Here is a 113,722-nt window from a genome sequence, read left to right on the forward strand (position 1 = left end):
CACCCCGAGGAGGCCGCGCAGATCCTGATCGATGCCACGGCCGGCATGCTGTCCAACCCCGAGCTGATCCGCGCCTCGATGGAGGAACTGGTGGCGGGCCACTACCTGCGGGCCGAGGATGGCACCATCGGCGTCATGGATCCGGAGAAGATGCGCGCCCTTGGCGGTTTCCTCTTCGATCACGGGATGCTGCGCGATGATGCCGGGCAGCCGCTGACGCAGGCGCCCGACTACGACGCCTTCTATACCAACGCCTACCTCGGGGCCGAGTGAGGCGCAGGGCCGTCCGCCTGACCGGCGGGCGGCCCCTCTTGGCCGGGCCTCAGGACGAGGCCGGCCCCCACGGCTTCTCGACCCCGGTCTGGGTCGCGATCAGCCCGTAGTGTTCGATCCGACGGTGCCGGGCGAAGTCGAACATGGTCTGCTTGCCGAAGGCGGTGGCGTCGAGGTCGCAGTCATGGACGACCAGCTCGTCCGCCTCGGTCCGGGCCTCGGCCACGATCTCTCCGTCCGGGTTCACGATCAGCGTGCCGCCGATCATGTGGTGCCCGTCCTCGCGGCCCGCCTTGGCGACGGCGACCACCCACGTGGAATTCTGATAGGCCCCGGCCTGCACGGAGAGGCGATTGTGGAACTGCCGCTTCTCCGGGCCCTCGGCGGGACGCAGCCCGTTGTGCGAGGGCGTGTTGTAACCCATCAGGATCATCTCGACCCCCTTCAGCCCCATGACGCGATAGGTCTCGGGCCAGCGGCGGTCCGTGCAGATCGCCATGCCGAGACGCCCGCCCAGCATCTGCCAGACCCCGAAGCCAAGGTCGCCCGGGGTGAAATACCGTTTCTCCAGGTGCTGGAAATCGCGGGTCTCGTCATAATCCGCATGGCCGGGCAGATGCACCTTGCGATACTTGCCCGCCACCGTCCCGTCGGGGGTCACGAGGACGCTGCTGTTGTAACGCGCGCCCTCCGGCGTCAGCTCTGCATAGCCGAGGTAGAGCCCCATGCCCGCCTCCCGCGCGGCGGTGAAGAGCCGGGCCGTATCGGGGCCGGGCATCTGCGTCTCGTAGAACCGATCGAAGTCGGCCACGTCCTCGCGGTACCAGCGGGGGAAGAAGGTGGTCAGCGCCAGTTCGGGAAAGACGATCAGCCCCGCGCCCGCGGCCCGGGCCTGCGCCACGAGGTCCAGCATCCTCTCGATGACACGGACGCGGCCTTCCTCCAGCTGGATGGGGCCCAGCTGTGCCGCGGCAACGCGGATGTTTCTCATGTCCGACCTCTTGGTCTGGTGCGCTTGGGCTGGGGCCCCCGCCGACGCGATGCCGGCAGGGGCAGTCTGGCCTTGGTCGCGGCAGGAGCCGTCCCGCCTGAATGCCGACAGGAACCGTCCGGCCTCAGTGCCGGCAGGAGCCGTCCGGCCTCAGTGCCGGCAGGAGCCGTCGTGGGCGTGCCCGGCGAAGCGGTGTTCGTGGTAGGGGCAGCAGGCGATGCCGACGCAGAACTGCGAAACGTATTTCTCCAGCCCGATGGAGAAGTCACGCAGGTCCGCGTTGCGGGCGATGAGGCGTTCGTTCGCGGCCTCGGCCTTGCGGCGCAGGTCGGCGAAGTTCACGCGGGTGAGCTTGCGATCCTTCAGGACCATCTCGCCGCCGATCATGACGTGGTGCACGGCAGTGCTGTCCTCGGCATGGACCAGCTGGTTGGCGGCGTTGTTCAGCGGCACGAGGCCCACGGCGTTGAGGTCGAGGAAGACGATATCCGCCTGCTTGCCCTCGGCGATCGTGCCGATCTCGTCGCCGAAGCCGAGCGCCTTGGCCGAGCCCGCCGTGGCGGCATGGAGCACCTCCGGCGTCGACAGCCAGTCGTTCGTGTCGGGGCTCATGATCCGCGAGGCATAGGAGGCCATGCGCATCGAGATGAACATGTTCTGGTCGTCGGCGGAGCTGGACCCATCGGTGCCGATCCCAAGATTGAGGCCTGCTTTCAGTATCTTGCGAGCCGGAGCGATGCCATTGCCCAAACGCAGGTTGGAGCCCGCGTTATGCGCGACAGAGGCGCCGTGATCCGCCAGCCGCGCGATATCCTCGTCGTCCAGCCAGACGCCATGGGCGGCGGTGAACCGGTCCGACAGCAGGCCGAGCTTGTCGAGATGTGCGGTCAGTGTCATGCCGTACCGCTCCAGCCCCGTCACCACCTGCGTGCGGCTTTCGGAGAGGTGCATGTGCAGGCCCACGCCGAATTCCTCGGAGAGGTCGCGACAGCCGGTGAGGAAGTCATCGGTGCAATGCAGCGGGATCGTGGGCGCCAGGGCGATGCGGGTCTTCTCGCGGTCAAACCGCCAGTTGGTCAGCGCCGCGCGGGACATGGCCAGCAGCTGCTCCGCCGGGGCAAGGCGGATCGCCTCGAACCGGGGGCGGTGCTCCTCGGGCATGGCGGCCAGCAGGCTGGGGATCGCCTGGTAAAGCGACATGTCGGCCATCATCGGCGCGATGACAGAGCGCAGGCCGACGGATTCGTAGCCCTCGGCCACGGCGTTCAGCCCCTCGGTGGTGGAGGCCGGGAACTCGAAGTAGAGGTCATAGGCGGCGGTGCAGCCCTTCATCAGCATCTCGGCCGCGTTCAGTTGGGCCGAGAGGGTCATGTCCTCGAAATCGCGGCCCGTGTTCAGCCACGGCCCGGCGTGAAGCAGGTGCTCCAGCGTCCAGCGGTCGCCCATCCCCTTGCCGAGCGAGCCATGCCCGTGGCTGTGGGCGTTGATCATGCCGGGCATCAGCAGGTGATCGCTGGCATCCACCAACTCGGCGGCCTCGGGGGCCTCCATGCCGGGGGCGCCGATCTCGGCGATGCGGGTGCCTTTCAGCAGGATGTCGCGGGGCGCGTGGGTGCCGGTGGCGGGGTCCAGCAGCAGCCCGCCGCGAAGGATTTTGTAGGTCTCGGCCATGGTGGCCTCCTTGATTGAACGGTCAGTCGGCCTGTTGCTGCGACGACCAGGGGAAGAGCAGTTTCTCGGCCACGGCGACGATCTGGAACAGCACGATCCCCATCAGTGACAGCACCAGCATCGCCCCGAAGGCCAACGGCATGCGGAAGAAGGCGGTGGAGGTCTGGATCAGGTAGCCGAGCCCCCGGTCCGAGGTGACGAATTCGCCTACCACGGCCCCCACCACGGCCAGAGCCACGGCGGTCTTGAGCCCCGAGAAGATGAAGGGGATCGCATAGGGCATGCGGATCTGCACCATCTGTTGCAACCGCGTGGCACGGTAGGAGCGGCCCAGTTCGATCAGGTCGCCGGGGACCGACAGCAGGCCGGTGGTGATCGCCACGACCAGCGGGAAGAAGGCCACGAGGAAGGTGATGATGATCCGTGGCAGCTCGTTCGCGCCAAGGGCGATGACGAGGATCGGCGCAAGCGCGACCTTGGGGATCGACTGGGTCAGGATCAGCAGCGGATAGACCGCGTTGGCCACGATCCGGGACGAGGTCAGCGCGAAGGCCAGCGGCAGGCTGATCAGGATCGACAGGCCATAGCCCAGGACGACCGTGCGCAGCGTGGCAAGCGTGTGGCCCCAGACAAGGCCCGCCTGCTCGGTGGTGGCGACCCAGATCGCCGAGGGCGCGGGCAGCAGGAATTCGGGGATCGCGAAGACCTTCACGCAGATTTCCCAGAGCAGCAGCACGAGGAGGAAGGTGATCACGGGCAGCAGCGTGCCCTGGCTGCGCATCCAGAAGCGGCGCAGCGGCGAGGGGGTGCGGGGGGCGATGTGGCTCATGTCCTGTCCCTCATTTACCGGTGATGAGATGGCGGATTTCATCCACCTTCTCCTGGAACCGCGCGTCCTTCTGCACGGCAAAGCTGCGCGGGCGCGGCAGCGGGATGTCGAGGATCTGCTTCACCTCGCCGGGGCGCGGCGACATGACCACGACCCGGTCCGAGAGCAGCACCGCCTCGGCGATCGAATGGGTGACGAAGACGATGGTCTTGGGCTGTTCGCGCCAGATGCGCAGCAGTTCGATCGACATGTCCTCGCGGGTCAGCGCGTCGAGCGCACCGAAGGGTTCGTCCATCAGCAGGATGTCGGGATCATGCATCAGGGCGCGGCAGATGCCCGCCCGCTGCTGCATCCCGCCCGAGAGCTCGGCGGGGTACTTGTTCTCGAACCCGTCGAGCCCGGCGAGGGCCAGCAGCTCGCGCGCCTTGTCCTTCGACTTGGCATCCAGCGTGCCCATGATCTTGAGCGGGAAGAGGACGTTCTCGAGGATCGTCTTCCACTCGAGCAGCGTGGCCTTCTGGAACACGAAGCCGGTCTTGACCTGCGGGCCCTTCACCTCGGTCCCGTCGATCAGGATGCGCCCGGCGTTCAGGGGCAGCAGCCCGCCGATCAGGCGCAGGAGGGTGGACTTGCCGCAGCCGGAGGGGCCGACGAGCGAGATGAATTCGTTCTCGCCGATGTCGAGGGAGACATCGGAGAGCGCAACGACCTCCTCTCCGTCGCGGGAGGAGAAGACCTTGGTGGCCTTGTCGATGGTGATGGCGGTCATGCGCGGTCTTTCCTTAAAGGCCCCCGGCGCGCGCTGCGCCGGGGGAAGTGCCGTCCAACGGGGAGAGAAGGAGGACGGATCAGGGGAGATAGCTTTCGTCGATGGCGGCCATCGGGTCGGCTTCGGGATCGAGGTCCTGCGCCTTGGCGACCTGCTCGTAGGTGAAGGCGAGGCGTTCGGGATCGAAGTGGCCGAGGCCGAATTCCGCCTGGCTGTCGTTGAAGACGAAGCCCATCATCGCGGTGATCGAGCCGATGCAATCGTCGAGCGCCACTTCCGGCACCTGTTCGACGTGCAGTTCACAGGCCTCTTCCTGATGCTCGTTCGCCCATTCGAAGGACTTCTGAAGCCCGGCGAGGAAGGATTTGGCCAGCTCGGGCTTGGTCTCCAGCGTCTCCTCCGAGGCGATCACCGTGGTGGCGTAGATGGCAAAGCCGGTCTCGACGAAGGGCAGCACGTTGATCTTCTCGCCCTGCTGCGCGGCGGCCTTGTTCTGGTAGTACTCGTGGATCGAGTAGAAGGGCGCGGCATCGACGCGCTTGGCGATCAGCAGCGCGGCCATGGCCGAGGCATCGGCGGTCACCCAGTTGATCGTGCTGTCGTTGATCCCGGCGGCCTCGGCCACGGCGGGGAAGTAGAGGCGGTGGCTGTTGCCGGCCGAGACGGCGATCGACTTGCCTTCAAGGTCATCGAAGCTGTCGATCCCGCTGCTTTCCAGCACGAAGAGCGAGTGCGGCGAGTGGGTGTAGACCGAGGAGATGCCCTTGATCGGCGCATCAGTGTTGGCGCGCGCGGTGAAGAGCGCCGAGATGTCCGCGAGGCCGAAGTCACCCACGCCGGCCGCGATCTTGGCGGCGGTGTCGGCCGAGCCGTAGCCGCGGGTGATCGAGACGTCGAGGCCTTCTTCCTCGAAGAAGCCCTTGGCCTTGCCGGCGTAGTAGGCGGCCATTTCGCCGGAGGGGATCCAGTCGAGCAGGAAGGAGACCTTGGTCAGGTCCTGCGCCTGTGCGGGCAGTGCGGCGGTGACGAGCGTCGCGGCGGCAAGGGCCGTCGAGCGGAGTTTGCGGGCGATGAGGGTCATAAGACCTCCTGTTGAAAGCGTTTTTCGTTTTGGAGGCCCGGAAGGGCGCGGGCCGTGTCGTCAGAAGCCGACAGCCCCGGCGTGTTTGCGAATTATTAGGACGCGAAGCGGAATAACTCCGGCTTATATCGCCCCTCGTCCGTCCGGGCCGACGGTCGCGGCCGCAGAGGGTAACCGACTGAAAAGGCGATAGATTTAATTGTACGTCGTACAAGGTTCGGGCCGGGGCGCATCGCCGGGCCGCAAGGTGCCGATCTTGCGTGAATAATCCCGCTGATCGTTTCTTGAGCGTCCCGCGCGATTCCAATGCCCTCAGCGAAGGTCGAGGGCGTCGATCCGGGGCATCAGGTATTTGTCGAGGAAGGTCTGGCAGCTGCGCGACAGCGGGCGTTGCCGGGGGTGCGACAGCACGATGGAGGTGCTCACGTCGCGGGCGAAGGGTACGGCCACCACGTTGGGGAAGCTCCCACCGCGCAGGGTGAGCGTGTCGCTGAAGCTGATACCGGTGCCCGCCTCGACCATGGCGCAACCGGTGGCGCAGAAGCGGATCGCCATGCTGATCTTCTGGTAGACGCCTTCCTCGCGGAAGGCCTGATCCACGATCAGCCCGATGGGCAGCGACCGCGGGTAGGAGATCAGGTATTCCCCGGCGAGGTCCGCGGGCGCGATATGATCGCGGGAGGCCAGCCGGTGCCCGCGCGGCAGGATGCAGTGGACGGGCAGGCGGCGCAACTCGCGCTGCGTCAGGCCGGGATGATCGAGGAAGGTGTTCGTCAGCCCGAAGTCCGACCGCTGCGCCAGCAGGTAATCGGTAATCTGCTCATTCGCCAGCGTGTCGAAGGCCACGGTGATGCCCGGCAGGTCCGATGCAAAGCCCGCAAGCGCCTGCGCCACGATGGTCTGGCCGAGGCTGGGGCTGGCGAGGAAGTCGATCTGGCCCGCGCTCTGGTCGCGCAGGTTGTCGGCCAGGGCCTGGATCGCCTCGAACTGGTGAAAGAGCGCGGCGGTTTCCTGGTAGAGGATATTCGCCTCGCGCGTGGGGCGCAGCCGCCCGCCGGTCCGCAGGAAAAGCGCCATGCCCAGCTGGTCCTCCAGCTGGCGGACCATGTTCGAGACGGCAGGCTGCGAGACCAGCAGCATCTCCGCCGCGTTCTTGGTGGAGCCGCCCTGGATCACGGCGCGAAAGACTTCGAGTTGGCGGAGGTTCATCTGGGCACGGCTGTCCGGGTTGCTGACCTCCGTGCTAGGGCGCGCGGGCGCTTCGGTATACCGAAACCATGCGCACCGGCGGTGGCTCCCTGACCTGCGCCCGGAAATTACGCAATCTCAATCCCTTCTGCCGCAATAGCGATGTGCGGCGGAAACCCGGCACCGCGCTGGACATGCAAAAGGCGGACCCGCGGGCCCGCCTTTCTTGATCAGCTTTGCTTGACGTCCGGCACGCTTTGGCCGGACGTCTGCCCGGTTTCAGCCGTGCAGCGCCTTGTTCAGGTTCTCGTCGACCTTCTCGAGGAAGCCCATGGTGGTCAGCCACTTCTGATCCGGCCCCACCAGCAGGGCGAGGTCCTTGGTCATGAAGCCGTCCTCGACGGTTTGGACCACGGTCTTTTCCAGCGTGGTGGCAAAGGCCATCAGGGCGGTGTTCTCGTCCAGCTTGGCGCGGTGCTTGAGGCCGCCGGTCCAGGCGTAGATCGAGGCGATCGAGTTGGTCGAGGTCTGCTTGCCCGCCTGATGCTGGCGGTAGTGGCGCGTCACGGTGCCGTGTGCGGCCTCGGCCTCGACGATCTTGCCATCGGGGGTCATCAGCTGCGAGGTCATCAGGCCGAGCGAGCCGAAGCCCTGCGCCACGGTGTCCGACTGCACGTCGCCGTCGTAGTTCTTCAGCGCCCAGACGAACTTGCCGTTCCATTTCAGCGCACAGGCGACCATGTCGTCGATCAGCCGGTGTTCGTACCAGATCTTCGCGGCCTTGAACTTCTCTTCGAACTCTTCCTCGTAGACCTGCTGGAACAGGTCCTTGAAGCGGCCGTCATAGGCCTTGAGGATCGTGTTCTTGGTCGAGAGGTAGACCGGCCAGCCGAGGTTGAGGCCGTAGTTGAACGAGGCCCGCGCGAAGTCGATGATCGACTGGTCGAGGTTGTACATGCCCATGTAGACCCCGGCAGAGGGTGCGTCATAGACGACCTTCTCGATCTCGGTGCCGTCCTCGCCGACGAATTTCATGGTCAGCTGCCCCTTGCCGGGGAAGGTGAAATCGGTGGCCTTGTACTGGTCGCCGAAGGCATGGCGGCCCACCACGATGGGCGAGGTCCAGCCGGGCACGAGGCGCGGCACGTTGCGGCAGATGATCGGCTGACGGAAGACCACGCCGCCGAGGATGTTGCGGATCGTCCCGTTGGGCGAACGCCACATCTTCTTGAGGCCGAATTCCTCGACCCGGGCCTCGTCGGGGGTGATCGTGGCGCATTTCACGCCGACGCCGACCTCCTTGATCTTGTTGGCCGCGTCGATGGTGATCTGGTCCTCGGTGCGGTCGCGCTCCTCGATGCCCAGATCGTAGTACAGCAGGTCCACGTCCAGATAGGGAAGGATCAGCTTTTTCTTGATGAAATCCCAGATGATGCGGGTCATTTCGTCGCCGTCCAGCTCGACGACGGGGTTCTCTACCTTGATCTTGCTCATGGAGCAGCGCCTCTCGGTTTGGGTGAGTCCGTCTGCGTGCTGCATAGCGGAAAGCCCCCGGTGGCGAAAGATGGTATGCAACGGTATACGATAAAAAGTGAGGTCAACTTTTCGCGTCGTTTGCCTGTGGCGGAGGCCGGACAGGAAACCGCCGCCCGGAGGCGGCGGTTCGTGATCATGTACATTGCGCGTGGTCCCGGCGGTTGCCGTGACGCTTACCCCTGTGCCCGGGCGGCGTCGGCATCCTTGACCCGTTCAAGGGTCCGCACCTTGCGCATCACCAGCACCGCGAGAATGCAGAGCACCCAGCAGGCCGCCACGAGCGCCAGCGGCGTGCCGTCGTAGAACTGGGCCACCACCGTCGCGATGATCCCGCCGAGGATGGTGGAAATCGCGCTCATCACGCTGGCTGCCAGCCCGGCGATGTGGCCAAGGGGCTCCATCGCGAGGGCGTTCAGGTTGCCGAAGACAAGGCCCATCTGGAAGTAGATCAGCGTCTGCCACGCGAGGTAGAACCAGAAATGCGCCGTGCCTGCGCCGCCCGCCAGTTCGATCGCCAGCATCACGGTGGTGGCCGTGAGCGCGATGTACTGGGTGACCGAGATGATCTTGCGCATCCCCAGCTTCATCACCAGCGCCGCGTTCACCATCGAGGAGGTGGAGCAGAAGATGCCGATGCCGAAGAAGAACCAGGGGAAGCTCTCGGCCCGGTCGAAGGTCTGGTCGAAGATGGGCTGGATCATGCTGATCGAGGAGAACATCATCGCGAAGGTCAGCACCTGGGCCGTCACGCTGAGCCGGACCATCGGGATGCCGGTCATTTCCACTGCGGCGGCCTTGAGCGCCGTGAAGGAGAAGCGGCGGCGACGCGCTTCGGGCAGGGTCTCGGGCAGGCGCAGCATGAGCCAGGCCGAGGAGACCAGTGCGAAGAGCACGAAGGCGAGGAAGATGCCGCGCCAGCCGGTCAGGGCGATGATGCCCGAGCCAACGAGGGGCGAGAGCGCGGGCACCACCGTGAAAACCATCATCACGAAGGACAGCAGCCGCGCCATGTCGCGGCCCGAGTAGAGATCGCGCAGCACGGCCAGAGAGACGACGCGCGGGCCGGATGCGCCGAGCCCCTGCAGGAAACGGCCGAGGATCAGCATCTCCAGCGTCGGTGCCTGCCAGGCCACGAAGGCCCCGGCGATATAGATGGCGGTACAGCCGACGATCACCGGCTTGCGTCCGAACATGTCCGAGATCGGGCCGGTGAAGAGCGTGCCGGCCCCCATGCCGATGATGAAGGCCGAGAGGATCAGCTGGGCGTTGGCGATATTGTCTGGCGAGAGCTCCTGCGCGATCTCGGGCATCGCGGGGAGCATGGAGTCGATCGAGAAGGCGACCGTCGCGACGAGCATCGCGAGCAGCGCGACCAGTTCGACGCGGGAAAGTTTCATATCGGGCATGGGGGCGCGGCCTTGAGGGGCAGGTCGGAGCGTGTCCGACGGAAAGACGATCCGCGCCGGGAGACCGGCGCGGGCGGCGTGTGGGGCGGCCGTGGGGGCGGCCGGGCGGGGCTGAAGGATCAGCCCTCGGGTTGGGCGGCCTCGGCCAGCAGTTCGTCGATGACCTTGACCCAGAGCTCGGCCGGCTGGGCACCGGGCACGGCGTGACGCTGACCGACGATGAAGGTCGGCACAGAGGAGACGCCCATCTCGCGCGAATGGGCATCGCGGGAGGAGATCATCTCGACGTCGGCGTCGCTTTCCAGCAGCTTCAGCACGACGGAGGCGTCCATGCCCGCATGATCGGCGATATCCGCCAGCACCTCGGTCGCCCCGATGTCGCGGCCTTCCGCGAAATAGGCCCGGTACAGCGCGAGGACGACGGGCGTCTGGACGCCTTCCAGCCCGGCCCAGTGGATCAGCCGGTGGGCGTTCAGCGTGTTCGGCACCTTGGTCATCGCCACGGTGTCGAGCGGGATGTTGTTCTCGGCCGCATAGGCGTTCAGCCGGGCATCGGCGGACACCAGCGCCTCCTCACCGCCGAACTTGGCGGAGAGGTAGGGGGCGCGCGGCGCACCCTCGGCGGGCATGGCCGCGTTCAGCTGGAACGGATGCCATTCGATCGTGAACGGGTGGTCCGGGCGGTCCGAGAGTGCACGGAAAAGCTGCGTGGCGCCAAAGTAGCACCAGGGGCAGATCGGATCGGAGAGGATGTCGAGTTTAACCATTCGGTCCCTTGTTTGCCTTGTCCCAGAGCGGTGCCAGCGCCCGGCGCTGGAGCTTGCCGTTGGGGTTGCGGGGCAGGGTGTCGATCCGCAGGAAGGCGCGGGGCTGCTTGTAGCGCGCCAGCCTTGCGGCAGCGGCGGCCAGCAGCGCGGCCTCGTCCAGCGGCGCGGCGGAGGTGTAGAAGGCCACGATCAGTCGGGCATCCTGTTTCACCTCCACATCGGTCACCCCGATTTCGGTGATGCCGGGCAGATCGGCCAGCGCGTGTTCCACCTCGAGCGGGGAGACGCGGTAGCCACCGGCGTTCATCATGTCGTCGTTCCGGCCCAGATAGGTCACCTGACCGCTCTCGTCCATGGTGCCCATGTCGCCGGTCAGGAACCAGTCGCCCCGGAACCGCGCGGCGGTCTCCTCCTCCGCGCCGCGATAGCCGAGCATGAGGCCGGGATCGCGCCGGTCGATGGCGATGACTCCGGGCTGGCCGGTCTCCACAGGCGTGCCGTCCTCGTCCACGATGGCGACGCGGCGGCCCGGCTGCGGCGCACCCAATGCGCCTTCGGCTGCGGGGCGCGCGGGGCTGCCGGAGAGGAAGGTGGAACATTCGGACATGCCGAAGGCCTCGTAGACCTCCGTGCCCGTCGCCTTGCGCCAGTCCTCGTGGATGGCCGCGCCCATCTTCTCGCCGGCCGAGAGGCCGTGGCGCAGCTTCGGCAGCACGAGGGGGGCGCCCTTGCCGAGGATCTTGCGGTAAACCCCCGGGGCCGCAGCGAAAATGCTGGCCTCGTGGCGTTTCATCAGAAGCGGAAGCGCCTCGGGTCCGATGCCCTCGGCCGGGATCAGCGCGGTGGCGCCGACGGACCACGGATCCATCAGCCCGGTGCCGAGCGTATAGGTCCAGTTGAAGGCGCCCGCATGCATCAGCCGGTCCTCCGACGTCAGCCCGTACCAGCCCTCGTGCATCATGCGCCGGGCCCAGATGGCGCGGTGCGCATGGCAGACGGCGCGGGGATTGCCCGAGGTGCCGGAGGTATAGACGATATAGGCCAGCCGTTCGGGATCGCCCATGGCGTAAGCGGCGGGGGGCAGGTCCCGCATCGCCTCCAGCAGCGGCTGGTCGATCACCGTGACGCCGGGCAGGTCGGGGCAGGCAATGCCCGTGCCCTGCAGCACTGCGGCGGGTTGCAGGCCCTCGGCCATCTTCCCCACTTCGCTCGCGGTCAGCTGCGAGGAGGTGGGCACCGGCACGAGGTCCACGGCGATGCAGGCCAGGTAGGCGATGGGAAACTCGACCGTGTTGCCAAGCCGCATGAGCACCCGGTCCCCGGCGGAGAGCCCCTGTTGCAGCAGGCCGGTGGCGGTGCCGCGCACGGCTGCCTCCAGCTTGCCATAGCTCCAGCGCTCCGCGCGCGACAGGCCCAGCACCGCGAGCGCGACCTTGTCGGGCTGCGCGGGGGCATGGGCCAGCACGTGGGCGGCCATGTTGAAGGGGCTCGGGCAGGGCGGCGGTGGCCCCTGATCGAAAAGCGACGACATGTCAGTTTGCTAGTCGGCGCGGGGCCTCTTGGCAAGTTCCATGCTGTGCGCAGGTATCCGAGACGGGGCTGCGTTTGTGCAGGGGTTGGCCGGGGTGACCCGAGACGGCGGCCCTTCCGAACGGTCCCGATGCCGGAGCCGCGCGTCGATCCCGGCCCCGGCGCGGCGGCGTGCAGTGGCTGCCCGTCTCACCCGTGGTTCACGCCGCACGCGCCTTCACGCCTGGGCCACATTCATGACGCGGTCCCGAAGGCCTCGTCCTCGTCATAGACATCCTCGCCCGGCGCCACGAAGCGGCCCGAGACGCTGATGTTCGCGTTGTCCAGCTGCTCGTCCATCCGGATGTCCGCGGGCATCGTGCCGCTTTGCCATTCGGCGATTTCCTCCAGCAGCAGGTCCGGCGACTTGCCGGTCACGTCTGAGAGGTAGCGGGCCAGACCGGCGCGGGTGCCATCCAGCGCCAGCAGGTCGCTCTCCCGGGCTTCGGGCCATTCCTGAAGGGCGGCCTCGACGAAAATCTCCCAGTGCTCCTGAATGTCCTTGTTCCAGCGCATGTCGTTCTTCCTTTCGTTGCGGGCCTTCCATCTCAGGCCTGTCGATGGGGGAGAAACGCGCGGGCAAGGCAGCTGTTCCTTCACGACTGCGGGACGACGGCCGGAGGGGCCGCCGTGGCGATGCGCAAGCCTGTCCCGGTCCGTGGCCGCGGATCAAGGAATGACGGATCAAGGAATGACGGGGCGACCGCTCGGCTCAGCCCTGCTTGGCGATCCGGTTGAGCGTCGCCTTGAGTTCGCCCGCGTCCATGATCTCGATCCCGTGCTTCAGCAGCGCCGAGGCGCGCCTGTCAAGCGTTGCATAGGCCGCGGCATAAGCGGCGTCGTCGCCGGTGGCGGGGTCGGGGAGGCCCCAGTGCGCGCGCACCGGCGCCCCGGGCCAGACCGGGCAGGTCTCTCCGGCGGTCTCTGCGCAGAGGGTGATGACAAGGTCCATCTCCGGCGCATCGTCGCCCGCGAATTCATCCCAGCTCTTGGAGCGCAGGTCGCGGGTGTCGATGTCGTTCTCGGCCAGCAGGGCAAGCGCCTGTGGCTCGATCTCGCCGGTCGGATGGGAGCCGGCGGAATAGGCGGTGACGCGCCCCGAGGCGCGGTCGTTCAGGATGGCTTCCAGCAGGATGGACCGTGCGGAATTGCCGCTGCAGAGGACAAGGATGTTCATGGCGTGGGCCGTAAAGCGAAAGTGTCACAGGTACGTGACGCTATACTCCCGCCCTACGATCCCGCACAGATCATTTCTGATCCGACCACCAGACTTCCGGCATGAAGTAGAAACTGTCGCCGTAGATCGGCAGGCTGTCCGGGTGATGCAGGTGTGCGCTGTGCGCGATGCGACCCACGTCGAAGGCAAAGATCGGGATCGCGTAGCGCCCCGTGGTCAGCAGCCGGTCCAGCGCCCGGGTGGCAGCGACGAAATCCTCGTGGCTGCGGGCGTTCAGCATCTCCTCGATCATCGCGTCCACGGCGGGAGAGGCGATGCCGATCAGGTTGCGCGAGCCGGTCTGTCCGGCCGCCTCCGACCCCCAGTAGAGCCGCTGCTCGTTCCCGGGCGAGAGCGAGAGCTGGCGGCGCATGTAGGTCATGTCGTAGTCGAAATCGTTGATCCGTAGGTTGTACTGCGCACTGTCCACCGTGGTGACCTGTGGCTGGATGCCGAGGCGCTGGAGCGCGGGGACGTAGATGTCGATGATCGACTGGTTCTCGGTGGCGCCCTGGGTCAGCAGGATCTCGAAGCGGAAGGGCTGGCCGGCCTCGTTCTTCAGCACGCCGTCCTGCACCGACCACCCGGCCTCCTGCAGCAGGGCCATGGCCGCGCCGAGGTTCTTGCGGTTGCGGGCCGTGCCGTCGCCCTGCGGCAGCGCGTAGCCGGTGATCGCCTCGCGCGGGATCTCGTTTTCGAACCGCGACAGCAGTTCCAGCACGCGGCCCTGCGCCGGGCCCTCCTGCATCCCCAGTTCGGAGCGCGAGAAATAGGAGGTGATCCGGGGTTGGCGCCCGCCGGTCAGCGTGTCGTTGATGAATTCGAAGTTGAAGGCATGGAGCAGCGCATCGCGCACCCGGATGTCATCGAAGGGCGCCCGGCGGATGTTCATGACGAAACCGGTCATGCCGGTGGGCTTCTCGTCGGGGATCTCGGTCTTCACGATATCGCCGGACTGCACGGCGGGGAAATCGTAGTCCCGCGCCCATTTCTCGGCGTTGAATTCGCGGATGAAGGAGATCTCGCCGGCCTTGAAGGCCTCGAAGAGCACCGACTGGTCACCGAAATGCTCGATCCGGATCTCGTCGAAGTTCGCGGTGCCCTGTCGGACGGGCAGGTCGTTGCCCCAGTAGTCGGGGTTCCGCTTGAGCGAGACGTAGCGCCCCGCCTCGAAGCTGTCGATCACGTAGGGGGCCGAGCCGATGGGGATCTCGGTCAGGCCGGACTGGGTGAAGTCCTTGTCCTTCCACTGGTCCTTCTTGAGGATCGGCCGCAACCCGGCCAGCAGCGCCAGCTCCCGGTCGGGGCGGTTGAAGGTGATGCGCACGCGCCGCTCACCGGTCTGCTCGATCCGCGCGATGGCCTGCCAGAGCCCGAGGTAGCGGGCGTTTCCTTCGGTCCCCAGCGTCTCGTAGGACCAGATCACGTCGTCCACGGTGACCGGACTGCCGTCCGAGAACTCGGCCTCCGGGCGCAGGGTGAATTCGACCCATTGCCGGTCCGGCGAGGTCTCCACCGATTCGGCCAGAAGGCCGTAGAGCGTGAAGGGTTCGTCCTGCGAGCGGTACATCAACGATTCGTGGGTCAGGAATCGCAGCTGCCAGGGGGGAGTGCCTTTCACGATGAACGGATTGAGGCTGTCGAAACCGCCGGTATTGCCCGTCACCAGGCGCCCGCCCTTGGGGGCGTCGGGATTCACGTAGGGTAAGGACACAAAATCCGGGGGCAGGGCCGGCTCCCCATACATAGCTATGGCGTGCGAGGGCTCCGCGGCGGCCGATTCCCCTTGTCCTGTTGGACCAAGAGCGACTGCCAGTACCCCGGAAACAATGAAGAAAAATGACCGGAATCCTGCAACAATCATGCCTGCCCCTTGTTTTGTTGGCGGCCAAACTAGAGGCGGAATGCAGCCAACACAAACTTTACTCTTGGATGCAGGCGATTGATTGCTTATAACAAACTCACTGCTCGATAGGTTTCTTGCCTGTATGAAACCTGCCTCAATAACTTAACGCCGGCCTCGTGCCGGCGTTTTTTTCTTGGGGCTTCCGCTTGTCGAGCGACATCCTCCAACCCCTCCCGGTGGCTCGCGAATCCCTCTCGCAGACGTGTCCGTATCGCCTCGCTTTTCGCAGGTGCAGCACTATGATCTGCCGGGACACATGCAGGAGGACGTAAGATGTCTCTTAAAGGTAAGACCGCCATCATCACCGGGTCCAACTCGGGTATCGGGCTTGGCGTTGCGCGCGAGCTGGCCAAGGCCGGGGCGGACGTGGTGCTGAACTCCTTCACCGATTCCGACGAGGATCACAAGCTGGCCGCGGACCTTGCGGCTGAATTCGGCGTGACCGCCCGTTATATCAAGGCCGACATGTCCAAGGCCGAGGAGTGCCGCGCGCTTGTGGAGCAGGCGGGGGCCTGTGACATCCTCGTGAACAACGCCGGCATCCAGCATGTCTCGGCGATCGAGGATTTCCCGGTCGAGAAGTGGGACGCGATCATCGCGATCAACCTGTCCTCCGCCTTCCACACCACCGCGGCCGCGCTGCCAATGATGCGCAAGGCGGGCTGGGGCCGGGTGGTGAACATCGCTTCCGCCCACGGTCTGACCGCCTCGCCCTACAAGTCCGCCTACGTGGCGGCCAAGCATGGCATCGTCGGCTTCACCAAGGTGACCGCGCTGGAGACGGCCGAGGACCCGATCACCGCCAACGCAATCTGCCCAGGTTACGTGCACACCCCGCTGGTGGAGGCGCAGATCCCCGACACCATGAAGAAATACGACATGGACCGCGAGACGGTGATCCGCGAGGTGATCCTCGACCGGCAGCCCTCCAAGGAATTCGCGACCGTCGAACAGCTCGGCGGGACGGCGGTCTTCCTCTGCTCCTCGGCGGCGGACCAGATCACCGGCACCACGATCAGCGTGGACGGCGGCTGGACCGCGCTCTGAGCCGACGCGACCCTTCGGTCGTCGCAGGCGGGCCGGTGTCGCGGCCCGCCGCAGTCTCTCCATCCGCGACGGGAGTACGGCCATGATCCGCATCAATCTCGCCCTGCAGGGCGGTGGCGCCCACGGGGCCTATACCTGGGGCGTGCTCGACCGTCTGCTTGAGGAGGAGGAGATCGAGATCGCCGGGATCTCGGGCGCCTCGGCCGGCGCGCTGAACGGCGCCGCCCTGAAGGCGGGTTATGCCGAGGGCGGGCGCGAGGGCGCACGGGAGGCGCTCGACCGGCTCTGGTCCCGGATGGGCGCGCTCACCGACCTGCGGCTGCCCGCATGGATGGCGGGCGTCATGCCCATGGCAAGCCCGGGGCATATCGCCGAGGCGGTGGAATACTCACTGGCCTGGTCGATTGCCGACGCGGTCAGCCACGCGACCTCGCCCTATATCTACGGGCCGTTCTACCGGAACCCGCTGCAGGCCGTGGTGGCGGCGCTGGACTACGAGAAGGTCTGCGGCCTCTCCGGGCCCGAGCTGCACATCTGCGCCACCAATGTCCGCACCGGCAAGATCCGGGTCTTCACCGGGGCCGAAATCGGGACGGATCAGATCCTCGCCTCCGCCTGCCTGCCGAACCTGTTCCAGGCGGTGGAGTTCGAGGATCCGAAGACCGGCAAGGTCGAGGCCTTCTGGGATGGCGGCTATACCGGCAACCCGGCGCTGTTTCCCCTGTTTGGCCGGCATCTGCCCGATGACATCGTGATCGTCTCGCTGAACCCGATGGTGCGGGACCACGTGCCCGTCTCGCCGCAGCAGATCCAGAACCGGGTGAACGAGATCAGCTTCAATTCCTCGCTGCTGCGCGAGTTGCGGGCGATTTCCTTCGTGCAGCGGCTGCTGGCGAGTGAGACGCTGGAGCGCGGGATGATGAAGGATGTGAACGTGCACCTGATCTCGGATGACGCGCTGATGTCCGAGCTCTCGGTGGCGACGAAGCTGGTGCCGAACCCCTTCATCCTCGGACGGCTGAAGGAGGCCGGACGCGCCTCGGCGGAGGGCTTCCTGGACGCGCATCGTGCGAAGCTGGGGCGGGAGAGCAGCGTCGACCTGGTGGAAATGTTCGGCTGAGGGTGGGCCGGTTGCGGCGGTTCAGGGTGCCTGAGCCGGGTTTGATGACGGGTTGATGGGGGCTGCTCGGGCGCAGTGCAGTCCCGACAAGTTGGTGCCTTGCCGACAAGTGAGTGCCGTCCCCATAAGGCAGACGCGCGGTTAGGCGCTCCCGGTATGAATGCCTCTCTTTGATACCATCGCCGCATGCCACCTGCGCGGAACAAGGCCGCAGGCCGCCGCGCATCGCAGGCAGGCCCCCACGCGGCGGCGATTTGGTGAGGCTGGGTGGTCTCTTGAGGGGAAGGGACGTGCTTGGCTGCGATAAAGTGGGGGCCAGACGGGTTCGGATCGCCCCCGCGCGCGCCGTCGATACGCGGCTTCGCGTTTCAGGGGAACGATTTGAATCGAAACATTTTTACGGGGTCGCGCAGCACGCAAACAGGCAGCTGAGAGTACAGCTTACTGACGCCCTCGCCGGCCGCACCCCAGATCACGCCCGCTTGGCGATCCGGGCTTCCTTCTCGGCCTTCGTTTCCGGGTAGACCAGACCCGCCGAAATCACCAGTTTCGCCGCATCCTCGACGGTCATGTCCAGCTCGATCACGTCTTCCTCGGGGAAGTAGAGCAGGAAACCCGAGGTCGGGTTCGGCGTCGTGGGCACGAAGACGCTGAGGAGTCTGCTGCCGGTTTCGGCACGCAACAGGACCTCGCCCTTGGCCTCGGTCGAGATGAAGCCGAGCGCCCAGATCCCCTTGCGGGGATATTGCACCATGCAGGCCTTGTCGAAGCTGCGGTCCGCCTGGGCAAAGACCGTCTCGGCGATCTGCTTCACACCGGAGTAGATCGAGCGCACGATCGGCATGCGTTCCACGAGGCTCTCGGCGAAGCGGATCAGCGAGCGCCCGATAAGGCCCTTGGCGATCCAGCCTACGAGGATCGTGAACACGAGGAAGATGATCACGCCCGCGCCGCGCAGGTTGATCCCGATGTACTGCTCCGGATTGAACCGGTCGGGGATCAGCGGCAGGACGAAGCCGTCGACCCAGCCGGCCAGCGTCCAGATCAGCCAGATCGTCATGCCGACGGGCGCAATCACCACGATCCCGGTCAGGAAATTCGAGCGGAGACGCGCAAGCAGCCCGGGCCGGCGGTGTTCCAAATGCAAGGGGTCGGTCATCTGCCGGGGAAACTCCTGATCACGCGGCACAATCTATGTGCTTCGCAGGTCCCCGGCAATGCCACATCGTGGTGAATTCGCAGCTGCAGAAATTACCGCGGCAGGGCGGCGAGTTCCGTCGCGATGGCCGCGCCCAGGCGGGCGTTGTTCAGCACCAGCGCGATATTCGCATCCAGCGACCGGCCTGCCGTCAGCTCGAAGATCCGCTGCAGCAGGAAGGGGGTGACGTCCTTGCCCTTGATGCCCGCGGCCTCGGCATCGGCCAGGGCGGTGGTGATGATCGGCGTGATCTCGGAGGCGGGGATCTCGTCGCCCTCGGGGATCGGGTTGGCCACCAGCTGGCCGCCGGGCAGGCCGAGGGCCGCGCGCATCCGCAGGGCGCGGGCGATCTCTGCGGCGGTGTCCATGCGCAGGGGCGCCTTCAGGCCCGAGCCGCGCGACCAGAAGGCGGGCAGTTCGTCCTGTCCCACGGCGATCACCGGCACACCGTAGGTTTCCAGCACTTCCAGCGTCTTGGGAAGGTCGAGGATCGCCTTGGCACCGGCTGCGATTACGGTGACCGGGGTCTCGGACAGCTCACGCAGGTCGGCGGAGATGTCGAAGGTCTCCTCCGCGCCGCGGTGCACGCCACCGATGCCGCCGGTGGCAAAGACCTCGATCCCGGCAAGGTTGGCGGCGATCATCGTGGCGGCCACGGTGGTGGCCCCGGTGCCGCCCGCGGCGATGCAGGCGGCCATGTCGGCGCGCGACAGCTTGGCCACGTCCTTGGCCTGCGCAAGCGCGGTCAGCTGCTCGTCGGTCAGGCCGGCATGCAGCGTGCCCTCGATCACGGCGATGGTGGCGGGGACGGCACCGGCGGCCCGGATCGTCTCTTCCACCAGCTTGGCGGTTTCGAGGTTCTGGGGATAGGGCATCCCGTGGGTGATGATCGTGCTCTCCAGCGCCACGATGGGCTGGCCTGCGGCCTTGGCGGCGGTGACTTCGGGCGAGAGGACGAGGGGCAGGGGGATCATACGGGGCTTTCTCCGGAGACATAGCGCGCGGCGGCCCTGAGGGCGGCCTCCAGCGCGGTGGCGCGGTCGGCGCCATCGAGTTCTGCGGCCACGTGGGCGGCCATGAAGGTGTCGCCTGCGCCGGTGATGCGGGCGACGGTGACGGGGGGCGGGGCGGCGCTGAGGATGCCTTCGCGACGGGCGCAGCCATCGGCGGCGGCCTCGGACCCGTCGGTGACCAGCACCCGACGCGCCCCACCCGCGATCAGCGCGGCGGCGGCCTCGGGGGCGGAGGTGAAGAGACGCCCGCAGAGCAGGCCTGCCTCCTCGAGGTTCACGTAGAGCACCGCGCGGTGGTGATGCAGGAAGGGCCGCAGACGCTCGGCCTTGCCGGGCGAGGCCGGGGCCACGCGCAGGTCGGCCTCGGCAAAGGCCGGATGGGCCGCGATTTCCTCCAGCAGTGCCAGGGTCAGGTTGCCGTCGAGGGCCACGGGACCGGTATAGGGCGCCTCGGGCGATCCCAGCGTCCCGTCCACCAGCGGCGTCAGGATGCGCGCGCCGGCAGCCTCCAGCGAATGGGCATCGGCGATGGCGGCAATCAGCCCGTTCTCGCCCTCGATCGCCATGTATCGATCGGTCGGGTGGCTCTCGGAGCGGTGGACATGGCTCACGTCCATGCCGAGCGCCTCGCAGGCGGTGACGAGCTCATCTCCCTCCGGGTCCCGGCCCACGGCGGTCAGAAGCACGGGGCGCAGGCCGAAGGGCTGCGCCGCCATGGCAATGTTCATGGCCACGCCGCCGGGCAGGCGGCTGATCCGGCCGGGCACGTCGGAGCCCACGCGCATCCGGCTGCCGGTGCGGCCGATGATGTCCCAAAGGACAGCGCCGATACAAAGAAGGTCTCGTGTCATACTGCTTCTTGCCCCGCACTGCGCCACACGGCAAGAAGCGACGCACCGGCATCGGCGGCGCTGACCGGACTTTTTGAAAAGTCCGGACCGTTTTCTTCGAAGAAAACGGGCAAGGTTGCGAAACGGGCGCCGGTGGAGGGGATCTGACCGGCTTCGGACCGCGACCAAGATTTTTCGAAGAATCTTGGAAATATTCTTCGAAGAAGTTTCCGCGCTGGGATCGGACGGGGGGGATAGGCCCTCGGACGGCGTGAAACACCCGGAAAAGCCGGTTCGGGCCCATAAAAGCCGGTTGGGGGTTGTGGCCCTGCGGGGGATCGGCTAAAGGGCGCGCACTCAATCCCGCAGGTGGGGTCGGGCCCATGGGGGAGACATCCCCATGCGTCCACCGGTTGACCATAAGGTTCACACCCCCGCCAAGGCGTAAACCGGAAAGGATATAGGACATGGCTCTTCCCGAGTTCACCATGCGCCAGCTGCTTGAAGCAGGCGTGCACTTCGGCCACCAGACGCAGCGTTGGAACCCCCGCATGGGCGAGTTCATCTATGGCGCGCGCAACGGCATCCACATCATGGACCTGACGCAGACCGTTCCCATGCTGGACGCGGCCCTGAACGTCGTTCGTGAAACCGTCGCCAAGGGCGGCCGCGTTCTCTTCGTCGGCACCAAGCGTCAGGCCGCAGCGCCGATCGCCGAAGCCGCAGAGAAATGCGCTCAGTACTACATGAACCACCGTTGGCTGGGCGGCACGCTCACCAACTGGAAAACCGTTTCGCAGTCGATCAACCGCCTGAAGGAAATCGACGAACGTCTCGAGGGCGGCGCCGAAGGCCTGACCAAGAAAGAGCGTCTCGGCATGGAACGCGAGCAGGCCAAACTGCAGGCCTCGCTGGGCGGTATCCGCGAAATGGGCGGCGTGCCCGACCTGCTCTTCGTCATCGACGTGAAGAAAGAGGCGCTCGCCATCCTCGAAGCCAAGAAGCTGGGCATCCCGGTTGTCGCCATCGTCGACACCAACTGCTCGCCCGAAGGCGTCGACTACATCATCCCCGGCAACGATGACGCGGCCCGCGCCATCTCGCTCTACTGCGACCTCGCTTCGCGCGCGGCTCTCGACGGCATGACCGCCCAGCTGGGCGCCGCCGGCGTCGACGTGGGTGAGCTGGAAGCGCCCGAAGAGGAAGTCCTCGCCGAGGAACAAGCAGAGGCCTGATCGGCCCCTGTCACGAAAGTTTCAACGGCTGCGGGCATCACCGCAGCCGGATGTATTCAGACTTTGAGGAGAGCCACCATGGCGATCACTGCTGCACAGGTGAAAGAACTGCGCGAAATGACCGGCGCAGGCATGATGGATGCCAAGAAGGCGCTGACCGAGACCGATGGCGACATGGACGCCGCGGTTGACTGGCTGCGCACCAAGGGCCTGGCGAAAGCCGCAAAGAAATCCGGCCGCACCGCGGCTGAGGGCCTCGTCGCCGTCGCCGTCGATGGCGGCAAGGGCGTCGCGATCGAAGTGAACTCGGAAACCGACTTCGTCGGCAAGAACGCCGAGTTCCAGGCCATGGTGAAGGGCTTCGCGGATGCCGCCCTGAACGTGGCCGACGTCGAGACCCTGAAAACCACCGAGATCGGCGGCAAGACCGTCGAAGCGATCCTGACCGACAAGATCGCGACCATCGGTGAGAACATGACCCTGCGCCGGATGGAATCCATCGAAGGCGAGACCGTCGTGTCCTACATCCACAACGCGGCTACCGACGGCATGGGCAAGATCGGCGTTCTCGTCGCCATGACCGGCGGCGACGAAGCCTTCGGCCGTCAGGTCGCCATGCACGTCGCAGCTGCCAACCCGGCCGCCCTGAACTCCGACAGCCTCGACCCGGCCGTCATCGAGAAAGAGCGTCAGGTCCAGATCGACATCGCACGTGAATCGGGCAAGCCCGAAGCCGTGATCGAGAAAATGATCGAAGGCCGCATGAAGAAGTTCCTCGCCGAGATCACTCTCGTCGGCCAGGCCTTCGTCGTGAACCCCGACCTGACCGTCGAAGCCGCTGCGAAAGAAGCCGGCGCCACCATCACCGGCTTCATCCGGATGGAAGTCGGCGAAGGCATCGAGAAAGTCGAAGAAGACTTCGCAGCCGAAGTGGCGAAAGTCGTCCAGGGCTGAGCCTTCCGGCAGCCCTGCGCTGCCATGGACAGAGACAGGAAACGGCGCCGGTACCCCCGGCGCCGTTTTCGATTCCGGCCATTGGTTCGGGGCCATTGGTTCGGGGCCATTGGATCGGGGCCGCCGCTTTGGGGCCGATCACGCTTGCCGGGAGGCCACTGGCCCCCACTGTTCGCCCTTTGACAGTCGGCTCGATGATCTTCGGTCAGCCATGTGGACGCGCACGGCGCGCTTGCGGCCCGGCGGCGGGCGAAAGGCTGCGTGCTCGACCGGCGGGGGGATCTGGATGGCCCCGAGCGATTCTCCCTGCCGTGTCGTTTCGCCTGTGTCGATGGTGCAAAGCCGCCTTGCAGGGGCGGCTCTGCACTTGGCATCCGGGGCGTGACGGGATATTGGGCAGACCACGGGGAAAGCAGGACCGCCGAAGCGGCCGCATCTCCCGGCTCTTCCCATGAAAACAAGGTCTTGGGGGCATATGCCGGAACGCCCCAAAAGCTACACCATATATTGACACTTTGCTGAAATCGGCACAATATGCAGGGGTCTTGGTGCTCTGGGGGTGTGACGCCCCGAGGCAAGAGGGAAGCCGGTGGAACTCCGGTACTACCCCCGTAGCTGTGAGCGGTGAGCCGAAGTCCCGTATCCACTGGCGTCATGCCGGGAAGGGGGGGCCGGTGCGATTGGAGCCGCGAGTCAGAAGACCTGCCAGGACAGCAGATTAACCACACCGGACGGAGGGTCCGGGGATGTGGACCGCGGCGCCCCCGGGCGGCGCGCGTCGGCCTCTCCGTCCCTCACGCCGCCAGAGGATGTCAGAGCAAGGGACTGCCCGATGACCATCACCGTCTATTCCAAACCCGCCTGCGTGCAATGCACCGCCACCACTCGCGCGCTGGACGCCAAGGGACTGGAGTTCGAACTGGTCGACCTGACCCAGGACGCCGACGCAATGGCCCGCGTGACCGAGCTCGGCTACCGCCAGGCCCCCGTGGTCATGGCCGGTGACGACCACTGGGCCGGCTTCCGTCCCGACAAGATCGCCGCTCTGGCGTAAGCCCGGTGTGATCGCGTGATGGGCGGGCTCGTCTACTTTTCCTCCCGGTCGGAGAACACGGCACGTTTCGTGACCCGGTTGGGCCTGCCTGCCCAGAGAATCCCGACCGACCCGGAGGCGGCGCTGCCTGCGCCTGACGCACCCTTCGTCCTGATCTGCCCGACCTACGCGGACGGGCAGGGCCGGGGCGCTGTGCACAAGCAGGTGATCCGCTTCCTCAACGACGCCCGCAACCGCGGGCTGCTGCGCGGGGTCATCGCCGCGGGCAACCGTAATTTCGGCACCACCTTTGCCATGGCCGGCGACGTCATCGCCGCCAAGTGCAAGGTGCCCGTGCTCTACCGTTTCGAACTGGCGGGAACCGACGGAGATGTCACCCGCGTCTCAGAAGGATTGGACAAGTTTTGGAAGACGCAATTCTCGACCGCGAGCTGACTGACAGCGCCCCCGCAAAAGGCGTCCCGGCCGAGTGGCAGGGGCTGGATTACCACGCGCTCAACGCGATGCTGAATCTCTATGACGAGAACGGCAAGATCCGCTTCGACGCGGATCGCATGGCGGCGCGCCAGTACTTCCTGCAGCACGTCAACCAGAACACCGTCTTCTTCCATTCGCTGGACGAGAAGCTGAACTACCTCGTGGAGGAAGGCTTCTACGAGGACAGCGTGCTGAAGCAGTACGACCGCGCCTTCCTGCGCAAGATCTGGGACGCGGCCTTTGCCAAGAAGTTCCGCTTCCCGACCTTCCTCGGCGCGTTCAAGTACTACACCAGCTACACGCTGAAGACCTTCGACGGCAAACGCTACCTCGAACGCTTCGAGGACCGCGTGGTCATGGTCTCGCTCGCGCTTGCGCGCGGCAACGAGGCCGACGCCATGAAGCTGATGGAAGAGATCATCGGCGGCCGTTTCCAGCCCGCCACGCCCACCTTCCTGAACGCTGGCAAGGCGCAGCGCGGTGAGCTGATCTCCTGCTTCCTGCTGCGTCTCGAAGACAACATGGAAAGCATCGGCCGCGGCATCAACTCGGCGCTGCAGCTGTCCAAGCGCGGCGGCGGCGTGGCCCTGATGCTGACCAACATCCGCGAGCATGGCGCGCCCATCAAGGGGATCGAGAACCAGTCCTCCGGCGTGATCCCGGTGATGAAACTGCTGGAAGACAGCTTCTCCTACGCGAACCAGCTGGGTGCGCGTCAGGGGGCAGGGGCGGTCTACCTGAACGCCCACCACCCGGACATCCTGCGTTTCCTCGACACCAAGCGCGAGAACGCGGACGAGAAGATCCGCATCAAGACGCTGTCCCTTGGCGTCGTGGTGCCGGACATCACCTTCGAGCTGGCGAAGAAGAACGAGGACATGTACCTCTTCTCGCCGCATGACGTGCAAAAGGTCTATGGCCGCCCGTTCTCGGAAATCTCGGTGACCGAGAAGTACCACGAGATGGTCGACAACCCGCGGATCAAGAAGAAGAAGATCAACGCGCGCCAGTTCTTCCAGACGATCGCCGAGATCCAGTTCGAGAGCGGCTATCCCTACATCATGTTCGAGGACACGGTGAACAAGGCGAACCCGATCGCGGGCCGCATCACCATGTCGAACCTGTGCTCGGAAATCCTGCAGGTGAACGAGGCGTCGGAGTTCAACGAGGACCTCGGCTACAAGCACCTCGGCACCGATATCTCCTGCAACCTCGGCTCGATGAACATCGCCAAGGCGATGGACGGCGGCGATCTGGCGGGCACGGTCGAAAGCTCGATCCGCGCGCTGAACGCCGTGTCGGAAATGTCCGCCATCGACTCCGTCCCCTCGGTGCGTCGCGGCAACGACGAAAGCCACGCCATCGGCCTGGGCCAGATGAACCTGCACGGCTTCCTGGCGCGCGAACGCATCCACTACGGCAGCACCGAAGGCGTTGATTTCACCAACATCTACTTCTGCACCGTTCTGTTCCACGCGCTGCGCGCCTCGAACAACCTGGCGAAGGAGCGGGGCGCCGTCTTCAAGGGCTTCGAACAGTCGAAATACGCCGACGGCACCTTCTTCGACAAGTACGTCGACCGCGACTGGCTGCCGGAAACCGACACCGTGAAGGCGCTCTTCGAGAAGTTCGGCGTGGCCGTGCCCACGCGCGAGGACTGGGCGGCGCTGCGCGACGCAGTGGTGAAGGACGGTCTCTTCAACCGGAACCTTCAGGCCGTGCCGCCGACCGGTTCGATCAGCTACATCAACAATTCGACCTCCTCGATCCACCCGATCACCGCCAAGGTCGAGATCCGGAAAGAGGGCAAGATCGGCCGCGTCTATTACCCGGCGGCCTTCATGTCGAACGACAACCTCGAATACTACAAGGACGCCTACGAGATCGGCGCCGAGGCCATCATCGACACCTATGCCGCGGCCACCCAGCACGTGGACCAAGGCCTGTCGCTGACGCTGTTCTTCAAGGACACGGCCACGACGCGCGACATCAACAAGGCGCAGATTTACGCGTGGAAGAAGGGGATCAAGACGATCTACTACATCCGCCTGCGCCAGATGGCCCTTGAAGGCACCGAGGTGCAGGGCTGCGTGTCCTGTTCGCTTTGACGTTCTCCTCCCGGGTCGTGTAGACGGCCCGGGACCCTTCCTTTCCGGGTACGGACGCTGCCAACCAGTCCCGCCCGGCTGCCTGTTTCAGGATGCTGCCCATGAAAGACCTCGCCCAAGCCCGCCCGGTGCCCCGCGCCATCAACTGGAACCGCCTGCAGGACGACAAGGACCTGGAGATCTGGAACCGCCTGACGGTGAACTTCTGGCTGCCCGAGAAGGTGCCGCTGTCGAACGACATCCAGAGCTGGTCGCAGCTGACCGAGGAAGAGCAGCGGCTGACGATCCGCGTCTTCACCGGGCTGACCCTGCTGGACACGATCCAGAACTCCGTCGGCGCGCCCAAGCTGATGGAAGACGCGATCACCCCGCACGAGGAATCCGTGCTGACCAACATCGCCTTCATGGAGGCGGTGCACGCGCGCTCCTATTCCTCGATCTTCTCGACGCTGTGTTCCACCGCCGAGGTGGACGAGGCCTTCCGCTGGTCGGAGGAGAACGCGCAGCTACAACAGAAGTCGCGTCTGATCCTCGATGAATACGACGCCACCTCGAACCCGCTGCGCAAGAAGATCGCCAGCGTCTTCCTCGAGAGCTTCCTGTTCTACTCGGGCTTCTACCTGCCGATGCACTGGTCGTCGCGCGCGCGCCTGACCAACACCGCCGACCTGATCCGCCTGATCATCCGGGACGAGGCGGTGCACGGCTACTACATCGGCTACAAGTTCCAGCGCGGCATGGAGCGCCTGACCGAGGCCGAGCGGGACGAGCTGAAGGACTTCGCCTTCTCGCTGATGTTCGAGCTCTACGAGATCGAAACCCGCTATACCGAGACGCTCTACGATCCGCTGGGGCTGACCGAGGACGTTAAGAACTTCCTGCACTACAATGCCAACAAGGCGCTGCAAAACCTTGGTTTCGAAGCGCTTTTCCCGGAGGAGCTGTGCAAGGTGAACCCCGCGATCATGGCGGCGCTCAGCCCCAACGCGGATGAGAACCACGACTTCTTCTCGGGCTCCGGCTCGTCCTACGTGATCGGCAAGGCGGTCGCGACCGAGGATGACGACTGGGATTTCTGATCCCGGATTGGATGTGGAAGGGGCGGTCTTCGGGCCGCCCTTCTTCGTTGGTGGGCGACGAGGACTTCGGACCCGCTGCCCTCTGGCAGGACAGATGATGCGGCCGGTTGCGCGTCAACGCTCCCGAGGCGCATCGACCGACCCCACCGCGCGCGCCCGCTCCCGATGACGGGCGCTCCACCCATGTTCATCTTTCCAAAAATACTCAAAATCCCGGGGTGCCCCGCGCGCCCCGCAATCGGCCCCCGCGACCCCCCACACACAAAAAGGGCGGCGCCCCCACCGGCGCCGCCCAGTTCCGAAGCCGTGTCCCTCAGACCTCGACTTCGACCTTGCCGATCGGGTGCGAGCAGCAGGCCAGCACGTAGCCGTCGGCGATATCGTCGTCGGTGATCCCGCCGTTGTGCACCATGTGCACCTGGCCCGAGACCTTCTTGATCTTGCAGGTTCCGCAGACGCCGAAGGTACAGCCCGAGGGGATGTTGAGCCCGGCGTTCCGGGCAGTCGCGAGAATCGTGTCGGTCTCGGTGCACTTCTGGGACACGCCGGAGACGGTGAATTCCACCTCGGCGGAAGCGTCCTCGTCCGGCACCACGTCGCCTTCGGTCGCATCGGCGTCCTCGGCGGCCAGCGAGGGCTGGAAGCTCTCCTGGTGGTAGTGGTCCATGTCGAAGCCGAGGCCCGCAAGCGCGTCCCGGACCGCCTGCATGAAGGGCTCGGGCCCGCAGCAGAAGACCTCGCGCTCGAGGTAGTCGGGCGCCATGAGGCCCAGCATCAGCTGGTTGAACATGCCCTGGTAGCCGGTCCAGGGCTGGTAGCGGTCACCGTGCTCCACGACCCACCGCAGCTCGATCCCCTCGAAGCGGCTCGACATATGCTCCAGCCGCTCGCGGAAGATGATGTCCGACGGGCGCTTGGCACAGTTCACGAAGACCACGTCGGGGATGCGCCCCTGGTCGTACATGTAGGTCACCATCGACATCATCGGCGTGATGCCGGAGCCCGCCGAGATGAAGAGGTATTTCTCCGCCGGATGGTGGTGCGAGGTGAAATGCCCCGCCGGGCCCATGGCCTTGATCCGCATGCCCGGCACGAGGTTGTCCAGCATCCAGCGGGTGCCGAGCGAGCCGGGCTGCGCCTTGACCGTCACGCTGATCGAGAGCGGCCGCGAGGGCGAGGAGGAGATCGTGTAGGTGCGGTAGAGGGGCCCGCCCGGCACCGGCAGTTCCAGTGTCAGGAACTGGCCGGGCAGGTAGGAAAAGAGCGCCCCCGAGGGCGCGGCAAAGCAGAAGGTCCGGACGTCCGGCGCCTCGGGGATGACCGAGACGCATTCCAGCGTCTCGTCATCCTGCCAGTAGCGGACCGCGGGGCTGATCTTGTCGACGCTCATTCCGCAGCCATCCGCTGCGGGGTGAGACGGTCTGCCATCGTGGCGCAATACCAGTCCACGAACTGGATCACGCCGCTTTCCTGGATCGTGGAGTAGGGCCCGGGGGTATAGGCGGGCGAGTTGATGCCCTGCTGGTTGTCCTCGACGACGCGGCGGTCCTCGTCATTGGTGGCGATCCAGACCTCGGTCAGTTCCTTCAGGTCATAATCCTTGCCCTCGACCGCGTCCTTGTGGACCAGCCAGGTGGTCTGGACCTCGGTCTGCTGCGGCCCGATGGGGGTGACGCGGAAGGTGATCGAGTGATCCGGCAGGAAGTGGTTCCAGGTCGTCGGGTAGTGGAACTTCAGCAGGGTGCCCGCATCATCGGGCTGCACGTGGCCCAGACGTTTCTGCACCGCCATGCCGCCATTCATCGTGTAGCTGAGCGCGCCCAGCTTCAGCGGCATCCGCGCCATGCGGTACTGACCGTTGTCGGAGATGTGGAACTGCGCCGGTGCGCCAGCGGCTTCGCACTTGTCGAAATGCGCCTGCAGGTGCGCGGGCACGTCGCCGCCTTCACCGATGAAGGTGACGGAGGGATCGTCCGGGTAGGTCCGGCAGAGCGCCGGGTGGTTGCCGCCGCAGTGATAGCACTCGCGGTTGTTTTCCCAGACCAACTTCCAGTTACCTTCCTCGACGATCGTGGACTGGAAGGCGATCTTGGCATCGCTCAGGTCATGCACGGCGAGGTAGGGCTCGGCCTTGGCCGCGAAGGTGTCGAAATCGGGCGCCTCATCCGCGAGGCAGATGTAGACCAGGCCGGCCAGCACGCGGCAGTGCACCGGCTTCAGCCCGTGCTGCGAGGGGTCGAAGTCCGCGCCCATGTCGCGGGCCCAGATCAGCTTGCCGTCGAGGTCGTAGGTCCACTGGTGGTAGGGGCAGACCAGCTTGGCCACGCTGCCCGACGTGCCCTTGCAGATGATCGAGCCGCGGTGACGGCAGGTGTTGTGGAAGGCACGGATGACGCCGTCTGCGCCGCGCACGATGGTGATGCTGGCACGGCCGACCTTGTGGGTCACGAAGCTGCCGGTCTTGGGCAGCGAGGCGATCGGCGTGACGAAGAGCCAGTCGGTGTGCCAGATCAGCTCGAGGTCGGTCTGGTAAACGTCCTCATCGCCATAGAACGCCTGTTCGAGCGCGTAGCCCGGCTTGCGCCGGAGAAGAAGGTCCTGAGTCTTGGCCCGTGCATCCATGGCCTGTCTCCTTCGCGGGGCGCGGGGCCCCCGGGGTAAAGAAGTAGGGCGACAGGCAGGGTGCGCGCCGCGTCCGTGCCGCGGAGAAACGCCCCGACCGCCGCCCGCGGTTCGACGTCTTGCCAGTGCGGCCCGGACCTGTCCCGCGTGCCGCCCCGGGGCCCGCTTCGGGCAGGGCCCGTGGCAGCGACCGGGAGGCAGGCGGGGCAAGGGCGGGCGGAACGGGGGCCGGAGCTGTGCCGGAGCGCCGTTTCGCGGCGCCCTTCGGGCCGCGTCTGACATCCGGTTTCAGATTACAGGCAGGCGTCATGTCGCAATGCAGCATTTGCGACATGGTGTCGTTCATTCAAGACGTTGAGGGCTGGCGGCGGGTCTGCGCGGGAGGGCGGCTGCCGGTGATGCACTCAGTGCGGGACGTCGGTTTCCGGTGCGCTGTGCTCGGTCAGGCATTCGGAGTGATCGCGCAGCACCTCGATGACGCGACAGGCCCCGGCGGCACCGCCTGTGCAATCCTCGACCATGCGGGCCAGTTCCCTGCGCAGCTTCTCCAGACGGGCGATGCGCTGCTCCACCTCGCGCAGCTGGCGCGCCGCGATCCGGTCGGCGCCCGCACAGGGTTGTTCGGGATGGTCGGAGAGGTCGAGCAGGTCGCGGATGGCATCCAGACCGAATCCCAGTTGCCGGGCATGGCGGATGAAGGCCAGCCGGTCGAGCTCTGCCGCACCATAGCGCCGCTGCCCGCCGGCGCTGCGCGCAGCCTCGGGCAGGAGGCCGATCTGCTCGTAGTAGCGGATGGTCTGCACCTTGGTGCCGGTGCGCTTCGCAAGGGCGCCGATTGCATACATGGCAGAGTCCTTTGCTGAAAACGTATTTCAATTTTTACTATGCAGATCTTCTCGTAACGTATGGTCATCTTTGAAGAAAAGAAACTGGATACCTTCCTTTCGGGGGAAGAATTCGAATTTTTCACCCATATGGGGTATGCGCGGATCCCTGCCGATCCGCCAGAAAGAGTACATCTTCTTCCACTACGGAAGGGGCTTGGATCAGGCGCCCATCGTGCAAACGGGGTCTGTCGGACGGCGACGGGAGAACGGCAGCTACGGCTGACGGGTCGGCTTCGACAGGCTGGGGGTCAGGCCAGTCACACCGGGGAGGAGCACCGCAGGACAGGTCCCACGGTCAATGGGGATTGGACGGGGGGGATCTCTCCTGCGGTACATGCGACATGTATAGCGGGGGCTTGCATGTTCGCCCGGGTGAGGTCGGATCTGTTGCGGGATTCGGCCTCACTCGACCACGATCTCCGTCATTCCTGACCTGCGCCGGCGACCCGACAGGACGTCCGGCCCGCCGCGTTTTCACCGCTTGTCGCCTCCGCGCCTCAGCCCCGGCGGCGCCGCCTGCGCCCGCCGCCAGCCCCGTCACCGCCGGTGTTGAACGACACCTCGGGCAGGGTCACGACGCTTGAGAGATGCGGGAAGGGATCGCTGGCATGGGGCAGGGCGTTCGCCGCCACGAAATGCTCCTGAAACTTCGGCGCGATGGCGGTTTCGACCTTGGTGATCGCCTGTACATCGCCTTCGATCTGCGCCCGCGCCGCCCGGTTGCACAGCGCGATCCGCGCGCCGGTCCCCGCCGCGTTGCCGGCACTCGTCACCTTGTCGAGCGGCACATCGGGGATCATCCCCAGCACCATCGCATGCTTGGGCGAGATATGCGCCCCGAAAGCCCCGGCCAGCACGACGCGGTCCACCGTCTCTACCCCGCGTTCATCCATCAGGAGCCGCGCGCCCGCGTAGAGCGCGGCCTTGGCCAGTTGGATCGCACGGATGTCGCCCTGGGTCACGGTGATCCGGGGGCCGCCCTCGGCGCTGCCATCCCAGATCAGGTAACTGTGGGTGCGCCCATCGGGCACGCAACGGGCGGTGCCGGTCTGCTCGGCGCTGCCGATCAGGCCGGAGGCGTCCAGGACGCCCGCCATGCGCATCTCGGCCACCGCCTCGATGATGCCGGATCCGCAGATGCCCGTGATCCCGGTCTGGGCCGTCGCCTCGGCAAAGCCCGCCTCGTCGGACCAGAGGTCGCAACCGATGACGCGGAAGCGCGGGTCGCGGGTCACCGGGTCGATTTCCAGCTTCTCGATCGCGCCGGGCGCGGCCCGCTGGCCGGAGGAGATCTGCGCCCCTTCGAAGGCGGGGCCGGTGGGCGAGGAACAGGCCAGCACGCGGGTCTTGTCGCCCAGCAGGATCTCGGCATTCGTGCCGACGTCGACGATCAGCACGAGGTCTTCCGACGCCTCGGGCGCCTCGGAGAGCGAGACCGCCGCCGCATCGGCCCCCACGTGGCCCGCGATCAGGGGCAGCGTGTAGAGACGGGCCCGGGGGTTGATCGTCGTGAGGCCGACATCACGGGCGCCAAGCGCCTGCGCCGAGGAGGAGACAAGCGCGAAGGGCGCCTGTCCCAGCTCCGTCGGGTCGAGACCCAGAATGAGGTGGTGCATCACGGGGTTGCAGACCAGAGTTGCCTCGACGATCAAGCCCGGATCGACGCCCGCATCGCCCGCCAGATCCTCTGCCAGCCGGGCCATTGCCTCGCGCACCGCGCGGGTCATCTCGGCGTCGCCTCCGGGGTTCATCATCACGTAGGAGACCCGGCTCATCAGGTCCTCGCCGAAGCGGATCTGGGGGTTCATCAGCCCGGCGGAGGCCAGCACCTCGCCGGTGACGAGGTCACACAGATGCCCCGCGATGGTGGTGGATCCGAGGTCGATCGCCAGCCCGTAGAGCCCGCCTTCATGGAGGCCGGGCCAGATGTCGAGGATGCGCGGCGCGGCCGCGGTGTGATCGCGGAAGACCGCGACGGAGACCTTCCAGCCGCCCTTGCGCAGCGCCGGTTGCAGTTTGGCCAGCAGCGAGAGATCGGCGGTGGCGCCGGGCAGGTCCCATTGCGCCTCCAGCGCCGCCGCCAGCCGCTCCAGATCGCCGGAGGGTTCATGCATGTCGGGCTCTGTCACCTCGACGAAGTAGAGCTTCGTCGCCGGATCCATGGTGATCGCCCGGGCCGAGGCCGCCTTGCGCACGACCTGCTTGTGCACCTGGCTTTCGGGGGGCACGTCGATGACCACGTCGCGCAGGATCTGCGCCTGACAGCCCAGCCGGCGGCCCGTGGCCAGCCCGCGCACCCGGTCATAGCGCGCCTCGACCGCGTTCCACTCGGAGAGCGCATCCTCATGCACCGTGACGCCATGCTTGGCGAATTCGCCGTAACCCGGGGTGATTTGGCATTTCGAGCAGATGCCGCGCCCGCCACAGACGGAATCGAGATCGACCCCCAGCTGGCGCGCGGCCTGCAGCACCGGCGTGCCCGCGGGCACGCGGCCGCGCTTGCCGGACGGGGTGAAGATGACGAGGGGATCGGCAGTGGAGGTGTCTTGGCTCATGATCGGGTCTTTGCAGCTGGTGCATCGACCATAGGCACCGCGGCGGCCCCGTCGCAACCGGGAGCGGCAGATCAGGGCGCATGGGCGGCATCGCGTGACATGCGTCACAGTGCGGCGCGCGCCGGTCATGGGCATTTGACATGGGTACCTTCGCGGTATCGCGCCGTATCGCACAGGCCCAGACGGGGACCCGCTCGAAACGGTGGATGGACATTCTGCGCTGCAGCGGGCAGGGTTGTCCGGATTTTCGCGGCCTCGACCGCGCCCTGTCCTGACCTCCGAAGTTCCAGATGACCGATACGCTCTCACCGACGTCCGCCCGGGCGACCTCTGTCCCCGTGCTGGCCATGGCGACGATCCTTGCCGCCTCCTCCCTGACCGTGATGGCCAATGCGACCATCTCGCCCGCGCTGCCGCAGCTGCGCGCGGCCTTCGCCGACACGCCCGGCATCGAGACGCTCAGCGGCCTCGTGGTGACGCTGCCATCGCTCTTCGTCGTGCTGACTGCCGCCGCCATCGGCGTCATGGCCGACCGGATGGACCGCCGTCCGCTGATGGTGGGGGCGATGCTGCTCTATGCCATCGGGGGGGCCTCGGGCCTCGTGGCGCAGGAGATCTGGCAGCTGCTGATCGGACGCGCGGTGCTGGGCCTCGGGGTGGCGGGCACGATGACGCTGGTCTCGGCCTATGTCTCGAGCCTCTGGATCGGACGCGAGCGGGAGCGATTCATGGGGCTGCAGATGGCGGCCATGAACATCGGCGGCATCGTCTTCATGATCGGCGGGGGCGTGATGGCCTCGTTCGGCTGGCGCACCGCCTTCGGCGTCTACCTCGTGGCGCTGCCGCTGGCGCTGCTGGCCTTCGTCACCCTGCGGGGGCTGACCCGCGTAGCCCCGCGCCCCGGCCCGGGAGAGGCCCCACAGGGCCCGCTGCCTGCCTTCCCGTGGAAGGCTTACGCGGTGCTCGGCTCGCTGGCGCTGCTGGCGATGGCGACGATGTACGTTCTGCCGACGCGGCTGCCCTTCGTGCTGGCGGAGCTTGGCGTGACCAACTCCACGCACCTCGGGCTTGCGCTGTCGATGCTGACCGTGGCCTCGCTGCCCGGCGCGGTCATGTTCGGCAAGATCCGCCGGATCATTTCGCCCCGGGTGATCATCGTCACCTCCTTCGCCGGCATGGCGCTGTCGCTGATCGTGATCAGCCAGGCGAGTTCTCCGTGGATGGCCGTGGTGGGCGTGCTGATCATGGGCGCCTCCATGGGGCCGGCGATGCCGAACTTCATGGCCTACTTCATGGAATTCGTCCCGCCCATGTACCGGGGCCGTGCCGCGGGGCTGATGACCATGGGCTTCTTCGGCGGGCAGTTCCTCTCGCCGCTGATCTCGGCACCGCTGGCCCATGCCTTCGGGCAGCAGGGCGGCTTCCTCGCCATGGCGATGCTGCCGGTGACGGTGGCGGTGATTGCCGGGCTCGTGATGGTGCTGACCCCGCGCCCGGTGCCCGAGTACATCTGACATGCAGGTGAGGGCAGGGCGAGGACGGGCCCGAGACAAGGCCTGAGGGAAGGCTTTGGGTAGGCTTTGGGTAGGCCTCGTAGGCTGCGACAGGACGCAGCCTCGCGTCGCACACGTTTTGCGTGTATGCTTCGGAGTGAACGCAGATTTTCCCCTGCGATCAACCCGATGCGAGGACCGTGACGATGACCCGTTTTCCCCTTCGCCGGTGCCTGCCGGTGCTCCTGTGTCTGCTGCCGCTGTTCGCCACTCCGCTTCGGGCCGAGCGGATCGAGGTCGGCGGGGATCTCTACGTCTCGGACCCGGAAAGCGGCGCCACGCCGCCCGCGCCGCGCAGCCTTTTCGCCATAGGCTTTTCCGTGGCCCAGGGGGCCGAGGTCGCCAAGGACGCCCATATCGCGGGCTTCCGGGTGGACATGAGCGGCGCGATCGGCGGCGACGTCTATGCGGCGGGCGGCTCGCTGACGCTGGATGCGCCGGTTGCGGGGGACGCCAGCATGGTGGGGGCCTCGATCTCGACGACGTCGAGGGCCGTGGTCTCCGGCAACGCACGGTTGAGTGCGGGCACGCTGACCCTCGATGGCGCCATGGAGGGCGTCCTGCTGGCCAGCGGCGGCACGGTGACCCTGAACGCCCCCGTGGCCGGGGATGTCTGGATCGCCGCGGGACAGGTGGACTTCGGCCCCGAAGCGCGGATCGGCGGTATCCTGCACCTCGCCACCTCGAACCGGCCGCCTATCCCGGCCTCGGTCGTGCCCGAGGACCGGATCATCTACGAACAGCTCGACGGACACGCACGGCAGATGATCGACCATGCCACCGGCGACTGGTCGCGCCCGGGGCCATGGACCGCGCTGCTGGGGGCGATCGTGGGGCTGGGCTTCTTCCTGATCATCGGGGTGGCCGCGCTCAGCGTGGCGCCGGAGCTGACCGAACGGTTGCGGATGCGTGCCATGACCCGGCCCGGGCAGGTGTTCCTCGCCGGAGTGCTGGGGCTTTCGGCGCTGGTGGGGCTGATCCCGGTGGCGGCCATGACCATCGTCGGCATCCCGTTGTTGCCGCTGATCATCGTCCTGATCATCGTGACATGGACCTGCGGCTACATGCTGGGCGTCTACACCATCGCCATGCGACTCTTCGTGAACTTCGGCCGGCCCGGTGCCACGCCCGAAGGCCCGACGCTGGGGCAGAAGCTGCTGGTGCTGGCCGGCGGCATCGTGGTGACATCGCTGGTGAATTTCATTCCCGTCCTGGGCTGGATCGCGAACGTGGTCATCATGCTGCTGGGAGCCGGCTCCATGGCGGCGCTGATCTTCGAGCGGCTCTTCGCCTGTCCGACCGAGCGCTGACCGGGGCGGGCCGGGTGGCGCAAACCCGATGCCCGCCGCATGTGCGCAGCGCATGTCCGATGCCGCGAGATTGCGGTTCTTTGGGGCTTTCCACTTGCCAGCATCCATGTAATAGGGAAGCGCCAATACGAACATCCCATGGAGTTGACCGATGGAGATTCGTGAGGCGCTGACCTTCGATGACGTTCTGCTTGTACCCGCTGCTTCCAGCGTGCTGCCGTCCACGGCGGATACGCGGACGAAGGTGACCAAGTCGATCTCCCTGAACATCCCGCTGCTGTCCTCTGCCATGGACACGGTGACCGAAAGCCGCATGGCGATCTGCCTCGCGCAGGCCGGGGGCATGGGGGTGGTCCACCGCAACCTCACCGTCGACCAGCAGGCCGAAGAGGTCCGCCGCGTCAAACGGTTCGAGAGCGGGATCGTCTACAACCCGATCACCCTGCGCGCCGACCAGACGCTGGCCGACGCCAAGGCGCTGCAACAGCGCTACAATGTCACCGGCTTCCCGGTGGTGGACGAGCGCGGGCTGGTCGTGGGCATCGTCACCAACCGCGACATGCGGTTTGCCAGCGATGACGACACGCCGGTCCGGGTCATGATGACCTCCAACAATCTCGCCATCCTGCACGAACCGGCCGACCGCGAAGAGGCCAAGAGCCTCATGAAGGCGCGCCGGATCGAGAAGCTGCTGGTGACCGACAAGACCGGCAAGCTGACCGGCCTGCTGACCCTGCGCGACACCGAACAGGCCGTGCTGAACCCGACCGCCTGCAAGGACCAGCTGGGCCGCTTGCGGGTCGCCGCGGCCTCCACCGTCGGCGATGCGGGCTTCGAACGGTCGCAGGCGCTCGTGGATGCGGGCGTCGACATGATCGTCATCGACACCGCCCATGGCCACTCCGAGGGCGTGGCCAAGGCCGTCGAACGGGCCAAGGGCCTCTCCAACGAGGTTCAGGTCGTCGCGGGCAACGTCGCCACCGGCGAGGCCACGCGGGCGCTGATCGGTGCAGGCGCGGATGCCGTGAAGGTCGGCATCGGCCCGGGCTCGATCTGCACCACGCGGATGGTGGCCGGCGTGGGCGTGCCCCAGCTGACCGCGATCATGGATTGCGCCACTGCCGCAGGTGACACGCCGATCATCGCGGATGGGGGCATCAAGTTCTCGGGCGACTTCGCCAAGGCGATCGCAGCCGGGGCCTCGGTGGCCATGGTCGGCTCGATGATCGCGGGCACCGACGAAAGCCCGGGCGAGGTGATCCTCTACCAGGGCCGCTCGTTCAAATCCTACCGTGGCATGGGCTCGCTCGGCGCCATGGCGCGCGGCTCGGCGGACCGCTACTTCCAGAAGGACGCGGCTTCGGACAAGCTCGTGCCCGAAGGCATCGAGGGGCAGGTGCCCTACAAGGGCTCGGCCGGTGCGGTGCTGCACCAGCTGGTCGGCGGCCTGCGCGCGGCCATGGGCTACACCGGCTGCGCGACCGTGGACGAGATGCGGCAGAACTGCACCTTCGTGAAGATCACCGGCGCGGGGCTGAAGGAAAGCCACGTCCACGACGTGCAGATCACCCGCGAGTCGCCGAACTACCGGGTCGGCTGATCCGGCTTCGATAGCGCGGCCCTCGGAAGGGGGCCGCGACCTTTCCTGATCGGGCGCGCAGCCGCGTTGTCCCGGTCGCGTCTTCCAGCGCTTGACTGCGGCTGTCTCGCCGCCTTGGCCTGTGCACACCAATGGGTGATACGGGGACGTCGCCTCGGGTGAACCGCGGCGCGGACCTCAACGGCCTTCTCGGTCGAGTGTTGATCCGGTGCCATGGACAGCAGGGGGCCGGAGGGCCTCAGACGCTCGCGCCGCATGCGCGCTCTGCCAGTGGCACCACGTATCGGGTCGGCCAGTTGCCCTGCAAGAGGGGCTCCCGGTTCTCACGTTCCGCGTCTCTATACCGGCCCGAGGTGTCGCTCACGCCAGTGCAGGCGACGCTCTCCCGATGTTGTCACACGATAAGCCCTTGGCCAAGCTATGGGCGCCCGGCTCCGCGTCGTGTCCTCACGTTCCGGATGCCGAACCTTCACCTTGGGCGTCTTCACGCCCAACCTTGGGCCCGAGCGTTGTGGCCTCAAGGGCGCGCGCGTGGGTCCCGTCAGTGCCGCGTGCGCGGCGTGCTGTCCAGCATCTCCAGCAGTTCGACTTCTTCCTCGTCCCGTTCCTCATCGCTCATGAGTCCGGTTTCGAGCTCCTGGATTCGCTCGACGAGGCTGTCATAGGTCGTCGCCGAGACGAGGACGAAATCCTCGCGGCCCGGGCGGTCAATCTGAAGCGGCGCGGAGCCCAGCTCGTCGGCGAGCATGTCGACGCATTGATTCAGTAGCGTCAGGGTGTTTTTGTCGGTCATCTTGCGCTCCCCTTGTCGAACGGGGGTCTTACCGCACGGGGCGCCGAATGACGAGGGGCAAAGAATGCAGGCCCGCACCCTGTGCAAGGCTGCTTCCCGGGCCCGCCCGGATCCGCGCGCTTCGGCTCCATGGAGGCCGCGCCGCACAGCAAAGGCAGTCCATTGCTCCGGCCCTCGCCGGCAAGGCCCCGTAGGCCGCAGCCCCGACGCGCGGGCGTTTCGGCCCCGACGGGAGCATGACCATTCCACGGAGGGCCATCGCGGCGACCGGGCCCCGGGCCATCATCGCTCCGCCCCCAGCCCCTGTGCTTGCACCACGCGGCGGATCGCCTCCGGCGTGAAGTCGCGCTTCGACCAGACCTCCCGTACGTTTGCGGCCCGGGCCTTGGCGTAGAGGAAGGGAGAGGGCCAGTCGCTCACGATGATGACGGGGACCGTCTTGAGCTGCGGGTCACGGGCCAGCTCGCAGACGAAATCGGCGCCCCAGCCGTCTGGCATGGAGTTGTCCAGAAACATGAGCGAGACATCGACGGCCTTGAGCACCGCGCGCGCCTCTGAGAGGGCGCCGGCGAAAAGCAGGTCCACGCCGACATCGGCGCTGTCCATGGCGCGGTGCATCATCTGCTGATCGAGCGAGGAATCGTCGACGATGAGGCATGTGCGGAGCGCGGGCATCCTGTCTCTGTCTCCTCCTGTGACCTGCGTCGGTTCTACGATACGGGCTGTCCCGGATCCGCGTTCACGCCAGACCCGAGGTCGTCAAGGATGTGCGGGCCGGCCAGCCGGGACACGGCGTTACGGCGCAAGCCTGTCCCAAGGGGGTTTCGGCATGGTAAAGATCAGCAGGCCCCGATTGGATAACTTCCTTGCATTTTACGGAATATGGGCGTCGTCGCCGTCGGTCGGCGCCTCACGAGGCCCCGCGATCTCGCCGGGCGGGCGCGGTTCCGGGCCGAGGTTCTGAGATGCGGCGGCCGGAGGCAGGGCCGGTCGACGCGGCTCCGGCCAGCCTGCGAGGGCCATCTGGGGCTGGCCTCGCGCGGCCCACTGTGCCACTAGGCGGCCGGATCAGGCCGCGACAGAAGGAATGCATCATGACCCCCGGGGCAAGGATTGCCGCAGCCGCGGCGCTGCTGGACGAGATCGCCGGGGGTGTCCCGGCAGAGAAGGCACTCACCAGCTGGGCGCGGCGCAGTCGTTTCGCGGGCTCGGGCGACCGGGCGGCGATCCGGGATCATGTCTTCGACGCCCTGCGCCGCTGGCGCTCGACCGCGGCACTCGGCGGCGGGACCACGGGGCGGGCGCGGATGATCGGCCTGCTGCGGAGCCACGGGCAGGACCCTGCGGCGCTCTTCACCGGGGAGGGCCATGCGCCCGCCGCCCTGACCGAGGCCGAGGCCAGCCCCCCGGCGGACCTGCCCGCAGAGGCGCTGCTGGATCTGCCCGACTGGCTGCTGGCCCCGCTGCGCGAGACGCTGGGCCCGGACTTCGAGAATACGGCCGAGATGCTGCGTCACCGCGCCCCTGTCTTCCTGCGGGTGAACACGGCGAAAACCGATCCGGATCAGGTGGTTGCAGCGCTCTCTTCAGATGGTATCAGCTGTCGTCCCCATGCGCTCTGCGCCACCGCGCTGGAGGTGACCGAGGGCGCCCGGCGGATCGGCCAGAGCCGGGCCTATCTCGACGGGCTGGTGGAGCTGCAGGACGTGGCCAGCCAGTCGGTCACGGCGGAGCTGCCGCTGGCGGAGGCGGGGCTTGTGCTCGATTATTGCGCGGGCGGCGGCGGCAAGACCCTCGCCATGGCCGCGCGGCACCGCGCCCGCTACGTGGCCCATGACGCCCATCCCCAGCGGCTGAAGGACCTGCCGGAACGCGCCCGCCGGGCCGGCGTCTCCGTCGAGATCGCCGACCGCGCCACCCTCGGGCGCAGCGCGCCGTTCGATCTCGTGCTGACCGATGTGCCCTGTTCCGGGTCCGGCGCCTGGCGCCGCTCGCCGGAAGGCAAATGGGCGCTCACACCCGAGGCTCTCCAGACGCTGAACGCCACGCAGGATGCGATCCTCGACGCCGCCGTGCCGCTGGTGGCGCCGCAGGGCGTGCTGGCCTATGCAACCTGTTCGCTGCTCCGGGCGGAGAATCGCGACCGGATCGAGGCGTTCCTCGCCCGGCATCCGGACTGGCAGGTGACATATCAACGCCAGTACACGCCCCTCGATGGGGGCGATGGCTTCTTTGCCGCGCACTTGACCCGCAAGACCGACACCGCCTAGCCTGATCTGCGCCCGGGGCTCGCGCTGCGCGCGCCTTAAGGCGGTATTAACCCGCCGTGCGGCACTCTCGGGAAGGCGGCCAACCGGCTGCCGATGCAGGCGGGCCCTCCGGGCTCGTGGGGGAGCACCGCGGAGGAGCCATGACAAAGGACGCGGCGGCGACGGACAGCAGCGGGCGCCCGGTACGGGGCGATCCCTCGGCCGAATCCGTGCGCGCCGAACCTGGAGAGCTGTCGGACGGGGAGAGCGGTAGAGCGCGACCGGATGCGGCCCAATCAGGCGCACACCGCGGGAACAGGTCGGACAGGCCCCCGGGCATGGTGGCGTCTGCCTCTTCAAAACTCTCGCCCGGCACGGGGGCCACGACTGCGGCAGAGGCCCGCACTGAGGCTGACGCTGCTCCTGAGTCGCCGTCCTCCGATGCGCCCGCGACTGACGCCAGGGCGGCACGCCAGCGTACGCGCTCTGAGATGCGCGCTCCCGATGGGCCGGAAGCGGCATCCAAGATGACGCTTGCACCCGAACACCTGACAAGCGCCGCCCCGGATGAGTCTCCGGTACCGCTGCGCAGGTCCAAGCGGCAAGAGAAGGCCCATGGTGGCGGCCGGACAACCGCGGCGCAGGCCATCGATCCCGGGAGAGATGGGGCTGCGATCCTGCCCGGTGAGCCGACGGGAACGGTCGCTCGGCTGGCGCTCGCCCTGATGCCGCAGCGTCGTCTGATCGTGGTCCTCGGGATCGGAATGCTCGTCACCGGGCTGGTCATGCGGCAGCAGGCCCTGGCGATCGTCCTGATGGGGGCGGGGCTGATCCTGACCTTCTTCGCGCTCTTCGTCACGCTGGTCGCACAGTTCCACCGGAAGGGCTCCGCCGGGGCGGATGCGGCGATCATGGGCTTCGTGCGCGATGACATCGCCCCCGCCGCCATCGCAGATGCGGAAGGGCAGATCATCGCCCGGAACGCCTCCTGCGGCACGCTCGCCGCGCCGGAGAAGGCGCGCACCGTGGCGGGGCTGCTGGCCGACAGTTTCGCCAATCCCTCCGCCGTTCTCTTCCGCCTGCAGGCCCGCGCCGCGCGCGCCGGTACTGCGCGGGAAGACATCGTGACACGTCGCGGGCAGGCGCGGCTCAGCGCGCATCGCCTGCCGGAAGGGCGGTTCCTCTGGCGGATCGAGGAGTTTGCCACCCACGCCCCCGGCAGCGGGAGCCATGATATCCCCCTGATCACCGTCGGGCGATCAAACGCCATTCTCTACATGAACGAGGCGGCCCGGGCGCTGATCGGGCACCGGCCGAAGGCGCTCGATGCGATCTTCCCGGTGCTGCCCGTGGTGCCCGGGGCGCTGCAGGAGGTCACGGCGGTCGGCGGTTACACCCAGCGGCTCGTGGTCGAGAGCGGCGACAGCCTCGGGCGGCGCGAACTGTTGCTGCTGCCGCCTCCGGGAGAGGTGGAGCCCCCCGCGACCCGGGGCTGGGATTACTTCGACGAATTGCCAGTAGCATTGCTGCGGCTGGACGCGGAGGGCGCCATCCTGATGACCAACCGCCATGCGCAGGAACTACTCGGTCCGATGTGCGTGGCGGGGGCGGCGCTGTCGGACGTGATGGAGGGGCTCGGGCGCTCGATCTCGGACTGGCTGTCTGAAGCGGCCGCGGGCCGCCCGCCGCCGCACTCGGAATTCCTGCGCCTGCGGGTGCCGGACCGCGAAACCTATGTTCAGGTGACGCTCAAGCGGATTGTCGAGGATGGCACTCCGGCGCTGATCGCCGTGCTCAGCGACGCGACGGAGCTGAAGACGCTGGAGGCCCAGTTCGTCCAGAGCCAGAAGATGCAGGCCATCGGCCAGCTGGCCGGCGGGGTGGCCCATGATTTCAACAACCTGCTGACCGCGATCTCGGGCCATTGCGACCTGCTGCTGCTGCGCCATGATCCGGGCGATCCCGACTACGGCGACCTCGTCCAGATCAACCAGAATGCCAATCGCGCGGCGGCCCTCGTGGGGCAGCTGCTGGCCTTCTCCCGCAAGCAGACCCTGCGGCCCGAAAAGCTCGATCTGCGAGACACGTTGGCAGAGTTGACGCATCTCCTGAACCGCCTCGTCGGCGAGAAGATCACCCTCAGTCTCAGCCATGATCCCGTGCTGCGACCGATCCGGGCCGACAAGCGGCAGTTGGAACAGGTGCTGATGAACCTCGTGGTCAACGCGCGCGACGCGATGCCGGAGGGCGGCGAGATTCGCATAGTGACCGAGAGCCTCCGCCTGCGCGCGCCGCTACAGCGCGACAGGGCGACGGTGACGCCGGGGGAATATGTCAGCGTCAAGGTGATGGATTCCGGCCAGGGCATCCCGGCGGACAAGCTCGGCAAGGTGTTCGAACCCTTCTACACCACGAAGCGGGTGGGCGAGGGGACCGGGCTCGGCCTTTCGACCGCCTATGGCATCATCAAGCAGACCGGTGGCTTCATCTTCGCCGACAGCACACCGGGCGAGGGGAGCTGTTTCACGCTTCTCTTTCCGGTCTATGTGCCCCCGGTGGAGCCGGTGGCCCCCGCCGAGGACAGCCGCCAGGCGAGCGGCCCGCGGACCTATGGTGTCGTGCTTCTGGTGGAGGACGAGGCCCCGGTGCGCGCCTTCGCCTCCAGGGCCCTACGCCTCAGGGGTTATACCGTGCTCGAGGCCGAAAGCGCGGAGGATGCACTGCGGACGCTTGAGGATCAGAAACTGCAGGTCGATCTTTTCGTCACCGACGTTGTCATGCCCGGCATGGACGGGCCGAGCTGGGTCCGCGAGGCCCGCAAGATCCGGCCCGATGTCCGCGTCGTCTTCGTCTCAGGTTACGCTGAGGAAACCTTCAGCGGCACGGGGGATGCCTTCCCGAACTCCGTCTTCCTGCCCAAACCCTTCTCGCTGGCGGAACTGACGGAGACCGTGCAGCGTCAGCTTCATTGAGGGGGACCGGGTCTGTTTCCTGAGAACGAGGCCAACCTCAGGGACCGCGGCCAAGCGGGGCCGCTCATGTGGCGCCCGGATTGGGCCCAAGATCTCCTTGCGACGAGCGGCCGCGGATCACATCTGGGCCGCCGCGCTTCAGGGCCTCGTTCCTGTTCAGCCTCCCGCGCCGGTTCAGAGCCATGCCTCCGCCATGTCCGTAGAGGCTCATCCCTCCACGGCATCCCGATCAATCACACGCCGCGGGTGCTGCCATCGCCGGCATAAACCTCGCCGATCAAGTCTCAGCCCAGGCTCTCCCACAGCGTGAACTCCTCGGCGCATTTCCGACGCAGCTTTTCCTCGACCGCAGGCGAGAGCGTGAGTGCCATCGACGGCGACACGTTCTCCCGCGGGAGGTCCAGCGTCAGACCCAGCCGGGTTTCGAGAAACCCGAGGATCGCCGGCTGATCCTCGTAACGGAACAGGTGATCGACCCGCGTACCGTTCGGCTGTGGCTCGAGGAACTTGGCCTGGCTGCCCACATTGGCGAAACCGGGACGTTTCCCCTGACAGTAGGCCAGCACGAAGTCGTCGAAACTGATGCCATGAGTGGCATTGGGTTTGCCCTCCATGAAGGGCCGCTGCCGATAGCGATACCAGGAGCCGAGCCAGGACACCGGTTCCCGCATCACGGCCATGGTTTCGATTCCCGGATCGACGAATTTCTCCAGCATGGGACGGAAGAAGCGGTTGTAGCGGTAGACCGGCGCATGTTTCAGCTCCGGTGGTTCCTTCACAAGAATATCCGCATGGGGCCCAAGGAAACTTTCCATGGCCGTCGTCCCTGTCTTGGGGACCGAGAGGATCACCAGCTTAGCCTTTGAAAAGACGAGCATAAGCCTGCGTTCCTCCCCAGTTCGCCAATCACGTCCGGCGTAAACTACTCCTTAACTGTTCTGCGAAAAAGTGGGGAATGTGAGGAATTTAGTTGAAATGTTCTCTGTTTGGTCTCATGTTGCGCAGAACAAGAGGCGAACATTGGCAGTGATTGCCGCCCCGCACGGGGTGTGAAATAAGGGGGCCAAGAATGGCAACGGCAGATCTTTTGAGCATGGACAGCAAGCGCGACCCCAACAAGCAAAAGGCGCTGGACAGCGCTCTGGCCCAGATCGAACGGCAGTTCGGCAAGGGCTCGATCATGAAGCTCGGCGGCAAGGACGCGATCCAGGAGATCGAGGCGACCTCGACCGGATCGCTGGGCCTCGACATCGCCCTCGGCATCGGCGGCCTGCCCAAGGGCCGGATCATCGAGATTTACGGGCCCGAAAGCTCGGGCAAGACGACGCTGACGCTGCATTGCGTGGCCGAGGAACAGAAGAAGGGCGGCGTCTGCGCCTTCGTCGACGCGGAACATGCGCTTGATCCCGGTTATGCCCGCAAGCTCGGCGTGGACCTTGACGAGCTGCTGATATCGCAGCCCGACACCGGCGAGCAGGCGTTGGAGATCACCGATACGCTGGTACGCTCCGGTGCGGTCTCCATGGTCATCGTCGACTCCGTCGCGGCTCTGACGCCGAAATCGGAGCTCGAGGGCGACATGGGCGACAGCTCGGTCGGCGTGCATGCCCGCCTGATGAGCCAGGCCATGCGCAAGCTCACCGGGTCGATCGCGAAGTCGAACTGCATGGTGATCTTCATCAACCAGATTCGGATGAAGATCGGCGTCATGTTCGGCAGCCCCGAGACCACCACGGGCGGCAACGCACTGAAGTTCTACTCCTCCGTGCGCCTCGACATCCGCCGCATCGGCTCGATCAAGGACCGCGACGAGGTGGTCGGCAACGCGACCCGCGTGAAAGTGGTGAAGAACAAGGTGGCCCCGCCGTTCAAACAGGTCGAGTTCGACATCATGTACGGCGAGGGCATCTCCAAGATGGGCGAGATTCTCGACCTTGGCGTGAAGGCCGGCGTGGTCGAGAAATCGGGCTCGTGGTTCAGCTATGGCGATCAGCGGATCGGGCAGGGGCGTGAGAACGCCAAGACCTTCCTGCGCGAGAACAGCGCCATCGCCATCGAGATCGAGGACAAGATCCGCGCGGCCCACGGACTGGAGTTCGGCGCCTCCGAAGAGGACGACGGCGATATCCTCGACGATTGATCGAGGCTGAACGTCGATATTGAAGAGGCCGGGCCGGGTGCCCGGCCTTTTTCGTTTCGGCGCGCGTGTCGGTCCGCATGTCGGTTGGTTTCCGGGGGCCTCGCGGGGATGCCACCGGGCGAGCGGGCGGAACAGCGCGGGCGCATCCGCCGGGGCCGGATACAAGAGCGCCCGCTCGGGGGTACGCTCGTTCAGTCCCGTACAGGATGTCCCCGGGCGGACCCGCGTCACCCGACGCTCCCCACCGCGCCCCCGATGGGAGGTGCCTTTTTCGTGGGCAGACCCGGCTTGCGGTGGACAGCGCCCCTTCGCGCGGATACATCGTCAAAACCGCCGCAGACCCACGAGGGAAAGAGCCGCCACGATGCAGACGCTGAACGATATCCGCTCCAGCTTCCTCAGCTATTTCAAGCGACAGGGCCACGAGATCGTGCCCTCGAGCCCGCTGGTTCCCCGCAACGATCCGACCCTGATGTTCGCCAACTCGGGCATGGTCCAGTTCAAGAACCTCTTCACGGGCGTCGAGCACCGCGACTACCAGCGTGCCACCACCGCGCAGAAATGCGTGCGCGCCGGCGGCAAGCACAATGACCTCGACAATGTCGGCTATACCGCGCGGCACCATACCTTCTTTGAAATGATGGGGAATTTCTCCTTCGGCGACTATTTCAAGGAACAGGCGATCCCCTTCGCCTGGGAGATGGTGACGAAGGAGCTTGGCATCAACAAGGACAAGCTGCTGGTCACGGTCTACCACACCGATGACGAGGCGGCGGACCTGTGGAAGAAGGTGGCGGGCCTCCCGGATGAGCGGATCATCCGCATCGCCACCAACGACAACTTCTGGATGATGGGCCCGACCGGCCCCTGCGGGCCGTGCTCCGAGATCTTCTACGACCACGGCGAGAAGTACTGGGGCGGCCCTCCGGGAACCCCGGAAGAGGACGGCGACCGCTTCGTCGAGATCTGGAACCTCGTTTTCATGCAGTACGAGCAGTTCGAGGACGGCACCCGGCGCGAGCTGGAAGCGCAGTCCATCGACACGGGCATGGGGATCGAGCGGGTCGCGGCGCTGCTGCAAGGCACCAATGACAACTACGCCACCGACCTGATCCGCTCGCTGATCGAGGCCTCGGCCGATGCGACCTCGACCGATCCGGACGGCGTGGGCAAGACCCACCACCGGGTGATCGCGGACCACCTGCGGTCGACCTCCTTCCTGCTGGCCGATGGCGTCATGCCCTCGAACGACGGCCGTGGCTACGTACTGCGCCGGATCATGCGCCGCGCCATGCGCCACGCGCACCTGCTGGGCGCCAAGGATCCGCTGATGTACCGGCTGGTGCCGGAACTGGTGAAGCAGATGGGCGACGCCTATCCCGAACTGCGCCAGGCGCAACCGCTGATCGAGGAGACGCTGAAGCTGGAGGAAACCCGCTTCCGCCAGACCCTCGACCGGGGCCTCAAGCTGCTGGACGAGGAACTGACCGGGCTGGAAGAGGGCGCGGCGCTGCCCGGTGCCGCCGCCTTCAAACTCTACGACACCTACGGCTTCCCGCTCGACCTCACGCAGGACGCGCTGCGCGAACAGGGCCGTACCGTGGACACCGACGGCTTCGACGCCGCCATGGCCGAGCAGAAGGCCAAGGCCCGTGCGGCCTGGTCCGGCTCCGGCGAGGCGGCGGATGCGACGATCTGGTTCGACATCGCCGACAAGCACGGCGCGACCGACTTCCTCGGCTATGACACCGAGAAGGCGGAGGGCGTGGTGCTGGCGGTGGTCAAGGACGGCGCCACCGCCGAGGCGGCGACCGTGGGCGACAGCGTGCAGATCGTTCTGAACCAGACGCCCTTCTACGGCGAATCCGGTGGCCAGGTCGGCGACAGCGGCACGTTGGAAACCGAAGAGGCCAAGGTGACAATCACCGACACAAAGAAGGTGAACGGCGTCTTCATCCACTTCGGCGACGTGACCGAGGGCACGGTGAAGCCCGGCCAGGCGGCGATCCTCGAGGTCGACCACAGCCGTCGCGGCATGATCCGCGCCAACCACTCGGCCACCCACCTGCTGCACGAGGCCCTGCGCGAGGCGCTCGGCGACCACGTGGCGCAGCGTGGCTCGCTCAACGCACCCGACCGTCTGCGCTTCGACTTCTCCCACAGCGCCGCGCTGTCGGCCGAGGAGATCGCGCAGGTCGAACGGGACGTGAACGCCTATATCCGGCAGAACACGCCGGTCGAGACCCGGATCATGACGCCCGATGACGCCCGCGCCATCGGCGCTCAGGCACTCTTCGGCGAGAAGTACGGGGACGAGGTCCGCGTGGTCTCCATGGGCCGCGCCGACACCGGCAAGGGGCCGGACGGCAAGACCTATTCGATCGAGCTCTGCGGCGGCACCCATGTGACCCGCACCGGCGATATCGGAGCCTTTGCCCTGACGGGTGAGACAGCGTCCTCCGCTGGCGTGCGCCGGATCGAGGCGCTGACCGGCGCCGCGGCCATGGCGGAACTGCGCGGCCGTGACCAGTCGCTGAGCGAGATCGAGGGCCTGCTCAAGACCGGCCGCGACGAGGTCGTGGCCCGGGTCAGGGCGCTGCTCGATGAACGCAAGGCACTCTCCAACGAGGTGGCGCAGCTGCGCCGGGACCTCGCCATGTCGGGAGGGGCCGGGCAGGGCGGCGGAGCCGAGGCCAAGGAGATCGGCGGCGTGAAATTCCTCGCGCAGGTGCTGACCGGTGTGTCGGGCAAGGACCTGCCGCCGCTGATCGACGAGCACAAGTCGCGGCTGGAAAGCGGCGCGGTGCTGCTCATCGCGGACACCGGCGGCAAGGTCGCCGTGGCAGCGGGCGTGACGGCGGACATGACCGACAAGGTCTCGGCGGTGGACCTCGTCCGCGCAGCCGTGGCCGAGCTTGGCGGGAAGGGCGGCGGTGGCCGGCCCGACATGGCGCAGGGCGGCGGTCAGGATGCGACCAAGGCGGATGCCGCGATCAAGGCGGCGGAAGCCGTGATCGAGGGCTGAGATGGCGGCGCTCTGGATTTCGCAGGTCACTGTCACCGATGCGGACCGCTATGCCGAGTACGGCAAGCGCGCGGTTCCCGTGATCGAGGCGCATGGCGGGCGGTTCATCGCCCGGCGCGCGCCCTTCACCCAGCTCGAAGGGCTGGAGCGACCGGCCCATACGATCGTGGTCTTCCCCTCGCTCGATGCGGCGGTGGCCTGCTATCGTTCGCCCGCGTACCAGGAAGCTGTCGCCTTCGCCGAGGGCGCGTCCGAGCGGGACCTCTGTATCGTGGAGAGCGAAGAGCACCCGCTGGACCAGCCCGCGGCGCTCTGGATCGGCCACGTGAAGGTCACCGACGAGGAGGCTTATGGCAAGTATGCCGTGAAAGCCGGCCCCGCGATCGCGGCCCATGACGGCCAGTTCCTCGCCCGGGCCGGTGGCTACGTCCAGCTCGAAGGCAACGACCGGCCGCGCAACGTCGTGGCGCTGTTCCCGACCCGCGCGCGCGCGGTGGAGTGCTATCACTCCGAGGCCTACCAGGCCGGTCTGGAACACGCCCGGGGCGCGTCGGAACGCGACCTTTTGGTGGTCGAGATCAACGGCTGATCCGGGTCACGGACCTCGTCAGAGACATGAGAGCGGCGCCGCAAGTCCTTGCGGCGCCGCATTTTCATATGTGATCGGCAGGGTTCGGCTCCGGGGCGCCAGAGAACAGCTGGGCCCGCCAGTCGTGCCTTCGGTGGTCCTGTCCGTCCGGAGGACACGATCCGTGATCCTTTGACGTCCACTCACAGGCAGACTTCGCCGGCCGTCCTCCATCAGTCATCCAATGTCCCGCTGCCTGCGTACCCCGTCAGACCCCGACGCTGTTCCTGACGGAGACTGACCATGGCCCTCACCCGATCCCCTGTCCGCCGCGATCTGCCCGCCCTTGCCGCCGCGCTCCTGCTGGCCGTCGCCACAGTGCCCGCCGCGGCCACGGCCGGCCCCTATGACGCGCTGGAGCAGCCCGGTGCCCAGGCCATCATGCGCCATGCCCGGGCGCCCGGGACCGGCGACCCCGCGGGCTTCACGCTCGGAGACTGCAGCACGCAGCGGAACCTCGATGGCACCGGACGGGCTCAGGCCCGGGCCACGGGCGCGGCGCTCGAGGCCGCTGGCATCCGCTTCGACCACGTCTATGCGAGCGCGTGGTGCCGGGCCACGGAAACCGCCGAGCTGATGAAACTCGGCCCGGTGGCCAACCTCCCGCTGGTCGACAGCTTCTGGAACGAACGCGCGGAGGGGGACGCGCGGACCCGGGCCCTGATCGAGGAGATCGGCAGCTGGCCCGAGGGCTCGCGCTCTCTCATGGTGACCCATCAGGTGAATATCACCGCGCTGACCGATGTCTTCCCGGCCTCCGGCGAGATCGTGGTCTTCCGGGTGACCGAGGGTGGCACGGTCGAGGTGCTCGACCGGATCAAGCCGCAGGGCTGAAGCCTTTTCACAAAAAAAAGGCCGGGCGCTATGCCCGGCCTTTCCAATCTCATACCCCGGAAATCACGAGGATTTCGACATCCGCTTCCGCTCGTGCGGGTCGAGGTAGCGCTTGCGCAGACGGATCGCGTTCGGCGTCACTTCCACCAGCTCGTCGTCGTTGATGTAGGCGATGGCCTCTTCCAGCGAGAGCGTCACCGGGGTGGTCAGCCGGACCGCGTCATCGGTGCCCGAGGCCCGCACGTTGGTCAGCTTCTTGCCCTTCAGCGGGTTCACTTCGAGGTCGTTGTCGCGCGAATGCTCGCCGATGATCATGCCGGTGTAGACGTCGGCCTGAGCGCCCAGGAACATCTTGCCGCGCTCTTCGAGGTTCCACAGCGCATAGGCCACGGTCTGGCCGTTCTCCATGGAGATCAGCACGCCCGCGCGGCGGCCCGGGATCGGCCCCTTGTAGGGTGCCCAGGAGTGGAACACGCGGTTCAGCACGCCGGTGCCGCGGGTGTCGGTCAGGAATTCGCCGTGATAGCCGATCAGCCCGCGCGAGGGCACGTGTGCGACGATCCGGGTCTTGCCGGCGCCTGCGGCCTTCATCTCGGTCATGTCGCCCTTGCGTGCGCCGGTGATCTTCTCGATCACCGCGCCGGAGTATTCGTCATCCACGTCGATGGTGACTTCCTCGATCGGCTCCATGCGTTGGCCGTTCTCTTCGCGCATGATCACCTGCGGACGGGAGATCGACAGCTCGAAGCCCTCGCGGCGCATGTTCTCGATCAGAACGCCCATCTGGAGTTCGCCACGGCCCGAGACCTCGAAGGCCTCGCCGCCGGGGGTGTCGGTGACCTTGATGGCCACGTTCGATTCCGCTTCCTTCATCAGGCGCTCGCGGATCACGCGGGATTGCACCTTCTTGCCGTCACGACCGGCCAGCGGGCTGTCGTTGATGCCGAAGGTCACGGTGATGGTGGGCGGGTCGATCGGTTGCGCGTCCAGCGGCTCGTCCACGGCGAGGGCGCAGATCGTGTCCGACACGGTGGCCTTGGCCATCCCGGCGAGCGAGACGATGTCGCCGGCCACGGCTTCCTCGATGTCCTGCTGGGCAAGGCCGCGGAAGGCGCGGATCTTGGTGACGCGGAACTGTTCGATCTTCTGGCCGATGCGCGAGAGCGCCTGCACCGTGGCGCCGACCTTCAGCTTGCCCGATTCCACGCGGCCCGTCAGGATCCGGCCCACGAAGGGGTCGGAGCCGAGGGTGGTGGCCAGCATGCGGAAATCGTCGTCCTGCTTGGCGATCTGCTTCGGCTTCGGCACGTGGTTCACGATCAGCTGGAACAGCGCGTCGAGGTTCTTGCGCGGCCCGTCGAGCTCGGTGTCGGCCCAGCCGGAGCGGCCCGAGGCGTAGAGATGCGGGAAGTCGAGCTGGTCTTCGTCGGCGCCGAGGCTGGCGAAGAGGTCGAAGCATTCGTCAAGCGCGCGGTCGGGCTCGGCGTCGGGCTTGTCGACCTTGTTCAGCACCACGATCGGGCGCAGGCCAAGGGCAAGTGCCTTGGAGGTCACGAATTTCGTCTGGGGCATCGGGCCTTCGGCCGCGTCCACCAGCAAGACGACGCCGTCGACCATGCTCAGGATACGCTCCACCTCGCCGCCGAAGTCGGCGTGGCCGGGGGTGTCGACGATGTTGATGCGGTGGCTCTTCCACTCGACCGAGGTCGCCTTCGCAAGGATGGTGATCCCGCGCTCGCGCTCGAGGTCGTTGCTGTCCATCGCGCGTTCGGCCACGGCCTGGTTCTCACGGAAGGCGCCCGACTGCTTCAGGAGCTCGTCAACGAGGGTCGTCTTGCCGTGGTCAACGTGGGCGATAATGGCGATGTTACGCAGGTCCATGGGGCCTCCAATAGCGGTTCGCGGTTCGCCTATACGGCTTCCGCCGAAAATACCAGAGGGAAAGGGCCCCCTGCACGCTGCAGTGCCGCATTGTTCCCGAAACACGCGTTCCCACGCCACCCCAGGCCCCGCGATGGGGTTCCCGCCCCGTTGCCGGCCCCGTCGTCATCCTCGACGCCAGCCCTGACCCGGCCCTGACCCGGCCCCCGCAATTTCCGTTTCCCAAATATCCTCGGGGGGAATTGGCCCGCGAGGGCCAAGGGGGGCAGACAGCCCCCCAACCCCGCCCGCCGCAGGCGCAGTCCCTTACTCTTCCCCGTCGAGCAGGTCGTCGTCGAGGAAAACGCCCTCCATCTCCTCGAAGTCCTCCTCCGCCCCCGGCTTGCCTGCGTGGCTGCCGCGTTCGCGGTAGGGCGTGGTCTCGTAATGGGCCCGGTAGCATTTCGAGAAATGCGAGGGCGAGGCAAAGCCGCAGGCGAGCGCCACGTTGATCACGCTCATGTCGGTCTGCATGAGCAGGTTGCGCGCCTTCTGAAGCCGCAGCTCCATGTAGTAGCGCTTGGGCGACCGGTTCAGGTAGCGCCGGAACAGCCGCTCCAGCTGCCGGGTGGACATGCCCACGTCCTTGGCCAGCAGCGAGGGGCTGATCGGTTCCTCGATATTGCGCTCCATCATGTGGATCACCTGGCTCAGCTTCGGATGGCGCACGCCGATCCGTGTCGGCACCGAAAGGCGCTGCGTGTCCTGGTCGGTGCGGATCGAGGAATAGATCAGCTGGTCCGCCACCGCGTTGGCGAGGTCCTCGCCGTTCTGGTCGGCGATCAGCTTCAGCATCAGGTCGATGGAGGAGGTCCCTCCCGCGGAGGTCATCCGCCGCCCGTCCACCACGAAGACCGACTTGGTCAGCGCCACCTCCTCGAATTCCTCCGAGAAGCTGTCCTGGTTCTCCCAGTGGATCGTGGCGCGCTTGCCGTCCAGCAGCCCGGCCTTGCCGAGCACATAGGCCGCGGTGCAGAGCCCGCCGATCGCCGGCCCCTTGCGGGCCTCGCGGCGCAGCCAGTTCAGCAGCGGCTTGGAGGTCTCGTCCTGGACGTTGAGCCCGCCGCAGACCAGCACGGTGTCATCCCGGCCGACCTCGCCAAGCGCGCTGGTCACGTTGAACTCCGCGCCCGCAGAGCACGTCACCGGTGCGCCGTCCACGCTGGCATAGCGCCAGTCGTAGAGCTTCATCCCCGTCATCCGGTTCGCGATGCGCAGGCAATCGAGCGCGGAGGCGAAGGCAAGGAGCGAGAAGTTGTTCAACAGGACGAAGACGAAGCGGCGCGTGCGGGTGTCCGTCGGGATGACAGGGGTTTCGATCTGGGGAGTATCGGGCCGGGCAGGCGACATTTGGGCCTCTGAGACTGGGTTCCGGCCGGTTCCTCGGTGTGCGCGCGAGGGTGCCGCAGACTCACCTTGAAATCCGGTGACCCGTAGCAGCGCAGAGAGCGAAAGCGTCGTCAAGGCGTCGCAAATCGCATGTGGCGTTTTCGGTGGTGCTTCGCTATATGCTGGCCTCCTATTTAGAAGGGTCCCGGAGGACATGAGATGACGACCTGGACGAAGTCGAGCTGGAGAGACAAACCGCGGGTGCAGATGCCCGTCTACGAGGATGCCGCGGCGCTGACCGAGGTGGAATCGAAGCTGTCGAAATATCCGCCGCTCGTCTTTGCGGGCGAGGCGCGCCGGCTCAAGAAGGCCCTCGGTGCCGCGTCCCGTGGTGAGGCGTTCCTGCTGCAGGGGGGAGACTGCGCAGAGAGCTTCGACCAATTCAGCGCCGATGCCATTCGCGACACCTTCAAGGTGATGCTGCAGATGGCCATGGTGCTGACCTTCGGTGCCAAGGTGCCGGTGGTGAAGGTGGGCCGCATGGCCGGCCAGTTCGCCAAGCCGCGCTCGGCACCGACCGAGGTGGTGGATGGCGTCGAGCTGCCCAGCTACCGCGGTGACATCATCAACGATCTCGGCTTCTCCGCCGCCTCGCGGATCCCCGATCCCGCGCGGATGTTGCAGGCCTATACGCAGGCCGCGGCCACGCTGAACCTGCTGCGCGCCTTCTCGACCGGTGGCTACGCCGACGTCCACGAGGTGCACCGCTGGACCCTCGGCTTCACCGAGGCGGACGAGGCCTCGCGCTTCCGCGACATGGCGAACCGGATCTCGGACACGCTGGACTTCATCAAGGCCGCGGGCGTCAATTCCGACCGCGAGCACACGCTGCGGATGGTGGATTTCTACACCTCGCACGAGGCGCTGCTGCTGGAATACGAAGAGGCGCTCACCCGCGTCGACTCGACCTCCGGCAAGTGGCTTGCGGGCTCCGGCCACATGGTCTGGATCGGCGACCGCACCCGTCAGCCCGACGGTGCGCACGTGGAATTCTGCAGTGGCGTCCTGAACCCGATCGGCCTGAAATGCGGCCCCTCGATGGAGGTGGACGACCTGAAGCGCCTGATCGCCAAGCTGAACCCCGAGAACGAGTCCGGTCGCCTGACCCTGATCGCGCGCTTCGGGGCCGGCAAGGTGGGCGAGCACCTGCCCAAGCTGATCAGGGCCGTGAAGGAAGAGGGCGCCAACGTGCTCTGGACCTGCGACCCGATGCACGGGAACACGGTCAAGTCGGCCTCGGGCTACAAGACCCGGCCCTTCGACAACGTGCTGCGCGAGGTGAAGGAATTCTTTGCCGTCCACAGCGCCGAGGGCACCGTACCCGGTGGCGTGCACTTCGAGATGACCGGTCTCGACGTGACCGAATGCACCGGCGGCGTCGTGGCCGTGACGGACGAGAACCTCTCGGACCGCTATCACACTGCCTGCGACCCGCGGCTCAACGCCTCGCAGTCGCTGGAACTGGCCTTCCTCGTGGCCGAGGAGCTGACCAAGCTCCGCGCCGAACGGGTCGCCGAAGCGGTCTGATCGCAGCTTGATCGCGGTCTTGCCGCGGACGGACAGACACAGGAGAACGCGCCTTTCGGGGCGCGTTTTTCAATTTATGTCAGATGCTTGCGCGTGGAAGGCGAGGCGTTGCCTCACTCCTCCACGTCATCCCCGTCGCTGCGCACCAGCCGCAGGTGGGCCACCCGGCGATCACCGCGCCGCCGTTCCGGCCCACGGTAGAGGATCGGGTCTTCCGCCATGCCGCGCCGGTCCACGCCGTTGCGCAGGTTCGCCTCCGGCGGGACCTCCTGCCGCGCCGCCGCGCCATAGCTCCCCGAGGGCAGGTCGCGCGGGTCCGCGGCCGGGTCCTCTGGTGCAGGGGCGGTTTCCTCGGGCGCCAGCCCCTGCGCTGCATCCCCCAGCAGGGGGCGGACCTCGACCGCGGTCACCGCGAAGCGGCGCGGGGCGCGGCCCACGGCGCCCTGCGTGGCGAGACACCCCAGCACCCGCGTCACGTCGCCGAGGTCGCTCATCAGGGGCAACAGGATCAGCTTGCCCTCCAGCGCGGGTTTGCCGATGCCCCGTTCGGCGGTGATCGTCAGCGTGGCGATGGCGGGGCTATCGAAGACCTGTTCCAGGACGTCGCCGATCCGGCTGCGGCTTTCGGGGGTGAAGAAGGTGGAGAGCGGCATCCCGCGTACCTCCATCCCCATCAGGTCGCTCAGATGCGTGCCCGCGATCCTCAGCCGGGCCAGGCCGGCGGCGATCCGCTCCAGTACGAAGGCATATTCCAGCGCCCGCTCGATCCCGCGCGGGTCGATGTCTGCGCGGCGCGGCACCAGTCGGCCCGCGCGCAGCGCCTGCCAGTAGGCCTCGACCTCGGCAATCGCGCCGAAGCGCGCCTGATCCGCGAATCTCGCCATTTCCACAACCTTCTGACCCGCTGCCGGATGCCCGTCCCGTTCCATGCCTGCCTCTCTCAGCCGTGTCCCCCGGACAGAACGGACGCGGGCAGGGCAGCGCCCCACCTGATGGTTAACCGTATGTCCGGAGGTGTTACTTCTCTGTTAACATGCCACGGAACGGCTGGCTTTTGGCGAAAATCGTATCAAATGGTTAACCGTGTCCGGCGCCACGGGCGGCCCATGGGAGCGCCACGCTCGGGCGCGCCCGGCCCGGTTCACGTCAGGATCGGCCGGGGTTGACCCGGCCCCGCGCGAGGCATTAGCCACGCCCAATCACCACGGCCCACAGTCTGGGCCACAGTCCGGGCCACATTCCAGGAGGGAGAGCCATGCTGCAGTCGATGACAGGTTTCGCGGCCCGACAGGGCTCCCATGGCCCCCACAGCTGGAGCTGTGAACTGCGCTCGGTCAACGGGCGCGGGCTGGACCTGCGCCTGCGGGTGCCGGACTGGATCCCGGGGCTGGAGACGGCCCTGCGCGCGCAGCTGACCAAGGCGCTTGGCCGGGGCAATGTCACGCTCTCCCTGCGGATCACGCGGGAGGAGGGCGAGGGCGGCACGCGGCTCGACACGGTCCGGCTCGGCGCGCTGCTCGATGCGTTGGAGCAGGTGGAGCAGGCGGCCATCGACAAGGGGATCAGCCTTGCGCCGTCCCGCGCCGCGGACCTGCTGATGCAGCGCGGCGTGCTCGACAGCTCCGGTCAGGAGGACGACAACGCGGCGCTCGGCAAGGCGCTGCTGGCGGATTTCGACCCGCTTCTGGCCGCCTTCATCGAGATGCGCACCGCGGAAGGTTCCGCGCTGGAGCAGATCCTCAAGGGCCAGATCGACCGCATCGCGGCCCTGACTGAGGAAGCCGCCGCGGAGGTTGAGACCCGGCGCAGCGAGAGCACCGCCGCTTTCCACGCGGCGCTTGCGCGGGTCATGGAGGGCGCCACCGGCGCCGACCCAGACCGGGTGGCGCATGAACTGGCGCTGCTGGCGGTGAAGGCCGACGTGACCGAGGAACTGGACCGCCTGCGGGCCCATGTGGGCGCGGCCCGGGATCTGATCGGGCAGGGCGAGATGATCGGCCGCAAGCTCGACTTCCTGACGCAGGAGTTCAACCGCGAGGCCAACACGCTTTGCTCCAAGTCACAGAATGCGGGGCTGACCCGGATCGGGCTGGAGCTGAAGGCGGTGATCGATCAGATGCGCGAGCAGGTCCAGAACGTCCAGTAGGCCGCTCAGGGCCCCATTTTACAAAAGCTTCATGGTTGCGGCCCCTTCGGAGGGCCGCGCCCAGCCTTGCGCCCCCGCGCGGCTTGGGGCAAACCCTGCGCGAGCCATCGAGACCGCAGAAGACCCCGAGACGGGCAGGAGCCGCGCCGCCATGAGCCACAAGACCCCGACCGCGCCCCGCGAGCTGCACCGCCGCGGCCTGCTGATCATCCTGTCCTCGCCCTCGGGCGCGGGCAAGTCGACCCTGACCAAGCGCCTGCGGGAGTGGGACCCGACGCTGAGTTTCTCCGTCTCGGCCACGACCCGCGCCCCGCGCAGCGGCGAAGAGCACGGGCGGGAATACTTCTTCCACACCAAGGAGGAGTTCCAGGCCATGGTCACGGCCGGCAACATGCTGGAACACGCCCATGTCTTCGGCAACCTCTACGGCACCCCGCGCGCGCCGGTGGAAAGCGCCATCACCGCGGGGCATGACGTGCTCTTCGACGTGGACTGGCAGGGCGGCCAGCAGATCCGCAACTCGGCCCTTGGCAAGAACGCGCTGTCGATCTTCATCCTGCCGCCCTCCATCGCCGAACTGGAACGCCGGCTGGTCAGCCGCGGGCAGGACAGCGACGAGGTGATCGCCAAGCGGATGGAGAAAAGCGCCGACGAGATCTCGCACTGGCCGGAATACGACTACGTGCTGATCAACGATGATCTCGACGTGACATTCGACCGGCTGCGCACGATCGTGGCCGCCGAACGGCTGCGCCTGTCGCAGCAGCCCGGCGTGGTGGATTTCACCCGCGCCCTGATTGACGAGTTCGAGGAGAGGTCATGACACTGTACGCCCTTGGGAATTTCCGGCCCCAACTGCCCGACGACGGCGATTTCTGGATCGCGCCCGATGCCAACGTGATCGGGAACGTGATCCTGCACTCCGGTGCTTCGGTCTGGTTCGGCTGCACCCTGCGGGGCGACAACGAACCCATCGTGATCGGCGAAGGCTCCAACGTGCAGGAAAACGTGGTGATCCACACCGACATGGGCTGCCCGCTGACCATCGGCCGGAACTGCACCATTGGTCACAAGGCGATGCTGCACGGCTGCACCATCGGGGACAACTCGCTGGTGGGCATGGGCGCGACGATCCTGAACAACGCGGTCATCGGCAAGAACTGCCTGATCGGGGCCGGCGCGCTGGTGACCGAGGGCAAGGTGATCCCCGACAATTCCATGGTGCTGGGAAGCCCCGGCAAGGTGGTCAAGGAACTGGGTCCGGAATGGGCCGAACGGCTGGCGAAATCGGCGGTGGGCTACCAGGCCAACATGCGCCGCTTCCGCGAGCAGCTGGTGGCGCTGGACTGACCGGATGGCGACGGAGATGACCGCCTCGGCGGAGCAGATCGAAGGCCTGCTTGAGGCGATCCCGCTGCCCGCGCTGCTGGTGGGCCGGGATGAGCGGGTGCTGGGCATCAACGCCCGGGGGGCCGCGATCCTTGGCGCCGGCATCACGGGGCGGCATTTCATCACCGCGATCCGCCAGCCCACGGTGCTGGACGCGGTGGAGGCCTGCTTCGCCTCCGGCAAGCTGCAGGAGACGCGCTACCTCGCCACGGCGGGCAAACAGGACGTGACCTACCGGGTGACCTGCGGCCTTGTGACGACGGCACGGGGCACCGCCGCGCTGGTCTCCTTCGAGGACGTGACCCCGGTGGAACAGGCCAGCCAGATGCGGCGCGACTTCGTGGCCAACGTGAGCCACGAGCTGCGCACACCGCTGACCGCGCTTCTGGGCTTCATCGAGACGCTGCGTGGCCCGGCCCGCAACGACGAGGTGGCGCGCGATCGGTTCCTCGACATCATGCATTCGGAAGCGACGCGGATGGAGCGGCTGGTCAAGGACCTGCTGTCTCTGTCGCGGGTGGAGAGCGAGGAGCGGATGCGCCCGACGGAGCGGGTCGATCTGCGGGGGCTGCTGGACGGTGTCTGCCGGACGCTGGGCCCTCTGGCCGAGGCGCGGGGCGTGGAGCTGATCGAGGTCTTCCCCGAGGAGGCCGTCATCATCGCGGCCGATGCGGATCAGCTGCGGCAGGTCTTCACCAACCTGATCGAGAACGCGGTGAAATACGGCGGCTCTGGCGGCGAGGTGAAGGTCACGATGGAGGCGAAGCCCCATCTCGCGGCGCTGCGCGGCCCCGGCGTGACGGTCACCGTCGCGGACAGGGGGCCGGGGATCGAGCTGGTTCACATTCCCCGCCTGACCGAGCGGTTCTACCGAGTCGACAGTCACAGATCGCGGGAGATGGGCGGCACCGGCCTCGGTCTCGCCATCGTGAAGCACATTATCAACCGGCACCGCGGGCGCCTTCGGATCGAGAGTGAACCGGGGCAGGGGGCGAGCTTCTCGGTGATCCTGCCGTCGAGCTAAGATGCTGATATAAAATCGGAAAGCCGATAAAATCGACGCCGTCCCAGTGGGCGGCGTCTGTGTTTTCGCGCACAGGTTGCAGCGGGTCGTCGGCGAGCTGCCGCTACGGAAATCAGCGAACCTGTGGTATGTCATAAAAGCGTTACACAAGTGTCACAAAAGCATAGCGCGCCGTCTTTAGCAGGCGGGTCAGGGTCACCAGGGGGTGGTGACCGCAAAACTTACATCAGGAGCAATCCGCATGTCCTTCATCAAACTGACCGCCTCGACGCTGGCGATCGCCGCAGTCTCCGCAACCGCTGCAGCCGCCCGTGATCAGGTGCAGGTCGCCGGTTCCTCGACCGTTCTGCCCTACGCCTCGATCGTGGCGGAAGCCTTCGGCGAGAACTTCGACTTCCCGACCCCGGTCGTTGAATCGGGTGGCTCGTCCTCGGGTCTGAAGCGCTTCTGCGAAGGCGTCGGCGAAAACACCATCGACGTGGCGAACGCCTCGCGCGCCATCAAGTCGTCGGAAGTCGAAACCTGTGCCGCCAACGGCGTGACCGACATCATCCAGGTCCGCATCGGCTACGACGGGATCGTCTTCGCCTCGCAGCTGAACGGCCCGGAATACACCGCCTTCGAGCCCGCGGACATCTACAACGCCCTGGCCGCCAAAGTGGTCAAGGACGGTGAGCTGGTCGACAACACCTACGCCAAGTGGACCGAGTTCAACGCCGATCTGCCCGACGCCGACATCCTCGGCTTCATCCCCGGCACCAAGCACGGCACCCGCGAAGTCTTCGAGGAGAAGGTCCTCGTGGCCGGCTGTGAAGCCACCGGCGCCCTGGAAGCCCTGACCGCAGCCAACGGCGGCGACAAGAAAGCAGCCGAGAAGGCCTGCATGGAAGTCCGCACCGACGGCAAGTCGGTCGACATCGACGGCGACTACACCGAGACCCTGGCCCGCATCGACTCGAACGCGAACGCGATCGGCGTCTTCGGCCTGGCCTTCTACGAGAACAACACCGACAAGCTGAAAGTGGCGACCATGTCGGGTGTTGAGCCCTCCACCGAGACCATCGCCTCGGGCGACTACCCGGTGTCGCGTCCGCTGTACTTCTACATCAAGAAGGCCCACATCGGCGTGATCCCCGGCCTGAAGGAATACGCAGAGTTCTTCGTCTCCGACGACATGGCAGGCCCCGATGGCCCGCTCTCGGCCTACGGCCTCGTCTCCGACCCCGAGCTGGCCGACACCCAGTCGATGGTCGAAGAAGAAAAGACCATGGGCTCCTCGTCGTAATCGACGCCTCTGAGGGCGGTGCCTCCGGGAAACCGGGGGCACCGCCTTTTTGCTTGGGACCCAGCCGCCGCCAGTGGCCCCAGCCTTCCGAACTTCCTTAGACGTCAGTGAGTTCATTATGCCCGCCCTCTGGATTTTCATCGCCGTGCTGGTGCTGGCCGTGCTGGGGTTCGTCCTCGGCCGCCAACGCGCCCTGGCCATGGTGGACGGCGACAGCCGGCACCTGCATTCCCTCCCCAATTATTACGGTTTCCATGTCGGGATCTGGGCGCTCGTGCCCGCGCTGCTGGTGCTGGCGGTCTGGCTGATCGTGCAGCCGATGCTGATCGACACGTCGGTCCAGTCGATGATCCCCGACACCAGCTACGCCACCGACGGTGAGCTGAGCCTCGTGATGTCCGACGTCCGCCGGGTGGCAGATGGCCTCGACCTCGCGGTCGAGCGCGGCGCGCTGACCGTGGAGGAGGCCGCGACCCTCGACACGGGCGCCACCGATGTGCGCGCCCTGCTGGGCAATGTCGGCGTCGCCATCGGATCGGACGTGCAACCCGAGGTTCTGGAGGCCGCGCAGGCCTACCGCGCCTCGACCGCCACGGGCAACATGGTACGGACCGTCATTGTCCTGCTGCTGGCGCTTGCCGGCCTCGGCTGGGCGCTGCGCCGCACGGCGCCCGACTTCCGTGCCCGCAACAGCGTGGAGAAGGCAACGCTGGGCCTGCTGATCGCGGCGGCCTCGATCGCGATCCTGACCACCCTCGGCATCGTGCTCTCGCTGATCTTCAACACGATCGAGTTCTTCAAGCTCTACCCGGCGTCGGAGTTCTTCTTCGGCACCACCTGGGCGCCCTCCTTCGGCGGCGGCTCGGAACTTGGCATCCTGCCGCTCTTCTGGGGCACCTTCTACATCTCGCTGATCGCGCTTGCCGTCGCCGTGCCCATCGGGCTCTTCGCGGCGGTCTACCTGTCGGAATACGCAGGCCCCAAGGTTCGCGCCGTGGCCAAGCCGATGCTGGAGGTCCTCGCGGGCATCCCGACCATCGTCTACGGTCTCTTCGCGCTCGTCACCGTGGGGCCGATGCTGGTCAATGTATTCGGCAACGAAGGTGCGCTCGGCCTTGGCTGGATGAGCGGCGGCACCGCCGTCATGACCGCGGGCCTCGTCATGGGGATCATGCTGATCCCCTTCGTGTCCTCGCTCTCCGATGACATCATCAACTCGGTCCCGCAGGCGATGCGCGACGGCTCGCTGGGCCTGGGCGCGACCAAGTCGGAAACCGTCAAGCAGGTTGTCCTGCCGGCGGCGCTGCCGGGGATCGTGGGCGCCGTGCTGCTGGCGGCCTCGCGCGCCATCGGAGAGACGATGATCGTCGTCATGGGGGCAGGGGCCGCGGCCCGGCTCTCGCTCAACCCCTTCGAAGCCATGACCACCGTCACCGCCAAGATCGTCAGCCAGCTGACCGGCGACGCGGACTTCGCCTCGCCCGAGGCACTGGTGGCCTTCGCCCTCGGCATGACGCTCTTCGTCATCACCCTGGGCCTGAACATCTTCGCGCTCTACATCGTGCGCAAGTACCGGGAGCAATACGAATGACCGACGCAACCGTGCAACCCGGTGCCGAGGGCCGTCCCGTCAAGAGCGGGTCCCTGCTGGAGCAGGACGCCCGCACCAAGCGCCGCAACGCCGCCGAGGCCCGCTTCAAGTTCTACGGCATGGCCGCCGTCGGGATCGGCGTGATCTTCCTGATCCTGCTGCTGGTCTCCATCGTGCGCAACGGGGTCCCGGCCTTCACCCAGACCTTCGTCACGGTGCCGATCTACCTGCCCGAGGACAAGCTCGACAAATCCGGCGTCCGCGACCCTGACGTGATGCGCAAGGTCACCACCTTCGGCTATGCGCCGCTGCTGGATGACGCGCTGGTCACGAAGCTCGAAGACAACGGCATCGAGATGCCCTTCGCCAAGCCGTCCAAGCTGCGCGACATGATCTCCTCCTCGGCGGCGGCACAGGTCCGTGATACCGTGCTGGCGAACCCGGACCTGATCGGCCAGACCGTCGATTTCAAGCTGCTCGCCTCGAGCCGCGTGGACGGCTACATGAAGGGCCGCGTGACCCGCGAGAGCCTTGCCCGTGACAAGAACCTCGACGCGGAACACCTTGATATCGTGGACCAGCTCCACGAGTTGGGCACGCTGGAGCGGAGCTTCAACTGGGCCTTCATCTTCGGCTCCGACGCCTCGGAAAGCCGCCCGGAACAGGCCGGCTTGGGCGTCTCGATGGTGGGCTCGCTCTTCATGATGATCGTGGTCCTCGTGCTGTCGCTGCCGATCGGCGTGGCCGCCTCGATCTACCTCGAGGAATTCGCGCCCAAGAACCGCTGGACCGACCTGATCGAGGTGAACATCTCGAACCTCGCAGCCGTCCCTTCCATCGTCTTCGGTATCCTCGGCCTCGCGGTCTTCATCCAGTTCGCCCATCTCCCGATGTCGGCGCCGCTGGTGGGGGGGCTCGTTCTGACGCTGATGACGCTGCCGACGATCATCATCTCGACCCGCGCCTCGCTCAAGGCGGTGCCGCCCTCGATCCGCGATGCGGCCCTCGGCGTCGGCGCCTCCAAGATGCAGTCGGTGTTCCACCACGTGCTGCCGCTGGCCATGCCGGGCATCCTGACCGGGACCATCCTCGGCCTCGCGCAGGCGCTTGGCGAAACCGCGCCGCTGCTGCTGATCGGCATGGTGGGCTTCATCGCCTCCAACATGCCCGACGGGGTCGCCGCCGGCTTCCTCTCGCCGAACTCGGCCATGCCCGCCCAAATCTACGAATGGGCCAAGCGCGCCGATCCTGCCTACTACGAACGCGCCTGGGGCGGGATCATCATCCTGCTGGTCTTCCTGATGACGATGAACATTATCGCCATCCTCCTGCGCCGCCGCTTCGAACGTCGGTGGTAAGATAGGGACATGACAATGTACGATTCTCCGAAAAGCGAAACCGCCGTGCAGCACGCCATCAAAATCGCCGCCAACAAGGTTCAGGTCTACTACGGGGACACCCACGCCATCAAAGACGTGGATGTCCGGATCGAGGACAAGACCGTCACCGCCTTCATCGGCCCCTCGGGCTGCGGCAAGTCCACCTTCCTGCGGACCCTCAACCGGATGAACGACACGATCGACATCTGCCGGGTCGAAGGCGAGATCCTGCTGGACGGCGAGAACATCTATGACAAGCGCGTCGACCCCGTGCAGCTGCGCGCCAAGGTCGGCATGGTGTTCCAGAAGCCGAACCCGTTCCCCAAGTCGATCTACGACAACATCGCCTATGGCCCCCGCATCCACGGGCTGGCCAAAACCAAGGCCGATCTCGACGAGATCGTCGAGAAGTCGCTGCGCCGCGGGGCGATCTGGAACGAGGTGAAGGACCGTCTGCATGCACCGGGCACCGGCCTGTCGGGCGGTCAGCAACAGCGTCTGTGCATCGCCCGCGCCGTGGCGACCGAGCCGGAAGTCCTGTTGATGGACGAACCCTGTTCCGCGCTCGATCCGATCGCCACCGGGCAGGTCGAGGAGCTGATCGACGAACTGCGCGAAAGCTACTCGGTGGTCATCGTGACGCACTCGATGCAGCAGGCCGCGCGTGTCAGCCAGAAGACCGCCTTCTTCCACCTCGGGAACCTCGTCGAATTCGGCGAGACCTCGCAGATCTTCACCAACCCGAAGGATCCGCGCACCGAGAGCTACATCACCGGCCGGATCGGCTGATCCGGGTTCTGGGAGACCAAAATGACTGAGCAGAAGCAACATATCGCCAGCGCCTTCGACCGCGACCTCGAAGCGATCCAGGCCAAGATCATGAAGATGGGGGGCCTCGTGGAGGCCGCCATCCTCGACGCCTCGCAGTCGCTGGAAGCGCGCGACGAGGAACTGGCCGAGAAGGTCCGCAAGGGCGACGCGGCCATCGACGAGCTGGAAGAAATGATCAACGAGGACGCCGCCCGCCTGATCGCGCTGCGCGCGCCCACGGCCAGCGACCTGCGCGTCGTGCTCTCGGTGATGAAGATCGCCGCGAACCTCGAACGGATCGGGGACTACGCCAAGAACATGGCGAAGCGGACCGGCGTGCTGGTGCAGATGTCGCCGATCCCGGGCTCGCATTCCTCGCTGCGCCGGATGGCGCGCGAAGTGGAGCGCCAGCTTCAGGATGCGCTCGACGCCTACATCCGCCGTGACGTGGCGCTCGCCGAGGACGTGATCCAGCGCGACCTGGAAATCGACCAGATGTACAACGCGCTCTTCCGGGAATTCCTGACCCACATGATGGAAGACCCGCGCAACATCACCGCCTGCATGCACCTGCATTTCATCGCCAAAAACAACGAGCGCATGGGCGACCACGCGACCTCGATCGCGGAGCAGGTGGTCTACCTCGTCACCGGCGAGACGCCGGACGAGCAGCGGCCGAAGCAGGACAAGACATCCACGGACCTCGGCGTGGCGCCCGAAGGCTCCTACGTGGAAAACAGCAAGGACGCCTGACGATGAGTGACCAGCCGACAGTTCTGGTGGTCGAGGACGAGGCCGCGCAGCGCGAGGTCCTGTCCTACAACCTCGAGGCCGAGGGCTTCCGGGTGCAACGCGCCGAGAACGGCGAAGAGGCCCTGCTGCTGGTGGAGGAAGGCGCGCCCGACGTGATCGTCCTCGACTGGATGCTGCCCAATGTCTCGGGCATCGAGGTCTGCCGCCAGCTCAAGATGCGGTCCGAGACCCGCGGCGTGCCGATCATCATGCTCTCGGCCCGCTCGGAAGAGGTGGACCGCGTGCGTGGCCTCGAGACGGGCGCGGACGACTACGTGGTGAAGCCCTACTCGGTGATCGAGCTGATGGCGCGGGTGCGCGCGCAGCTGCGCCGCACGCGGCCGGCCTCGGTCGGCGAGCGGCTGGAGTTCGAGGATATCGTGCTCGACGCCGACACCCACCGGGTGACCCGGGCGGAGAACCAGCTGAAGCTGGGCCCGACCGAGTTCCGCCTGCTCTCCACCTTCATGGAGAAGCCGGGCCGGGTCTGGTCGCGCGAACAGCTGCTGGACCGGGTCTGGGGCCGCGACATCTACGTCGACACCCGCACCGTGGATGTGCACATCGGTCGCCTGCGCAAGGCGCTGTGCCAGTTCGGCGGCGCCGATCCGCTGCGCACGGTGCGCGGCGCGGGCTACGCGCTCGGCTGACCCGGGGTCTTTCGCCACCGATCAAGGGAACGGGCAGGGCGCGGCTCTGCCCGTTTTCTTTTCAGAAAACGGTCCGGAAAATTCGAATTTTCCGGGCAGGGCGGTTGGGTCTGGGTGACCGTTCGGAGGGCGCACTGTCCGTGAGCGGCCCGACCAAGAATTTTCGAAAATTCTTGGCAAAATTCTTCGAAGAATTTTGGGGCGCTGCCCGGACTGGTGCGATCGCGGCGCTGCCCGGTGTCCGCCTGTGGGTGACCGCTCCCCCGGCGTCTTTGGCGCCGGAGGGTCAGGTGAGTATTTGGGGAAAGATGAAGGCTCAGCGAGGCAGCAGGTAGGCGTCCTGCGGGACGGGATCGTCGAAGGGCTTCGGGGCTGCGGACAGGGCCTCCTGCACGAGGTGGTCGACCAGTTCCGGGAAGAGCAGGTGGTTGCGGCGCGAGGCCTCCCAGAGGAAGAAGCCGTAGGAGCCGGGGATCGGGTTGATCTCGTTGAACCAGATCTCGCCGGTCTTGCTGTCGCACATGAAATCGAGCCGCGGCGCGCCGCGGGCGCCGAGCGCGGTGAAGACCGCCTTGGCCTGATCGAGGACCTTGGCCTCCATCTCGGGCGGCATCTCGGGGTTGATGTCGCGGGTGAGCGAGAGCATGCCTTCGGAGGGCAGCGCGCCCTTGGCGCCGCCGTTGGAGGAGAGGTACTTGGTCTTGTAGTCGAGCAGTTCCTCCCCGCTCTTGGGCCGTTCGATGGCGGAGCAGATCACCTCGCCGCCGACCTTGGCCACGGCGACGTTGTATTCCTGCAGGTTCTGCACCTGCGGTTCGATCACCGCGACCGTGTCCTGCCGCAGGACGGAGGCCGTCAGGTGGGTCAGTTCCTCGGGGGTCTTGGCAAGGCCAACGCCGATGGAGGAGCCGAGCGAGGCGGGTTTCACGATCGCGGGCAGGCCGAAGGAGGCCAGCACCTCGGCGTGCCAGTCGCTGGCGTCTTCGGCGCCGCGGCGCACCACGACCTGATCCACCACGTTGACGCCGGCGGCGGCCACCACGGTCTTGGTCAGGTCCTTGCGCATGGCAACGCCGGAATGGGTGGCCGAGAAGCCGGTGACCGGAATGCCCAGCAGTTCGAAATGACCCTGGATGCGGCCATCCTCGCCAAAGCCGTGGAAGACGGGCAGGGCGCAGTCGAAGCGGATCGGCGGCTGACCGCCGGTGCCGCGCATCTCGGGCCCGGCATCGCCCCAGGCGAAGGTGACCTCGCGCAGGCCCGGCGGAAGCGGGCGATAGCGCCGCACGTCGCGCAGGGAGGCCCCGGTGCGGAACACCGTGTCAAAGCCCAGGTGCACCGGGATCACCTCGTATTTCCGGGTGTCGACGGCATCCATCAGCTGCTGCGCGCTGATCACGCTGACGTCGTGTTCGGGGCTGGGGCCGCCGAAGATCACGGCGATGCGGAATTTCTGGTCCATGCTGCGCCTGCTCTGGCTTCTTCTGGTCTGGCTTCGTGTGGGTCGTCCATGAGGGCCGCGCGGCGCCACGGACCCGGCGCGCCTAGGGCGCGGCGATGGGCAAGCGGCGGCCTGTCGAGCCTTTTTTGGTTCTAGCGCAATTGAGGCTGCCGGACCATACATGATATGGCGGGGTGACAGGCACGGGCCCCAAGGCGCTGTGGCCCGCGCGGGTTTCCGCGTGCGGGGCCATGCCGCCACACGGGCGAGAAAGAGGGCACAGGCGGAGCCATGCAGATGCATTCTACGACGATCGGGGACGCCGGGCTACCGGACGTGGTGATGGCCCACGGCTGGGACCGGACCCATGCGGATTTCATCCTCGCCGCCGAGAGCCTTGCGCCCGTGGCGCGCTGTCACCTGCTGGACCTGCCGGGCTTCGGCGCCAGCCCGCGCCCCGAGGCCAGCTGGGGCACCGCCGATTACGCCGACCATGTCGCTGAAGAGATGCAGCAGCGTCTCGGGCGGCCCTTCCTCTGGGTCGGGCACAGCCTTGGCGGGCGCATCGGCCTGCGTCTCGGCGTGCACCACGGGCGGGCGCTGACTGGCCTCGTGCTGGTGGCCCCGGCCGGGGTGCCGCGGCGGCGGAGCGAATGGCAGAAGCTGCGTGGCGACCTGCGCGGGGCAAAGTTCCGATTCCTGAGGAAGCGCGCGAAGGACGAAGCGGAAGTGATTGAACTGGAAAAGAAATACGGAAGCATCGACTACGTGCATAGCCGAGAGACCGGGCTGCGCGATATCTTCCTGAACACGGTGAACGAGGATCAGAGCCTCGACATCGGCCGGATCACAACGCCCACGTCGCTGGTGTTCGGGGCCGAGGACAGCGAGACGCCACCGGAGCTTGGCCTGCGGATGCAGCGGTTGATCCCCGGGTCCAGCCTGACGGTCGTGCCGGGGCTCGACCATATCTCGGTCCTTTTCCGCGGGCGGCACCAGCTGGCGGCGATCGTCAAGGACATGCTGCGGGAGACCGGGCAGATGGCGCCGCAAGGCGGGCAGGGAGCGGCACAATGAGCGTCCTGATCATCCTCTCCAAAATCGTCTTCCTCGCGGGCTTCCTCTCGCTTCTCTGGGCCCGCAGCCGCACGTTGCTGGCCTATTTCCAGCAGGAGGAATACGACGCCACCCGCTTCCCGGACGCGATCCTGAGCGTGCGTCTCTACGATATCCGCGCCTCGCTGGCCGTGCTGGCCAGCCTGCTGTTGATCGGCACCTGGGCCCCGGTCGCGGGGATCGTGCTGGCCGCGGCCCTGATGGCGCTGATCGCCTGGCGCGAAGGCTCCTACCGGTTCAAGAAACCGCTGGCGATGACCGAACGCGCGCGGCGCATCCTCTGGCTGGCCCGGGTCATCGCCGCTGTGGCCGCGCTCTCGGTGCTCTGGTCTCCGTGGTGGATGCTGGCGGTGATCCAGCTGCTGCCGCTGGCGCTGGTGCTGGCGAACCTCGTGCTGGCGCCGATGCAGCAAAAGATCAACCAGGGTTTCATCGACGAGGCGAGCGCCAAGCTGGCGCGGATGCAGCCGGTGACCATCGGGATCACGGGCTCCTTCGGCAAGACGACGGTGAAGCATATCCTCGCGGAATTGCTGGAGGTTTCGGGCCCGGTCTTCTACAGCCGCGGCTCGATCAATACGGTGCTTGGGCTGACCCGACACATCCGCCAGCGGCTGCAGTTCAGCCATCGCTACTTCATCGCCGAGATGGGCGCCTATGGCATCGGCTCGATCCAGCGGCTCTGTGATTTCGCGCATCCCGACTATGGCATCATCACCGCCGTGGGCCATGCCCATGCGGAGCGTTTCGGCAGCCTCGAGAACACCGCCAAGGCCAAGTCCGAGCTGGCGGCCCATGTCTGCGCCCATGGCAAGGGCGTCGTGGTGACCGAGGCCGTGGCCGCGCTGGAACCCTTCGCCAAGCTGCGCGAGGCGCATCCCGGGAAATTCACCGTCGTGGGCGAGAGCGACAGCGCCGACGTGCAGATCATCGAGGGGGTGCTCGTGGGTGCGTTCTGGCGGATCACGCTGCGCTTCAACGCGCAGGACGGCCAGCCGGAGCTGACCTTCGATCTGCCGCTGCTTGGCGCGCACAACATCATGAACGCCGCACTGGCCGTTGCGCTCGTGGCGCTTGTCGATCCGCAGGCGGTTGCGCGGCTGCCGCTGGCCACGCCGGAGGTCTCGCAGATCCCGCACCGGCTGCAGAAGAAGGCCGCGCTCGCGGGGCCGCTGATTCTGGACGACGCCTACAATTCCAACGAAACCGGCTTCGGGAACGCGGTCTCGGTGCTGCGGAGCGTGGCAGACGAGCAAGGCGGCAAGGCGGTTCTGGTGACGCCCGGTGTGGCGGAACTGGGGGATCAGCACTCCGTCGTGCACGAGCGGCTGGGGAAACTCAGCGGTGCGGACTGCGACGTGGTTGTCATCGTGAATCCATATCGGATACCGACGTTCCAACGCGCCGCAGAAGGCCAGCGGGCCGAGATCGTCACCAAGGCCACGCTGAAGGAGGCGCAGGCCTATGTGCAGGGGCTCGACCTCTCCAGCAGCGATGTGGTTCTCTACGAGAACGATCTGCCGGATGTTCTTGAAGAGAAACGACTTCTTTGAAGCAACGGGATCAATCCGGTCGGTCTGTGATCCGGGCGCCGGCCGGGTATCGCGGCGGCGGGGGCCTTGTTTTCATGGCTCCGTCCCCCTCGATGCGATGTTCGTATAATCTGTATTATGTAAATATTGTTAATTGACCGACCGGTGTGACAGGACGCGATGGCCCGCCTGCAGTGTCCCACGGCGCCTTTCGTCGGATCGTTCATCCCGGTGCGACAGTATCGCGAAATCCTTTCGCAGTTCTCGACAACGTCAACGCGGGCGCGATACAAGAACTCTCGCGAGAAAACGCGGGAGCTTGGCCAGTCAGGCCACGAGGCACACCCGCGGCTCGGAAGCGTTGCGGAGGCACCCGGATGAAGGATCGGAGAGACTATCTCGAGCGGCTGACGAATGCGCGGTCGATCGAGGAACTCTGGACGCTGCATACCGAGAAGATGGCGTCCTACGGCTTCGACCGGCTGCTCTATGGGTTCACGCGCTATCGCACGACGACCTCGCTCGGCGATCCCGAGGATTTCGTCATCCTCACGAACCACAGGCCCGCCTATACCGATGGCTTCCTCGGCCAGGGTCTCTACTTCCACGCGCCGATGGTTCGCTGGGCGCTGGAGCATGAAGGCGCCTGTTCGTGGCGTATCCTTGCAGAGATGATGATGTCGGGCACGCTGACCGAGAGCGAGAAGAAGGTCATCGAGTTCAACCGCTCCATGGGCGTCAAGGCCGGCTACTCGATCAGCTTCAAGTCGATCTCGCCGCGGACCAAGGGCGCAATTGCGCTGACGGCGCGCGAGGACATGCCCCAGGACGAGGCCGACGCGGTCTGGAGCGAGCATGGCCGCGATATCGTCATCATGAACAACGTGGCGCACCTGAAGATCCTCACCCTGCCCTACATGGGCACCGCCCGTGAGCTGACCAAACGGCAGCGGGAAGCCCTGCAATGGGTCGGTGACGGCAAGACCACGCAGGACATCGCGCTGCTCATGGGGCTGACCACGGCGACGGTGGAAAAGCACCTGCGCCTCGCGCGCGAAACGCTGAACGTCGAGACCACCGCACAGGCGGTTCTCAAGGCGGCGTTCCTCAACCAGATGTTCGTTCTGGAGGCGTGATCGGGCGCAGGATCGGAGCCCTGTGGCGACACGCGCCGGAAGGCTGGATGCAGCGTCAATCCCGAGCAAGATTGTCAGCGAATTCGCGCTATAGGTGAAAGTAAAGCGCCGTTTTCAAACGATTTCGGAAATATTTGACCGATGGGTAAGGATTACCTTACTTTATGGATCAGGCTGGGAGTGACATTCTGGCCGTGTTCCGTGAGTGGTGGCTTTGATGCCATGGGACATTCCGGCTGAACCTCAGAGATACCTGGGCTCTTCGGTTGGTCATTCGCCGGCTGGAGGCGTATTGGTCCGCTTCCGGTCGGCATTCGACCCAGCCTTCTCATCCCCAACGTTGGGCCGGGTCTGAGACTGAGGCGGTGCCGGTCGACGGAGCGGCACCGTCTTCGCTTGATCACGCAAGCCTGCGCTCCGAAAGACGTCCGCTCCCGCCTCCGAACTGCGCTCTATCCCCGCGACATCCTCTGCCCGGGCCCTTTGTGGTGGACGGACCGGCCTCAAGCGCCCTGCCCCGTGGTGTCCCGCTCCAGTGCCTCTGCCAGTTCCTGCACCAGCACTGCGGCCGGACGCGCACGCGCAAGATGTGCGCCGGTTCCGGCCCATTGCGCCGCATAGCCGGGCACGTCGCGCACCTTGGCGGCGGCAGTGAGCTGCTTGAAGATGTCGTAAGCGAGCGGATAGGCCGGCACATCCGCCGGATCGACGCCCGCGGCGAAGCGGGTGAAGGCCGTCTCCAGCGACCGCGCCGGCCGTCCCGAGATCGCGCGCTGCATCCGGGTGCTGCCGGGCCGCGCCTGTGACAATGCGCTGCGGTAGGCGGCATCGGCGGCGCTTTCCGGGCAGAGGATGAAGGCGGTGCCCATCTGTGCTGCGACGGCGCCCGCATCGAGGGCGGCGCGGATATCGTCAGCCGCCATGATCCCGCCCGCGGCGATGACCGGCAGGTCCACGGCCTTGGCGATCTCGCGGACCAGGGCAAGGCAGGGCTTGCGTGCGTCGGGCGCATCGGGGTCGAAGGTGCCGCGATGGCCGCCTGCCTCCCAGCCCTGCGCGATGATCGCATCCATGCCCGCTGTGGCCAATGCCTGCGCTTCGGCCACCGAGGTGGCGGAGGCCAGCAGGACAATCCCCGCCTGCCGCAGTGCCGCCACGGCCGCGGCATCGGGCAGGCCGAAATGGAACGACACCACGGCGGGCCGCTCCTCCAGCAGGACGGCCAGGATGTCGGGCTGGTCCTGGAAGGGAATGTAGGGATTGCCCATCTGCTCCGGCGCAGAGGCGCCCATCTGGGCCAGCAGCGGGGCGATCCGCGCGATCCACGCGGTATCCCGCGCCGCATCGCGCCGTGGCGCACCGTGGCAGAAGAAGTTGGCGTTGATGGCACGACCGGTCAGCGCCCTGGTGTCACGCAGCGTCCGGCGCACGCCCGTTGCATCCATCGCCCCCAACCCGAGAGAGCCGAGCGCACCGGCCTCGCTCACGGCGGCCGCGAGGTCCGGCGTGGTGACGCCCGCCATGGGCGCCTGGATCAGCGGGACCGTCAGGCCGAGGGACGTGAGATCGAATGTCATGATGGGCTCCTCCTGCGGGCGAGAGTGCCAGCCGCGCTGCGCCGTGGCCAGTGGCTTGCGCCCTGCCCGATCCCTGCGCCCGATCCGCGGGCAACGCACCGCTGCCCGGGCCCGGCCGCTCGGCTGCAATCGGCCGAACAGGGACGCTTAAGGGGCTGAGAGCCTCGTGACACGCGAAAAGACCCCGCAGGGGCCGGCGCTTCAACGCTGATTTTGGGGTTTTGACCCGGTCGATGGGTCTATGGCGGAGAGACAGGGATTCGAACCCTGGAGACGGTTTCCCGCCTACACACTTTCCAGGCGTGCGCCTTCGACCACTCGGCCACCTCTCCGGTTTGGCTTCAATAGCCGAAGCACGGGGAAAGGTTCAAGAGGAGAAGCGACGCTTTCCGCAGGGAAAATTCCGCTTTTTTCGGACACCCCGCAAACGGCTCCCGAACATCTCCCGAACCGGCCCGAAGGTGGGTGTCAGAGCACCGGCCCCATCATCGCGATCGTGTTGTAATAGGCCCTGCGCCACAGGCCCCAGCCGATCACGTCGGCCTGCGTCACGGGCTCGGAGACGTCGATGTAGCTTTGCTGGCGGGCGCGGAGGTCGGCCGTAACGGCGGCATCCTCAAGCAGGATGTTGTTCTCGTAGTTGAGCTCGAAGCTGCGCCGGTCGAGGTTCGCGGAGCCGACCAGCGTGATGCAGCCATCCAGTGTCAGGGATTTCGCGTGCAGAAGCCCCTCCGGATACTCGAAAATCTGCACCCCCGCCGCCAGCAGGTCGTGGTAATAGCTCCGGCTCGCGGCGGCGACGACGAAGGAATCGTTGCGCTTGGGCAGCACGAGGATGGTGCGCACCTTGCGGCGGGCGGCACTGCAGAGCGCCGATTGCATCGATTCCGTGGGCACGTAATAGGGCGTCGTCAGCACCAGCTCGTCCCGCGCGCCATGCATCAGCGCTTCGAAGACCTCGGGCATGGCCGTCGGGCGGACCGTGGGCCCGGTGCCGATCACCTGCGCGGTCAGCCCGGGGGCGCGGACCTCCTCGGACGGAGGCCCGATGAGCGCGCGCAGGTCATCCTCGTGATGCGCCATCCAGTCCTCGGCAAAGAGCCACTGATTCTGACGCACGATCGGCCCCTCGAAGCGCAGCATGAGGTCGACCCAGGGCCCGTACTTCTTCTTCGGCAGGAATTCGGCGTCGGCGCAGTTCTGGCTGCCGCAATAGGTGATGCGGTTGTCGATCACCACGATCTTGCGGTGATTGCGCAAATCCATACGCCCCCGAATCGGATGCAGCACGGGATTGGACACCGGCAGCGCACGGGCCAGCCTGACCCCTGCCCCTTCCATGCGGCGCCAGTGCTCGGACCGGATGATCCGGCGCGACCCGATGTCGTCGGCCATGGCGCGCACGGTGACGCCCCGGGCGGCGGCCCGGATCAGCGCCTCGACGATCGCAAGGCCGCTGTGATCGGCCAGCCAGATGTAGAAGAGCACGTGCACATGATCGCTGGCCGCGTCGATATCCGCGACGATGGCCCGGATCGAGGCCTCGGAATCCGCCAGAAGCGCGGCGCTGTTGCCGCCCACGGGGCCAAAGCCGTTGATCGATTCGCCTGTCCGGAACAGGTGCAGGTACTCCTCGCTCGGCAGGCTGAAGTCGCCGCAGGGGTTGGGCGGCGTCTCGGGATTGCGCAGGACCTCGGCCATGGCGCGATAGCGGGCGGCACGGCGGTTGCCGATGTTCGTTTCCCCGAAAAGGACATAGGCGAGGATGCCGAAGGCGGGCACGGCGATCATCACCAACAGCCACGCCATGCGCGAGGAGGGCTCGCGGTTGGGCCGCAGGAGCGCGCGCAGGATGAAACCGATCTGGATTGCGCCGTAGGCCAGCAGCAGCGGCCAGCTGGTCAGGAATGCGACGACATGGGGCCCCATCCCGCGCCCTCAGTCCAGCAACAGGGAGACGCGGCGGTTCTGGCGGCCCTTCTTCTCGATCTTGCCGAGGCGGGCCGTGCCGATCTCGCCCGTCCGGGCGACATGGGTGCCGCCGCAGGGCTGGAGATCCACCTGCTCCGCCCCCTGCCCGATCCGCACCAGACGGATGCGTCCGGATCCGCGGGGCGGGCTGACGGACATGGTTTTCACCAGATCGGGGTTCGCATCGAGTTCTTCATCGGTGATCCAGTGCTCGGTCACCGGCAGGTCCCGGGCAATCAACTCGTTCAGCGCGGTCTCCAGCGCGACCTTGTCCGCGGGGGCCTCGGGCATGTCGAAGTCGAGCCGCCCCTTGCCGGCACCCACCGCGCCGCCGCTCACTGGCAGCGGGATCACGACCGAGAGCAGGTGCAGCGCTGTATGCATCCGCATATGGGCAAAACGCACGTCCCAGTCCAGTTCCTGCCGCACCGGCGCGCCGACCGGAGGCAGCTCCTGCGCCTCGTTGGGGACAAGGACGACGGCGCCCTCCTCCCCCTTCACGGCGGTGGCCACGTAGACCTCGCCCTTTTCCCAGATCACCGCACCGCAATCCCCGGGCTGGCCGCCACCGTTGGGATAGAAGATCGACCGGTCGAGGATCAGCCCGCCATCGTCCGTATGCGCCACCACCGTGGCCTCCGCCTCGGCAAGGTACGGATCCGTACGATAGAGCTGCTCGGTCATCTGTCCTCTCCTCCGCCGCCGTCATCGGTGCCGATATCATCGGAGGTCATATGTTGCGCCGCATCGGGCAACTTGTCTACCGCATCGCGCTTTTCGGGGCCCTGCACCGGCGGCGTCGCATCGGGCTGCGCGGGCGGCGCGGTGCCGGACGTTGGCGCGGGATGGAGTTTCTCGGGGTTCCGGATCCACAGGTCGCGCTGTGCGAAGGGGATCTCGATCCCCTCCTCGGCAAAGCGCTCGGCGATCATGTGGTTCAGCTCGGTCTGGATCGGCAGGCCCCAGAGCACGTCGCGGATGATCAGCCGCACCTCGAAGTCGAGCGAGCTTTCCCCGAAGCCCTTGAAGTAGACGAAGGGCGCCGGGTTATCGAGGACCATCGGATGCGACTTGCCGATCTCCAGCAGGATCTCCTCCACCCGGCGGGTATTGGAGCCATAGGCCACGCCCACCGTCAGGATCACCCGGCCGATGTTGTTGCCCCGGGTCCAGTTCGTCACCGTGCCCGAAATGAGATCAGCGTTGGGCACGATCACGTCGGTGCGGTCGAAGGTCTCGATCCGGGTCGAGCGCACGGAGATCGACTTCACGATGCCCATCTGTCCGTTGACCTGGATCCAGTCGCCCTCGGAAATCGGCCGCTCCACCAGCAGGATGATCCCCGAGACGAAGTTCTGCACGATGTTCTGCATGCCGAAACCGATACCGACCGACAGCGCACCGGCCACATAGGCGAGCGCCGAGAGGTTGATGCCGGCGGCGGTGATCGCGATGATCGCGGCGAGGAACACCCCCACGTAGCCGAGCCCGGTCACGAAGGCCCGCTGGCCGCCCGGGTCGAGCCGCGTCTTGGGCAGGATCGTGGTGCCGAGCGCCCCCTGCGACAGCCGCGTGAGCCCCAGCCCGATGGCAAAGACGATCACGAAGGTCAGGAAGTTGCTGGGCGAAATCGTCGTTTCGCCCATGCTGAAGCCCTGCATGAACCGGGTCCAGAGCTCGATCAGGTCGGTGGGGCGCGCGCCCCAGATCAGCGCGAAGAACGGCAGCGAGGCGATCACCAGCAGCGCCGCGCCGAGGACCGGGGTCAGGGCCTCGTCCACATGGGCGCGGTTGCGGGTGATCAGGACATAGAGTTCGACGATCACCCGCTGGAGGACGACCATGAAGGCCAGCAGCGCCAGCGACTTGATCATCGGCATGACGATCGCATCGGCCATGGCGAAATAGCCGATCACCCCTGCCAGCGGCCCCAGCACGGACATCAGGATCGTGAACCGACCCAGCAGCAGAACCAGCTGCATCAGGAAGCTCAGGCTTTCCGAGGGCTCCTGCTCGCTGCGGGCGTGGTTCATCAGCAGGCGCCCGACCCGGTAGAGGATCGGCCCCGCGGCCAGCAGCATCGGGAAGAAGATGACGTTGCGCGCCTCGGCGGACCAGTCGGCATAGGCCCCGGCCGCTACGAGGATCTCGTAGAGGAACAGCAGCACGCCAAGGACGACCGAGTAGAACCGCCCCTCGAGCCGCTCCTGCCTGGTCAGGTGCAGCGGCGGATCGGCGGCCTCCGAGCTCAGGAACATCTGCGTGCCGAGCCAGAAGATGATGAAGAAGTTCACCCCGCCCTTGAAGGCCGCGCCCAGCATGGCCTCGCCCTGCGGCCCCACGAGGCCGGACATGAAGGAGGCCACGAGGATCATCCCCAGCCCGGCGGCGGGCAGGATGATCTGCCCCAGCGAGATCAGCAGCCCCAGCAGCCAGCGTTCCGCGCTGCGGTTCCGGTCGCGCACCTTGTTGGACCAGGTTTCGACCCAGCGGCGCCCGCGCAGCAGCAGGAAGCCCGCAGCGGTCAGCGAGAGCAGCACCGCAGGCAGGGCGCCGCGCAGCGTCTCGCCGCCGGCGCGTCGCCAGTTGGTCGTCAACTCGTCGACGAGCCCCATGAAGCTGCGACTCAGGCTCTCGGCGGCATCGGACCAGTTGGCGGGGTTCAGGGGCGTCGGCCCCAGTTCCAGAAGCTGCGTCGTCTGCCGTTCGCGCAGGATGCGGTCGATCTCGCGGATCAGGGCATCGGCGCGGCTGTAGGCCACGCCGGCAGCGGTGGCCGGCGCCCGCAGCTCGGTCAGGCGGTTGGTGATCTCCGCGCGCTGCTGCGCGATCTCGGGGGCTTCCTCGCCATCCTCCGGCGGGGCGCCAAGCGCGTCGAGCTGCGCCTGCACGCTGGTGATCGTGCTGGCATTGATCTGCTCCGCGCCATGGAAATGATCGCGCCAGCCCACCAGTTCGGCCCGCAGGTCGCTCATGGTGGAGCTGGTGGCGGCGTCATCCTCGATCGCCTGTTCGGCGCGGGCGGCGACCTTGTCCCAGTCGCCGTAATTATAGTTGATCTGCTCGCCGCTCTCGCCATCCTGCGCGACGGCAACGGAGGGATGGAACGGCGACAGCATCCCTGCCCCGGCCCCGGTCAGGGCCAGCAGCAGGATCAGCAGGAGGGAGCGGAGGGCCCGCGGGCGCGCGCGACGGCGGGCCGGGCTCTTCACTCCGAGAAGACTCCGGGAATGGAGCGGGGGCTTTCGGTCATCCATGACGGGGTCGGCAGGCCTTGGTCTCTGAGGAAACGCGGATTGAACAGTTTCGACTGATATCGCGTTCCGTAGTCGCAAAGCACAGTGACAATCCTGTGACCCGGGCCCAGCTCGCGCGCGAGGCGCACGGCCCCGGCCACGTTCACCGCCGAGGACCCGCCGAGGCAGAGCCCCTCTTCCGACAGCAGGTCAAAGACGTAAGGCAGCGCCTCCGCGTCGGGCACCTGGTAGGAGAAGTCCGGCGTGAAGCCTTCGAGGTTGGCGGTAATCCGCCCCTGCCCGATGCCCTCGGTGATCGAGGAGCCTTCGGAGGCCAGCTGACCAGTGGTGTAGAAGGCATGCAGCGCCGCGCCCATCGGATCGGCAAGGGCGATCTTCACACCCTTGGGCTGCAACGCCATGGCCACGCCCGCCAGCGTCCCGCCGGAGCCGACGGAAGCCACGAACCCGTCCACCTTGCCGTCGGTCTGCTCCCAGATCTCGGGGCCTGTGGTCTCGATATGGGCCTGACGGTTGGCGACGTTGTCGAACTGGTTGGCCCAGATCGCGCCATGCGGCTCGGACGCCGCCAGCTTCTCGGCCAGCCGCTGCGAATAGCGCACGTAGTTGTTGGGGTTCTTGTAGGGCGCCGCCGGCACCTGGACCAGCTCCGCGCCCGCAAGGCGCAGCATGTCCTTCTTCTCCTGAGACTGGGTCTCGGGGATGACGATGACGGTCTTGAAGCCCATCGAGGCGCCCACGAGCGCAAGGCCGATGCCGGTGTTGCCCGCGGTGCCTTCGACGATCGTGCCGCCGGGCTCCAGCGTGCCGCGGGCGATGGCGTCCTTGATGATGTAGAGCGCGGCCCGGTCCTTGACCGACTGGCCGGGGTTCATGAACTCCGCCTTGCCGAGGATCTCGCAGCCGGTTTCCTCGCTGACCTTGCGCAGGCGGATCAGGGGCGTCTTGCCGACGGCATCTGCCAGGTCCTTGGCCACAAACATCTCTGCACTCCTTCTTCCGTCGCGGATGATCTGCCCGGAAGACTTAGACCCCGGCGCGCGCTAACTCAAGCGGCGGCACGCAATAGGGAACGCTCGCGCTGAAGCCAGAACATCAGCAGGATCAGCGGCCCGCAATCCGCCTCCTTGGAGGACACCAGTTCCATCACACGGTCGAAGGGCAGAATATGGGTCCGGATATCTTCGCCCTCGCCCGCCAGACCGAACCCTGTTCCGCCTTCGTCCGGCAGGGTCGTCAGGCCGACATAGCAGTGCATGAACTCGCTGCAGCAGCCGGGCGTCGGGTAGAAGGAGGTGACGTGCAGCAGCTGGTCCAGCTCCAGCCCGCTCTCCTCCATCGCCTCCCGCCGGGCGCAGTCCTCGGGGCTCTCGCCGGGGTCGATCCGGCCGGCGACGGGCTCCAGCGACCAGGGCCAGGGGCTGCCGTTGTTGTAGGGGCCCATGCGGAACTGCTCGACCAGCAGCACGGTGTCCTTCACCGGATCGTAGGGCAGCACGAGCGAGGCATCGGGCGCGATGAAGGTCTCCCGCACCAGCGTCTCGGTCATGCCCCCGGAATAGAGCGGATGGCGCAGGGTCTGGCGCTTGGTGATGTAGAACTCCGCGTGGGTCACCTCGTCCGAGAGCAACTCGACCTGATCGGCGCGGCGCTCTCGGCCCAGCGTGGGTGCGGGCTGCTCCGCGGCCCGCATCCGGCTGAGCGCCCGGGCGCGGACCTGATCATAGCGCCAGCCCATCTGCTGCGCGGGGACGCGTCCGAAATAGGTCATGCATTCCCGCGCCGACATCCGGGCCGCCTGCGCCCATGCGCGGGCCCAGTCCTCCAGCGACCACGGCCTGTCCCCGGCGTCATCGGCGTTGGACGGCAGGTAGACCGACACGGCGGCCTCCTCGCCCTCGGGCGTATGGGCCATGCCCGGCCAAAGGTGATAGCCGAAGGCCTCCTCGTACCAGCTCACACGCTCAAGGGCCTCACCCTCCAGCGTCACGATACCGCCCTCGGCGAGGCTTCCGGCCTCTGCGAGGCAGATCGGGTAGTCCTCGTTCAGTACCGAAACGACCTTGTGGTCTCGCAGCGTCGCAGGCCGGACTTTAACCGGCTGCCCCGCAACGATGTCCAGCAGCGGCTGATGCCGCAGCGTCCCGTAGATAAAAATGTCCGTCATGCTACCGCCAGCGGCGCCCTGCCATGTTGGTGAAAATGCCGGCCAGCATCCCGCCCACGGCGAGCGTCCAGAGGATATGCATATGCAACAGGTGCTGTCCGTAATCGGCCCCGATCGGGAAGAGCGCCAGCAGCGCCTCCATCGGGCCGTCGAAGCGGCGGTCGAGCGACAGCCGCAGGGCCTCGTTCGCCGCCTGAAGGGCCAGGGCCCAGAAGACGAGAACCGCGACCGCGGTGATGCCCATCACGGCCGCGTTACCGTAGCTGAGACGGCCGTCCGCGCGGCTGCCAAGGGTGATCCACCCCACCAGAAGGCCGAGGACCATGTTCAGTGGAAGCATCCAGCCGAAGTTGGTCTCCTCCGGCATCACTTCCTTGACCATGCCGGAGACGACAAAGGCCAGGATCAGAAGGCAGATGGCTCCGATGAGCCGCGCGGCAGTGGGCATCAGGATGGCCGTGTGATGGTGATCTGGGTCACGTCGCAGTTCTCGGCCCGGAAGGTCGCGGCGCAGGAGGTGAGGTAGAAGTTCCACATCCGCCTGAACCGGTCGTCGAATCCGAGCTCGGCCACCTGATCCCACTTTTCGTTGAAGGTTTCATGCCAGCGGCGCAGCGTCTGCGAATAGCTCTGGCCGAACTCCATGTGGCGTGCCACCTGCATCCCCGCCTTCTCCACCTCGGTCTTCAGGGCCGTGGGGCTGGGAAGCATCCCGCCCGGGAAGATGTACTTCTGGATGAAGTCCACGCCCTTGCGGTAGGTCTCGAAGCGGGCGTCGGTCAGGGTGATGATCTGCAACGTGGCGTTCTTGCCCGGCCGCAGCCGTTCGCGCACCGTCTCGAAATACTGCGGCCAGTACTTCTCGCCCACGGCCTCGAACATCTCGATCGAGGCGATGCCGTCGTAGCTGCCGGTCTCGTCGCGGTAATCCTGCAACTTGAAGGTCACGAGGTCGGAAAGCCCCGCCTTTTCAATGCGCTCCTGCGCGAACTTGAGCTGTTCCCTCGAGATCGTCAGCCCCGTCACCTTCAGGCCGCGCTCCTTGGCCGCGTATTCCGCAAAGCCACCCCAGCCACAGCCGATCTCCAGCACGTGGTCGCCGGGCTGCACGCCCATCTGGTCCACCATGGAGGCATATTTCTGGGTCTGTGCCTTTTCGAGGTCCTCCTGCCCGGTCACGAAGAGCGCCGAGGAATAGGTCATCGTCTCGTCCAGCCAGAGCCCGTAGAAGTCGTTGCCCAAGTCGTAATGGAAGGAGATGTTCTTGGCGGCCTGCTTCTTGGTGTTGCGATTCATCCAGTGCCGCAGGCGTTCGTAGGCCTGCACGAACTTCATCCCCGGGAAGCCGCCGTAGAGGTCTTCGGCCGTGGCGTCGAGGATCAGGTCCATGAAGGCCTGCAGGTCCGGCGTCGACCACCAGCCCTCGATATAGGCATCGCAGAAGCCGAGGTCGCCCTCGCGCACGAGCCGCGCGAAGGTGTCAGGGTTATGGACATGGATCTCGGCCACGCGGCCCGGTGCCTTGCCCTCGGCGCGGAAGATCCGCCCGTCCGGCATGTGGAAGTCGATCCGCCCCTGTTCGATCCCCTTGGCCATCTCGAAGACCTGCCCGAAGTAGCGCGGCAAGTCTTTCTGATTTTTAGTGTCGTTCAGGATCATCTTAACAACCTGTTCATATATCCCATTGCTAGGACGGAAGGCCGACAGGCCGCAAGCGATTGTTCCTTCAGGAGGCTTTGTCGCGGGCCCCGTAGGCGTCCAGTGCCCGTTTCCGACCCGAATCTAGTGCGATGAGGCGATCCGGATAGGGCGCGTCGGGCGACATGGCCCAGGCTTCAGGGATAGCGTTGAAATAGGCGCACGCCGTCGCGGGGGGCTGGGTGGAACGCTCCGCGATCCAGGCCCGTACATAGGCGCCGTCGGGGTCGAACTTATGCAATTGCGTCTCGGGATTGAAGACCCGAAAATAGGGTGCGGCATCCGGGCCACAGCCCGCAACCCATTGCCACCCCATGGCATTCGACGCCGGGTCCCAGTCCACGAGGCAATCCTCGAACCATTTCATCCCCACACGCCAATGCACCATAAGGTGTTTCGTCAGGTAGGAGGCCACCACCATCCGCGCCCGGTTGTGCATCGTGCCGGTGACGTACATCTGGCGCAGCGCCGCATCCACGAAGGGCTCGCCGGTGCGGCCCTGTTCCCAGGCCTGCACCTCCTTCAGGCGCCGGTCCTCGCGCCACGGGAAGCTGTCCCACTCGGGCCGCCAGTTGTCGGTCAGGATATGCGGCGTGTGGTACATCAGGTGGTAGGCAAACTCGCGCCAGACCAGTTCCTTGAGGAAGGTCTCGGCCCCCGCCTTGCCCGCCTCCCGCGCCCGGAGCCCCGCGTGCCAGCACTGGTGCGGCGAGATTTCCCCGAGGCTCAGGTGCGCCGAGAGCATCGAGGTGCCGTCCCGGTCGACCCGGTCGCGGTCCGACTTGTAGCTCTCCACGCCCTGCGCCATGAAATGCCCCAGCCGCCCCTGCGCGGCCTGTTCGCCGATGGGCGCATGGGCCTCCAGCACCGCCGCGCCGCGCCGCATCGGCGCTTCCAGTTGCCAGTCCTCCAGCCGGTCGCTCCCGGGCCATGTGGCAGGGGCCGGGAGCGTCTCGGGCTTCGGCAGCGGTGCCTCGACCGCGCGGTCCTTTACGGCGCGCCAGAAGGGCGAATAGACCTTGTAGTAGCTGCCCTGCCCGGTCTCCACGGTCCAAGGCTCGAACATCAGGTGCCCGCCGAAGCTTTTCGCCTCGATGCCCTGATCCCGCAGCGCCTCCTTGACCCGCGCGTCGCGCTCCTGTGCCTCCGGATCATAGAGCCGCGTCCAGTAGACGGCCTCCGCCCCGGTCTCGGCAACCAGCTCCTCCAGCACCTCGCGGGCGGGCCCTGCCCTGAGGATCAGCCGGCTTCCCGCCTCGTCCAGAGCATCAGAAAGAGACTGCAGGCCCTTGGAAAGGCGCCACTTCGGCGCCGCGCCAAGCGCATCGACCGCGCCATCGCGGATATGCACTGGGATCACCGGCCCGCCGCGTTCCACGGCAGCCACGAGCGCGGGGTGATCGGTGAGGCGCAGGTCGCGGCGAAGCCAGAGCAGCGTGGGTGCGGGATCGGTCATGGAAGGCCCTTCGGTTTATCGGGAATACGGCGCGCGGGCCGGATCGGATCGCTTGGGCGCGGCGGAAAAAGACTCTTGAAGCAAAAGTCTTGGGAAAAGTCCTGGGCAAGGCTTTTCGGGGCTGACGGTCGGGCGTTCTGCGCGGATGCGAGGGCGTTGGGGGGCTGTCTGCCCCCCCTTGGCCCGGGCGGGCCAATTCCCCCCGAGAGTATTTCCGGAAAGATGAAACGCGGCTCAGAGCACCTGATCGAGGGCGGTGATCAGCTGGGTCACCTCCGCCGGTGTGGTGTAGTGGGTGAAGCTGAGGCGCAGCACGCCTTTCGCCGGGTCGATCCCCTGTGCCTGAAGCGCACGAACGGCGTAGAAATCCCCGCCCCCGGCCATGACCTTGTGCGCGGCCAGCTGGCGCGCGACGGGCTCTGCGGCGCGGTTCAGGTCGACGGCGACCGTGGGCGCGCGGGTGGCGGCCGTTGCAGGGCCGAGCAGGCGCAGGTCGTTGCGGTTGCCGAGGTACTCCAGAAGCGGGGCCAGCGTCGTGACCTCCTGCGCGCGCATCAGGTCGTGGACCGCCGCCGCGCGGGTGGCCGGATCGGCGGGCGCGTCATGGTGATGGGCATAGAGCGCGTCGATGTAGTCCGCCATCCCGGCACAGGCGGCCACCTGCGCGTGGTCGGGGCCTGCGGGGGTGAAGCGCTTGTAGAGCGTCTCGCCGTTGAAATAATGCGCCTGGTTCGGCAGTTCGCGCGCCAGCGTCGGGCGGATCGCCATGATCCCCTGATGCGGGCCATAGGTCTTGTAGGCCGAGAAGAGATAGATATCGGCCCCGAGGTCGCCCACGTTGGGAATGCCGTGGGGCGCGTAGCTGACGCCGTCCACGCAGGTGAAGGCCCCGGCCGCATGGGCGATGGCGGTGATCTCGCTCACCGGGTTGATCTCGCCCACCACGTTGGAGCAATGCGGGAAGCAGACGAGGCGCACGCTTTCGTCCAGCAGCGCCTCCAACTGCTCCGGGTCGAGGTGCCCCGTCGCGGGGTCGATCTGCCATTCGCGGACCTCGATCCCAGCCTCTGCCAGCCGCCGCCACGTGCCGGTGTTGGCCTCGTGGTCCTGGTTGGTCACCACGATCGCCTCGCCCGGCGTCAGCCACTCCCGGACGGCCTGGGCCAGCACGTAGGTGTTCGCGGTGGTGGACGGGCCGAAGGACAGGTCCTGCGTGTCGATCCCCATCATGGCCGCGAGCCGCACCCGCGCCTCGTCCATTTCGGCCCCGCCCGCCTCGGAGGCCGGATAGGGCGCGTAGGGCTGCACCTTCCGTTCGCGGTAGAAGCGCGTCAGCCGGTCATAGACCGGGCGGCACATGTAGGAGCCGCCCGCATTTTCAAAGAAGGCCCAGCCATCCAGCGAGGGCTCCTCAAAGGCCGGGAACTGCGCCCGGACGAAGTCGAGATCGAGTGTCATATCTTGGGTCATGGGGCGCATCAAAAAGCGAAACCGCCCGCTGGCGCAAGGGCCAACGGGCGGTTCAGGTCTCACATCCGTTCGGGCGTCAGCGCCGTTCGGAGGCAAGCCCCTTGACGATGGCCCAGCACATGATCAGCAGCACGATCGTGAACGGCAGACCGGTGGAGATCACCATGGACTGCAGCGAGGCCAGACCGCCTGCCGAGAGCAGCAGCACGATGGCCACCGCGCCCTCGAAGACGCACCAGAACACCCGCTGCGGCACCGGTGCATCGACCTTGCCGCCCGCGGTGATCGTGTCGATCACCAGCGAGCCACTGTCCGACGAGGTGACGAAGAAGACGATCACCAGCACGATACCCACCAGCGAGGTGATGCCGGTCAGCGGCAGGAAGTCGAGCATCTTGAAGAGCTTCAGCTCCAGAGACGCCTCCTGTGCCGCGGTATAGCCCTCCTGCACGACCTGCTGGATCGCCACGCCGCCGAAGACCGACATCCAAAGGACGCAGACCAGCGAGGGGATCAGCAGCACGCAGATGACGAACTCCCGCACCGTGCGACCGCGCGAGACGCGGGCGATGAACATGCCCACGAAGGGCGACCAGGAGATCCACCAGGCCCAGTAGAACGACGTCCAGCCCTGCATGAAGTTCACGTCCTCGCGGCCGACCGGGTTCGAGAGCGCCGGAAGGTACTCGATATAGGCCATGAGGTAGTCCCCGAAGCCGGTGAGGATCGCCAGCGTATGGCCTGCCAGCAGCGTGAAGAGCAGCAGGACGAAGGCCAGCCCCATGTTGATCTCGGAGAGGATCTTCACACCCCCGTCGAGGCCGCGCAGCACCGAGATCAGCGCCACGGCGGTAATGGCCGAGATCAGGATCACCTCCGTCGAGGAGCCGATCGGCACGCCGAAGAGCTCGTTCAGGCCCGCGTTTGCCTGCGTCGCCCCGAAGCCGAGCGAGGTCGCAAGGCCGAAGAGCGTGGCAAAGACCGCCAGCGTGTCGATGATGTGGCCCGGCCAGCCCCAGACCTTTTCACCCAGGATCGGGTAGAAGGCCGAGCGGATCGTCAGCGGCAGGCCCTTGTTGAAGCTGAAGAGCGCAAGGCTCAGCGCCACGACCGCGTAGATCGCCCAGGGGTGCAGGCCCCAGTGGAAGATCGTCGCCGCCATGCCGAGCCGGATCGCCGCCGCCTCGTCGCCCTCGGCCCCGCCGAGCGGCGCCCAGTCGGTCCGCACGCCGTTCTCGACCGTGGTGCCCCCGAGGGAGGTCGAGAAGTGGGTGAGCGGCTCGGACACGCCGTAGAACATCAGGCCGATGCCCATGCCGGCCGCGAAGAGCATCGCGAACCAGCCGATGTAGGTATAATCCGGCGTCGCCTCCGCCCCGCCGAGGCGCACCTTGCCGAGCGGCGTGACGATGAGCACGAGGCAGAAGATGACGAAGATGTTCGCCGCGCCCAGGAAGAACCAGTCGAACGACTTGGTCACCGTGTTGAAGAGCCAGGTGAAGACCGACCCCGCCTGTTCCGGCAGCGCCAGCGTGTAGAACACGAAGGCCACGATGGCGACGCCCGAGATCAGGAAGACGGGGTTGTGGATGTCGAAGCCGAAGGGCCCGACATTGCCGTCGATATTGTCCTGTCCGATCTCGTACTCGGTATCGATGGCATTCACGTGGCCTTCCGGCTCAGGAATGCCCTGGTTGGTGGATTCATCGGCCATGGCCGGTTTCCTCTCTTGTTGTTGCTCAGCCGCGCACGACGAGGACCGAGGCCTTGGAATGGCCCGCGATGGTCCCGCCGTTCGACGGCCAGATGTAATCGGTGAGATTGGGAAGATGGCTCGCCATGACGACGAGATCGGCGCCCACCTCGTCCACCGCCTTCAGCAGCGTCCGGTCGAGGTCGATCGTGGGATCGTGGCTGGTGATCGCATGGGCGGTGGCCTCGTGGCCGAATTCGGTCGCCTGCGCGGCGGCGAATGCGGCCAGCTTCTCGGCATATTCCGCCGGGTTGTGGGCGATCGACCCCGGGTTGGGCGAGGTGACGCCGACATAGACGATCGGCGCGCCGTAGTGCCGCGCGAGGTCAGCCGCGCAGGACAGGGACCGGGAAAGCCGGTCTGCATGGGTGAGGTCAACTGGGACCATTAACTTGGAAAACAAATAACTCCCTCCTTTTCCGCGCCCGCAGGATCTGGTGTCCCGGCTGACGGCGCATGATCGGAACCCGTGTCCGCGATGGGGCGCAGGCGACGGGCGTTGGATGAAATGGATCGTCCGTTAACCCTACGTCGCCCGCGACGTGCGCGGAAACACGCGCACGGCATCACATAGGGGGAAACCGACATTCGTCATGTCGAAAATCACGTTTTCGTAAGGGAAGCCCGAATATTGTTGTCCGTTTCCGCGACAGTGGCCCGGATCAGAGCCAGGGGCCGGTCTCCGGAAGAAAGGCCAGGTCTGTCACACCGGGGTCCCGTCCGATGGTCGTCAGCATGGCGTGGATCTGTCCGCGGTGGTGGGTCTGGTGGTTGAACATGTGGGCGAACAACTGCGCCCGGTTGGCCCGGACCTCGGCCTTGATCCCGCCGGAGTACCACGTCAGCTCACCCGTCACGTCCTCCGGGCCGAGGCCCTCGCTCCAGTCCCGGATCGCCGCATCCATGCGCAGACGCTCGCTGCTCCAGACCTCGACGTTCGGGGTGAAGCCCCCGCTCTCCTTCTGCACGACCTCCGGTTTCGGCAGGTCTGCGAACCGCGACATCCACATCTGGTCCGCCCAGAGGATATGGTTCGCCGTGCCAAGGATCGAGCCGAAGAAGGCGCCGCGATCCTCGGTAAGCGCAGCACTGTCGAGGCGTTCCATCACCTCCCGCAGCTGCCAGTTCTGCCACGCGTTGTAACAGGCCATCATGACGCAATAGGCGGGCGTGATCATCGCGGTTCCTCCGGACTGGACGGTGGAAATGTTAACGTCTTGGCAGGACGGCGCAAGCACGTCGCTGCGGTGCGGCAGTCCCGGGGTCACGGGTCCGTTGCACGGGCGTTCGCGGCGAGGAGGCCGGGGCGATGCTTCGCACGAGACGAAGCGCGCCCCGGCGGATAGACAGATCTAAGATTTAAAGCGTTACTTTAAGTAAATTGCTTTTTCTAGACTTATCAGCGCCTTGCGAGCAGCACATCATCCAGAAGCTTAAAGACCGTTTCGCGCGGCACATCGGCCGTCACGAAGGCCTCCCCGATGCCGCGCGCAAGGATGAACCGCAGCTGACCGTCCACCACCTTCTTGTCCTGCGCCATCAGCGCAAACAGCCCCTCCGCATCCGGCAGATCGCCCGGAATATCGGCAAGGTCCACTTTCATGCCCATGTCGCGCAGGTGCGCGCGCACCCGGCTCGGCGCTTCCTGCGCGCAGAGCCCCAGACGCGACGACAGTTCGAAGGCTAGGGCGCACCCGACCGCGACGCCTTCACCGTGATAGAGACGGTCGGAATAGCCCGTCGCCGCCTCCAGCGCGTGACAGAAGGTATGGCCGAGGTTCAGCAGCGCACGGTCGCCCTGCTCGGTCTCGTCACGAGCCACGATCTCGGCCTTCATCTCGCAGGCGCGGGTCACGGCGGCGGTCCGGGCCTCGATATCCCCGGCGGCCAGCTTAGGGCCCATCTCTTCGAGCCAGTCGAAGAAGGCCTCGTCCCCGAGCAGCCCGTATTTCACCACTTCGCCGTAGCCTGCGAGGAAATCGCGCGGAGTCAGCGTGCCGAGGACGTCGATATCCGCCAGCACGAGGCTCGGCTGGTGGAAGGCGCCGACGAGGTTCTTGCCCGCCGCGACGTTGATCCCGGTCTTGCCACCCACCGAGCTGTCCACCTGCGCCAGAAGCGAGGTCGGGATCTGCACGAAACGCACGCCGCGCCGCAGCACGGCGGCCGCAAAGCCAGCCAAATCGCCGATCACCCCACCGCCGAAGGCCACCACCACGTCGCGCCGTTCGACCTTCTGCTCCAGCAGCCATTCCACGGTGCGGGTGAAGTGCGGCCAGCTTTTCGTCGCCTCGCCCGCAGGCAGCGTCAGGGCCTCCATCTCGATCCCCGCGGCGGCCAGACCCTCGCGCAGGGCATCTAGGTGCAGCGCGGCCACGTTCTCATCGGTCACCACCGCCACGCGGGGCCGTTTCAGCAGCGGTGCGATCTCCTCGCCCGCGCGGGCCAGCAGGCCGGTACCGATGCGGATGTCATAGGAACGCTCGCCAAGGTCGACGCGCAAAGTTCTGGGATCGCTCATCTTTTCTCCAGCACATCGGGCCGCGATTGCAGCGCCTCCACCACAAGGGCACAGGTCTCGTCGATACTATATGCCGGCTGCGTCTCGACTGTCAGATCGGCGAGCGCATAGGTCGGCACCCGCGCCTCGTAGAGCCCCTTGAGCGTGCCATAGGGATCGGGCGCGCGCAGCAGCGGACGGCTGTCGCGGTGTTTCACCCGGCGCCAGAGCAGGTCCAGATCGGCCTTCAGCCAGACCGAAACCCCGCGCCGAGAGATCATCTCGCGGTTCTGCGGCTGCATGAAGGCGCCGCCGCCGGTGGAGAGAATGCGCCCGCCCGTGTCGTCGAGATCCAGCAGGCGGCCGATCACCTGGGTTTCCTTCTTGCGGAAGAACCCCTCGCCGTCCCGTGCAAATATCTCGGAGATCGTCATCTGCGCCGCGGCTTCGATCTCCGCGTCCGAATCGACGAAAGGTGCCTCAAGCTCCGCTGCCAGGGCCTTGCCGACGGCCGTCTTTCCGGCCCCCATCATCCCCACCAGCACTACCGTTTTTTTCAGCGTCCAGCCCATGCCCCCCGCGCCGTTCTCGGCCATCATTTGCCAAATTTCCGTTACTCGCGCCTCAATGACGTGATCTTGTGCAAAAGGCCAGTTATAAGTTCCCGAAAGAAGCAGACAAACCGGGGCAGAAATCATGTGGCGAGTCATCAAGTGGCTGTTTTATCTCGCAATCCTTCTCTTCATTGCCCTGGTGGCCTATGCCTACATCGGACCTTTCTTCGGCGCGGACTTCTCTCCGCCCGCCGATGAGATCCGTATCCCGGTGGAGCTCGATGCCCAGTAGCGCCCAAGCGCTTCTCCTGACAGCGATTTTGGCTGCCGCGGTTCCCGCGGCGGCCCAAACCTCCATGTCGGCCCCCGTGTCTCCGGCCTCGGCCTCGCCGGCGCAGGGCCCCTCGCCGATCTCGGCGATCGAATGGCTCTCCAGCCCCGCCGCCCTGCCCAAGCTGCCCGTGCCCGCCGAACCGCCGGTGAGTCGCACCGCCACGGCACCGGACGTGGCGGTCACCCCGCTGGACGAGGTCCATCTCGGCGCCGTCGGCCTGCTGCCGCAGAGCGTGACCGGCCTGCCCGGCGACATCTGGCAGCGGTCGCAGAGCCAGTCGCTGATCCGCCAGATCGCCGCCCTCGACGTGGCGCAGCTCCCGGCCATGCAGTCGCTGCTCTATACGCTCCTCCTTGCCGAGGCCGAACCGCCCGCCGATGCCGGACGCGGCGCGCCGTTGCTGATGGCCCGGATCGACAAGCTGACCGAACTTGGCGCGGTGAACCCCGCGCTTGCGCTGATCGAACGCGCCGGGCCCGAGAGCCATCCGGGCCTCTTCCACCGCTGGTTCGACCTCTCGCTGCTGGCCGGTCAGGAGGATATCGCCTGTGGCTCCATGCGGCAGCGTCCGGATCTGGCACCCTCCTATGCCGCGCTCGTCTACTGTCAGGCGCGGGGCGATGACTGGAACGCCGCCGCCGTCACGCTGGTGAGCGCGGGCGCCCTTGGCGATCTCACCTCCTCCGAGAACCGGCTGCTGGGGCAGTACCTCGATCCCGCCCTCGCGGAAGAGGCGATCCCCCTGCCGCCGCCGGCGCAGATCACGCCGCTGATCTTCGCCCTGCAGGAAAGCATCGGCCAGCCGATCAATGCCTCCAGCCTGCCCCGGCCCTACGCGATGTCGGACCTGCGCGGCCTGTCGGGCTGGCGGGCCGAGCTCGAGGCCGCCGAACGGCTGGCCCAGACGGGCGCCATGTCCGAGAACCGGCTGCTCGGCCTCTATACCGACCGGCGGCCCGCCGCCTCGGGCGGGATCTGGGACCGGGTGCAGGCCGTGCAGCGCTTCGACCGGGCGCTTCAGGCCGGAGATACCTCCGCGATTTCCACCGCTCTCGGGCCGGCTTACCGCGCCATGGCCGATGCCCGGCTGGAGGTGCCCTTCGCACGCCTTTATGGCCCGCAACTGCGCGATCTCGGCCCGCTGCCCGGCCCCGCAGGGCGCAGCACCGCCTACCGTGTCTCGCTGCTCTCGCCCGGCTACGAGGCCACTGCCGGTGCCCTGCCCCCGGAGACCGCCGAGGAGCGTTTCCTTGCCGCGCTTGCCGGTGGCGCCCCGGGCGAGGTCCGCGCCACCAGTGCCCTTGCCCGCGCCGTGGCCGCCGGCTTCGATCCTGCAACCCAGCCGCCCGCCGAGATCAGCGAGCGCATCGCCACGGGCCATCTTGGCGAGGCGATCCTGCGCGCCATGGCGCTCTACGGACGCGCCGCCAACGGAGATCTTTCCGACACGCCCGCCGCCATCGCTTCCTTCCGCGCCGTGGGCCTCGAGGACACCGCCCGGCAGGCCGCCTTGCAGCTGCTGCTGCTCGACCGGCGCGGCTGAGAGCAGCACCATGGCCAAGGCTGACCACTGGATTTCCGCCTTTCTGGAGGCGCAGGCCGCCGAGCGGGGCGCTGCGCGCAACACGCTGCTGGCCTATGGCCGCGACCTCACCGATGCCGCCCGCTGGCTGGAGCGCAACGGCCCCGGCCTGACGGAGGCACAGCGCGCCGACGTGGAGGGCTACCTCGTCTCCTGCGAGGCGGAGGGCCTTTCGCGCGCGACGCGGGCGCGTAGGCTCTCGGCCCTGAAACAGATCTACCGCTTTGCCTTCGACGAGGGCTGGCGCGGCGACAACCCGGCGATCCAGATCGCGGGGCCGGGCCGTGACAAGCGCCTGCCCAAGACCCTGACGGTGGAGGATGTCTCGGCCCTGCTCACCGCCGCCCGCGATCATGGGCGCACCGATGACGACGCCCTGCGCAACACCTGCCTCGTGGAATTGCTCTATGCTACGGGCATGCGGGTGACCGAGCTTGTCTCGCTTCCGGTCTCCGCGGCCCGGGGCGATCCGCGGATGCTGCTGGTCATGGGCAAGGGCGGCAAGGAGCGACTCGTGCCGCTCTCCGATCCGGCCCGCGCAGCGCTGGCCCGCTGGCTGACCACCCGCGACGCGGCCGAGGAGGTCGCGCGGCTCAAGGGCAAGCCGGTCTCGCGCTTCCTGTTTCCCTCGCGCGGCAAGGACGGCCACCTGACCCGGCACCGGTTCTACCTGCTGATCAAGGAAATCGCCCTGGCCGCCGGGATCAATCCCGACCGTGTCACGCCGCACGTGCTGCGCCATGCCTTCGCGACCCATCTGCTGGCGGGCGGCGCCGACCTGAGGGCGATCCAGACCCTGCTGGGCCACGCCGATCTCTCGACCACCGAGATCTATACCCACGTCCTCGACGAGCGTCTCCGCGACCTGGTCGAGACACACCATCCGCTTGCCCGCGAACCTTTGCCACCGGATCGTGATTGAGCCGCCGCCACGGTCCCTGGCCCCGCGGGGAAACCGATGGGTCTCTGACAGGCCACAGGGGGCCACAGACGGGCCGCAAGCCGTAGCCAATACCTTGAATGCCGCCGCCCCCGGCCCCATAACCGGGTGAGCCTCACGCACCTTTTTCGGGACCGACATGGACGACATCACCTCTCAGATCGACACTGCCTTCTGGCTCACCACCGCGGCGATCCTCGGGCTTCTGGTGCTGTCCGCCTTCTTCTCGGGCTCCGAGACGGCGCTGACCGCCGCCTCGCGCGGCAAGCTCCGCGCCCAGGCCGACAAGGGCTCGCGCGCGGCCGAACAGGCGCTCTCCATCACCGAGGACAACGAACGGCTGATCGGCTCGGTCCTGCTCGGCAACAACCTCGTCAACATCCTCTCCACCTCGCTGGCGACCGCGCTCTTCACCCGGGTGCTCGGCGACGGCGGCGTGGCGCTTGCCACGCTGGTGATGACGCTCCTCGTGCTGATCTTCGCCGAGGTGCTGCCCAAGACCTACGCCATCACCAACGCCGAGGTCGCCGCCGCCCGCGTGGCCCGTCCGATCTCGATCATCGTCAAGCTCTTCGCCCCCATCGTGGCCGCCGTGCAGGTGCTCGTGCGGGGGGTGCTGCGGCTCTTCGGCGTGCGCATCGACCCCGACAGCAACGTCCTCGCCGTGCGCGAGGAAATCGCCGGTGCCCTCAACCTCGGCCATTCCGAGGGCGTGGTGGAGAAGGAGGACCGCGACCGGATCCTCGGCGCACTCGACCTCTCCGACCGGACGGTCGAGGAGATCATGCTGCACCGCTCGCAGATCGAAATGGTAAACGCCGACGACTCGGCCGAGGCGATCCTCGCCCAGTCGATCGAGAGCCCCCACACCCGCCTGCCGGTCTACAAGGGCGAGCCCGAGAACGTCATCGGCGTGGTCCACGCCAAGGATCTCGCCCGGCTCATGCACCGCCTCGCCGCCGAGGCCAGCGATCTCGCCTCCAGCCTGAAGAACTTCTCGCTGAACGACGTGATGATGAAGCCCTACTTCGTGCCCGATACCACGACGCTGGACGAGCAGATGCGCCAGTTCCTGCACATGCGCTCGCATTTCGCCCTCGTGGTGGACGAATACGGCTCACTGCGAGGCCTGATCACGCTGGAGGACATCCTCGAGGAGATCGTGGGCGAGATCACCGACGAGTTCGACCCGCTGGCCGAACACGCGATCCGCAAATCCGAGGACGGCCAGTTCATCGTCGACGGCGCCATGACGATCCGCGACCTGAACCGCGCGATGGAATGGACCCTGCCCGACGACGAGGCCAACACGATCGCGGGCCTCGTGATCCACGAGGCGCAATCGATCCCCACCGTGGGCCAGGTCTTCTCCTTCCACGGCTTCCGCTTCGAGGTGCTGGGCCGCAAGGACAACCGCATCTCCCGGCTGAAGATCCGCCCCCTCCCGGTCGCGCTCTCCCCCGACTGAAATCCACTGTTCGCAAGTATCCTCGGGGGTGAATTGCGGGCATTGCCCGCAAGAGGGGGCCGACGGCCCCCCAAACTGCCCTCCAAAATTCTTCGAAGAATTTTGAGAAGAATTTTTGAAAACTCTTCTCGCCCCGGAGAGGAGCCCGGAGGCCCCAAGGGCCGCACAGACATCCGAGCCCTGCCCGTTTTCTTCAAAGAAAACGGACCGGAAAATGCGCATTTTCCGGCCAGCTCTCCACTGTCAGCTTTGCAAGGTCAGCGCGCCGGGTGACGCGGCCCGGATCACCCGCGGTTGGTGATCCAGCGGCACTGGTAAGGCGCGAAGGGAATGGGCCCGCCGGTGGGGTCGATTTCCTCGTCGCTCAGGATGTCGACCCAGGATTCCCCGTCGATCAGGTTGATGCTGCTGGGTTCCAGCTCCAGCGCCTCGTCCGACACGTTGTGCAGGGCAAAGATCGACTGGTCGCGGTCGATCGACTGGCGCCAGAGGCCGAAGATCCGGTCATCCAGCTGCAGCGTGAACTGCGTCGCATTGGGGTGGAAGCCGCGCTGGCGCCGGCGCACGGCAATGCGGCGCTTCATCTCGGTCAGCACCCGGGCCTGGGTGGTCTCCGGATCCTCAAGAAGCGCCTGCAGCCGGTCGTAATCCCAGCGGTGCCGGTTGATCGCCCGGTTGTGGCCGGTTTTCTCGACACCCTCGATGTCGTTGGGCGTGCCGAGCAGCGAGTGGATGTAGAAGGCCGGGATCCCCTCCAGCGCCATGACCAGCGTCTGCGAGGCGAGGAAGCGTTCGAACTGGTGCCCGTCCTCGCCCTTGAAGGTGCCCTTCATGGCCTCGAACCAGGTGATGTTCAGCTCGTAGGGGCTCTCGCCGCCGCCGGGCAGCGCCCGCATCGACACCCGCCCGCCGTTGTCGCGCACGGTCTGGATCACCTGCTCCTGCTCCTCGGGCTTCAGGATGCCCTCCGCGGGCCGCATCCCGATCCCGTCGTGGGAGGCGGTGAAGTTCAGGTAGGCACAGCCCATCTGCGCCGGCGGCATCGAGCCCTGCCAGCGGATCAGCTTTTTCGCGGTGCCCGACATCATCGCGTGCAGCACCAGCGGCGGCAGCGAGAAGTTGTAGACCGCGTGGGCCTCGTTGCGGTTGCCGAAGTAGCTCAGGTTTTCCTGGTTCGGCACGTTGGTCTCGGTCAGCAGGATCAGCGGCTCGACCGCGAAATCCGCAAGGTGCCGCATCAGGCGCACGATGGCATGGGTCTGCGGCAGGTGGATAGACTTGGTGCCGATCTCCTTCCAGATGAAGGCCACCGCATCCAGCCGCACGATCCGCACGCCGTTCTGCATGTGCAGGCGCATGACCCGCAGGAATTCCAGCAGCACTTCGGGGTTGCGGAAGTCGAGGTCGACCTGGTCATGGCTGAAGGTGCACCAGACGTGGCGCGTGCCCATGGCGGTCTCGACCTCGCGCAGCAGCGGATGGGTCCGGGGCCGCACCACCATCGAGAGGTCATCCTCCGGCGAGGCTTCGAAGAAGAATTTGTCGTAGGGCGGATGGCCCTGCCGGTAGGCGTTGAACCAGTTCGACTGCGAGGACACGTGGTTCAGCACGAGGTCCGACATCAGCAGGAACTCGGTCCCGATGCGCTTGATGTCGCTCCATTCCCCCAGCACCGGGTTCACCGCCCGGTAATCGGTGACCGAGAAGCCGTCGTCCGAGGTGAAGGGGAAGAACGGCAGGATATGTACGCCGTTGATCACGCCCGCCAGGTGGGCGTGGAGGAAATCGCGCAGCAGGTCCAGCGGCTTGTGCTGGCCGTCGACGATGGAATTGCCGTAGGTGATGACAAGCGCGTCGCGTTCCGACCACTGGCGGTTGCCGGGCACCCGGCCCCGCTTGCGCATGGTCGTGCCCTCGGGCCAGAAGGCCTCCACGATCTTCTCTGCCAGCTCCCCGATGTTCTCCTCGGGGTAGATCTGGCCCAGCAGGGCCGCGAGCTTGGCGTCGAATGTGGAGGTGAGGTCTGCCATGTCTCTGGCGCTCCGTTGTTTTTTACTGAGTCTCAGAAGTCCCGGGGGGTTGCAAGGCTTTCCCATGGACGGGTCTGCAACTCAAGGCGACAGCCGGAAAAACGGTCAAAGCAGCGCCGCAATGGCAGGGAGCCGCGCATCGTGCGCGAAAAAGAGCAGCAGGCAAATCGGAGGAGCGCGCCGCAATCCGCGGGAGGCGCACCATGGGCCGGACCCGGCACGGGAGGGCCGGAGGCGGCAGCTTCGAGCGGAAAACCGGGCCCGGAGGGGTCCGGCGCGAGGCGCGCGCCGGACCGGTAAGGCAGAGCCTTAGCCGACCAGTTCGAGGCCGGAGAAGAAGTAGGCGATTTCTTCTGCCGCGGTTTCCGGTGCGTCGGAGCCGTGGACCGAGTTCTCGCCGACCGATTCAGCGAATTCGGCACGGATGGTGCCGGGTGCCGCGTCGGCGGGGTTGGTTGCGCCCATGACTTCGCGGTTCTTCGCGATGGCGCCTTCGCCTTCCAGCACCTGCACGACGACCGGGCCCGAGGCCATGAAGTCGCAGAGTTCGCCGTAGAAGGGACGCTCGGCGTGCACTTCGTAGAACTTGCCGGCTTGGGCGGGGGTCAGCTGGATCCGCTTCTGGGCGACGATCCGCAGGCCGGCGTCTTCGAACTTGGCGTTGATCTTGCCGGTCAGGTTGCGCTTGGTTGCATCGGGTTTGATGATCGAGAGGGTGCGTTCGGTGGCCATGGTCTGCCTCTTGTCCATAGATGAGAGGGCGGGCCCTGTGCCCACCCCTGAAATAGCGTGGCCCGCGTAGCATGGCCCGGTGCGTTTGAAAAGCCCGCCAGAGCGGGGAGATGGGGCATCTGCACCGCAGCCGCGTTCCACCGGCGACCGTGGGTCTGGCAAGGCGATCGGCACTGCGGCTCACCCGTCCTCAACAGCCACCAAGCCGCGCATCGACGGCGCGCGCGGAGGCGATCCGGCCCTCGCGGGCGAGCAGTTTATCGCAGCCAAGCATATCGTGTCTCCTCAAGGGACCACCCAGCCTCACCAAATCGCCGCCGCGTGGGGGCGCGCCGGCGATGCGCGGCGGCCTGCGGCCTTGTCCCGCGCTGTCGAGAGACAGGACCGGTGAAGTCCGCTGAATGGCATATGTGCCGCTGCCTGTCTGCGGTCAAAGCCTTTCACCAAACGTCGCTGATCTCCCGGGGGGCTAGACCAATCCTCCAGGCCAAACGAAAACGGGCGGCCCTGAGCCGCCCGCTTCCTGCATCAACAGCCCCCCGTCAGGGGCCAAAACCCTCAGAACACCGGCTGCGCGGTGGTCTCGCCGCAGGCATCCGCCAGCAGGTCGAAGACATAGCGCGCGACCGAGCGGAAGCAGACCAGTTCGAAGACGCCCTCCTCGATCATGACGAAGGCGGCGGCCACCTGCCCCACGCGGGTGCGGCGCAGGTCTCCGGGCCCGAACTGGCCGGGGGCGAGGTCCACCGGCGCCAGCCGCGCCAGCACTTCACGCGCAGCCGTACCGGGCGCGGAGAGCCGGAACAGCGCCCGCGCATCGCTCACGTCGGCGGCAAGGTGATGCACGCCTGCCAGCGTCTCGGCCAGCGTCTCCAGCGCGCCGGCGACGCTGCCTGCGGGCAGCATCAGCATCAACTCGTCCGGGGTCATCCAGAGCACCGCATTGCCGCCCGCGAAGGAGGCCTTGCGCTGCGCCGGAACGGTGCAGCCGGTGACCGCCTCGACCGCCGCCGCGAAGGTGGCGTCCGAGAGGTCGCCGCGCAGGGTGATCATGCCGCGCGGGCCGATCTCCTGCACCGTGGCGATGCCGTCGAATTTCGCGCCCTGAAGGGGCGTCACGGATTTCGCGTCAGACATTCTGCTTGTCCCCGTCCTTGTCGAAGAAGACCTGATCCACGATCTTCGCCTTGATGAAGCCGCCGTTGCCGTCGGCAAAGTCCAGCACCTCGCCCATCCGGTCGGGCCCGTGCAGCACGAGGCCCATGGCGATGCCCCGGCCCAGCGTGGGCGAATGGTAGGTCGAGGTCACGCGGCCCTGCGTGTTCCGTTGACCGTTGGCATTGTCGCCCTCGGCCACCGCGAGGGAGCCCTCCGGCAGGACCGAGCCATCGACGGTTTCCAGACCGACCAGCGACCAGCGGTTCGGATTGTCCATGAAGCTGCGCGCCTGCGCCCGCTTGCCGATGTAATCCCCTTTCTTCTTCGAGATCGCCCAGTGCAGCCCCAGATCCTGCGGGATCACGGTGCCGTCGGTCTCGTCGCCGATCATGATGAAACCCTTCTCGGCCCGCAGCACGTGCAGCGCCTCGGTCCCGTAGGGGGTGATCCCGAACTCCTGACCGGCGTCCCAGATCGCTTCCCAGAGCGCGAGGCCCTTGGAGGCCGGCACCGCGATCTCGTAGCTGAGCTCGCCGGAGAAGGAGATCCGGAAGGCCCGCACGGCGATCCCGCCGAGGGTGAGGTCCTTCATGGTCATGAAGGGGAACGCCTCGCCCGAGACGCCCTGCCCGCCCAGCTTTTCCAGCAGCTTGCGCGCCTTGGGGCCGACCACCGCGATCTGCGCGTATTGCTCGGTCACGTTGGCGGTGTAGACCTTCCAGTCCCACCACTCGGTCTGAAGCCATTCCTCCATGTGGGCATGGATATGCTCCGCCCCGCCGGTGGTGGTGTGGCAGAGGAACGTGTCCTCATCCAGCCGCACGACCACGCCGTCGTCCATGAGGAAGCCGTTCTCGTTGCACATCAGGCCGTAGCGGCAGCGCCCCGGTTTCAGCGTCGACATCATGTTGGTGTAGAGCATGTCCATGAAGCGGCCCGCATCGGGGCCCTTCACGAGGATCTTGCCCAGCGTCGAGGCATCCAGCAGCCCGAGGCTGGCGCGGGTGGCCTTCACCTCGCGGTCCACGGCCGCGTGACGGCTCTCGCCCGCTTTCGGGAAGCAGAACGGCCGTCGCCACTGGCCGACAGGCTCCCAGTCCGCGCCGTGGTTGTCGAGCCACTCGTGGATCGGGGTCCGGCGCAGCGGCTGGAACACGTCACCCCGGGCAGCCCCCGCGATCGCCCCGAAGGAGATCGGCGTGTAGGGCGGCCGGAAGGTGGTGGTGCCCACCTGCGGGATCGGCGCGTTCAGCGCCTGCGACAGCACCGCCAGACCGTTGATGTTGGAGAGTTTCCCCTGATCCGTGGCCATGCCGAGCGTGGTGTAGCGCTTGGTATGCTCGACGCTCTCGTAGCCCTCGCGGGCCGCCAGCTGGACGTCCGAAACCTTCACGTCGTTCTGGAAGTCGAGCCAGGCCTTCGCGCGCAACTTGTACTCGGCGCCCTGCGGCATCATCCAGACCGGCTCCAGCGCGCTCTCGGCGGCGATCTCGACCGCAGGCACCTCGCCTGCGGCGGCGGTGAAGCCCGCGCCGGTCACGGCCTGCGCCCCCACCTCGACCGCGTCGGCCAGAACCTCGGCCAGACCCATCGGGCCCGAGGCGCTGCCCGCGGTCAGGACATAGCCCTGCCCGTCGGCCCCCAGCGGCGGACGCGCGGGATCGGGGCGGAACATGGCGGTCGCCTCGTCCCAGATCAGCTTGCCGCCGCAGTGCGACCAGAGGTGCACGACCGGAGACCAGCCACCCGACATGGCGATGGCGTCGCAGGGGATCGTCTCCAGCACGGACCCTTCGCCGGCCTGCGAACAGATCGCAGCCCCGGTGACGCGCTTGCCGCCCTCGACCTTCGCGATGCCCATACCCTTGCGTACGGTGATGCCCGCGGCCTCGGCCTCGGCTGCCAGAGCGCCGCCGCCGTTGGGACGCGCGTCGATGATCGCGGGCACCGTCAAACCGGCCGCCTTCACCGCAAGCGCGGTGCGATAGGCGTCGTCGTTGTTGGTGACCACCAGCACCCGGTCACCCGGCGAGACGGCATAGTTCACCACGTAGTCGCGCAGCGCCGAGGCGAGCATCACGCCCGGCACGTCGTTGCCCGCGAAGGCCAGCGGCCGCTCGATGGCACCGGTGGCCGTCACGATCCGTGCGGCTCGGACGCGCCACAGGCGGTGACGGGGCCCGATGTTGCGCGGGGCGTGATCGGTCAGACGCTCGTAGCCGAGCGCATAGCCATGATCGTAGACGCCCGAGCCCATGCAGCGCAGGCGCATGGTCACATTGGGCAGCGTCTCCAGCTTGGCGACGAGCGCGTCGATATGGGCCTGCGCCGCGACGCCGCCGATCGTGCCGCCGTCCACCGGCGTGCGCCCGCCCCAATGGGCGGTCTGTTCCATCAGGATGACCCGGGCGCCTGCCTCACCGGCAGCAAGGGCTGCGGTCAGACCGGCGATCCCGCCACCGATGACCAGCACGTCGCAGAAGGCATAGAAATGCTCGTAACGGTCTTCGTCGAGGTCCTTCGGCGCGGCGCCGAGACCTGCCGAATGACGGATGATCGGCTCGTAGAGGTGTTTCCAGAACGGCCGGGGCGCGATGAAGGTCTTGTAGTAGAACCCTGCGGGCAGGAAACGCGAGAGCGAGTTGTTCACCACGCCCACGTCGAAATCGAGGCTCGGCCAGTGGTTCTGGCTGCGGGCCTTGAGCCCGTCGAAGAGCTCGGTCGTGGTGGCGCGCTGGTTCGGCTCGAACGTCGCGCCTTCGCCGAGGCCGACGAGCGCGTTGGGCTCTTCCGCGCCCGAGGCAACGGGGCCGCGCGGGCGGTGATACTTGAAGCTCCGCCCCATCAGCAGCTGGTCGTTCGCCAACAGCGCCGAGGCAAGCGTGTCGCCCTCGTAGCCGCGGAAGGACGCGCCGTTGAAGGAGAAGGAATACGCGGCGCCGCGGTTCAGCAGGCGGCCGCCGGTGGCCAGTCTGGTGCTCATGCCGGGGTCCCCTTTGTGGTCTTGGTGTTCAGGTGAAGGGCCATCAGGTCTGCTGCCTCAGGAAAAGTCGCGCCAGGACCAGCCCGGACGTTTCTGGCGAATGGTGTCCAGCAGCGCCTCGGGGGGCTGATGGGTCTGCGCGGGATAGGTGCCGAAAACCTCGAGCGTCGCGGTGCAGCGGGCGGCGTGGAACCACTTGCCGCAGCCATAGACGTGGCGCCACCGTTCGAAGTGCACGCCCTTCGGGTTCACCCGGTTGAACATGTAATCCTCGAAATCCGCGTCGGAGGAGCCGGGCCCGTAGCGCTTGAGATGCGCCTCGCCACCGGCGTGGAACTCGGTTTCCTCGGCAGTGACGCCGCAATGGGGACATGTGAGGATCAGCATGGGCGATCTCCGGTCTTGAGAGAGGTCTGGGAAGGAGTGATCGGACGCAAAAAGGGGCCGACGCACGCGGCGCCGGCCCTTGAGGTCAGGTAAGGGACAGGGAAGGACTTAGTTGCCGTCTGGCAAGTCGATCTGAATTTCGGGCTCATCCGCGCCGGGGACATCCCCGCCGGAATATATGAACCAGACAAGCCCCGCGACGACGACGACAAGCGCGCCGACGATGAAGCCGAGCGTGGTGCTGGACCCGTTACCAGATTGTGCCATTCGTAAACCTCCGTCTTCCCAGGCAGTGGGGAACGAACGCGAGGTTGGCAGGCAAAGTTCCGGGAAAGGTTGAATTTTTTCTGAGCTGCGCCCGTTGCAGGACGCAGTTCGGGGCCCCGGACCAGCGGTCGGGACCCCGTGACGATTGCAGCAATCGCAGGGCGCGCGCGCGGGCGCAGCCCCTTGGTCAGGTGATCAGTTGCCCGAGGCGCCAGCGGCTGCGGTCGCGCCGTCGCTGCCGGTTGCCCCGGCTGCGGCTTCGGCGCCATCAGAGCCGCTTTCAGCTGCGGCTGCGCCATCGGCGTCACCGGCGGAACTGTCGGCGGTTGCGTTGATCTCGATGTTTCCGCCCGAGGCACCGCCACGGTCGCCGCCCATCGTGTCGCCGCCAAGGACGACATAGGCGATGATGCCGACCGCGACGACAAGGCCGCCGACGATGAAGGCAATGACAGCGCCGCCGCCGGAACGCTGCTCGGTCGTGTTGTGATACTCGGCCATGACGGGCCCTCCGGTGTGATTAGCTTCGACACCGAAACGTGATGACCTGCGTCCCGGTTCCCCACGCAGCCGAACGGCAGACCCGACGCCAGCGGATGGCCGCCGGTGCGGGAACCTTTCGCATAGGTTGCGCGTTCTGCCACAGAAACAGGCAAAACGGTGTTCAGGCAACAGTTTTTGCGGGACGCGTTTACAAAACTACAACATTTTGTGGCATCATGATCAGCAGAGACACGCAGATAATCGGGCACTGGCAGGGAGAGCATGCCATGACGACCGACACCACACAGATCCGCACGATCCAGTTCACCACGGCCCCGCCGCGGGAACGCCGGGTGAGCTTCCGCGTCTATCCCTCGCTGAGGGACCTGCCGCAGGAGCCCGGTCTTTACGTCCTTCTGGCCCGACTGCCCGGCCGCGCTGACGAGGCGCGGCCTTTGTATTTCGGGCTGGCGGCAAACGGGCTCGACCGCGATATGGCGCGTAGCCAGATCTTCCACACCGCCATGCGCAACGGGATGACCCATTTCGCCGCCGTGGCGATGCCCGGCCTGGCCCTCGCCGATCACGATGCGATGCAGGCGCTGGCCCGGGACCTCGGGCGCGCCAACCATGCCTCGCTCAATGCCGCGGCAGACGCGCTCAGGGATATCGACGCCGTCCAGCACGCCCGAAGCGCCGCACGCGCGGCCCTGCCCGACGGCGAGGACGGTCCGATCGCGGCGGAGTGACCGCCGCTGGCTGAGCGCCGCATCCTGCATCAGTGCGCGACCCCGGCGGCGACGCTTTCGTCGATGAACCGGCCCTGACGGAACCGGTCGAGGCCGAATTCGGCCGCCAGCGGCCCGGGGGTGCCCTTGGCCATCATGTCGGCCATCGCCCAGCCGGAGCCAGGGATTGCCTTGAAGCCGCCGGTGCCCCAGCCACAGTTGATGTAGGTGTTCCCCAGCGGCGTCTGCGAGATGATCGGCGAGCGGTCGCCGGTCATGTCCACGATCCCGCCCCACTGGCGCAGCATCTTGAGCCGCGAGATGATCGGGAAGGTCTCGATCAGGGCGCGCACCGTCTCCTCGACGTGCTGGAAGGAGCCGCGCTGCGTGTAGTTGTTGAACTGGTCCGCACCGCCGCCGATCACCATCTCGCCCTTGTCGGATTGTGACATGTAGCCGTGCACGGTGTTCGCCATGACGACGATGTCCATGCAGGGCTTGATCGGCTCGGAGACGAGCGCCTGGAGCGCCACGGATTCCACCGGCAGACGGAAGCCTGCCATCTCGGCCAGCACGCCCGAGTGACCGGCCACAACGATGCCGAGGCGGGAACAGCCGATCTCGCCCTTCGTGGTCTCGACGCCGGTGACCTTGCCGTTTTCCTGCCGGATGCCGGTGACTTCGCACTGCTGGATGATGTCCATGCCCATGTCGGAGCAGGCCCGGGCATAGCCCCAGGCCACCGCGTCGTGCCGGGCGGTGCCGCCACGGGGCTGCCACTGGCCGCCGAGCACCGGGTAGCGCGGCCCGTCGAGGCGGATGATCGGGCAGATTTCCTTGACCTTCTCGGGGCCGACGAATTCCGTCTCCACGCCCTGCAGCGAGTTGGCGATCGCCGTGCGCTTGTAGCCGCGGACCTCGTGTTCGGTCTGGGCCAGCATCAGAACGCCGCGCGGGCTGAACATGATGTTGTAGTTCAGGTCCTGGCTCAGGCCCTCGTAGAGGCTGCGCGCCTTCTCGTAGATCGCGGCCGAGCTGTCCTGAAGGTAGTTCGAGCGGATGATCGTCGTGTTCCGCCCGGTGTTGCCCCCGCCGAGCCAGCCCTTCTCGATGATCGCGACATTCTTGATGCCGTGGTTGCGGCCCAGGTAATAGGCCGTCGCCAGGCCGTGACCGCCGGCGCCGATGATGATCGTGTCATAGGACTTCTTGGGCGTGGGCGAGCGCCAGGCGCGCTCCCAACCGGTGTGGTGACGGGCCGCTTCGCGGGCGATGGCAAAGGCAGAATATCGTTTCATCGGCAGAGGGACCTTTCTTGCGGGCGATTCCCCGGTCCGGGGCCGCATTGGCAAACTGGCGTTTTCGGCCAGCATACCCCCGCCGCAAACCGTCACAATATGCTGCACTTGCGACACGTGTCGCAAACGGGACGCTGTCCGCGCATTTTCCGCATGGCGGAGCGCGACGGGCCGCGCTGCTTCACGAAGCCGCAAGACACCGGTTTATACCTTTTGCCGCGCGGGTCCGTCAGCTACACCGGGCGCCGAAGCTGCGCGGAGACGAGTGTTTATGCTGTTCTGGATCCTGATCATTGTCATGGCCCTTGCCGTGGCGGCCGGGCTGGGCCTTGCCCTGCTGCGGCGCCCCGCGACGCAGGATCAGGATGCGGCGGATTACGACATGCGCGTCTACCGCGACCAGCTGGCCGAAATCGAACGCGACGCCGCCCGCGGCGTGATCCCGGCCGAGGAGGCCGAGCGGATCCGCAACGAGGTGTCGCGCCGCCTGCTGGCGGCGGATGCCAAGCGTGGCAAGGCCGGGGGCGTGGGCAATGCGCCCCGCTGGGTGATGCTGGCCGTGGTCGCGCTGACCATCGGCGGGGCCGTGGCGCTCTACTGGCGGATCGGTGCGCCGGGCTATGGCGACCTGCCGCTGGCCGGCCGGATCGAGACCGCGCGCGAATTGCGCGAGAGCCGCCCGGATCAGGCCACTGCCGAGGCCTCGATGCCCTCCGCCTCAGACACCGACGCCCCGGCCGAGTACAAGGACCTCATGGCCCGCCTGCGCGAGGCCGTGGCCCAGCGTCCCGGCGACGAGCAGGGCCTGCGCCTGCTGGCCCGCAACGAAGGCGCGCTCGGCAACTTCAAGGCCGCCTATGCCGCGCAGGAGAAACTGCTGGGCGTCCTCGGCCCGCAGGCCACTGCGGTGGATTACGCCGATTACGCCGACATGCTGGTGCTGGCCGCCGGCGGCTATGTCTCGCCCGAGGCGGAGCGCGCGGTGCGCGCCGCCCTCGCCCGCGATGCCAAAAACGGCGCCGCGCAATATTACCTCGGCCTCATGATGCGCCAGACCGGCCGGCCCGATCTGGCCTTCCGGATCTGGGACGGGCTGCTGCGCCAGAGCGGCCCGCAGGATGCATGGGTGCCGCCGATCCGTGCGCAGATCATGGAGGTCGCGCAGCTCGCCGGGCGCGACGACTACCAGCCGCCCCTGCCCGCCGCCGATCTGCCCGGCCCCTCCGAGGATGACATCGCCGCCGCGGGCGAACTTGACGACGAGGGCCGCCAGGCGATGATCCAGGGCATGGTCTCGGGGCTTGCCGAACGACTGGCCAACCAGGGCGGCAGTGCCGAGGAATGGGCCCGCCTGATCCGCGCCTATGGCGTCCTCGGAGATGCGGACCGCGCCCGCGCGATCCGCGATGAGGCGCTCGGCGTCTTCACCACGGATCCGGCGGGGCTGAAACTCATTCAGCAGGCCGGACAGGATGCGGGGCTCGACGGATGATCCACGAAGAGATTGAAAGCTTCATCGCCGCCCTGCCCCCGATGCAGGCGCTCGCCGGGCTGGACCTTGGCGACAAGACCATCGGCGTGGCGGTCTCCGACACCTTCCTGTCGGTCGCGACCCCGCTCGAGACGGTGCGGCGCAAGAAGTTCGGCGTCGATGCCGCGCAGTTGCAGCGGATCATCGCGGAGCGCCGCATCGGCGGCCTCGTCCTCGGCCTGCCGCGCAACATGGACGGGACTGAGGGGCCGCGCTGCCAGTCCACCCGGGCCTTTGCGCGCAACTTCAATCGGCTGGAGGGGATGGCGGAGCTCCCGATCACCTTCTGGGACGAGCGCCTCTCGACCGTCGCGGCAGAGCGCGCGCTGCTGGAGGCCGACACCTCGCGACGGCGCCGGGCCGAGGTGATCGACCACGTGGCGGCCTCCTACATCCTTCAGGGCGCCCTCGACCGGATCCGCAACATCAAGGCCGGTGCATGACGGACGAGATCTGGAAACGCGACGAGGTGGACAGCCCCTGCGTTAAGATCTGCGTCATCCACCCGGAAGAGAAGCTCTGCATCGGCTGCCTGCGCACGCTGGACGAGATCGCGGGCTGGAGCGCCATGACCCGCGAACAGCGCTGCGTGATCATGGCGGGCCTCGCCGCGCGACGGCCCCGGCTGGCCAAGCGGCGCGGCGGACGCAGCCGGACCCGCGGCGAAAGCTAATCCGCCTTCACGGGCGCCATACGGTTCGCATGAGGACGTGGCTGTCCCCTCAGCGCCACCGGCCGCACGCAGTCGGACGGCACCGTTGCCGGGCCTCGAAGCAAGAAAACGGGCCCCGGGGCCCGTCTCCACATCCACAGGGACCGATGTGCCGCGGCGCCTGATCCCTCAGGCGGCCTCGTCCACGTCCATTTCGTCGAAGGGCACCAGTTCGATGTGGCGCAGACCCACGCGACCCAGCCCATCCGGGACAACCGCCACGACCACGTCGTTCATCAGGACCCGCACGTCGCCGAGGCAGTCCGGGTCTTCCTGGAAATGGATGCGCGCATTGCCCGCCTCCGGGTCGTAGCCCACCACGATGCGATCCTCGTCGGGGTTGAAATCCTCGATGATGGCCACGTCCGCCAGCGCCGGATCCGGGACGGGCACCATGATCGGGGCATCGCCCCCCATCCCGCTCTCCCGGCGATCGGCGGCCAGCGTCTCGCTCACCCGGCGCTCGATGTCGTCGACGTCGCTTTCCTCCACGCATTCCTCGAAGGGACGCACCGCGGTGCCGTGGCCCAAGGGCTCGGCCGGCTTCCGCCCCAGCTTGCGCGCGATGTCGAGGCCGAAGATGCCGAGGCCGCCCTCGCTCTCCTCGCCGCGCCGCTTCTTCTTGCGGCGCCCGCCATTGCGCGCGGCCTCCGCCTCCAGGTTGGAGGTGAAGACGATGCCGATGGTGGCCAGCCCGACGATGACAAGAAGCTCGATCATGAGACGTCTCCCGAAAACTCGCGCTCAGTAGAGCCTGCGATTGTGGCCGGCACGCGGCGCCGGTCGGGAGATTGCTGGGAATTTCGGGAGCGCGATTGCGGCCCCAGCGGAAACGGCGTGTTTCCGGAAACGAAAGCGCGCCCTGCCTGGATCAGGCGGGGCGCGACATGGTCGATATAAGCTACTGGGAAAGTGGCGCTTTTCGGCCCAGACCGGCCTCAGCCCATCAGCGCCTTGCGCAGCATGTTCAGGGCGACCATCAGCAGGAAGATGGCGAAAATGCGGCGCAGGAGTTTCGGATCGGTGGCATGGGCCAGCTTGGCCCCCAGCGGCGCCGTCAGCGTCGTCATGCAGATCACGATTAGGAAGGCCGGCAGGTTCACCGCGCCGACGGTATAGGGCGGCGTCGCCTCGCCCGGGATCGGCAGCAGCAGGAAGCCGAGCACCGAGGGCACGGCAATCGTCAGGCCAAAGCCCGCCGCCGTGGCCACCGCGCGGTGGATCGGACGGCCGTAGAGCGTCATCAGCGGCACCCCGAAGGACCCGCCGCCGATCCCCATCAGGGTCGAGAGGAAGCCGATCATCGGCGACAGGATGATCCGCCGGAGCCCGCCGGGCATCTCTTCTCCCAGACGCCAGTGCTGGCGCCCGAACAGCAGGTAGAGGCCGATGACGAGCCCGATGCAGCCGAAGAGCAGCTGCAACTCGCGCGAGCGCAGCGCCGAGGCCACCAGAACGCCGATCAGCGCACCGACCACGATGCCCGGGGCCCAGCGTTTCAGGATGTCCCAGTCCACCGCGCCCTTCTTGTTGTGCGAGGAGAGTGAGCGGATCGAGGTGACGATGATCGTTGCAAGCGAGGTGCCAAGACAGACCTGCATCAGCTGCTCGTTGCCATAGCCGAGCGCCGTGAAGGCGTAGAAGAAGCCCGGCACCAGCACGATCCCGCCACCGACACCCAGAAGCCCCGCCAGCACCCCGGCAAAGGCGCCGATCCCGATCAGGAGGAACAGCATTTCGATCAGCAACCCGGTGTCCGGCATCGTCTTTTCCTTGAACAGTGTACAATGGCCCCTAACCATGTTGCGGGAGGCGGCACAAGGGCCGCAGCGCGCAGAGCGGGCGCAAAGCCGCCTTGCGGAATTGGCCTGCCCCTTTGTGCGCCGATGCGCCTTTCGCGCCGGGGCGGCGCGGGATAGAAACCCGGCAAAGGCACCCTGCCCGCTCCCCCTTCCTTGACGTCCTTTCAGCCGCACAGGTTTCTCATGTTCCGTTTTGCCCTCATCCTGGGCCTGCTCTCCATGGTGGGCCCCTTTGCCATCGACATGTACCTGCCCGCGCTGCCCAATATCGCCGCCGAGTTCGGCGCGACCGAGGCCGCCACGCAGATCACCCTCACCGCCTATTTCCTCGCCTTCGGCGTGGCACAGTTGGTCTATGGGCCGATGGCCGATGCCGCCGGACGTCGCCTGCCGATCGTGATCGGGCTGGTGATCTTCGGGCTGGGATCGCTGGGCGCGGCCTTCGCGGACAGCGTCGGTCAGCTGGCGCTCTGGCGCGCCGTGCAGGGGCTTGGCGGGGCCGCCGTCATGGTCGTGCCGCGCGCCATCGTACGCGACCGCTACACCGGCAATGACGCCACGCGGCTGATGGCCATGGTGATGCTGGTGATCTCGATCTCGCCCATGCTGGCGCCGCTGGCGGGATCCACCGTCATGGCCTTCGGGGGCTGGCGCGAGATCTTCGGCCTGCTCTGCGGGGTGGCGGCGCTGTCGCTCGCGCTGACGCTCTTCGTCCTGCCCGAGACGCTGGCGCCCGAACATCGCGAACCGATGAAGGCCGGAGCCATGCTGCGCGCGGCCCGAGTGCTGGTCACCGACCGGGTCTTCATGGGGATGACGCTGGTGGGCGGCTTCGGCATGGCCAGCTTCTTCGTCTTCATCTCCTCGGCCAGCTTCGTCTACGTGGACCAGTTCGGCCTCTCCGCGACGCAGTTCTCGCTCGCTTTCGCGCTCAACGCCGTGGGCTTCTTCTCGGCCTCCCAGTTCGCGGCGCCGCTGGGGCGGCGGATCGGGATCACGCGGGTGATCCTCGTGGGCGTCTCGGGCTTTGCCGCGCTGACCGCACTGCTCTTCGGTCTGCTGGTGGCGGGCTTCGGCTCCCTGCCGCTGATCCTCGCCGGGCTCTTCCTCGCCAACAGCTTCCTCGGCGTGGTGATGCCCACCACGATGGTGGTCTCGCTCGACGATCACGGGGATATCGCGGGCATGGCGGCCTCGCTCGGTGGAACGCTGCAAATGCTGGTGGGCGGGTTGACCATCGTGGTGGCAGGCACGTTCTTCGACGGCACCGCGACGCCGATGGTCGGCGCGATCGCGCTCTGCGGGGCGCTCGCCTTCGTTCTGGCGCAGATGACGCCGCGCCGCGAGGTGGCGATCTGATCAGGGGACGGGGCGGCTCAGGCCGCCCTGCTCTGCGCCGCCCGGGATGAAGTGCCCGGGCAGTCGCGGATCGAACTAGCTCGGGTCCCAAGGCGCGAGGCTGCGCACGTCGCCTCGGAACGTGCCGGGGACGCCGCTTACGCCGCCTCGGGCCGCACCGCGGCGAGGGCCTCCAGCACCAGCTCCGGGCCTGCACCGGGGCGATGCGCGCCTTCCGACAGTACGCGCCGCCAGACCCTTGCCCCGGGCCGTCCGGCGAAGAGCCCCAGCATATGTCGCGTGACCTGCGCCAGCTTGCCGCCCGCCGCCAGATGCGTCTCGATATAGGGCAGCATCCCGTGGACCGCCGCGATCGGATCGCTGTCGGGCCCGGAGGCGCCATAGATGCGCCGGTCCGCAGCGCAGAGAATATCCGCCGGCTGGTGATAGGCCGCCCGGCCGATCATCACCCCGTCGAGCCCCTGCGCCAGCAGCTCCTCCGCCAGGTCGAGGCTGTCGATCCCGCCGTTGATCGAAATATGCAGGTCCGGGAAGGCCTGTTTCATCCGCACCACCAGCGGATAGTCCAGCGGCGGGATGTCCCGGTTTTCCTTCGGGCTGAGGCCCTGCAACCAGGCCTTGCGTGCGTGGATCGTGATCCGCCGCACCCCGGCGGCCGCGACCTTCTCTATGAAATCGGGCAGCACCGCCTCCGGCTCCTGATCGTCGACGCCGAGGCGGCATTTCACCGTCACCTCGGTGTCGACCGCCGCGATCATCGCCGCGACGCAGTCTGCCACCAGTTCGGGCTGTTTCATCAGCACCGCGCCGAAGGTCCCCGACTGGACCCGGTCCGAGGGGCAGCCGCAATTCAGGTTGATCTCGTCATAGCCCGCATCTGCCCCCAGACGCGCCGCCTGCGCCAGTTCCGCAGGATCGGAGCCGCCGAGCTGCAGCGCAACGGGATGCTCCTCCGGCGCGTAGTCGAGCAGATGCAGCGCGCCCCCGCGCACGAGCGCAGGTGCGGTCACCATCTCTGTATAGAGCAGCGTCTCGCGGCTCAGCAGCCGGTGGAGATAGCGGCAATGCCGGTCGGTCCAGTCCATCATCGGGGCGACGGATAGGCGCGCGGCCGAGCGGACACTGGGAATCCCCTGTTTCATTGGCTTTCCGGGAGGCTGTAGCATCCGCCTAATCCGTCACTTTGGCCGCTTTTCGCGGGTTTTCATGCATCAGGGCCTACAATTGTAGGCCCGAGGTTGGAATTGTAGGCCCGTTTCGAGGCTCATATCAGCCCTCGGACCACACTTCAAACCTCACTACGACCTCGCATAGCACGGACTTCTGTGAGAGCTGTGAAACCCCTTGAGGAAGTTCACGTCAATCCACCTCGATGACCCGATTTGCTGATCACCAGCAATGAAAGGACCCATCATGGGAACCATTAGATCGAACAACCGCAAAGACGGATCCACCACCTACACCGCTCAGGTTCGCAGAAAGAAAAAGGGTAAGACCGTCTTCAGCAAGGTCGAGACCTTCGACAACCTGAAGGAGGCCAAAACTTGGGTCAAGCACGTCGAGAAGTGTCTTAGCGCGCCCGGCTTCGCGGCCGAACAGATCGAAAAACAGAGAGACAAGACGCTGGCCGAGACCATTCAGGCCTACATTGACGCGCACCCGGGGGACATCGGCAAGACGAAGCTCCAGTGCCTGAGGTCTCTCATTAGGTTCGACTTCGCAGCACAGAACGTCACAACCATGACCGATAAGGACTTCCTTGATATCGCCAGATCGTTGTGTGCAGGCGATCAACCTGCGCCTATTGATCCGTTGACCGCTGACGAAAATTACTACGCCTGCAAGCCGCGGACACCGGCGACCGTGTCGGGATACATGTCGTATCTTGGTGTTGTGATTGAGCATGCCGGGCCACTCACGGGCCTTGTGATGCCGAAAGCATCGTTTCTCCAGGCACGCAGCAGCTGCCGTCACTTCGGCCTTATCGGAAAATCGAAAAGTAGGACTCGTCGCCCCACGCTTGAGGAGTTGGATCAACTCATGGAGTATTTCGAGGCGTTCAGCGCAGAAGACCCACGAGCCGTGCCGATGCATATGGTCGTGCTTGCAGCGATCTTCCTTACTTACCGTCAGTCGGAACATACGCGGATAAAGTGGAAGGATCTCGAAGCCGATCTTGCCGATCAAGACCCGACGTTGACCATTCGGGACATGAAGCACCCGTCCGCGACGCAGGGCAACGACGTCGAGGTCAGACTTCGGACGGAAGGCTTGGCTGTGATCCGAGCGATGCCGAGAACAGATGAGCGCATCTTTCCGTATCATCCCGACACAATCAGCCGACGCTTCACTCAAGCATGCAAAGTTCTCGGTATTGCGGACTTGCACTTCCATGATTTGCGCCACGAGGGAGTATCCCGGCTGTTCGAAATCGGATTGGATATCCCACGAGTGCAACGACATACGGGCCACAAGAACTGGACGACGCTTCAGCGCTACGCCCACATCAAGCAGGACGACGACAAATTCGCCGATTGGCCTTGGCTCAAGCTGATTGGTCTTTGAAGAACTGAGGCCGGCCGAAAGGACTACAGGCGGCCGGCCATACCCACCCCAGGTTCCCCCCTCCGGGAAAGAAACACTTCCCCACGCACAACAACCTCCAATGACAAGGATGGAAGAATGGACACGCTGCAATACACCATGATGACACTATTGGCTTTCAACAACGGTGACCCAGTGATCAATATCGAGAAGGTCGCGCGGCACCACTTCGAACAGTCACCCGAAGCCTTTTTGAAGAAGATCGCTGCAAAGCAGCTGCTCATTCCGGTCACGCATATGGAACCCGACAACCGCAAGGGCAGGAAGGGCGTCCATGTCTTCGATCTGGCGAAGCACATCGAATCCCAGGCAGAACTGGCCCGTAAGCGGGTTGAGAAATATCGCTTTACGTGACAGAGACCCCGGCGGCCGGTTTGATCCAGCTATCGTGCTTCTTCGATAGCTGGATCAGCGCTACTCGCTGAACGATGGGCTTCGACAATCTCGCACCTCTCAATGTGAACCTGCGTGTAATTTTGACCCCGTAGCGGGGTGATCGGCGTCCAAAAGTGACCCCCTTACACTGATGTGGATGATGCCCCCGAGGTCATCGGGGAGCACAGAGTGGGATGTTGGTCGTGGAGACGATAGCGAAGATCCGGCGGGCGTATTTTCAGGACAAGAAGTCGATCAAGCAGATCTGCCGGGAGCTGCGAGTATCGCGGAACACGGTGCGCAAGGTGATCCGGTCCGGTGCGACGGAGCTCACCTACGAGCGGACCATTCAGCCGTTGCCGAAGATCGGGCCCTGGAAAGACATGCTCGACGAGATGCTGGCGGTGAATGCGCGGAAGCCCAATCGCGAGCGACTGACCCGCATCCGCACCTTCGAGGAACTCCGGGCTCGAGGATATGACGGTGGCTATGATGCGGTCCGGCGATACGCGGCCTCCTGGTCCAAGGAGGAAGAGGTGGCATCTGCCGCGGCCTATGTGCCGCTGAGTTTCGATCCGGGGGAAGCCTACCAGTTCGACTGGAGCCATGAGATCGTAGTGATCGATGGCGCGACGACCACGGTGAAGGTGGCGCACGTCCGCCTCTGCCACAGCCGGATGCTCTTCGTTCGGGCCTACCCGCGTGAGACGCAGGAGATGGTATTTGACGCCCACGACAAGGCGTTCGCCTTCTTCGGCGGCGCCTGCGCGCGAGGTATCTACGACAACATGAAGACGGCAGTGGACACGATCTTCGTCGGCCGCGACCGCGCCTACAACCGCAGGTTCCAGCAGATGTGCGGGCATTACCTCGTCGATCCTGTTGCCTGCAACCCGGCATCCGGCTGGGAGAAGGGACAGGTCGAGAACCAGGT

The 113,722-nt window shown here is 66.6% G+C and carries 97 protein-coding genes, 1 tRNA gene, 1 pseudogene and 1 riboswitch (2 of these 100 only partly in view); of the genes and pseudogenes, 45 read left to right on the forward strand and 54 right to left on the reverse strand.

What is annotated here, in order from left to right:
* A protein-coding gene (locus ACX9MO_RS17680; protein ID WP_462212799.1) for an ABC transporter substrate-binding protein crosses the window boundary here: on the forward strand, nt 1–273 show its 3' portion. It extends 720 nt beyond the left edge of the window; 273 of the gene's 993 nt are visible here — the last part of the coding sequence; its start codon lies beyond the left edge, outside the window; its stop codon occupies nt 271–273.
* Between the two features lie 49 nt (nt 274–322).
* Here ACX9MO_RS17680 and ACX9MO_RS17685 read toward each other — a convergent pair whose 3' ends face one another.
* The 13 genes from ACX9MO_RS17685 to ACX9MO_RS17745 form a co-directional block, all read right to left on the reverse strand.
* Nucleotides 323–1,264 (reverse strand): N-carbamoyl-D-amino-acid hydrolase, encoded by a 942-nt coding sequence (locus tag ACX9MO_RS17685; protein WP_462212800.1) that lies wholly within the window; start codon nt 1,262–1,264, stop codon nt 323–325.
* A 150-nt stretch (nt 1,265–1,414) separates the two neighbouring features.
* The gene (locus tag ACX9MO_RS17690) at nt 1,415–2,935 is read right to left on the reverse strand and encodes an amidohydrolase family protein (protein WP_462212801.1); all 1,521 of its coding nucleotides are present in this window, start codon (nt 2,933–2,935) and stop codon (nt 1,415–1,417) included.
* A gap of 22 nt (nt 2,936–2,957) precedes the next feature.
* On the reverse strand, nt 2,958–3,764 hold the full coding sequence (locus ACX9MO_RS17695) for an ABC transporter permease (protein WP_462212802.1): 807 nt from the start codon (nt 3,762–3,764) through the stop codon (nt 2,958–2,960).
* 10 nt (nt 3,765–3,774) lie between these two features.
* Nucleotides 3,775–4,533: an ABC transporter ATP-binding protein gene (locus tag ACX9MO_RS17700; RefSeq protein WP_222489924.1), complete on the reverse strand. Its 759-nt coding sequence runs from the start codon at nt 4,531–4,533 to the stop codon at nt 3,775–3,777.
* Nucleotides 4,534–4,612: 79 nt separating this feature from the next.
* Complete coding sequence (locus ACX9MO_RS17705) at nt 4,613–5,614, reverse strand: ABC transporter substrate-binding protein (protein WP_462212803.1); 1,002 nt, start codon at nt 5,612–5,614, stop codon at nt 4,613–4,615.
* Nucleotides 5,615–5,926: 312 nt separating this feature from the next.
* Nucleotides 5,927–6,823 (reverse strand): LysR substrate-binding domain-containing protein, encoded by an 897-nt coding sequence (locus tag ACX9MO_RS17710; RefSeq protein WP_462212804.1) that lies wholly within the window; start codon nt 6,821–6,823, stop codon nt 5,927–5,929.
* 258 nt (nt 6,824–7,081) lie between these two features.
* On the reverse strand, nt 7,082–8,296 hold the full coding sequence (locus tag ACX9MO_RS17715; protein ID WP_222489927.1) for an NADP-dependent isocitrate dehydrogenase: 1,215 nt from the start codon (nt 8,294–8,296) through the stop codon (nt 7,082–7,084).
* Between the two features lie 215 nt (nt 8,297–8,511).
* Complete coding sequence (locus ACX9MO_RS17720; RefSeq protein WP_462212805.1) at nt 8,512–9,735, reverse strand: multidrug effflux MFS transporter; 1,224 nt, start codon at nt 9,733–9,735, stop codon at nt 8,512–8,514.
* A gap of 128 nt (nt 9,736–9,863) precedes the next feature.
* Nucleotides 9,864–10,511 carry a DsbA family oxidoreductase gene (locus tag ACX9MO_RS17725; protein WP_462212806.1) on the reverse strand — a complete coding sequence of 216 codons (648 nt, stop codon included), beginning with the start codon at nt 10,509–10,511 and terminating at the stop codon, nt 9,864–9,866.
* Nucleotides 10,504–12,042 (reverse strand): class I adenylate-forming enzyme family protein, encoded by a 1,539-nt coding sequence (locus ACX9MO_RS17730; RefSeq protein ID WP_462212807.1) that lies wholly within the window; start codon nt 12,040–12,042, stop codon nt 10,504–10,506. Before ACX9MO_RS17730 ends, ACX9MO_RS17725 begins: the two co-directional genes overlap by 8 nt.
* Nucleotides 12,043–12,275: 233 nt before the next feature.
* The gene (locus ACX9MO_RS17735; protein ID WP_222489930.1) at nt 12,276–12,596 is read right to left on the reverse strand and encodes a hypothetical protein; all 321 of its coding nucleotides are present in this window, start codon (nt 12,594–12,596) and stop codon (nt 12,276–12,278) included.
* A gap of 196 nt (nt 12,597–12,792) precedes the next feature.
* A complete protein-coding gene (locus tag ACX9MO_RS17740; protein WP_462212808.1) occupies nt 12,793–13,257 on the reverse strand; it encodes an arsenate reductase ArsC in 465 nt (154 codons plus the stop codon).
* A 70-nt stretch (nt 13,258–13,327) separates the two neighbouring features.
* The gene (locus tag ACX9MO_RS17745; protein ID WP_462212809.1) at nt 13,328–15,160 is read right to left on the reverse strand and encodes an extracellular solute-binding protein; all 1,833 of its coding nucleotides are present in this window, start codon (nt 15,158–15,160) and stop codon (nt 13,328–13,330) included.
* Nucleotides 15,161–15,475: 315 nt separating this feature from the next.
* Here ACX9MO_RS17745 and ACX9MO_RS17750 point away from each other — a divergent pair, with 315 nt between their 5' ends.
* Nucleotides 15,476–16,249, forward strand: coding sequence for a 3-hydroxybutyrate dehydrogenase (locus ACX9MO_RS17750; RefSeq protein WP_462212810.1), 774 nt, complete (start codon nt 15,476–15,478; stop codon nt 16,247–16,249).
* A gap of 82 nt (nt 16,250–16,331) precedes the next feature.
* Nucleotides 16,332–17,369, forward strand: a complete 1,038-nt coding sequence (locus tag ACX9MO_RS17755) for a patatin-like phospholipase family protein (protein WP_462212811.1) — start codon at nt 16,332–16,334, stop codon at nt 17,367–17,369.
* Nucleotides 17,370–17,841: 472 nt separating this feature from the next.
* Here ACX9MO_RS17755 and ACX9MO_RS17760 read toward each other — a convergent pair whose 3' ends face one another.
* The 3 genes from ACX9MO_RS17760 to ACX9MO_RS17770 all read right to left on the reverse strand — a co-directional run bounded on the left by ACX9MO_RS17760 (nt 17,842) and on the right by ACX9MO_RS17770 (nt 20,431).
* Entirely contained in the window at nt 17,842–18,528 is a 687-nt protein-coding gene (locus tag ACX9MO_RS17760; protein ID WP_222489935.1) for a DUF502 domain-containing protein, read from the reverse strand.
* 92 nt (nt 18,529–18,620) lie between these two features.
* Nucleotides 18,621–19,541 (reverse strand): pseudouridine-5'-phosphate glycosidase, encoded by a 921-nt coding sequence (locus ACX9MO_RS17765; RefSeq protein WP_462212812.1) that lies wholly within the window; start codon nt 19,539–19,541, stop codon nt 18,621–18,623.
* Nucleotides 19,538–20,431: a PfkB family carbohydrate kinase gene (locus ACX9MO_RS17770; RefSeq protein WP_222489937.1), complete on the reverse strand. Its 894-nt coding sequence runs from the start codon at nt 20,429–20,431 to the stop codon at nt 19,538–19,540. The genes ACX9MO_RS17765 and ACX9MO_RS17770 overlap by 4 nt, the downstream gene beginning before the upstream one ends.
* Nucleotides 20,432–20,877: 446 nt before the next feature.
* Here ACX9MO_RS17770 and rpsB point away from each other — a divergent pair, with 446 nt between their 5' ends.
* From rpsB to nrdF, 6 genes are all read left to right on the forward strand, one after another.
* Complete coding sequence (gene rpsB, locus ACX9MO_RS17775; protein ID WP_462212813.1) at nt 20,878–21,645, forward strand: 30S ribosomal protein S2; 768 nt, start codon at nt 20,878–20,880, stop codon at nt 21,643–21,645.
* Nucleotides 21,646–21,723: 78 nt separating this feature from the next.
* Nucleotides 21,724–22,599 (forward strand): translation elongation factor Ts, encoded by an 876-nt coding sequence (gene tsf / locus ACX9MO_RS17780; protein ID WP_222489939.1) that lies wholly within the window; start codon nt 21,724–21,726, stop codon nt 22,597–22,599.
* Between the two features lie 529 nt (nt 22,600–23,128).
* A riboswitch (cobalamin riboswitch) is annotated at nt 23,129–23,323 on the forward strand.
* A 108-nt stretch (nt 23,324–23,431) separates the two neighbouring features.
* Nucleotides 23,432–23,653: a glutaredoxin-like protein NrdH gene (gene nrdH / locus ACX9MO_RS17785; protein ID WP_222489940.1), complete on the forward strand. Its 222-nt coding sequence runs from the start codon at nt 23,432–23,434 to the stop codon at nt 23,651–23,653.
* An 18-nt stretch (nt 23,654–23,671) separates the two neighbouring features.
* Nucleotides 23,672–24,088 carry a class Ib ribonucleoside-diphosphate reductase assembly flavoprotein NrdI gene (nrdI, locus tag ACX9MO_RS17790; protein ID WP_462212814.1) on the forward strand — a complete coding sequence of 139 codons (417 nt, stop codon included), beginning with the start codon at nt 23,672–23,674 and terminating at the stop codon, nt 24,086–24,088.
* 68 nt (nt 24,089–24,156) lie between these two features.
* Nucleotides 24,157–26,238 (forward strand): class 1b ribonucleoside-diphosphate reductase subunit alpha, encoded by a 2,082-nt coding sequence (gene nrdE / locus ACX9MO_RS17795; protein WP_462214473.1) that lies wholly within the window; start codon nt 24,157–24,159, stop codon nt 26,236–26,238.
* 101 nt (nt 26,239–26,339) lie between these two features.
* Nucleotides 26,340–27,317 (forward strand): class 1b ribonucleoside-diphosphate reductase subunit beta, encoded by a 978-nt coding sequence (nrdF, locus tag ACX9MO_RS17800; RefSeq protein ID WP_222489942.1) that lies wholly within the window; start codon nt 26,340–26,342, stop codon nt 27,315–27,317.
* 313 nt (nt 27,318–27,630) lie between these two features.
* On the opposite strand, the gene ACX9MO_RS17805 is transcribed toward nrdF, so the two are convergent.
* From ACX9MO_RS17805 to ACX9MO_RS17820, 4 genes are all read right to left on the reverse strand, one after another.
* A complete protein-coding gene (locus tag ACX9MO_RS17805) occupies nt 27,631–28,707 on the reverse strand; it encodes an FAD-binding oxidoreductase (RefSeq protein ID WP_222489943.1) in 1,077 nt (358 codons plus the stop codon).
* Nucleotides 28,704–29,939 carry an aromatic ring-hydroxylating oxygenase subunit alpha gene (locus tag ACX9MO_RS17810; RefSeq protein ID WP_222489944.1) on the reverse strand — a complete coding sequence of 412 codons (1,236 nt, stop codon included), beginning with the start codon at nt 29,937–29,939 and terminating at the stop codon, nt 28,704–28,706. The genes ACX9MO_RS17805 and ACX9MO_RS17810 overlap by 4 nt, the downstream gene beginning before the upstream one ends.
* Before the next feature lie 404 nt (nt 29,940–30,343).
* A complete protein-coding gene (locus ACX9MO_RS17815; protein ID WP_222489945.1) occupies nt 30,344–30,784 on the reverse strand; it encodes a MerR family transcriptional regulator in 441 nt (146 codons plus the stop codon).
* Between the two features lie 539 nt (nt 30,785–31,323).
* A complete protein-coding gene (locus ACX9MO_RS17820) occupies nt 31,324–33,381 on the reverse strand; it encodes an ASKHA domain-containing protein (RefSeq protein ID WP_462212815.1) in 2,058 nt (685 codons plus the stop codon).
* 290 nt (nt 33,382–33,671) lie between these two features.
* Between ACX9MO_RS17820 and ACX9MO_RS17825 the strand changes: the two genes are divergently transcribed.
* The 3 genes from ACX9MO_RS17825 to guaB all read left to right on the forward strand — a co-directional run bounded on the left by ACX9MO_RS17825 (nt 33,672) and on the right by guaB (nt 37,844).
* Nucleotides 33,672–34,895, forward strand: a complete 1,224-nt coding sequence (locus tag ACX9MO_RS17825; protein ID WP_462212816.1) for an MFS transporter — start codon at nt 33,672–33,674, stop codon at nt 34,893–34,895.
* 185 nt (nt 34,896–35,080) lie between these two features.
* Complete coding sequence (locus tag ACX9MO_RS17830; protein ID WP_222489948.1) at nt 35,081–36,244, forward strand: hypothetical protein; 1,164 nt, start codon at nt 35,081–35,083, stop codon at nt 36,242–36,244.
* A 151-nt stretch (nt 36,245–36,395) separates the two neighbouring features.
* The gene (gene guaB / locus ACX9MO_RS17835) at nt 36,396–37,844 is read left to right on the forward strand and encodes an IMP dehydrogenase (RefSeq protein WP_462212817.1); all 1,449 of its coding nucleotides are present in this window, start codon (nt 36,396–36,398) and stop codon (nt 37,842–37,844) included.
* Between the two features lie 541 nt (nt 37,845–38,385).
* Here the strand turns inward: guaB and ACX9MO_RS17840 are convergent.
* Together ACX9MO_RS17840 and ACX9MO_RS17845 are read right to left on the reverse strand one after the other, a co-directional pair.
* Nucleotides 38,386–38,637 carry a hypothetical protein gene (locus ACX9MO_RS17840; RefSeq protein ID WP_222489952.1) on the reverse strand — a complete coding sequence of 84 codons (252 nt, stop codon included), beginning with the start codon at nt 38,635–38,637 and terminating at the stop codon, nt 38,386–38,388.
* A gap of 282 nt (nt 38,638–38,919) precedes the next feature.
* Nucleotides 38,920–39,312: a response regulator gene (locus ACX9MO_RS17845; protein ID WP_222489953.1), complete on the reverse strand. Its 393-nt coding sequence runs from the start codon at nt 39,310–39,312 to the stop codon at nt 38,920–38,922.
* 419 nt (nt 39,313–39,731) lie between these two features.
* Between ACX9MO_RS17845 and ACX9MO_RS17850 the strand changes: the two genes are divergently transcribed.
* A complete protein-coding gene (locus ACX9MO_RS17850; RefSeq protein WP_462212818.1) occupies nt 39,732–40,907 on the forward strand; it encodes an RsmB/NOP family class I SAM-dependent RNA methyltransferase in 1,176 nt (391 codons plus the stop codon).
* 704 nt (nt 40,908–41,611) lie between these two features.
* A complete protein-coding gene (locus ACX9MO_RS17855) occupies nt 41,612–43,858 on the forward strand; it encodes a hybrid sensor histidine kinase/response regulator (protein ID WP_462214474.1) in 2,247 nt (748 codons plus the stop codon).
* Nucleotides 43,859–44,142: 284 nt separating this feature from the next.
* On the opposite strand, the gene ACX9MO_RS17860 is transcribed toward ACX9MO_RS17855, so the two are convergent.
* On the reverse strand, nt 44,143–44,736 hold the full coding sequence (locus ACX9MO_RS17860; RefSeq protein ID WP_462212819.1) for a gamma-glutamyl kinase: 594 nt from the start codon (nt 44,734–44,736) through the stop codon (nt 44,143–44,145).
* Nucleotides 44,737–44,927: 191 nt separating this feature from the next.
* Between ACX9MO_RS17860 and recA the strand changes: the two genes are divergently transcribed.
* The 5 genes and pseudogenes from recA (at nt 44,928) to ACX9MO_RS17885 (ending at nt 50,485) form a co-directional block, all read left to right on the forward strand.
* Nucleotides 44,928–45,998 carry a recombinase RecA gene (gene recA, locus ACX9MO_RS17865; protein ID WP_222489959.1) on the forward strand — a complete coding sequence of 357 codons (1,071 nt, stop codon included), beginning with the start codon at nt 44,928–44,930 and terminating at the stop codon, nt 45,996–45,998.
* A 364-nt stretch (nt 45,999–46,362) separates the two neighbouring features.
* On the forward strand, nt 46,363–49,023 hold the full coding sequence (alaS, locus tag ACX9MO_RS17870; protein ID WP_462212820.1) for an alanine--tRNA ligase: 2,661 nt from the start codon (nt 46,363–46,365) through the stop codon (nt 49,021–49,023).
* Between the two features lies 1 nt (nt 49,024).
* Nucleotides 49,025–49,240, forward strand: a pseudogene (locus ACX9MO_RS17875) (DUF1330 domain-containing protein); the annotation flags it as partial.
* A gap of 75 nt (nt 49,241–49,315) precedes the next feature.
* Complete coding sequence (locus ACX9MO_RS17880) at nt 49,316–49,612, forward strand: DUF1330 domain-containing protein (protein ID WP_222490555.1); 297 nt, start codon at nt 49,316–49,318, stop codon at nt 49,610–49,612.
* 282 nt (nt 49,613–49,894) lie between these two features.
* Nucleotides 49,895–50,485 carry a histidine phosphatase family protein gene (locus ACX9MO_RS17885; protein ID WP_462212821.1) on the forward strand — a complete coding sequence of 197 codons (591 nt, stop codon included), beginning with the start codon at nt 49,895–49,897 and terminating at the stop codon, nt 50,483–50,485.
* Between the two features lie 63 nt (nt 50,486–50,548).
* On the opposite strand, the gene typA is transcribed toward ACX9MO_RS17885, so the two are convergent.
* Nucleotides 50,549–52,366, reverse strand: coding sequence for a translational GTPase TypA (gene typA, locus ACX9MO_RS17890; RefSeq protein WP_222489961.1), 1,818 nt, complete (start codon nt 52,364–52,366; stop codon nt 50,549–50,551).
* Between the two features lie 306 nt (nt 52,367–52,672).
* Nucleotides 52,673–53,755 (reverse strand): GlxA family transcriptional regulator, encoded by a 1,083-nt coding sequence (locus tag ACX9MO_RS17895; protein WP_462212822.1) that lies wholly within the window; start codon nt 53,753–53,755, stop codon nt 52,673–52,675.
* Nucleotides 53,756–53,953: 198 nt separating this feature from the next.
* Between ACX9MO_RS17895 and ACX9MO_RS17900 the strand changes: the two genes are divergently transcribed.
* Nucleotides 53,954–55,321, forward strand: a complete 1,368-nt coding sequence (locus tag ACX9MO_RS17900) for a class II 3-deoxy-7-phosphoheptulonate synthase (RefSeq protein WP_222489963.1) — start codon at nt 53,954–53,956, stop codon at nt 55,319–55,321.
* 113 nt (nt 55,322–55,434) lie between these two features.
* Here the strand turns inward: ACX9MO_RS17900 and ACX9MO_RS17905 are convergent, their stop codons facing one another.
* Nucleotides 55,435–56,205, reverse strand: coding sequence for a PAS domain-containing protein (locus tag ACX9MO_RS17905; RefSeq protein WP_462212823.1), 771 nt, complete (start codon nt 56,203–56,205; stop codon nt 55,435–55,437).
* Nucleotides 56,206–56,576: 371 nt separating this feature from the next.
* Here ACX9MO_RS17905 and ACX9MO_RS17910 point away from each other — a divergent pair, with 371 nt between their 5' ends.
* The 10 genes from ACX9MO_RS17910 (at nt 56,577) to phoB (ending at nt 66,387) form a co-directional block, all read left to right on the forward strand.
* Complete coding sequence (locus ACX9MO_RS17910) at nt 56,577–57,467, forward strand: YicC/YloC family endoribonuclease (RefSeq protein WP_462212824.1); 891 nt, start codon at nt 56,577–56,579, stop codon at nt 57,465–57,467.
* Between the two features lie 184 nt (nt 57,468–57,651).
* On the forward strand, nt 57,652–58,290 hold the full coding sequence (gmk, locus tag ACX9MO_RS17915) for a guanylate kinase (RefSeq protein ID WP_462214475.1): 639 nt from the start codon (nt 57,652–57,654) through the stop codon (nt 58,288–58,290).
* The gene (locus tag ACX9MO_RS17920; RefSeq protein ID WP_462212825.1) at nt 58,287–58,817 is read left to right on the forward strand and encodes a gamma carbonic anhydrase family protein; all 531 of its coding nucleotides are present in this window, start codon (nt 58,287–58,289) and stop codon (nt 58,815–58,817) included. The genes gmk and ACX9MO_RS17920 overlap by 4 nt, the downstream gene beginning before the upstream one ends.
* 4 nt (nt 58,818–58,821) lie before the next feature.
* Nucleotides 58,822–59,880, forward strand: a complete 1,059-nt coding sequence (locus tag ACX9MO_RS17925; protein ID WP_462212826.1) for an ATP-binding protein — start codon at nt 58,822–58,824, stop codon at nt 59,878–59,880.
* Between the two features lie 241 nt (nt 59,881–60,121).
* Nucleotides 60,122–61,165, forward strand: a complete 1,044-nt coding sequence (locus ACX9MO_RS17930; RefSeq protein WP_462212827.1) for a substrate-binding domain-containing protein — start codon at nt 60,122–60,124, stop codon at nt 61,163–61,165.
* 118 nt (nt 61,166–61,283) lie between these two features.
* Nucleotides 61,284–62,756, forward strand: coding sequence for a phosphate ABC transporter permease subunit PstC (gene pstC / locus ACX9MO_RS17935; RefSeq protein WP_462212828.1), 1,473 nt, complete (start codon nt 61,284–61,286; stop codon nt 62,754–62,756).
* Nucleotides 62,753–64,114: a phosphate ABC transporter permease PstA gene (gene pstA, locus ACX9MO_RS17940; RefSeq protein WP_462212829.1), complete on the forward strand. Its 1,362-nt coding sequence runs from the start codon at nt 62,753–62,755 to the stop codon at nt 64,112–64,114. Before pstC ends, pstA begins: the two co-directional genes overlap by 4 nt.
* 15 nt (nt 64,115–64,129) lie before the next feature.
* Nucleotides 64,130–64,924: a phosphate ABC transporter ATP-binding protein PstB gene (pstB, locus tag ACX9MO_RS17945; RefSeq protein WP_462214476.1), complete on the forward strand. Its 795-nt coding sequence runs from the start codon at nt 64,130–64,132 to the stop codon at nt 64,922–64,924.
* 21 nt (nt 64,925–64,945) lie between these two features.
* On the forward strand, nt 64,946–65,698 hold the full coding sequence (gene phoU, locus ACX9MO_RS17950; protein WP_222489970.1) for a phosphate signaling complex protein PhoU: 753 nt from the start codon (nt 64,946–64,948) through the stop codon (nt 65,696–65,698).
* Nucleotides 65,699–65,700: 2 nt separating this feature from the next.
* The gene (gene phoB, locus ACX9MO_RS17955; protein ID WP_222489971.1) at nt 65,701–66,387 is read left to right on the forward strand and encodes a phosphate regulon transcriptional regulator PhoB; all 687 of its coding nucleotides are present in this window, start codon (nt 65,701–65,703) and stop codon (nt 66,385–66,387) included.
* Nucleotides 66,388–66,703: 316 nt separating this feature from the next.
* Here phoB and ACX9MO_RS17960 read toward each other — a convergent pair whose 3' ends face one another.
* Complete coding sequence (locus ACX9MO_RS17960; protein ID WP_462212830.1) at nt 66,704–67,849, reverse strand: D-alanine--D-alanine ligase; 1,146 nt, start codon at nt 67,847–67,849, stop codon at nt 66,704–66,706.
* Nucleotides 67,850–68,125: 276 nt separating this feature from the next.
* Here ACX9MO_RS17960 and ACX9MO_RS17965 point away from each other — a divergent pair, with 276 nt between their 5' ends.
* The 3 genes from ACX9MO_RS17965 to ACX9MO_RS17975 all read left to right on the forward strand — a co-directional run bounded on the left by ACX9MO_RS17965 (nt 68,126) and on the right by ACX9MO_RS17975 (nt 71,612).
* Complete coding sequence (locus tag ACX9MO_RS17965; RefSeq protein ID WP_222489973.1) at nt 68,126–68,905, forward strand: alpha/beta fold hydrolase; 780 nt, start codon at nt 68,126–68,128, stop codon at nt 68,903–68,905.
* Entirely contained in the window at nt 68,902–70,497 is a 1,596-nt protein-coding gene (locus tag ACX9MO_RS17970) for a Mur ligase family protein (RefSeq protein ID WP_462212831.1), read from the forward strand. Before ACX9MO_RS17965 ends, ACX9MO_RS17970 begins: the two co-directional genes overlap by 4 nt.
* A gap of 356 nt (nt 70,498–70,853) precedes the next feature.
* The gene (locus ACX9MO_RS17975) at nt 70,854–71,612 is read left to right on the forward strand and encodes a helix-turn-helix transcriptional regulator (protein ID WP_462212832.1); all 759 of its coding nucleotides are present in this window, start codon (nt 70,854–70,856) and stop codon (nt 71,610–71,612) included.
* Between the two features lie 503 nt (nt 71,613–72,115).
* On the opposite strand, the gene ACX9MO_RS17980 is transcribed toward ACX9MO_RS17975, so the two are convergent.
* From ACX9MO_RS17980 to ACX9MO_RS18055, 16 genes are all read right to left on the reverse strand, one after another.
* Complete coding sequence (locus tag ACX9MO_RS17980; RefSeq protein ID WP_462212833.1) at nt 72,116–73,189, reverse strand: NAD(P)H-dependent flavin oxidoreductase; 1,074 nt, start codon at nt 73,187–73,189, stop codon at nt 72,116–72,118.
* 242 nt (nt 73,190–73,431) lie between these two features.
* Nucleotides 73,432–73,521, reverse strand: a tRNA-Ser gene (locus tag ACX9MO_RS17985).
* 136 nt (nt 73,522–73,657) lie between these two features.
* Nucleotides 73,658–75,118, reverse strand: a complete 1,461-nt coding sequence (cls, locus tag ACX9MO_RS17990; RefSeq protein ID WP_222489977.1) for a cardiolipin synthase — start codon at nt 75,116–75,118, stop codon at nt 73,658–73,660.
* 9 nt (nt 75,119–75,127) lie between these two features.
* Nucleotides 75,128–75,844, reverse strand: a complete 717-nt coding sequence (locus ACX9MO_RS17995) for an alanyl-tRNA editing protein (RefSeq protein ID WP_462212834.1) — start codon at nt 75,842–75,844, stop codon at nt 75,128–75,130.
* Complete coding sequence (locus ACX9MO_RS18000) at nt 75,841–78,372, reverse strand: DUF3772 domain-containing protein (RefSeq protein WP_462212835.1); 2,532 nt, start codon at nt 78,370–78,372, stop codon at nt 75,841–75,843. Before ACX9MO_RS18000 ends, ACX9MO_RS17995 begins: the two co-directional genes overlap by 4 nt.
* Entirely contained in the window at nt 78,369–79,400 is a 1,032-nt protein-coding gene (locus ACX9MO_RS18005; RefSeq protein ID WP_222489980.1) for a cysteine synthase A, read from the reverse strand. Before ACX9MO_RS18005 ends, ACX9MO_RS18000 begins: the two co-directional genes overlap by 4 nt.
* Nucleotides 79,401–79,465: 65 nt before the next feature.
* Nucleotides 79,466–80,584, reverse strand: coding sequence for an NUDIX domain-containing protein (locus ACX9MO_RS18010; RefSeq protein WP_222489981.1), 1,119 nt, complete (start codon nt 80,582–80,584; stop codon nt 79,466–79,468).
* Between the two features lies 1 nt (nt 80,585).
* Nucleotides 80,586–81,032, reverse strand: coding sequence for a TrgA family protein (locus tag ACX9MO_RS18015; protein WP_462212836.1), 447 nt, complete (start codon nt 81,030–81,032; stop codon nt 80,586–80,588).
* Nucleotides 81,032–82,243, reverse strand: coding sequence for a class I SAM-dependent methyltransferase (locus ACX9MO_RS18020; RefSeq protein ID WP_462212837.1), 1,212 nt, complete (start codon nt 82,241–82,243; stop codon nt 81,032–81,034). The genes ACX9MO_RS18015 and ACX9MO_RS18020 overlap by 1 nt, the downstream gene beginning before the upstream one ends.
* Before the next feature lie 67 nt (nt 82,244–82,310).
* On the reverse strand, nt 82,311–83,738 hold the full coding sequence (locus ACX9MO_RS18025; RefSeq protein ID WP_462212838.1) for a cryptochrome/photolyase family protein: 1,428 nt from the start codon (nt 83,736–83,738) through the stop codon (nt 82,311–82,313).
* A 234-nt stretch (nt 83,739–83,972) separates the two neighbouring features.
* Nucleotides 83,973–85,196, reverse strand: coding sequence for an aminotransferase class V-fold PLP-dependent enzyme (locus ACX9MO_RS18030; RefSeq protein WP_462212839.1), 1,224 nt, complete (start codon nt 85,194–85,196; stop codon nt 83,973–83,975).
* Between the two features lie 88 nt (nt 85,197–85,284).
* Entirely contained in the window at nt 85,285–86,922 is a 1,638-nt protein-coding gene (locus ACX9MO_RS18035; RefSeq protein WP_462212840.1) for a BCCT family transporter, read from the reverse strand.
* A gap of 25 nt (nt 86,923–86,947) precedes the next feature.
* Complete coding sequence (locus ACX9MO_RS18040) at nt 86,948–87,349, reverse strand: universal stress protein (protein ID WP_409996962.1); 402 nt, start codon at nt 87,347–87,349, stop codon at nt 86,948–86,950.
* 274 nt (nt 87,350–87,623) lie between these two features.
* The gene (locus tag ACX9MO_RS18045) at nt 87,624–88,139 is read right to left on the reverse strand and encodes a DinB family protein (RefSeq protein ID WP_462212841.1); all 516 of its coding nucleotides are present in this window, start codon (nt 88,137–88,139) and stop codon (nt 87,624–87,626) included.
* A gap of 221 nt (nt 88,140–88,360) precedes the next feature.
* Nucleotides 88,361–89,482 carry a 3-dehydroquinate synthase gene (gene aroB / locus ACX9MO_RS18050; RefSeq protein ID WP_462212842.1) on the reverse strand — a complete coding sequence of 374 codons (1,122 nt, stop codon included), beginning with the start codon at nt 89,480–89,482 and terminating at the stop codon, nt 88,361–88,363.
* Complete coding sequence (locus ACX9MO_RS18055) at nt 89,479–90,057, reverse strand: shikimate kinase (RefSeq protein ID WP_462214477.1); 579 nt, start codon at nt 90,055–90,057, stop codon at nt 89,479–89,481. Before ACX9MO_RS18055 ends, aroB begins: the two co-directional genes overlap by 4 nt.
* A 100-nt stretch (nt 90,058–90,157) precedes the next feature.
* On the opposite strand from ACX9MO_RS18055, the gene ACX9MO_RS18060 reads away from it, so the two are divergent.
* The 4 genes from ACX9MO_RS18060 to ACX9MO_RS18075 all read left to right on the forward strand — a co-directional run bounded on the left by ACX9MO_RS18060 (nt 90,158) and on the right by ACX9MO_RS18075 (nt 94,339).
* Nucleotides 90,158–90,307: a hypothetical protein gene (locus tag ACX9MO_RS18060; protein ID WP_222489990.1), complete on the forward strand. Its 150-nt coding sequence runs from the start codon at nt 90,158–90,160 to the stop codon at nt 90,305–90,307.
* A gap of 64 nt (nt 90,308–90,371) precedes the next feature.
* The gene (locus tag ACX9MO_RS18065; protein ID WP_462212843.1) at nt 90,372–91,892 is read left to right on the forward strand and encodes a hypothetical protein; all 1,521 of its coding nucleotides are present in this window, start codon (nt 90,372–90,374) and stop codon (nt 91,890–91,892) included.
* A gap of 10 nt (nt 91,893–91,902) precedes the next feature.
* Nucleotides 91,903–92,853 (forward strand): site-specific tyrosine recombinase XerD, encoded by a 951-nt coding sequence (locus tag ACX9MO_RS18070; RefSeq protein WP_222489992.1) that lies wholly within the window; start codon nt 91,903–91,905, stop codon nt 92,851–92,853.
* Nucleotides 92,854–93,010: 157 nt separating this feature from the next.
* On the forward strand, nt 93,011–94,339 hold the full coding sequence (locus tag ACX9MO_RS18075; protein ID WP_462212844.1) for an HlyC/CorC family transporter: 1,329 nt from the start codon (nt 93,011–93,013) through the stop codon (nt 94,337–94,339).
* A gap of 284 nt (nt 94,340–94,623) precedes the next feature.
* Here the strand turns inward: ACX9MO_RS18075 and ACX9MO_RS18080 are convergent, their stop codons facing one another.
* From ACX9MO_RS18080 to ACX9MO_RS18110, 7 genes are all read right to left on the reverse strand, one after another.
* A complete protein-coding gene (locus tag ACX9MO_RS18080; protein WP_222489994.1) occupies nt 94,624–96,369 on the reverse strand; it encodes a sugar phosphorylase in 1,746 nt (581 codons plus the stop codon).
* A gap of 309 nt (nt 96,370–96,678) precedes the next feature.
* Nucleotides 96,679–97,101 carry a nucleoside-diphosphate kinase gene (gene ndk, locus ACX9MO_RS18085; protein ID WP_222489995.1) on the reverse strand — a complete coding sequence of 141 codons (423 nt, stop codon included), beginning with the start codon at nt 97,099–97,101 and terminating at the stop codon, nt 96,679–96,681.
* A 558-nt stretch (nt 97,102–97,659) separates the two neighbouring features.
* Nucleotides 97,660–98,238 (reverse strand): sarcosine oxidase subunit gamma, encoded by a 579-nt coding sequence (locus ACX9MO_RS18090; protein WP_462212845.1) that lies wholly within the window; start codon nt 98,236–98,238, stop codon nt 97,660–97,662.
* Nucleotides 98,231–101,242 (reverse strand): sarcosine oxidase subunit alpha family protein, encoded by a 3,012-nt coding sequence (locus tag ACX9MO_RS18095; RefSeq protein ID WP_462212846.1) that lies wholly within the window; start codon nt 101,240–101,242, stop codon nt 98,231–98,233. The genes ACX9MO_RS18090 and ACX9MO_RS18095 overlap by 8 nt, the downstream gene beginning before the upstream one ends.
* A gap of 57 nt (nt 101,243–101,299) precedes the next feature.
* Nucleotides 101,300–101,629 (reverse strand): sarcosine oxidase subunit delta, encoded by a 330-nt coding sequence (locus ACX9MO_RS18100; RefSeq protein WP_222489998.1) that lies wholly within the window; start codon nt 101,627–101,629, stop codon nt 101,300–101,302.
* A gap of 108 nt (nt 101,630–101,737) precedes the next feature.
* On the reverse strand, nt 101,738–101,896 hold the full coding sequence (locus ACX9MO_RS18105) for a hypothetical protein (RefSeq protein WP_222489999.1): 159 nt from the start codon (nt 101,894–101,896) through the stop codon (nt 101,738–101,740).
* Between the two features lie 195 nt (nt 101,897–102,091).
* Complete coding sequence (locus ACX9MO_RS18110; RefSeq protein ID WP_222490000.1) at nt 102,092–102,397, reverse strand: hypothetical protein; 306 nt, start codon at nt 102,395–102,397, stop codon at nt 102,092–102,094.
* Nucleotides 102,398–102,666: 269 nt separating this feature from the next.
* Here ACX9MO_RS18110 and ACX9MO_RS18115 point away from each other — a divergent pair, with 269 nt between their 5' ends.
* The gene (locus ACX9MO_RS18115; RefSeq protein WP_462212847.1) at nt 102,667–103,128 is read left to right on the forward strand and encodes a hypothetical protein; all 462 of its coding nucleotides are present in this window, start codon (nt 102,667–102,669) and stop codon (nt 103,126–103,128) included.
* 29 nt (nt 103,129–103,157) lie between these two features.
* On the opposite strand, the gene ACX9MO_RS18120 is transcribed toward ACX9MO_RS18115, so the two are convergent.
* The gene (locus ACX9MO_RS18120) at nt 103,158–104,405 is read right to left on the reverse strand and encodes a sarcosine oxidase subunit beta family protein (protein WP_462212848.1); all 1,248 of its coding nucleotides are present in this window, start codon (nt 104,403–104,405) and stop codon (nt 103,158–103,160) included.
* 271 nt (nt 104,406–104,676) lie between these two features.
* Between ACX9MO_RS18120 and ccmI the strand changes: the two genes are divergently transcribed.
* Genes ccmI through ACX9MO_RS18135 form a run of 3 tightly spaced genes read left to right on the forward strand, consistent with a single transcriptional unit; the run spans nt 104,677 to nt 106,609 of the window.
* Entirely contained in the window at nt 104,677–105,897 is a 1,221-nt protein-coding gene (ccmI, locus tag ACX9MO_RS18125; RefSeq protein ID WP_462212849.1) for a c-type cytochrome biogenesis protein CcmI, read from the forward strand.
* The gene (ruvX, locus tag ACX9MO_RS18130; RefSeq protein WP_222490004.1) at nt 105,894–106,379 is read left to right on the forward strand and encodes a Holliday junction resolvase RuvX; all 486 of its coding nucleotides are present in this window, start codon (nt 105,894–105,896) and stop codon (nt 106,377–106,379) included. Before ccmI ends, ruvX begins: the two co-directional genes overlap by 4 nt.
* A complete protein-coding gene (locus ACX9MO_RS18135) occupies nt 106,376–106,609 on the forward strand; it encodes a DUF1289 domain-containing protein (protein WP_222490005.1) in 234 nt (77 codons plus the stop codon). The genes ruvX and ACX9MO_RS18135 overlap by 4 nt, the downstream gene beginning before the upstream one ends.
* Before the next feature lie 168 nt (nt 106,610–106,777).
* Here the strand turns inward: ACX9MO_RS18135 and ACX9MO_RS18140 are convergent, their stop codons facing one another.
* Both ACX9MO_RS18140 and ACX9MO_RS18145 read right to left on the reverse strand, forming a co-directional pair.
* Nucleotides 106,778–107,368, reverse strand: a complete 591-nt coding sequence (locus ACX9MO_RS18140; RefSeq protein ID WP_222490006.1) for a hypothetical protein — start codon at nt 107,366–107,368, stop codon at nt 106,778–106,780.
* 218 nt (nt 107,369–107,586) lie between these two features.
* The gene (locus tag ACX9MO_RS18145; RefSeq protein ID WP_462212850.1) at nt 107,587–108,411 is read right to left on the reverse strand and encodes a sulfite exporter TauE/SafE family protein; all 825 of its coding nucleotides are present in this window, start codon (nt 108,409–108,411) and stop codon (nt 107,587–107,589) included.
* Nucleotides 108,412–108,633: 222 nt separating this feature from the next.
* On the opposite strand from ACX9MO_RS18145, the gene ACX9MO_RS18150 reads away from it, so the two are divergent.
* Nucleotides 108,634–109,809: a multidrug effflux MFS transporter gene (locus tag ACX9MO_RS18150; protein ID WP_462212851.1), complete on the forward strand. Its 1,176-nt coding sequence runs from the start codon at nt 108,634–108,636 to the stop codon at nt 109,807–109,809.
* 137 nt (nt 109,810–109,946) lie between these two features.
* Here ACX9MO_RS18150 and dusA read toward each other — a convergent pair whose 3' ends face one another.
* Nucleotides 109,947–110,951, reverse strand: a complete 1,005-nt coding sequence (dusA, locus tag ACX9MO_RS18155; protein WP_462212852.1) for a tRNA dihydrouridine(20/20a) synthase DusA — start codon at nt 110,949–110,951, stop codon at nt 109,947–109,949.
* Nucleotides 110,952–111,207: 256 nt separating this feature from the next.
* Between dusA and ACX9MO_RS18160 the strand changes: the two genes are divergently transcribed.
* The 3 genes from ACX9MO_RS18160 to istA form a co-directional block, all read left to right on the forward strand.
* A complete protein-coding gene (locus ACX9MO_RS18160; RefSeq protein WP_462212853.1) occupies nt 111,208–112,374 on the forward strand; it encodes a site-specific integrase in 1,167 nt (388 codons plus the stop codon).
* 117 nt (nt 112,375–112,491) lie between these two features.
* Complete coding sequence (locus ACX9MO_RS18165; RefSeq protein ID WP_462212854.1) at nt 112,492–112,767, forward strand: pyocin activator PrtN family protein; 276 nt, start codon at nt 112,492–112,494, stop codon at nt 112,765–112,767.
* 215 nt (nt 112,768–112,982) lie between these two features.
* On the forward strand, nt 112,983–113,722 hold the 5' end (the start) of the coding sequence (istA, locus tag ACX9MO_RS18170; protein WP_462212855.1) for an IS21 family transposase. The gene runs 829 nt beyond the window's last position; 740 of the gene's 1,569 nt are visible here — the first part of the coding sequence; it begins with the start codon at nt 112,983–112,985; its stop codon lies beyond the right edge, outside the window.

The sequence above is a fragment of the Pseudooceanicola profundus genome, from assembly GCF_054919315.1.

Excerpts from the sequence above, each read along its gene's own strand:
- phoB (WP_222489971.1), top strand. The coding sequence starts at position 65,701 with ATGAGTGACCAGCCGACAGTTCTGGTGGTCGAGGACGAGGCCGCGCAG.
- ACX9MO_RS17770 (WP_222489937.1), bottom strand. The coding sequence starts at position 20,431 with ATGACACGAGACCTTCTTTGTATCGGCGCTGTCCTTTGGGACATCATC.
- ACX9MO_RS17740 (WP_462212808.1), bottom strand. The coding sequence starts at position 13,257 with ATGAACATCCTTGTCCTCTGCAGCGGCAATTCCGCACGGTCCATCCTG.
- ACX9MO_RS17725 (WP_462212806.1), bottom strand. The coding sequence starts at position 10,511 with ATGGTTAAACTCGACATCCTCTCCGATCCGATCTGCCCCTGGTGCTAC.
- ACX9MO_RS17855 (WP_462214474.1), top strand. The coding sequence starts at position 41,612 with ATGCCGCAGCGTCGTCTGATCGTGGTCCTCGGGATCGGAATGCTCGTC.
- ACX9MO_RS17910 (WP_462212824.1), top strand. The coding sequence starts at position 56,577 with ATGCTGCAGTCGATGACAGGTTTCGCGGCCCGACAGGGCTCCCATGGC.
- ACX9MO_RS17925 (WP_462212826.1), top strand. The coding sequence starts at position 58,822 with ATGGCGACGGAGATGACCGCCTCGGCGGAGCAGATCGAAGGCCTGCTT.
- ACX9MO_RS17975 (WP_462212832.1), top strand. The coding sequence starts at position 70,854 with ATGAAGGATCGGAGAGACTATCTCGAGCGGCTGACGAATGCGCGGTCG.
- ACX9MO_RS17850 (WP_462212818.1), top strand. The coding sequence starts at position 39,732 with ATGACCCCCGGGGCAAGGATTGCCGCAGCCGCGGCGCTGCTGGACGAG.
- ACX9MO_RS17900 (WP_222489963.1), top strand. The coding sequence starts at position 53,954 with ATGACGACCTGGACGAAGTCGAGCTGGAGAGACAAACCGCGGGTGCAG.
- cls (WP_222489977.1), bottom strand. The coding sequence starts at position 75,118 with ATGGGGCCCCATGTCGTCGCATTCCTGACCAGCTGGCCGCTGCTGCTG.
- nrdE (WP_462214473.1), top strand. The coding sequence starts at position 24,157 with ATGCTGAATCTCTATGACGAGAACGGCAAGATCCGCTTCGACGCGGAT.
- rpsB (WP_462212813.1), top strand. The coding sequence starts at position 20,878 with ATGGCTCTTCCCGAGTTCACCATGCGCCAGCTGCTTGAAGCAGGCGTG.
- ACX9MO_RS18070 (WP_222489992.1), top strand. The coding sequence starts at position 91,903 with ATGGCCAAGGCTGACCACTGGATTTCCGCCTTTCTGGAGGCGCAGGCC.
- ACX9MO_RS18135 (WP_222490005.1), top strand. The coding sequence starts at position 106,376 with ATGACGGACGAGATCTGGAAACGCGACGAGGTGGACAGCCCCTGCGTT.
- ACX9MO_RS18010 (WP_222489981.1), bottom strand. The coding sequence starts at position 80,584 with ATGACGGACATTTTTATCTACGGGACGCTGCGGCATCAGCCGCTGCTG.
- ACX9MO_RS18005 (WP_222489980.1), bottom strand. The coding sequence starts at position 79,400 with ATGTTTGTGGCCAAGGACCTGGCAGATGCCGTCGGCAAGACGCCCCTG.
- ACX9MO_RS17735 (WP_222489930.1), bottom strand. The coding sequence starts at position 12,596 with ATGCGCTGGAACAAGGACATTCAGGAGCACTGGGAGATTTTCGTCGAG.
- ACX9MO_RS17830 (WP_222489948.1), top strand. The coding sequence starts at position 35,081 with ATGACCCGTTTTCCCCTTCGCCGGTGCCTGCCGGTGCTCCTGTGTCTG.
- ACX9MO_RS18140 (WP_222490006.1), bottom strand. The coding sequence starts at position 107,368 with ATGATCGAGCTTCTTGTCATCGTCGGGCTGGCCACCATCGGCATCGTC.
- ACX9MO_RS18025 (WP_462212838.1), bottom strand. The coding sequence starts at position 83,738 with ATGACCGATCCCGCACCCACGCTGCTCTGGCTTCGCCGCGACCTGCGC.
- ACX9MO_RS17845 (WP_222489953.1), bottom strand. The coding sequence starts at position 39,312 with ATGCCCGCGCTCCGCACATGCCTCATCGTCGACGATTCCTCGCTCGAT.
- nrdF (WP_222489942.1), top strand. The coding sequence starts at position 26,340 with ATGAAAGACCTCGCCCAAGCCCGCCCGGTGCCCCGCGCCATCAACTGG.
- ACX9MO_RS17690 (WP_462212801.1), bottom strand. The coding sequence starts at position 2,935 with ATGGCCGAGACCTACAAAATCCTTCGCGGCGGGCTGCTGCTGGACCCC.
- recA (WP_222489959.1), top strand. The coding sequence starts at position 44,928 with ATGGCAACGGCAGATCTTTTGAGCATGGACAGCAAGCGCGACCCCAAC.
- ACX9MO_RS18100 (WP_222489998.1), bottom strand. The coding sequence starts at position 101,629 with ATGCTGATCCTCACATGTCCCCATTGCGGCGTCACTGCCGAGGAAACC.
- ACX9MO_RS18160 (WP_462212853.1), top strand. The coding sequence starts at position 111,208 with ATGAAAGGACCCATCATGGGAACCATTAGATCGAACAACCGCAAAGAC.
- ndk (WP_222489995.1), bottom strand. The coding sequence starts at position 97,101 with ATGGCCACCGAACGCACCCTCTCGATCATCAAACCCGATGCAACCAAG.
- nrdH (WP_222489940.1), top strand. The coding sequence starts at position 23,432 with ATGACCATCACCGTCTATTCCAAACCCGCCTGCGTGCAATGCACCGCC.
- pstC (WP_462212828.1), top strand. The coding sequence starts at position 61,284 with ATGCCCGCCCTCTGGATTTTCATCGCCGTGCTGGTGCTGGCCGTGCTG.
- ACX9MO_RS17995 (WP_462212834.1), bottom strand. The coding sequence starts at position 75,844 with ATGACCGAGCAGCTCTATCGTACGGATCCGTACCTTGCCGAGGCGGAG.
- ACX9MO_RS17930 (WP_462212827.1), top strand. The coding sequence starts at position 60,122 with ATGTCCTTCATCAAACTGACCGCCTCGACGCTGGCGATCGCCGCAGTC.
- ACX9MO_RS18080 (WP_222489994.1), bottom strand. The coding sequence starts at position 96,369 with ATGGCAGACCTCACCTCCACATTCGACGCCAAGCTCGCGGCCCTGCTG.
- ACX9MO_RS17730 (WP_462212807.1), bottom strand. The coding sequence starts at position 12,042 with ATGTCGTCGCTTTTCGATCAGGGGCCACCGCCGCCCTGCCCGAGCCCC.
- ccmI (WP_462212849.1), top strand. The coding sequence starts at position 104,677 with ATGCTGTTCTGGATCCTGATCATTGTCATGGCCCTTGCCGTGGCGGCC.
- ACX9MO_RS17840 (WP_222489952.1), bottom strand. The coding sequence starts at position 38,637 with ATGACCGACAAAAACACCCTGACGCTACTGAATCAATGCGTCGACATG.
- ACX9MO_RS17920 (WP_462212825.1), top strand. The coding sequence starts at position 58,287 with ATGACACTGTACGCCCTTGGGAATTTCCGGCCCCAACTGCCCGACGAC.
- ACX9MO_RS17715 (WP_222489927.1), bottom strand. The coding sequence starts at position 8,296 with ATGAGCAAGATCAAGGTAGAGAACCCCGTCGTCGAGCTGGACGGCGAC.
- aroB (WP_462212842.1), bottom strand. The coding sequence starts at position 89,482 with ATGAGCGATCCCAGAACTTTGCGCGTCGACCTTGGCGAGCGTTCCTAT.
- ACX9MO_RS17970 (WP_462212831.1), top strand. The coding sequence starts at position 68,902 with ATGAGCGTCCTGATCATCCTCTCCAAAATCGTCTTCCTCGCGGGCTTC.
- ACX9MO_RS18095 (WP_462212846.1), bottom strand. The coding sequence starts at position 101,242 with ATGAGCACCAGACTGGCCACCGGCGGCCGCCTGCTGAACCGCGGCGCC.
- ACX9MO_RS17895 (WP_462212822.1), bottom strand. The coding sequence starts at position 53,755 with ATGTCGCCTGCCCGGCCCGATACTCCCCAGATCGAAACCCCTGTCATC.
- ACX9MO_RS18120 (WP_462212848.1), bottom strand. The coding sequence starts at position 104,405 with ATGAAACGATATTCTGCCTTTGCCATCGCCCGCGAAGCGGCCCGTCAC.
- ACX9MO_RS17805 (WP_222489943.1), bottom strand. The coding sequence starts at position 28,707 with ATGAGCGTCGACAAGATCAGCCCCGCGGTCCGCTACTGGCAGGATGAC.
- tsf (WP_222489939.1), top strand. The coding sequence starts at position 21,724 with ATGGCGATCACTGCTGCACAGGTGAAAGAACTGCGCGAAATGACCGGC.
- ACX9MO_RS18055 (WP_462214477.1), bottom strand. The coding sequence starts at position 90,057 with ATGGCCGAGAACGGCGCGGGGGGCATGGGCTGGACGCTGAAAAAAACG.
- ACX9MO_RS17765 (WP_462212812.1), bottom strand. The coding sequence starts at position 19,541 with ATGATCCCCCTGCCCCTCGTCCTCTCGCCCGAAGTCACCGCCGCCAAG.
- ACX9MO_RS17820 (WP_462212815.1), bottom strand. The coding sequence starts at position 33,381 with ATGAGCCAAGACACCTCCACTGCCGATCCCCTCGTCATCTTCACCCCG.
- ACX9MO_RS18145 (WP_462212850.1), bottom strand. The coding sequence starts at position 108,411 with ATGCCGGACACCGGGTTGCTGATCGAAATGCTGTTCCTCCTGATCGGG.
- ACX9MO_RS17860 (WP_462212819.1), bottom strand. The coding sequence starts at position 44,736 with ATGCTCGTCTTTTCAAAGGCTAAGCTGGTGATCCTCTCGGTCCCCAAG.
- ACX9MO_RS18150 (WP_462212851.1), top strand. The coding sequence starts at position 108,634 with ATGTTCCGTTTTGCCCTCATCCTGGGCCTGCTCTCCATGGTGGGCCCC.
- ACX9MO_RS18115 (WP_462212847.1), top strand. The coding sequence starts at position 102,667 with ATGACGACCGACACCACACAGATCCGCACGATCCAGTTCACCACGGCC.
- ACX9MO_RS17980 (WP_462212833.1), bottom strand. The coding sequence starts at position 73,189 with ATGACATTCGATCTCACGTCCCTCGGCCTGACGGTCCCGCTGATCCAG.
- ACX9MO_RS17700 (WP_222489924.1), bottom strand. The coding sequence starts at position 4,533 with ATGACCGCCATCACCATCGACAAGGCCACCAAGGTCTTCTCCTCCCGC.
- ruvX (WP_222490004.1), top strand. The coding sequence starts at position 105,894 with ATGATCCACGAAGAGATTGAAAGCTTCATCGCCGCCCTGCCCCCGATG.
- ACX9MO_RS18030 (WP_462212839.1), bottom strand. The coding sequence starts at position 85,196 with ATGACACTCGATCTCGACTTCGTCCGGGCGCAGTTCCCGGCCTTTGAG.
- ACX9MO_RS17965 (WP_222489973.1), top strand. The coding sequence starts at position 68,126 with ATGCATTCTACGACGATCGGGGACGCCGGGCTACCGGACGTGGTGATG.
- ACX9MO_RS18060 (WP_222489990.1), top strand. The coding sequence starts at position 90,158 with ATGTGGCGAGTCATCAAGTGGCTGTTTTATCTCGCAATCCTTCTCTTC.
- ACX9MO_RS17705 (WP_462212803.1), bottom strand. The coding sequence starts at position 5,614 with ATGACCCTCATCGCCCGCAAACTCCGCTCGACGGCCCTTGCCGCCGCG.
- ACX9MO_RS18090 (WP_462212845.1), bottom strand. The coding sequence starts at position 98,238 with ATGTCTGACGCGAAATCCGTGACGCCCCTTCAGGGCGCGAAATTCGAC.
- ACX9MO_RS17760 (WP_222489935.1), bottom strand. The coding sequence starts at position 18,528 with ATGACCGACCCCTTGCATTTGGAACACCGCCGGCCCGGGCTGCTTGCG.
- ACX9MO_RS17905 (WP_462212823.1), bottom strand. The coding sequence starts at position 56,205 with ATGGCGAGATTCGCGGATCAGGCGCGCTTCGGCGCGATTGCCGAGGTC.
- ACX9MO_RS18165 (WP_462212854.1), top strand. The coding sequence starts at position 112,492 with ATGGACACGCTGCAATACACCATGATGACACTATTGGCTTTCAACAAC.
- ACX9MO_RS17695 (WP_462212802.1), bottom strand. The coding sequence starts at position 3,764 with ATGAGCCACATCGCCCCCCGCACCCCCTCGCCGCTGCGCCGCTTCTGG.
- ACX9MO_RS17745 (WP_462212809.1), bottom strand. The coding sequence starts at position 15,160 with ATGATTGTTGCAGGATTCCGGTCATTTTTCTTCATTGTTTCCGGGGTA.
- pstB (WP_462214476.1), top strand. The coding sequence starts at position 64,130 with ATGTACGATTCTCCGAAAAGCGAAACCGCCGTGCAGCACGCCATCAAA.
- ACX9MO_RS17685 (WP_462212800.1), bottom strand. The coding sequence starts at position 1,264 with ATGAGAAACATCCGCGTTGCCGCGGCACAGCTGGGCCCCATCCAGCTG.
- ACX9MO_RS17825 (WP_462212816.1), top strand. The coding sequence starts at position 33,672 with ATGACCGATACGCTCTCACCGACGTCCGCCCGGGCGACCTCTGTCCCC.
- ACX9MO_RS18020 (WP_462212837.1), bottom strand. The coding sequence starts at position 82,243 with ATGATCCTGAACGACACTAAAAATCAGAAAGACTTGCCGCGCTACTTC.
- dusA (WP_462212852.1), bottom strand. The coding sequence starts at position 110,951 with ATGAAACAGGGGATTCCCAGTGTCCGCTCGGCCGCGCGCCTATCCGTC.
- guaB (WP_462212817.1), top strand. The coding sequence starts at position 36,396 with ATGGAGATTCGTGAGGCGCTGACCTTCGATGACGTTCTGCTTGTACCC.
- ACX9MO_RS17720 (WP_462212805.1), bottom strand. The coding sequence starts at position 9,735 with ATGAAACTTTCCCGCGTCGAACTGGTCGCGCTGCTCGCGATGCTCGTC.
- ACX9MO_RS18075 (WP_462212844.1), top strand. The coding sequence starts at position 93,011 with ATGGACGACATCACCTCTCAGATCGACACTGCCTTCTGGCTCACCACC.
- ACX9MO_RS17750 (WP_462212810.1), top strand. The coding sequence starts at position 15,476 with ATGTCTCTTAAAGGTAAGACCGCCATCATCACCGGGTCCAACTCGGGT.
- ACX9MO_RS18040 (WP_409996962.1), bottom strand. The coding sequence starts at position 87,349 with ATGGTCCCAGTTGACCTCACCCATGCAGACCGGCTTTCCCGGTCCCTG.
- ACX9MO_RS18015 (WP_462212836.1), bottom strand. The coding sequence starts at position 81,032 with ATGCCCACTGCCGCGCGGCTCATCGGAGCCATCTGCCTTCTGATCCTG.
- phoU (WP_222489970.1), top strand. The coding sequence starts at position 64,946 with ATGACTGAGCAGAAGCAACATATCGCCAGCGCCTTCGACCGCGACCTC.
- ACX9MO_RS17810 (WP_222489944.1), bottom strand. The coding sequence starts at position 29,939 with ATGGATGCACGGGCCAAGACTCAGGACCTTCTTCTCCGGCGCAAGCCG.
- nrdI (WP_462212814.1), top strand. The coding sequence starts at position 23,672 with ATGGGCGGGCTCGTCTACTTTTCCTCCCGGTCGGAGAACACGGCACGT.
- alaS (WP_462212820.1), top strand. The coding sequence starts at position 46,363 with ATGCAGACGCTGAACGATATCCGCTCCAGCTTCCTCAGCTATTTCAAG.
- ACX9MO_RS18045 (WP_462212841.1), bottom strand. The coding sequence starts at position 88,139 with ATGATCACGCCCGCCTATTGCGTCATGATGGCCTGTTACAACGCGTGG.
- ACX9MO_RS18065 (WP_462212843.1), top strand. The coding sequence starts at position 90,372 with ATGTCGGCCCCCGTGTCTCCGGCCTCGGCCTCGCCGGCGCAGGGCCCC.
- typA (WP_222489961.1), bottom strand. The coding sequence starts at position 52,366 with ATGGACCTGCGTAACATCGCCATTATCGCCCACGTTGACCACGGCAAG.
- ACX9MO_RS18110 (WP_222490000.1), bottom strand. The coding sequence starts at position 102,397 with ATGGCCGAGTATCACAACACGACCGAGCAGCGTTCCGGCGGCGGCGCT.
- ACX9MO_RS17755 (WP_462212811.1), top strand. The coding sequence starts at position 16,332 with ATGATCCGCATCAATCTCGCCCTGCAGGGCGGTGGCGCCCACGGGGCC.
- pstA (WP_462212829.1), top strand. The coding sequence starts at position 62,753 with ATGACCGACGCAACCGTGCAACCCGGTGCCGAGGGCCGTCCCGTCAAG.
- ACX9MO_RS17710 (WP_462212804.1), bottom strand. The coding sequence starts at position 6,823 with ATGAACCTCCGCCAACTCGAAGTCTTTCGCGCCGTGATCCAGGGCGGC.
- ACX9MO_RS17885 (WP_462212821.1), top strand. The coding sequence starts at position 49,895 with ATGGCCCTCACCCGATCCCCTGTCCGCCGCGATCTGCCCGCCCTTGCC.
- ACX9MO_RS17815 (WP_222489945.1), bottom strand. The coding sequence starts at position 30,784 with ATGTATGCAATCGGCGCCCTTGCGAAGCGCACCGGCACCAAGGTGCAG.
- ACX9MO_RS18105 (WP_222489999.1), bottom strand. The coding sequence starts at position 101,896 with ATGGCACAATCTGGTAACGGGTCCAGCACCACGCTCGGCTTCATCGTC.
- ACX9MO_RS18035 (WP_462212840.1), bottom strand. The coding sequence starts at position 86,922 with ATGGCCGATGAATCCACCAACCAGGGCATTCCTGAGCCGGAAGGCCAC.
- ACX9MO_RS17960 (WP_462212830.1), bottom strand. The coding sequence starts at position 67,849 with ATGGACCAGAAATTCCGCATCGCCGTGATCTTCGGCGGCCCCAGCCCC.